The organism is Brachybacterium sp. J153, assembly GCF_036311905.1.
In the GTDB taxonomy this organism is placed as follows: domain Bacteria; phylum Actinomycetota; class Actinomycetes; order Actinomycetales; family Dermabacteraceae; genus Brachybacterium.
This window is the reverse complement of record NZ_JAZDCH010000021.1, coordinates 1-115,343: the sequence shown is the minus strand read 5'-3', so window position 1 is coordinate 115,343 and position 115,343 is coordinate 1. Positions and strand designations below refer to the sequence as shown.

At 72.6% G+C, this 115,343-nt stretch carries 103 protein-coding genes and 2 pseudogenes (1 of these 105 running past the window's edge); 79 read left to right on the top strand and 26 right to left on the bottom strand.

What is annotated here, in order from left to right:
- Positions 1-681, top strand: the final stretch of a protein-coding gene (locus tag V1258_RS10510; protein ID WP_329749641.1) for a proline--tRNA ligase. 1,104 nt of this gene lie to the left of the window's left edge; the window shows 681 of its 1,785 coding nt (coding positions 1,105-1,785); the start codon falls outside the window, past its left edge; its stop codon occupies positions 679-681.
- A 40-nt stretch (positions 682-721) separates the two neighbouring features.
- Here the strand turns inward: V1258_RS10510 and V1258_RS10505 are convergent, their stop codons facing one another.
- Positions 722-1,795 carry a DUF4439 domain-containing protein gene (locus tag V1258_RS10505; protein WP_329749640.1) on the bottom strand — a complete coding sequence of 358 codons (1,074 nt, stop codon included), beginning with the start codon at positions 1,793-1,795 and terminating at the stop codon, positions 722-724.
- 125 nt (positions 1,796-1,920) lie between these two features.
- On the opposite strand from V1258_RS10505, the gene rimP reads away from it, so the two are divergent.
- From rimP to truB, 7 genes are all read left to right on the top strand, one after another.
- Positions 1,921-2,502: a ribosome maturation factor RimP gene (rimP, locus tag V1258_RS10500; RefSeq protein ID WP_329749638.1), complete on the top strand. Its 582-nt coding sequence runs from the start codon at positions 1,921-1,923 to the stop codon at positions 2,500-2,502.
- 1 nt (position 2,503) lies between these two features.
- On the top strand, positions 2,504-3,490 hold the full coding sequence (gene nusA, locus V1258_RS10495) for a transcription termination factor NusA (protein WP_329744749.1): 987 nt from the start codon (positions 2,504-2,506) through the stop codon (positions 3,488-3,490).
- A 138-nt stretch (positions 3,491-3,628) separates the two neighbouring features.
- Complete coding sequence (locus tag V1258_RS10490) at positions 3,629-3,955, top strand: YlxR family protein (RefSeq protein WP_329749636.1); 327 nt, start codon at positions 3,629-3,631, stop codon at positions 3,953-3,955.
- 73 nt (positions 3,956-4,028) lie between these two features.
- Positions 4,029-6,953 (top strand): translation initiation factor IF-2, encoded by a 2,925-nt coding sequence (gene infB / locus V1258_RS10485; protein ID WP_329749635.1) that lies wholly within the window; start codon positions 4,029-4,031, stop codon positions 6,951-6,953.
- A 62-nt stretch (positions 6,954-7,015) separates the two neighbouring features.
- Positions 7,016-8,116, top strand: a complete 1,101-nt coding sequence (locus V1258_RS10480) for a TRM11 family SAM-dependent methyltransferase (RefSeq protein WP_329749634.1) — start codon at positions 7,016-7,018, stop codon at positions 8,114-8,116.
- The gene (rbfA, locus tag V1258_RS10475; RefSeq protein ID WP_329749632.1) at positions 8,113-8,634 is read left to right on the top strand and encodes a 30S ribosome-binding factor RbfA; all 522 of its coding nucleotides are present in this window, start codon (positions 8,113-8,115) and stop codon (positions 8,632-8,634) included. The genes V1258_RS10480 and rbfA overlap by 4 nt, the downstream gene beginning before the upstream one ends.
- A complete protein-coding gene (gene truB, locus V1258_RS10470) occupies positions 8,631-9,593 on the top strand; it encodes a tRNA pseudouridine(55) synthase TruB (RefSeq protein WP_329749631.1) in 963 nt (320 codons plus the stop codon). Before rbfA ends, truB begins: the two co-directional genes overlap by 4 nt.
- Positions 9,594-9,956: 363 nt before the next feature.
- Here truB and V1258_RS10465 read toward each other — a convergent pair whose 3' ends face one another.
- Positions 9,957-11,468 (bottom strand): L,D-transpeptidase family protein, encoded by a 1,512-nt coding sequence (locus V1258_RS10465; RefSeq protein WP_329749629.1) that lies wholly within the window; start codon positions 11,466-11,468, stop codon positions 9,957-9,959.
- Between the two features lie 249 nt (positions 11,469-11,717).
- Between V1258_RS10465 and V1258_RS10460 the strand changes: the two genes are divergently transcribed.
- The 6 genes from V1258_RS10460 to V1258_RS10435 all read left to right on the top strand — a co-directional run bounded on the left by V1258_RS10460 (position 11,718) and on the right by V1258_RS10435 (position 18,459).
- The gene (locus tag V1258_RS10460) at positions 11,718-12,734 is read left to right on the top strand and encodes a bifunctional riboflavin kinase/FAD synthetase (protein ID WP_329749627.1); all 1,017 of its coding nucleotides are present in this window, start codon (positions 11,718-11,720) and stop codon (positions 12,732-12,734) included.
- Positions 12,735-12,878: 144 nt separating this feature from the next.
- The gene (gene rpsO / locus V1258_RS10455; protein WP_329744757.1) at positions 12,879-13,148 is read left to right on the top strand and encodes a 30S ribosomal protein S15; all 270 of its coding nucleotides are present in this window, start codon (positions 12,879-12,881) and stop codon (positions 13,146-13,148) included.
- Between the two features lie 223 nt (positions 13,149-13,371).
- Positions 13,372-15,642, top strand: coding sequence for a polyribonucleotide nucleotidyltransferase (locus V1258_RS10450; protein WP_329749658.1), 2,271 nt, complete (start codon positions 13,372-13,374; stop codon positions 15,640-15,642).
- Positions 15,643-15,783: 141 nt separating this feature from the next.
- Positions 15,784-17,115: a M16 family metallopeptidase gene (locus tag V1258_RS10445; protein WP_329749625.1), complete on the top strand. Its 1,332-nt coding sequence runs from the start codon at positions 15,784-15,786 to the stop codon at positions 17,113-17,115.
- A 61-nt stretch (positions 17,116-17,176) separates the two neighbouring features.
- Positions 17,177-17,992 (top strand): 4-hydroxy-tetrahydrodipicolinate reductase, encoded by an 816-nt coding sequence (dapB, locus tag V1258_RS10440; protein WP_329749623.1) that lies wholly within the window; start codon positions 17,177-17,179, stop codon positions 17,990-17,992.
- A gap of 8 nt (positions 17,993-18,000) precedes the next feature.
- Complete coding sequence (locus tag V1258_RS10435) at positions 18,001-18,459, top strand: hypothetical protein (protein ID WP_329749622.1); 459 nt, start codon at positions 18,001-18,003, stop codon at positions 18,457-18,459.
- Positions 18,460-18,532: 73 nt separating this feature from the next.
- Here V1258_RS10435 and V1258_RS10430 read toward each other — a convergent pair whose 3' ends face one another.
- Together V1258_RS10430 and V1258_RS10425 are read right to left on the bottom strand one after the other, a co-directional pair.
- Entirely contained in the window at positions 18,533-18,847 is a 315-nt protein-coding gene (locus tag V1258_RS10430) for an AzlD domain-containing protein (protein WP_329749620.1), read from the bottom strand.
- Entirely contained in the window at positions 18,844-19,590 is a 747-nt protein-coding gene (locus V1258_RS10425; RefSeq protein WP_329749619.1) for an AzlC family ABC transporter permease, read from the bottom strand. The genes V1258_RS10430 and V1258_RS10425 overlap by 4 nt, the downstream gene beginning before the upstream one ends.
- A gap of 73 nt (positions 19,591-19,663) precedes the next feature.
- On the opposite strand from V1258_RS10425, the gene V1258_RS10420 reads away from it, so the two are divergent.
- From V1258_RS10420 to V1258_RS10370, 11 genes are all read left to right on the top strand, one after another.
- On the top strand, positions 19,664-20,389 hold the full coding sequence (locus V1258_RS10420; protein WP_329749617.1) for an HAD-IA family hydrolase: 726 nt from the start codon (positions 19,664-19,666) through the stop codon (positions 20,387-20,389).
- Positions 20,390-20,514: 125 nt separating this feature from the next.
- Positions 20,515-23,142, top strand: coding sequence for an asparagine synthase-related protein (locus V1258_RS10415; protein WP_329749616.1), 2,628 nt, complete (start codon positions 20,515-20,517; stop codon positions 23,140-23,142).
- A 52-nt stretch (positions 23,143-23,194) separates the two neighbouring features.
- Positions 23,195-24,124 (top strand): 4-hydroxy-tetrahydrodipicolinate synthase, encoded by a 930-nt coding sequence (gene dapA, locus V1258_RS10410; protein ID WP_329749615.1) that lies wholly within the window; start codon positions 23,195-23,197, stop codon positions 24,122-24,124.
- Positions 24,121-25,821: a ribonuclease J gene (locus tag V1258_RS10405; protein ID WP_329744766.1), complete on the top strand. Its 1,701-nt coding sequence runs from the start codon at positions 24,121-24,123 to the stop codon at positions 25,819-25,821. Before dapA ends, V1258_RS10405 begins: the two co-directional genes overlap by 4 nt.
- A gap of 191 nt (positions 25,822-26,012) precedes the next feature.
- On the top strand, positions 26,013-28,775 hold the full coding sequence (locus tag V1258_RS10400; protein ID WP_442878612.1) for a DNA translocase FtsK 4TM domain-containing protein: 2,763 nt from the start codon (positions 26,013-26,015) through the stop codon (positions 28,773-28,775).
- A 65-nt stretch (positions 28,776-28,840) separates the two neighbouring features.
- Positions 28,841-29,434, top strand: coding sequence for a CDP-diacylglycerol--glycerol-3-phosphate 3-phosphatidyltransferase (gene pgsA / locus V1258_RS10395; RefSeq protein ID WP_329749612.1), 594 nt, complete (start codon positions 28,841-28,843; stop codon positions 29,432-29,434).
- 29 nt (positions 29,435-29,463) lie between these two features.
- Entirely contained in the window at positions 29,464-29,928 is a 465-nt protein-coding gene (locus V1258_RS10390) for a CinA family protein (protein ID WP_329749610.1), read from the top strand.
- 274 nt (positions 29,929-30,202) lie between these two features.
- The gene (locus tag V1258_RS10385; protein WP_329745082.1) at positions 30,203-30,508 is read left to right on the top strand and encodes a helix-turn-helix domain-containing protein; all 306 of its coding nucleotides are present in this window, start codon (positions 30,203-30,205) and stop codon (positions 30,506-30,508) included.
- A 1-nt stretch (position 30,509) separates the two neighbouring features.
- Positions 30,510-30,734: a DUF3046 domain-containing protein gene (locus V1258_RS10380; RefSeq protein WP_329749608.1), complete on the top strand. Its 225-nt coding sequence runs from the start codon at positions 30,510-30,512 to the stop codon at positions 30,732-30,734.
- Positions 30,735-30,969: 235 nt separating this feature from the next.
- Complete coding sequence (recA, locus tag V1258_RS10375) at positions 30,970-32,073, top strand: recombinase RecA (RefSeq protein WP_329744771.1); 1,104 nt, start codon at positions 30,970-30,972, stop codon at positions 32,071-32,073.
- 2 nt (positions 32,074-32,075) lie between these two features.
- On the top strand, positions 32,076-32,729 hold the full coding sequence (locus V1258_RS10370) for a regulatory protein RecX (RefSeq protein ID WP_329749607.1): 654 nt from the start codon (positions 32,076-32,078) through the stop codon (positions 32,727-32,729).
- Between the two features lie 27 nt (positions 32,730-32,756).
- Here the strand turns inward: V1258_RS10370 and V1258_RS10365 are convergent, their stop codons facing one another.
- The 4 genes from V1258_RS10365 to V1258_RS10350 form a co-directional block, all read right to left on the bottom strand.
- Positions 32,757-33,623, bottom strand: coding sequence for an amino acid ABC transporter permease (locus V1258_RS10365; RefSeq protein ID WP_329749605.1), 867 nt, complete (start codon positions 33,621-33,623; stop codon positions 32,757-32,759).
- Complete coding sequence (locus V1258_RS10360) at positions 33,620-34,267, bottom strand: amino acid ABC transporter permease (RefSeq protein WP_329749604.1); 648 nt, start codon at positions 34,265-34,267, stop codon at positions 33,620-33,622. Before V1258_RS10360 ends, V1258_RS10365 begins: the two co-directional genes overlap by 4 nt.
- Positions 34,268-34,335: 68 nt before the next feature.
- Entirely contained in the window at positions 34,336-35,223 is an 888-nt protein-coding gene (locus tag V1258_RS10355; RefSeq protein WP_329749603.1) for a glutamate ABC transporter substrate-binding protein, read from the bottom strand.
- Between the two features lie 32 nt (positions 35,224-35,255).
- Positions 35,256-36,038, bottom strand: coding sequence for an amino acid ABC transporter ATP-binding protein (locus tag V1258_RS10350; RefSeq protein WP_329749601.1), 783 nt, complete (start codon positions 36,036-36,038; stop codon positions 35,256-35,258).
- Positions 36,039-36,197: 159 nt separating this feature from the next.
- Between V1258_RS10350 and miaB the strand changes: the two genes are divergently transcribed.
- Positions 36,198-37,808, top strand: a complete 1,611-nt coding sequence (gene miaB / locus V1258_RS10345) for a tRNA (N6-isopentenyl adenosine(37)-C2)-methylthiotransferase MiaB (RefSeq protein ID WP_329749600.1) — start codon at positions 36,198-36,200, stop codon at positions 37,806-37,808.
- A gap of 109 nt (positions 37,809-37,917) precedes the next feature.
- On the opposite strand, the gene V1258_RS10340 is transcribed toward miaB, so the two are convergent.
- Positions 37,918-38,403 (bottom strand): YbjN domain-containing protein, encoded by a 486-nt coding sequence (locus V1258_RS10340; protein ID WP_329749599.1) that lies wholly within the window; start codon positions 38,401-38,403, stop codon positions 37,918-37,920.
- A gap of 199 nt (positions 38,404-38,602) precedes the next feature.
- Between V1258_RS10340 and miaA the strand changes: the two genes are divergently transcribed.
- Positions 38,603-39,565, top strand: coding sequence for a tRNA (adenosine(37)-N6)-dimethylallyltransferase MiaA (gene miaA, locus V1258_RS10335; protein ID WP_329749597.1), 963 nt, complete (start codon positions 38,603-38,605; stop codon positions 39,563-39,565).
- Between the two features lie 9 nt (positions 39,566-39,574).
- Complete coding sequence (dapF, locus tag V1258_RS10330) at positions 39,575-40,432, top strand: diaminopimelate epimerase (protein ID WP_329749596.1); 858 nt, start codon at positions 39,575-39,577, stop codon at positions 40,430-40,432.
- Between the two features lie 29 nt (positions 40,433-40,461).
- On the opposite strand, the gene V1258_RS10325 is transcribed toward dapF, so the two are convergent.
- A complete protein-coding gene (locus V1258_RS10325) occupies positions 40,462-41,076 on the bottom strand; it encodes a class I SAM-dependent methyltransferase (RefSeq protein WP_329749595.1) in 615 nt (204 codons plus the stop codon).
- Positions 41,077-41,232: 156 nt separating this feature from the next.
- On the opposite strand from V1258_RS10325, the gene hflX reads away from it, so the two are divergent.
- Complete coding sequence (gene hflX / locus V1258_RS10320) at positions 41,233-42,834, top strand: GTPase HflX (RefSeq protein ID WP_329749593.1); 1,602 nt, start codon at positions 41,233-41,235, stop codon at positions 42,832-42,834.
- 35 nt (positions 42,835-42,869) lie between these two features.
- Positions 42,870-44,906, top strand: coding sequence for an ATP-dependent DNA helicase (locus tag V1258_RS10315; protein ID WP_329749592.1), 2,037 nt, complete (start codon positions 42,870-42,872; stop codon positions 44,904-44,906).
- 76 nt (positions 44,907-44,982) lie between these two features.
- Here the strand turns inward: V1258_RS10315 and lexA are convergent, their stop codons facing one another.
- Complete coding sequence (lexA, locus tag V1258_RS10310) at positions 44,983-45,678, bottom strand: transcriptional repressor LexA (RefSeq protein ID WP_329749590.1); 696 nt, start codon at positions 45,676-45,678, stop codon at positions 44,983-44,985.
- 175 nt (positions 45,679-45,853) lie between these two features.
- Between lexA and V1258_RS10305 the strand changes: the two genes are divergently transcribed.
- Together V1258_RS10305 and nrdR are read left to right on the top strand one after the other, a co-directional pair.
- The gene (locus V1258_RS10305; RefSeq protein ID WP_329749589.1) at positions 45,854-46,270 is read left to right on the top strand and encodes a peptidoglycan-binding protein LysM; all 417 of its coding nucleotides are present in this window, start codon (positions 45,854-45,856) and stop codon (positions 46,268-46,270) included.
- 28 nt (positions 46,271-46,298) lie between these two features.
- On the top strand, positions 46,299-46,757 hold the full coding sequence (gene nrdR, locus V1258_RS10300; RefSeq protein ID WP_329749587.1) for a transcriptional regulator NrdR: 459 nt from the start codon (positions 46,299-46,301) through the stop codon (positions 46,755-46,757).
- Between the two features lie 212 nt (positions 46,758-46,969).
- Here nrdR and V1258_RS10295 read toward each other — a convergent pair whose 3' ends face one another.
- Positions 46,970-49,246 (bottom strand): HelD family protein, encoded by a 2,277-nt coding sequence (locus V1258_RS10295; protein WP_329749585.1) that lies wholly within the window; start codon positions 49,244-49,246, stop codon positions 46,970-46,972.
- Positions 49,247-49,384: 138 nt separating this feature from the next.
- On the opposite strand from V1258_RS10295, the gene V1258_RS10290 reads away from it, so the two are divergent.
- Positions 49,385-50,356, top strand: coding sequence for a proteasome assembly chaperone family protein (locus tag V1258_RS10290; protein ID WP_329749583.1), 972 nt, complete (start codon positions 49,385-49,387; stop codon positions 50,354-50,356).
- A gap of 272 nt (positions 50,357-50,628) precedes the next feature.
- Complete coding sequence (locus V1258_RS10285; protein ID WP_010551414.1) at positions 50,629-50,832, top strand: cold-shock protein; 204 nt, start codon at positions 50,629-50,631, stop codon at positions 50,830-50,832.
- 177 nt (positions 50,833-51,009) lie between these two features.
- Here the strand turns inward: V1258_RS10285 and V1258_RS10280 are convergent, their stop codons facing one another.
- Complete coding sequence (locus V1258_RS10280) at positions 51,010-51,852, bottom strand: spermidine synthase (RefSeq protein ID WP_329749582.1); 843 nt, start codon at positions 51,850-51,852, stop codon at positions 51,010-51,012.
- A 182-nt stretch (positions 51,853-52,034) separates the two neighbouring features.
- On the opposite strand from V1258_RS10280, the gene V1258_RS10275 reads away from it, so the two are divergent.
- The 14 genes from V1258_RS10275 to V1258_RS10210 all read left to right on the top strand — a co-directional run bounded on the left by V1258_RS10275 (position 52,035) and on the right by V1258_RS10210 (position 68,741).
- Positions 52,035-52,514: an SAV_6107 family HEPN domain-containing protein gene (locus V1258_RS10275; protein WP_329749580.1), complete on the top strand. Its 480-nt coding sequence runs from the start codon at positions 52,035-52,037 to the stop codon at positions 52,512-52,514.
- 72 nt (positions 52,515-52,586) lie between these two features.
- Positions 52,587-53,876: a DNA polymerase IV gene (gene dinB / locus V1258_RS10270; protein ID WP_329749579.1), complete on the top strand. Its 1,290-nt coding sequence runs from the start codon at positions 52,587-52,589 to the stop codon at positions 53,874-53,876.
- 142 nt (positions 53,877-54,018) lie between these two features.
- Positions 54,019-54,423 (top strand): DUF3040 domain-containing protein, encoded by a 405-nt coding sequence (locus V1258_RS10265; RefSeq protein WP_329749577.1) that lies wholly within the window; start codon positions 54,019-54,021, stop codon positions 54,421-54,423.
- A gap of 522 nt (positions 54,424-54,945) precedes the next feature.
- Positions 54,946-55,377 (top strand): division/cell wall cluster transcriptional repressor MraZ, encoded by a 432-nt coding sequence (mraZ, locus tag V1258_RS10260; protein ID WP_329749575.1) that lies wholly within the window; start codon positions 54,946-54,948, stop codon positions 55,375-55,377.
- Between the two features lie 188 nt (positions 55,378-55,565).
- Positions 55,566-56,561, top strand: a complete 996-nt coding sequence (rsmH, locus tag V1258_RS10255) for a 16S rRNA (cytosine(1402)-N(4))-methyltransferase RsmH (protein ID WP_329749573.1) — start codon at positions 55,566-55,568, stop codon at positions 56,559-56,561.
- A gap of 1 nt (position 56,562) precedes the next feature.
- On the top strand, positions 56,563-57,078 hold the full coding sequence (locus tag V1258_RS10250; RefSeq protein WP_329744795.1) for a hypothetical protein: 516 nt from the start codon (positions 56,563-56,565) through the stop codon (positions 57,076-57,078).
- A gap of 2 nt (positions 57,079-57,080) precedes the next feature.
- Positions 57,081-58,880, top strand: coding sequence for a peptidoglycan D,D-transpeptidase FtsI family protein (locus V1258_RS10245; RefSeq protein WP_329749571.1), 1,800 nt, complete (start codon positions 57,081-57,083; stop codon positions 58,878-58,880).
- Complete coding sequence (locus V1258_RS10240; protein WP_329749570.1) at positions 58,877-60,475, top strand: UDP-N-acetylmuramoyl-L-alanyl-D-glutamate--2,6-diaminopimelate ligase; 1,599 nt, start codon at positions 58,877-58,879, stop codon at positions 60,473-60,475. The genes V1258_RS10245 and V1258_RS10240 overlap by 4 nt, the downstream gene beginning before the upstream one ends.
- 2 nt (positions 60,476-60,477) lie before the next feature.
- A complete protein-coding gene (locus V1258_RS10235) occupies positions 60,478-61,950 on the top strand; it encodes a UDP-N-acetylmuramoyl-tripeptide--D-alanyl-D-alanine ligase (protein WP_329749568.1) in 1,473 nt (490 codons plus the stop codon).
- Complete coding sequence (gene mraY / locus V1258_RS10230; protein ID WP_329749566.1) at positions 61,947-63,092, top strand: phospho-N-acetylmuramoyl-pentapeptide-transferase; 1,146 nt, start codon at positions 61,947-61,949, stop codon at positions 63,090-63,092. The genes V1258_RS10235 and mraY overlap by 4 nt, the downstream gene beginning before the upstream one ends.
- Entirely contained in the window at positions 63,089-64,606 is a 1,518-nt protein-coding gene (gene murD / locus V1258_RS10225; RefSeq protein ID WP_329749564.1) for a UDP-N-acetylmuramoyl-L-alanine--D-glutamate ligase, read from the top strand. Before mraY ends, murD begins: the two co-directional genes overlap by 4 nt.
- Before the next feature lie 13 nt (positions 64,607-64,619).
- The gene (ftsW, locus tag V1258_RS10220; RefSeq protein WP_329749562.1) at positions 64,620-66,005 is read left to right on the top strand and encodes a putative lipid II flippase FtsW; all 1,386 of its coding nucleotides are present in this window, start codon (positions 64,620-64,622) and stop codon (positions 66,003-66,005) included.
- Position 66,006: 1 nt separating this feature from the next.
- Complete coding sequence (locus V1258_RS10215) at positions 66,007-67,098, top strand: UDP-N-acetylglucosamine--N-acetylmuramyl-(pentapeptide) pyrophosphoryl-undecaprenol N-acetylglucosamine transferase (RefSeq protein ID WP_329749560.1); 1,092 nt, start codon at positions 66,007-66,009, stop codon at positions 67,096-67,098.
- Positions 67,099-67,133: 35 nt separating this feature from the next.
- The gene (locus V1258_RS10210) at positions 67,134-68,741 is read left to right on the top strand and encodes a UDP-N-acetylmuramate--L-alanine ligase (RefSeq protein ID WP_329749558.1); all 1,608 of its coding nucleotides are present in this window, start codon (positions 67,134-67,136) and stop codon (positions 68,739-68,741) included.
- Between the two features lie 76 nt (positions 68,742-68,817).
- Here V1258_RS10210 and V1258_RS10205 read toward each other — a convergent pair whose 3' ends face one another.
- Positions 68,818-69,048 (bottom strand): hypothetical protein, encoded by a 231-nt coding sequence (locus V1258_RS10205; RefSeq protein WP_329744804.1) that lies wholly within the window; start codon positions 69,046-69,048, stop codon positions 68,818-68,820.
- A 10-nt stretch (positions 69,049-69,058) separates the two neighbouring features.
- Here V1258_RS10205 and V1258_RS10200 point away from each other — a divergent pair, with 10 nt between their 5' ends.
- The 12 genes from V1258_RS10200 (at position 69,059) to V1258_RS10145 (ending at position 82,145) form a co-directional block, all read left to right on the top strand.
- The gene (locus tag V1258_RS10200) at positions 69,059-69,928 is read left to right on the top strand and encodes a cell division protein FtsQ/DivIB (protein ID WP_329749557.1); all 870 of its coding nucleotides are present in this window, start codon (positions 69,059-69,061) and stop codon (positions 69,926-69,928) included.
- A gap of 210 nt (positions 69,929-70,138) precedes the next feature.
- Complete coding sequence (gene ftsZ, locus V1258_RS10195; protein ID WP_329749555.1) at positions 70,139-71,446, top strand: cell division protein FtsZ; 1,308 nt, start codon at positions 70,139-70,141, stop codon at positions 71,444-71,446.
- Entirely contained in the window at positions 71,443-72,177 is a 735-nt protein-coding gene (gene pgeF, locus V1258_RS10190) for a peptidoglycan editing factor PgeF (RefSeq protein ID WP_329749553.1), read from the top strand. Before ftsZ ends, pgeF begins: the two co-directional genes overlap by 4 nt.
- 144 nt (positions 72,178-72,321) lie before the next feature.
- The gene (locus V1258_RS10185; protein WP_329749552.1) at positions 72,322-72,810 is read left to right on the top strand and encodes a cell division protein SepF; all 489 of its coding nucleotides are present in this window, start codon (positions 72,322-72,324) and stop codon (positions 72,808-72,810) included.
- 6 nt (positions 72,811-72,816) lie between these two features.
- Positions 72,817-73,104: a YggT family protein gene (locus V1258_RS10180; RefSeq protein WP_329749550.1), complete on the top strand. Its 288-nt coding sequence runs from the start codon at positions 72,817-72,819 to the stop codon at positions 73,102-73,104.
- Between the two features lie 142 nt (positions 73,105-73,246).
- The gene (locus tag V1258_RS10175) at positions 73,247-73,933 is read left to right on the top strand and encodes a DivIVA domain-containing protein (protein WP_329749548.1); all 687 of its coding nucleotides are present in this window, start codon (positions 73,247-73,249) and stop codon (positions 73,931-73,933) included.
- Complete coding sequence (lspA, locus tag V1258_RS10170) at positions 73,930-74,535, top strand: signal peptidase II (protein WP_329749547.1); 606 nt, start codon at positions 73,930-73,932, stop codon at positions 74,533-74,535. Before V1258_RS10175 ends, lspA begins: the two co-directional genes overlap by 4 nt.
- Complete coding sequence (locus V1258_RS10165) at positions 74,532-75,458, top strand: RluA family pseudouridine synthase (RefSeq protein ID WP_329749546.1); 927 nt, start codon at positions 74,532-74,534, stop codon at positions 75,456-75,458. The genes lspA and V1258_RS10165 overlap by 4 nt, the downstream gene beginning before the upstream one ends.
- A gap of 30 nt (positions 75,459-75,488) precedes the next feature.
- The gene (locus V1258_RS10160) at positions 75,489-76,220 is read left to right on the top strand and encodes a hypothetical protein (RefSeq protein ID WP_329749544.1); all 732 of its coding nucleotides are present in this window, start codon (positions 75,489-75,491) and stop codon (positions 76,218-76,220) included.
- 172 nt (positions 76,221-76,392) lie between these two features.
- Positions 76,393-79,965: a DNA polymerase III subunit alpha gene (dnaE, locus tag V1258_RS10155; RefSeq protein ID WP_329749542.1), complete on the top strand. Its 3,573-nt coding sequence runs from the start codon at positions 76,393-76,395 to the stop codon at positions 79,963-79,965.
- On the top strand, positions 79,962-80,900 hold the full coding sequence (locus V1258_RS10150; RefSeq protein WP_329749540.1) for an endonuclease/exonuclease/phosphatase family protein: 939 nt from the start codon (positions 79,962-79,964) through the stop codon (positions 80,898-80,900). Before dnaE ends, V1258_RS10150 begins: the two co-directional genes overlap by 4 nt.
- A gap of 54 nt (positions 80,901-80,954) precedes the next feature.
- Positions 80,955-82,145, top strand: coding sequence for an acyl-CoA dehydrogenase family protein (locus V1258_RS10145; RefSeq protein WP_329749538.1), 1,191 nt, complete (start codon positions 80,955-80,957; stop codon positions 82,143-82,145).
- 63 nt (positions 82,146-82,208) lie between these two features.
- Here the strand turns inward: V1258_RS10145 and V1258_RS10140 are convergent, their stop codons facing one another.
- Complete coding sequence (locus tag V1258_RS10140) at positions 82,209-83,237, bottom strand: ATP-dependent 6-phosphofructokinase (protein ID WP_329749537.1); 1,029 nt, start codon at positions 83,235-83,237, stop codon at positions 82,209-82,211.
- Between the two features lie 226 nt (positions 83,238-83,463).
- Entirely contained in the window at positions 83,464-85,038 is a 1,575-nt protein-coding gene (locus V1258_RS10135; RefSeq protein WP_329749536.1) for a flotillin family protein, read from the bottom strand.
- Positions 85,039-85,257: 219 nt separating this feature from the next.
- Here V1258_RS10135 and V1258_RS10130 point away from each other — a divergent pair, with 219 nt between their 5' ends.
- Positions 85,258-86,676: an MFS transporter gene (locus V1258_RS10130; RefSeq protein WP_442878611.1), complete on the top strand. Its 1,419-nt coding sequence runs from the start codon at positions 85,258-85,260 to the stop codon at positions 86,674-86,676.
- Positions 86,677-86,849: 173 nt separating this feature from the next.
- Here V1258_RS10130 and pgi read toward each other — a convergent pair whose 3' ends face one another.
- Complete coding sequence (gene pgi, locus V1258_RS10125; protein WP_329749535.1) at positions 86,850-88,574, bottom strand: glucose-6-phosphate isomerase; 1,725 nt, start codon at positions 88,572-88,574, stop codon at positions 86,850-86,852.
- Positions 88,575-88,603: 29 nt separating this feature from the next.
- On the opposite strand from pgi, the pseudogene V1258_RS10120 reads away from it, so the two are divergent.
- The 4 genes and pseudogenes from V1258_RS10120 to V1258_RS10105 all read left to right on the top strand — a co-directional run.
- Positions 88,604-90,034 (top strand): annotated as a pseudogene (locus V1258_RS10120) (dipeptide ABC transporter ATP-binding protein); the annotation flags it as partial.
- Between the two features lie 336 nt (positions 90,035-90,370).
- Positions 90,371-92,293 (top strand): translational GTPase TypA, encoded by a 1,923-nt coding sequence (gene typA / locus V1258_RS10115; RefSeq protein WP_329749534.1) that lies wholly within the window; start codon positions 90,371-90,373, stop codon positions 92,291-92,293.
- Positions 92,294-92,297: 4 nt separating this feature from the next.
- Positions 92,298-92,723: a hypothetical protein gene (locus V1258_RS10110; protein ID WP_329744827.1), complete on the top strand. Its 426-nt coding sequence runs from the start codon at positions 92,298-92,300 to the stop codon at positions 92,721-92,723.
- Positions 92,720-93,298 carry a CDP-alcohol phosphatidyltransferase family protein gene (locus V1258_RS10105; RefSeq protein WP_329744828.1) on the top strand — a complete coding sequence of 193 codons (579 nt, stop codon included), beginning with the start codon at positions 92,720-92,722 and terminating at the stop codon, positions 93,296-93,298. Before V1258_RS10110 ends, V1258_RS10105 begins: the two co-directional genes overlap by 4 nt.
- On the opposite strand, the gene V1258_RS10100 is transcribed toward V1258_RS10105, so the two are convergent.
- A complete protein-coding gene (locus V1258_RS10100; protein ID WP_329749533.1) occupies positions 93,237-93,509 on the bottom strand; it encodes an acetyltransferase in 273 nt (90 codons plus the stop codon). The two genes, V1258_RS10105 and V1258_RS10100, sit on opposite strands and share 62 nt — an antisense overlap.
- A 144-nt stretch (positions 93,510-93,653) precedes the next feature.
- On the opposite strand from V1258_RS10100, the gene fdxA reads away from it, so the two are divergent.
- The 6 genes and pseudogenes from fdxA (at position 93,654) to pflA (ending at position 100,178) form a co-directional block, all read left to right on the top strand.
- Positions 93,654-93,971 carry a ferredoxin gene (gene fdxA, locus V1258_RS10095; RefSeq protein ID WP_329744830.1) on the top strand — a complete coding sequence of 106 codons (318 nt, stop codon included), beginning with the start codon at positions 93,654-93,656 and terminating at the stop codon, positions 93,969-93,971.
- An 11-nt stretch (positions 93,972-93,982) separates the two neighbouring features.
- Entirely contained in the window at positions 93,983-95,155 is a 1,173-nt protein-coding gene (dapC, locus tag V1258_RS10090; RefSeq protein WP_329749532.1) for a succinyldiaminopimelate transaminase, read from the top strand.
- Positions 95,156-95,184: 29 nt separating this feature from the next.
- Positions 95,185-96,582 (top strand): citrate synthase, encoded by a 1,398-nt coding sequence (locus V1258_RS10085; RefSeq protein WP_329749531.1) that lies wholly within the window; start codon positions 95,185-95,187, stop codon positions 96,580-96,582.
- A gap of 288 nt (positions 96,583-96,870) precedes the next feature.
- A complete protein-coding gene (locus V1258_RS10080) occupies positions 96,871-98,985 on the top strand; it encodes a pyruvate formate lyase family protein (protein WP_329749530.1) in 2,115 nt (704 codons plus the stop codon).
- A gap of 145 nt (positions 98,986-99,130) precedes the next feature.
- Positions 99,131-99,313 (top strand): annotated as a pseudogene (locus V1258_RS10075) (glycine radical domain-containing protein); the annotation flags it as partial.
- Between the two features lie 7 nt (positions 99,314-99,320).
- Positions 99,321-100,178, top strand: a complete 858-nt coding sequence (gene pflA / locus V1258_RS10070) for a pyruvate formate-lyase-activating protein (protein WP_329744835.1) — start codon at positions 99,321-99,323, stop codon at positions 100,176-100,178.
- A gap of 32 nt (positions 100,179-100,210) precedes the next feature.
- On the opposite strand, the gene V1258_RS10065 is transcribed toward pflA, so the two are convergent.
- The 3 genes from V1258_RS10065 to V1258_RS10055 form a co-directional block, all read right to left on the bottom strand.
- Positions 100,211-101,086 carry a hypothetical protein gene (locus V1258_RS10065; RefSeq protein WP_442878613.1) on the bottom strand — a complete coding sequence of 292 codons (876 nt, stop codon included), beginning with the start codon at positions 101,084-101,086 and terminating at the stop codon, positions 100,211-100,213.
- Between the two features lie 94 nt (positions 101,087-101,180).
- Positions 101,181-102,173, bottom strand: coding sequence for a 2,3,4,5-tetrahydropyridine-2,6-dicarboxylate N-succinyltransferase (gene dapD, locus V1258_RS10060; protein WP_329749528.1), 993 nt, complete (start codon positions 102,171-102,173; stop codon positions 101,181-101,183).
- 124 nt (positions 102,174-102,297) lie between these two features.
- On the bottom strand, positions 102,298-103,212 hold the full coding sequence (locus tag V1258_RS10055; RefSeq protein ID WP_329749527.1) for a hypothetical protein: 915 nt from the start codon (positions 103,210-103,212) through the stop codon (positions 102,298-102,300).
- Between the two features lie 81 nt (positions 103,213-103,293).
- On the opposite strand from V1258_RS10055, the gene V1258_RS10050 reads away from it, so the two are divergent.
- The 5 genes from V1258_RS10050 (at position 103,294) to V1258_RS10030 (ending at position 107,468) form a co-directional block, all read left to right on the top strand.
- Complete coding sequence (locus V1258_RS10050) at positions 103,294-105,063, top strand: FAD/NAD(P)-binding protein (protein WP_329749526.1); 1,770 nt, start codon at positions 103,294-103,296, stop codon at positions 105,061-105,063.
- An 83-nt stretch (positions 105,064-105,146) separates the two neighbouring features.
- A complete protein-coding gene (gene dapE / locus V1258_RS10045; protein ID WP_329749525.1) occupies positions 105,147-106,277 on the top strand; it encodes a succinyl-diaminopimelate desuccinylase in 1,131 nt (376 codons plus the stop codon).
- On the top strand, positions 106,274-107,062 hold the full coding sequence (locus V1258_RS10040; RefSeq protein ID WP_329749524.1) for a TIGR00730 family Rossman fold protein: 789 nt from the start codon (positions 106,274-106,276) through the stop codon (positions 107,060-107,062). The genes dapE and V1258_RS10040 overlap by 4 nt, the downstream gene beginning before the upstream one ends.
- Positions 107,059-107,220: a hypothetical protein gene (locus V1258_RS10035; RefSeq protein ID WP_329749523.1), complete on the top strand. Its 162-nt coding sequence runs from the start codon at positions 107,059-107,061 to the stop codon at positions 107,218-107,220. Before V1258_RS10040 ends, V1258_RS10035 begins: the two co-directional genes overlap by 4 nt.
- Positions 107,221-107,297: 77 nt before the next feature.
- The gene (locus V1258_RS10030) at positions 107,298-107,468 is read left to right on the top strand and encodes a DUF3117 domain-containing protein (RefSeq protein ID WP_329744843.1); all 171 of its coding nucleotides are present in this window, start codon (positions 107,298-107,300) and stop codon (positions 107,466-107,468) included.
- Between the two features lie 305 nt (positions 107,469-107,773).
- On the opposite strand, the gene V1258_RS10025 is transcribed toward V1258_RS10030, so the two are convergent.
- The gene (locus tag V1258_RS10025; protein WP_329749522.1) at positions 107,774-108,427 is read right to left on the bottom strand and encodes an O-methyltransferase; all 654 of its coding nucleotides are present in this window, start codon (positions 108,425-108,427) and stop codon (positions 107,774-107,776) included.
- Between the two features lie 122 nt (positions 108,428-108,549).
- On the opposite strand from V1258_RS10025, the gene V1258_RS10020 reads away from it, so the two are divergent.
- Positions 108,550-108,966 (top strand): twin-arginine translocase TatA/TatE family subunit, encoded by a 417-nt coding sequence (locus V1258_RS10020; protein WP_329749521.1) that lies wholly within the window; start codon positions 108,550-108,552, stop codon positions 108,964-108,966.
- 57 nt (positions 108,967-109,023) lie between these two features.
- Here the strand turns inward: V1258_RS10020 and V1258_RS10015 are convergent, their stop codons facing one another.
- From V1258_RS10015 to V1258_RS10000, 4 genes are read right to left on the bottom strand one after another with little or no spacing between them, the layout of a single operon-like run.
- Positions 109,024-110,172, bottom strand: coding sequence for an Mrp/NBP35 family ATP-binding protein (locus tag V1258_RS10015; RefSeq protein ID WP_329749520.1), 1,149 nt, complete (start codon positions 110,170-110,172; stop codon positions 109,024-109,026).
- Positions 110,169-110,861, bottom strand: coding sequence for a DUF1003 domain-containing protein (locus V1258_RS10010; protein ID WP_329749519.1), 693 nt, complete (start codon positions 110,859-110,861; stop codon positions 110,169-110,171). The genes V1258_RS10015 and V1258_RS10010 overlap by 4 nt, the downstream gene beginning before the upstream one ends.
- Complete coding sequence (locus V1258_RS10005; RefSeq protein WP_329749518.1) at positions 110,861-112,192, bottom strand: magnesium transporter MgtE N-terminal domain-containing protein; 1,332 nt, start codon at positions 112,190-112,192, stop codon at positions 110,861-110,863. Before V1258_RS10005 ends, V1258_RS10010 begins: the two co-directional genes overlap by 1 nt.
- Positions 112,189-113,751, bottom strand: a complete 1,563-nt coding sequence (locus V1258_RS10000) for an aminopeptidase P family protein (protein WP_329749517.1) — start codon at positions 113,749-113,751, stop codon at positions 112,189-112,191. Before V1258_RS10000 ends, V1258_RS10005 begins: the two co-directional genes overlap by 4 nt.
- Before the next feature lie 37 nt (positions 113,752-113,788).
- On the opposite strand from V1258_RS10000, the gene V1258_RS09995 reads away from it, so the two are divergent.
- Both V1258_RS09995 and V1258_RS09990 read left to right on the top strand, forming a co-directional pair.
- Positions 113,789-114,688 (top strand): PHP domain-containing protein, encoded by a 900-nt coding sequence (locus V1258_RS09995; protein ID WP_329749516.1) that lies wholly within the window; start codon positions 113,789-113,791, stop codon positions 114,686-114,688.
- Positions 114,670-115,299, top strand: coding sequence for a MarC family protein (locus V1258_RS09990; protein ID WP_329749515.1), 630 nt, complete (start codon positions 114,670-114,672; stop codon positions 115,297-115,299). Before V1258_RS09995 ends, V1258_RS09990 begins: the two co-directional genes overlap by 19 nt.
- Positions 115,300-115,343 lie beyond the last annotated feature (44 nt).

Sequence of the window (115,343 nt, the reverse complement as noted above, 5' to 3'; positions counted from 1 at the left end):
CGCTATCTCGTGGACCCGCGCGTGGTTCCCGGCTCCTCGTGGGTCGCGGGCGCCGGGGAGGCCGGCAAGCATGTGTACGACCTCGTCTACGGCCGCGACTTCACGGCCGACGGCACGATCGAGGCCGCCGAGGTGCGCGACGGCGATCCGGCACCCGACGGCTCCGGTCCGATGCGCCTCACCCGCGGCATGGAGATGGGGCACATCTTCCAGCTGGGCCGCAAGTATGCGGAGGCCCTCGACCTCAAGGTGCTCGACGAGAACGGGAAGGCCGTCGTCGTCACGATGGGCTCGTACGGGATCGGCGTGACCCGCGCGGTCGCCGCGATCGCCGAGCTGAACCACGATGAGAAGGGCCTCGCCTGGCCGCGCCAGGTCGCCCCGGCGGATGTGCACGTCCTCGCCACCGGCAAGGATGCGGCTGTCTTCGAGGAAGCCGAGCGGATCGCCGCCGAGCTCGAGGCCCGCGGGCTCGAGGTGCTCTACGACGACCGGCCCAAGGTCTCCCCGGGCGTGAAGTTCAAGGACGCCGAGCTGCTCGGCGTCCCCACCGCCGTGGTGATCGGCCGCGGTCTGGCCGACGGTGTGGTCGAGGTCCGCGACCGTGCGAGCGGCGAGCAGCAGGTCGTCCCCGTCGGCGAGGCCGTCGACCAGGTCCTCGCGGCCGTCCGCGGGGCCTGAGCTCGGCGCCGCCCGCAGATCGGCGTCCTGCCGGCGCGGCTCAGTCCGCGGGCGGCAGGTCCTCCGTCTCGAGGCTCGGCAGCGGGGCGAGCGTGCTCACGATCGCGGCGAGCGACTGCGCCTCCTCGAGAGCGGCGACGACGGAGAGCGCGCGCCTGGCGAAGGGAGCGGCCCCCACGAGCGCCAGATGGTCCCCGAGCAGTCCCCGGGCGAGCATCCCAGGGAGGACCCCCTCGAGCTGCTCGTCGGGGATCTCCGCGGGCAGCGCGTAGACGGCCTGCCGGGCCACGACCGGCGCGCCGTCCTCCTCGGCGATCGCGGCGAGGGCGGCGGCCCGGTCGCGGTGGCGCTGGGAGAGGGCCTGATGCTGCTCCCGGGCGGTGCCCTCCGCACGGGCGGCCAGCACCTCGTGCGCATAGCCGGCGTACCACTCCTCCTGCTGGGCCCGCTGCAGGCTCGAGCGGTAGTCGGACTCCGCGCCGATCGACGGCGGATCGCTCGCGGGCACCTCCCGGGTGGCGACGAGGTCCGCGGCCACGGGCACGGCGGTCAGCGAGGACGTCCCGGCGGCGTCGTCGAGCCGGGTCGCGATCCATTCGGTGTGGGCAGCGAGCGCGGCGACCGGACGGGCGAGCGATCCGGAGATCTGCACTGAGGCCTGCACGGCCAGATCTCGCAGCGCGCCCAGCAGAGTGACGAGGGCGGGCAGGTCCTGCGGCACGTCGGTCGGTGCCGGGGTGGTGGTCGCCTCCGGATCGGGATCCGACTGCGCCTCCTGCTCCTTCTCGGCCTCCGCCCCGGTGAGCAGGGCGAGCCGCTGCTGGGGGAGCGCCGACTCGAGGACGCCGAGAGCGGCGGAGAGCTCCGGATCCGCCGCGGGCGCGCCCCCGGCGGCGGCGAGGACCGCCGCGGTCCCCGCCACGGCACGGTCCAAGCGCGTCAGCAGGTCCTGCCGGTAGAGGTCGTCGATCCCCGGCGGCGGCGGCGTGTACTCCTCGGGGGAGCCCACCAGGACCGGCCCGCACCCGGCGAGCAGCAGGGCGGCGCCGCCCAGCAGCAGCGCCCTGCGGGGCACGGGGCGGGCGGACGGTCGACGGGGGAGCGGTGCGAGCACGGGACGATTCTCGCATCGTGCCCCTCACAGGAGGCGGTCGGACCGCGCGGGACACTATCCTGGAGCCGCCCGCGGCGACCCCTCGCCCGGAGGCACAAGCAGCTGCAGGAGGAGGTGAGCGGATGATGAGCGCACCGGATGCGCACTCCGCTCTGCGGGAGACGGCCGAGCGGGTCCTGGCGGACCACGGACTGGTCCTCGAGGAGATCGAGGTCCGGGGCCCCCGCACCCTGCCGGAGATCCGCCTCGTGGTGGATCTGCCTGAGGACCAGCTGGGCAGCGCCGACCTCGACGCCGTCGCCGAGGCCTCCCGCGCCCTCAACGACCTGATCGACGCCGACGATGCGCTGCTGGGCCCCGACCCCGCCGTCCTCGAGGTGACGACCCCCGGGGTGGACCGGGCGCTGACCCTGCCCCGTCACTTCCGCCGCTCGCGAGGTCGGCTCCTCGCGCTGACCACCCAGGACGGCACGGAGCTGCGCGCCCGCCTGCTCGCGGTCGGTGCGGACGACGGGCTGCGTCTGCGTCAGGAGCCCGGACGCGACGAGAAGGGTCGGCCCCGGAAGCTGCCCGCCGGCACTCCCGAGCATCTGCGCCTGCCCCTGTCGGAGGTGCTCGCCGCCCGCGTCGAGGTCGAGTTCGACCCGCCCGCGGACCTCGAGCAGCTGCTGGCCGACGCCGAAGACCCCGCCGAGAAGGAGAGCTGAGATGGACATCGACATGGGAGCGCTGCGCGCGCTCGAGCGCGAGCGGGACATCCGTCTGCCCGTGCTGCTGGACGCGATCCGCTCGGCCCTGCACGCGGCCTACCTGCACACCGATCACCCCGTCCGCGACTCCGAGGTCGTCATCGACGAGCGCACCGGCGAGGTCGCCGTGATCGCGCGCGAGCTCGCCGAGGACGGCACCGTCCTCGAGGAGTGGGACGACACCCCGGAGAACTTCGGCCGCGTCGCCGCCTCGACCGCCCGCCAGGTGATCTTCCAGCGCATCCGCGACCTGGAGGACGAGGCGGTGCTCGGCGAGTACGCGGACCGCGAGGACGACATCGTCTCCGGCATCATCCAGCAGGGTCGCGATCCGCGCCTGGTGATGGTGGACCTCGGCGAGGTCGAGGCGGTGCTCCCTCCGCACGAGCGCGTCCCCGGCGAGGACTACTCCCACGGGCGTCGCCTGCGCGCCTATGTCACCGAGGTCCGCCGCGGCCCCAAGGGTCCGCAGATCATCCTCTCCCGCTCGCATCCCAACCTGGTGCGACGGCTGTTCGCTCTCGAGGTGCCCGAGGTCGCCGACGGCTCCGTGGAGATCGCCGGCATGGCCCGCGAGGCGGGGCACCGCACCAAGATGGCGGTGCGCGCCGTCCAGCCCGGCCTCAACGCCAAGGGTGCCTGCATCGGCCCGATGGGCGCCCGCGTCCGCGCGGTGATGAACGAGCTCGCCGGCGAGAAGATCGACATCGTCGACTTCGACGAGGACCCGGCGACCTACGTCCGCAACGCCCTCTCTCCGGCGAAGGTCACCTCGGTCACCGTGATCGACGAGGTCGGCCGGGCCGTGCGCGCGATCGTCCCCGAGGCGCAGTTCTCCCTCGCGATCGGCAAGGACGGGCAGAACGCCCGCCTCGCCGCGAAGCTGACGGGCTGGAAGATCGACATCCGCCCCGATGCCGCCCCTGCTGAGGACACCGGCGCCTGAGCCGATGTGTCCCACGCCTCGCCGGTGAGGGCGGCGGAGTCGCGGTCCGCTACACTGGGGAGGCTGTTCGCCCAGGAGAGGCGCGGGTCCGTCCCGCACCGCGACCGGGCGGACGCGATCGGGACGGAGGTGTGAGGCGTGACCGCACGCACCGCAGCACATCGTCCCGAGCGCACGTGCGTCGGCTGCCGTCAGGTGGCTCCGCGCGAGCAGCTGGTGCGTCTGGTCCGGGAGCCCGCTCCCGACGGTGCCGCTCCGCGAGTGCGCGTGGATCCCACAGGGTCCGCGCCCGGCCGCGGATCGTGGCTCCATCCCGAGGCATCATGTCTCGACCTCGCCCTGCGGCGAGGCGGCTTCGCCCGGTCCTTCCGCGGCGCGGTCGACACCGGGCTGGTCGCCCGGGATCTCGAGGCCTCCGACCCCACCCGAGTGGAACAGGTAGAAGAACCCATGGACATCCGATGAGTACTCGCAAATGAGCACCCTCAGGAAGTAATGGTCCGAGCCCTCTTGTCGGCCGGACCGAGACAGGAGAAATGTGGCTAAGGTCCGCGTCCACGAGCTCGCCAAGGAGCTCGGACACCCGAGCAAGGTCGTTCTGCAGAAGCTGCAGGACATGGGCGAGTTCGTCCGCTCCGCCTCGTCGACCATCGAGGCTCCCGTAGCCCGTCGCCTCCGCGACGAGCTGCCCCCCAAGAACAGCGCCAAGAGCGCCCCCCAGAACTCCGAGGGATCCCGCGGCCCCTCCGCGCCCCGCACCGGTGGTGCGCCGAAGCCCGGCGCCGCCCCCAAGCCCGGTGGCGCGCCGAAGCCCGGTGCCTCCCCGGCCCCCGCCGCGGAAACCCCCGCGGCCCCGGCTGCGTCGGCTCCCGCTCCGTCGGCCCCCGCGGAGCGTCCGGCCCCCGCCGCGCAGAAGCCCGGCCCGCAGAAGCCCGCCGAGCGCACCCCGTCGGCCCCCGCGCCGAGCGAGCGCCCCGCGCCCGCGGCGGAGTCCGCGGCCGAGCGTCCGTCGGCGCCCAAGCCCGGTGGTGAGCGTCCCGCTCCCCGCCCCGGTGCGGCGCGCCCCGGCAACAACCCCTTCGCCTCCTCGCAGGGCATGCCCCGTCCGGGCCGCAAGCCCGGCCAGGGCGGCGGCCAGCAGGGCGGTCGTCCCGCCCGCGAGGGCGGCCCGCGTCCGGGCGGTCCCCGTCCCGGCAACAACCCCTTCGCCTCCTCGCAGGGCATGCCCCGTCCGGGCGGCCCGCGTCCCGCGCAGCGCGACGGTCAGGGCGGCGGCGCACCCCGTCCCGGTGGTGCTCCCCGTCCGGGTGGTGCCCCGCGTCCCGGTGGCGCGCCGCGCCCCGGCATGCCCACCCCGGGCGTGATGAACAAGCACGCCCACGGCGGTCTGCAGGAGGCCGGCAAGCCCGGTGAGGGCGGTCGCGGTCGCGGCGGTCGTCCCGGCGCGCCCGGCGGCGCCCGTCCGGGCGGTCCCGGTGCCGGCGGTGGCGCCGGCGGCGGTGGTCCTCGTGGCGGCCGTGGCGGTCGCGGCAGCACCCAGGGCGCCTTCGGGCGCGGCGGCAAGCCCGCCCGCTCGCGCAAGTCGAAGCGCGCGAAGCGCCAGGAATTCGAGCAGCAGCAGGCTCCCGCGCCCGGTGGCGTCTCGCTGCCGCGCGGCAACGGCCAGGTCGTGCGCCTGCGTCGCGGCGCCTCGCTGTCCGACTTCGCCGATCGCATCGACGTCAACCCCGCGTCGCTGATCACGGTGCTCTTCGCGATGGGCGAGATGGCGACCGCCACCCAGTCCCTCGACGAGGACACCTTCGATCTGCTGGGCGAGGAGCTCGGCTACAAGATCGAGATCGTCTCGCCGGAGGACGAGGAGCGCGAGCTGCTCGAGCAGTTCGACATCGACCTCGACGCCGAGCTGGCCGAGGAGGACGAGGAGGACCGTCTGCCGCGTCCCCCGGTCGTCACCGTCATGGGTCACGTCGACCACGGCAAGACCCGCCTGCTGGACACCATCCGCAGCGCGAAGGTCGGCGCGGGCGAGGCCGGCGGCATCACCCAGCACATCGGTGCATACCAGGTCTCCGTCGAGCACGAGGGCGCCGAGCGTCAGCTCACCTTCATCGACACCCCGGGTCACGAGGCGTTCACCGCCATGCGTGCCCGTGGTGCGGACGTCACCGACATCGCGATCCTCGTGGTCGCCGCGGATGACGGCGTGATGCCCCAGACCATCGAGGCGCTCAACCACGCCCAGGCGGCGAACGTGCCGATCGTGGTCGCGGTCAACAAGATCGACAAGCCGGACGCGAACCCGCAGAAGATCCGCCAGCAGCTCACCGAGTACAACCTGGTGGCCGAGGAGTACGGCGGCGAGACCATGTTCGTCGACGTCTCCGCGCGGGAGAATCTGCACATCGACTCGCTGCTCGAGGCGGTCCTGCTCACCGCGGACGCCGCCCTCGAGCTCAGCGCCAACCCCGACAAGGACGCGCGCGGCGTGTCGATCGAGGCGAACCTGGACCGCGGCCGCGGCCCGGTCGCGACCGTGCTGGTCCAGCAGGGCACCCTGCGGGTCGGCGACGCGATCGTCTGCGGCACCGGCCACGGCCGTGTCCGCGCGATGCTCGACGAGAACGGCGAGAACATCACCGAGGCGGGCCCGTCCCGCCCCGTGCAGGTGCTCGGCCTGACCTCCGTCCCCGGCGCGGGCGACAGCTTCCTGGTCGCCCCCGACGAGCGCACCGCCCGTCAGATCGCCGAGAAGCGCGAGGCGGCCAAGCGCGCCGCGGCCCTGTCCAAGGCCCGCAAGCGCATCAGCCTCGAGGACATCAACAAGCACATGGCCGAGGGCAAGATCGAGACCCTCAACCTCATCCTCAAGGGTGATGCGGCCGGTGCCGTCGAGGCCCTCGAGGAGTCGCTGCTGGGCATCGAGGTCGGGGACGAGGTCCAGCTGCGGATCATCGACCGCGGCGTCGGCGCCATCACGATGAACAACATCAACCTGGCCGTCGCCTCGGATGCCGTCATCATCGGCTACAACGTGCGCGCCGAGGGCCAGAACGCGGAGTACGCCGACCGCGAGGGCGTGGAGATCAAGTACTACTCGGTGATCTACAACGCCATCGACGAGGTCGAGCAGGCCCTCAAGGGCATGCTCAAGCCGGAGTACGAGGAGGTCGAGCTGGGCTCGGCGGAGATCCGCGAGATCTTCCGCTCCTCGAAGTTCGGCAACATCGCCGGTTCGATCGTGCGCAGCGGCCTGATCAAGCGCGGCGCCAAGGCGCGCATCACCCGCAACGGCGTGGTGGTCTCCGAGAACGTGGAGATCGCCGGTCTGCGCCGCTTCAAGGACGATGTCACCGAGGTCCGCGAGGGCTTCGAGTGCGGCATCAACCTGGGCTCCTACAACGACCTGCAGCTCGAGGACGTCATCACGACGTACGAGATGCAGGAGAAGCCCCGCAGCTGATCCGGAGGGTCCGGGCGCCGTCACCGCGGCGCCCGGGCCCCACGATCGGGAGGTGACCCGAGATGACCCGTGCGGTGCTGGCACTGCGCGCCCCCTCGGCGAACCGCGTCTACACCGCCGCCGCCGGGCCGCTGGTGCTGGCCGAGGCCCGCTGGGTCCTCGGTGCGCACCTGGGGCCCGGCGTCGTCGTGCGCGAGCGGACCGTCGGCGGGATGCACGCCCTCGAAGTCCGGGCCCGGGCGGAGCAGACTGTCGACGAGGACCGGCTCGACACCCTGCTCGGGCTGCTCTCGACGACCTACGGCCTGTTCGAGATCGCGGGGGAGGGGCTGCTGCGCCCCCTCGAGGCCTCCTCGCCGTTGCGCCACCCCGAGGATCTCGAGACCATCCTCAAGTACCCCGGCAAGACCAACGAGCAGTTCACCGCGCTGCTGGTGAACCTCGCCGCGTCCCTCTCCACCCGGCGCTCCGGGCTGTTCGACGGCACGCTGTCGCTGCTCGACCCGATGTGCGGCCGGGGCACCACCCTGAACCGGGCCCTCCGCCTCGGCCTCAGCCCGATCGGCGCGGACATCGACCGCAAGGACGTCGAGGCCTACCGGACCTTCCTGACCACCTGGCTGCGCACCCACCGGTACAAGCACCAGATCTCGAGCACCTCCCTCACCGTGCGGGGAGAGCAGCTCGGCACCCGCACGCTCGCCGAGCTCGCCCCCGACAAAGCAGCCCAGCGGGCAGGGCTCGCCCAGCAGGTGACCGTGCTCGGCTGCGACACCGCGCGGCTCGGCGAGGTGCTCGCCGCCCGCTCGGTCGACGCGATCGTCGCCGACCTCCCGTACGGTGTGCAGCATGGCGCGCACGGCGGCGGGGGCGTGCAGCGTTCTCCGCTCGAGGTGCTGCGCCGCGCCGCCGGGACCTGGAGGTCGCTGCTGCGTGACGGGGGAGGGATCGCCCTCGCGGTGAACCGGCATACCCTCGATCACGACGCCGCCCGCGAGGCCCTCGCCGCGGCCGGCCTGACCGTCCTCACCCGCGACGGTGCCTTCCGGCACCGCGTGGACCAGTCCATCGACCGCGACGTCCTGCTCGCGGTGCCCTCGAACCACCCCCGCCTCGAGCAGCTCGCAGCACTCGACGCCCTCCAGGAGGAGACCCCCACATGAGCGACAACCCTCGCGCCCTCCGGCTCGCCGACCGCATCAAGGTCATCGTGGCCACCATGCTCGACACCCGGGTCAAGGACCCTCGGCTCGGCTTCGTGACCATCACCGACGTGCGCGTCTCCGGCGACCTGCAGCACGCGACCCTCTTCTACACCGTCTTCGGCACCGACGAGGAGCGGGAGGGTACCGCCGCCGCGCTCGCGAGCGCCACCGGCATGCTCCGCCGCGAGGTGGGCCGCCAGACCGGTGTGCGGCTCACCCCGACCCTCGAGTTCATCGCCGACGCGATCCCCGAGAACGCCCGCGTGATCGAGGACCTGCTCAGCGAGGCCCGGGGCCGCGACGCCGAGCTCGCGGCCGCCAAGGAGGGCGCCAGCTACGCCGGCGACGCCGACCCGTACCGAGTGCCGCGCGAGGAGCTCGAGGACGAGGACCTGGACGAGGCCGACGAGGCGGAGCTCGAGGACGACTCCGAGGACGAGGAGCTCGAGGACGAGCGGGGCCCGGAGCACCGGTGAGCGCGCCCCACGGCATCCTGCTGGTCGACAAGGCACCGGACCGCACCAGCCATGACGTGGTCGCCCGGGTCCGCTGGCTGCTGGGCACGAAGAAGGTGGGCCACGCCGGCACCCTCGACCCGATGGCGACCGGGCTGCTGGTGCTCGGCATCGGCCAAGGGACGCGGCTGCTGACCCATCTCGTGGGCTTGGACAAGACCTATCTGGCGACGATCCGCCTCGGCCTCTCGACGACGACCGACGACCGCGAGGGCGAGGCGCTCGGCGAGGCCCGCGAGGCGACCGGGATCGGCGCGGACCGCCTCGAGGCTGCGCTCGCGGACCTGCGCGGAGAGATCCAGCAGGTGCCCTCCACCGTCAGCGCGATCAAGGTCGACGGCAAGCGCGCCTACGCCCGCGCCCGGGCGGGGGAGGACGTCGAGCTGGCCGCCCGCCCGGTGACGATCTCCCGCTTCGAGATCACCGCTCGACGCGAGGAGGGACCGTTCCTCGACCTCGACGCGATCGTCACCTGCACCTCGGGGACCTACGTGCGGGCCCTGGCCCGGGACCTCGGTGCCGCGCTCGGCGTCGGCGGCCATCTCACCACGCTGCGCCGCACGGCCGTCGGCCCCTTCACGGTCGAGGAGGGGGTGCACGTGCCCGCGCGCGGCGAGGGCGACGACGTCGACCTGCCGCTCGCCGGCCTGGGGGCGACCGCCGCCCGCGTCCTCCCGGTCGTCGTGGTGGACGCCGACGGCGCGCGCGAGCTCGCCGACGGCCGCCCCGTCCCGCGGCGGGAGGCGGCGCAGGAACTGTCGCCCACGGGCGCTGGTGCTGGTGCTGGTGCCGTCGACGCCGACGCTGACGCCGCGGTGGTCGCGGCGGTCGGGCCGGCGGGGGAGCTGTGCGCGGTGGTCCGGCCCGACGGGACGCGCTGGAAGCCCGTCCTCGTCGTGCCCGTCGACGCCCGCAGCTGACGCCGCGGCGCTCGCGCGGCCCGAGCCGATCGCGACGCCCCACCATCGCTGGCCGCGCGGCGACTGCTGCATCTGGACCGTCACCTGAGTGCTCGGCGCGGCGACTGCTGCATCTGGACCGCTACCTGAGTGCTCGGCGCGGCGACTGCTGCATCTGGACCGCTTCCGGGGGCTGATGACGGTCCAGATGCAGCACTCGGCGGGGAGGACGGGCCCCTCGTCCCCGGCAGGCCGCCCGCTGGCCGCCCCCCCCGACCGCAGACGACGACGGGCCCCGTCCGGAACTCGTCCGAACGGGGCCCGTCGTCAGGGCTGCGGGGGAGCGGTGTCAGCAGCAGCTCACGCCGGCCACCCCGCCGCTGCTCAGTAGTGCACCTCGACCCGGGTGCCGATGCTCGCCCAGTCGTACAGCCACTTCGCCTCGTGCGGCGGCATGTTGATGCAGCCGTGCGAGCCGGAGTAGCCGAAGGACGAGCGCCAGGGCGCGCCGTGGAAGCCGTAGCCGTTGTGGAAGTACTGCACCCACGGGACGTCCTCTGTGTAGTAATACTTCTCGTGGCCCACCGGGTACCGGGAGGCGTTGGTCATGTCCTGCATGTCGTAACGCAGGTAGATCTCGTACGAGCCGGTCACCGTCTCGTAGCCCTCCTTGCCGTCGACCATCGAGCGCGGGCCCCACACCGGGGTCGAGCCGACGTAGGCGGTGACGGTCTTCGCGGAGAGGTCCACGTCGATCCACTTCTCGCCGGTCGGGGCGTTCGCGGGATCGGTGGTGTCGGTCTCCTCCTCGGTGGGGGCGTCGACCTTCTCCACCTTGGCCTCGACGGTCTGGGTCTCGAAGGCCGCCTCGAGCGGGGTGGTGCCGGTCAGGGAGGCGATGACCTGGTCGGACACGGCCTCGGTGTTGGTGACCTCAAGGCCGTCCTGCTTCTCGGAGACGACCTTGACGGTGGTGCCCTCCGCGTCGACCTGCTCGATGCCGTCCTTGACCTCGACGGAGTCCTTCTCGGCGCGCTCGGCGACCCACTCGCGCACGGCGTCCTCGTCGACGGTCACGGCCAGCGCCTGGCCGGTCTCGTCAGGCGCGACCGACAGCCAGGAGCTGCGGCGCTCGGAGGAGATCTCGTGCGTCTCGCCCTCGGGGCCCTGGATCGACATGGGCTGCTCGAGGAGAGCGGTGATCTCTGCGAGGGTGCCCTCGGCCTCCTCGGTGGTGATCGCCGGGGCGATCTGCTCGATCGGCTGCTCGACGGAGAAGCTCTCGAGCGAGGCGGCCTGCTGGTTCACGGCGTCCAGGAGGGGCTGCGGGTCGATGCCGCGGCCGTCGGTGCCGGGCACCGCGCTCCACTCCTCGGACTCCTCGTCGAAGACGACCTGGGCGTCGACCGGCTCGGTCTCCTCGGCGGGGACGAGGCCCGTGGCGAACGAGGACACGACGGCCTCGTCCACGGTCACGAGCGGCGCGACGGCGCGCTCGCCGGACCAGCTGGAGGTGATCACGCCGGCCAAGGACTCGTCGTGCTCGACCGCGGCGCGGGCGGTGCCCTCCGCGTCGACGCTCACGCCGAGATCCGCGAGCGGGACCTCGTGGGTCTCCTCGCCGGCGGTGACGGTGACGGCCACGCCCTCGGCGCGATCGGTCACCAGGGCGGCGATCTCCTCGGGGGTCTTCCCGGCCACGTCCTGTCCCAGCACGGTGGTCCCGGGGAGGGCCTTGCCCTCGAACTGCTTGGCGTACGCGAAGGCGCCGCCGGTGAGGACCACCGCGATCACGGCGAGGATCGCCACGATGATCAGCGCGAGGCGGCGGCTCCCGCGACGGCCGGAAGGTCGCGCGGGGCCTCCCAGTGAGGCCGTATCGGTCACGTTCGTCATGGTCGGTTCCGTTCTCGGCGGCCGTCGTGGCAGCTTCCGCGGCGAGGGCGGAAGGGCACAGGGGTACCTCCCCGGCGCCGCCTAACCCCCTCAGCGTATCGTGGTATCCCCGCGCGGCCAGGGAGCGGGGCCCCGAGCTTCGTCACAGATTCGTCACGCCTCGACCGGGGCTACAGTGTCGTGCGGCGTTCCCGCACCGCCCTGCCCGCCGGGCAGTCGAGCACCTGTCCCGGAAGGACCTCCCCCGTCGTGAGCCGCCCCCTGATCTGGCACCGCGTCCAGGACGTGCCCGCCGACCTCGGCCCCACCGCGGTCTCGATCGGGAACTACGACGGCGTGCACCGCGGGCACCGGGCCGTGATCGACCAGCTCGTGCACCATGCCGAGACCCGCTCCCTCGCACCGGTCGCGGTGACCTTCTGGCCCCATCCGCGCCACGTGATGGGCACCCCGGGCGACCCGCCGCTGCTCACCGGGCACGAGGACCGCGACCGGCTGCTGCTGCTCGCCGGCGTGCACGGGGTGCTCGACCTCGAGTTCACGCGCGAGTTCGCCCAGCACTCGCCCGAGGACTTCGTGCGGATCTTCCTGGTGGAGGCGCTCGGCGCCCGCTGCGTGGTGCTCGGCGAGGATGCCCTCTTCGGCCGAGCCAACGCCGGCACCATCGACACCATGCGCGAGCTGGGGGAGCGGTACGGCTTCGAGGTCGTGACGGTCGCCGACCACGGCCCGGACGGTGCCGGGACCGGTCGCATCTCGTCCTCGACGCTCCGCGAGGCGCTGCTCCGCGGGGACGTGGCGGCCGCGGCGGCGGGCCTGGGGCGGGCCCACACGGTGACCGACACCGTGCACCACGGCTTCCAGCGCGGGCGCGAGCTGGGCTTCCCGACCGCCAACCTGGGCCCGACACCCGAGGGTCTGATCCCGGCCGACGGGGTCTATGCGGGCCGGCTCTCCGTGATCGCCCAGGATGCCGCGCACGAGGGCACGCCGCCGCTCGCGGGGGCGCCCGCGACGATCTCGATCGGCACGAACCCCACCTTCGCGGACGACGGCGCCCCGCGCCGCACCGTCGAGGCCTACGTGCATGACGACCACACCCTGGACCTCTACGGTGACACCGTCCGCCTCGAGTTCGTGGACTTCCAGCGGCCCACGCTGAAGTTCGACTCCGTCGAGGCGCTCATCGCGCAGATGGCCCTCGACGTCGAGGTGACCCGCCGCACTCTCGACCGCACTCCCTCCCGCTCCGCGAGCGGCGACTGATATCCTGGTCGGGCCGTGAATTCGGCCGCGGAGAGCCCCTGCGCGCCTCCCTCGCCCCTTCGGCGTCGGGACGCGCGAACGGCTCGTCCAGAGAGCTCGGGGCACACGGCCCCGGAGCGCCGCGCAACGACACCCAGGAGAGCCATGGCCTTCGATACCGCCACGAAGCAGCAGATCATCAAGGAGTACGGGACCAGCGAGGGCGACACCGGTTCGCCCGAGGTCCAGATCGCCCTCCTGAGCCACCGCATCAAGTACCTGACCGAGCACCTCAAGACCCACAAGCACGATCACCACACGCGCCGTGGTCTGATGCTCCTGGTCGGTCAGCGCAAGCGCCTCCTGCAGTACCTGCAGGGCGTCGACATCGAGCGCTACCGCGCGCTGATCCAGCGCCTCGGCATCCGCCGGTGACACATCCCGCCGCTCGCCCCCTGGGCGGGCGGCGGTTCCATGTGCCCGTCACCTGCGGGTGACGGGCCCAGCACGACCCGCACCTCCCTCAACCAGTCCAGCCCCCGACCGGTTCGGTCCTCGGCAGCCGCCTTCGGAACGGATCCAGCAGATCCCGTTCCGCGCGCGACCGGCGATGACCGCGCCCCGGGGGCACCCCGATCCAGAGGAGATCCCCATGGCCATGGAAGGCCCCGACATCACCGCGACCACCGCCGTCATCGACAACGGCGCCTTCGGACGTCGCGAGATCCGCTTCGAGACCGGTCGTCTCGCCCAGCAGGCCGCCGGCGCCGTCGCCGTCTACCTCGACGACGACACGATGGTGTTCTCGGCGACCGCCGTCTCGAACCGTCCCAAGGACCAGTTCGACTTCTTCCCGCTCACCGTCGACGTCGAGGAGCGGATGTACGCCGCGGGCCGCATCCCCGGCTCGTTCTTCCGCCGCGAGGGCCGCCCCGGCACCGACGCGATCCTCGCCGCCCGTCTCACCGACCGCCCGCTGCGCCCCGCCTTCGTGAAGGGCCTGCGCAACGAGGTCCAGGTCGTCCTGACCGTCATGGCCTGCGGCCCGGACGACGCGTACGACGTCGTCGGCATCAACGGCGCCTCCGCCTCCACCCAGATCTCCGGTCTGCCGTTCTCGGGTCCGATCGGCGCGGTGCGCATCGCCCTCATGCCGACCAACGAGGGTGGCCAGTGGGTCGCCTTCCCGACCTTCACCCAGCTCGACGAGGCCGTGTTCTCCATGGTCGTCGCCGGCCGCATCGTCGGTGACGACGTCGCGATCATGATGGTCGAGGCCGAGGCCACCGACAACTCCTGGACCCTCATCAAGGAGCAGGGCGCGATCGCCCCCACCGAGGAGGTCGTGGCCGAGGGCCTCGAGGCCGCCAAGGTGTTCATCCGCTCGCTGTGCGTCGCGCAGCAGGAGCTCGCCGCGACGGCCGCGAAGCCGGTCCGCGAGTTCCCGCTCTTCCTGGACTATCAGGAGGACGCCTTCGGCATCGTCGACGAGGCCGCCCGCGGCCGCCTCGCCGAGGTCATGTCCATCGCGGCGAAGCAGGAGCGCGAGGAGCGCACCGAGGAGCTGCTCGCCGAGGTGCTCGAGGAGCTCGGCGCCGAGGGCAAGCCGCTCGCGGGTCGCGAGAAGGAGATCAGCGGCGCCTTCCGCGCGCTGACCAAGAAGGTCGTGCGCCAGAAGGTCCTCACCGACGGCGTCCGCATCGACGGTCGCGGCCTGCGCGACATCCGTGCGCTCTCCGCCGAGGTCGAGGTCCTGCCGCGCGTGCACGGTTCGGCCCTGTTCCAGCGCGGCGAGACCCAGATCCTGGGCGTCACCACGCTGAACATGCTCAAGATGGAGCAGCAGATCGACTCGCTCTCCCCGGTGCACCACAAGCGGTACATCCACCACTACAACTTCCCGCCCTACTCCACCGGTGAGACCGGTCGCGTGGGTTCCCCGAAGCGTCGCGAGATCGGGCACGGCATGCTCGCCGAGCGCGCTCTGGTGCCGGTGCTCCCGGGCCGCGAGGAGTTCCCCTACGCGATCCGCCAGGTGTCCGAGGCGCTGGGCTCGAACGGTTCCACCTCGATGGGCTCCGTCTGCGCCTCGACCCTCGCCCTGCTGAACGCGGGTGTGCCGCTGCGCGCGCCCGTCGCCGGCATCGCCATGGGCCTCATCTCCGACACCGTCGAGGGCGAGACCAAGTACGCGGCGCTCACCGACATCCTCGGGGCCGAGGACGCCTTCGGCGACATGGACTTCAAGGTCGCCGGCACCTCGGAGTTCGTCACCGCCATCCAGCTGGACACCAAGCTCGACGGCATCCCCGCCTCGGTGCTCGCGGGCGCCCTGTCGCAGGCTCGCGAGGCGCGCCTGGCGATCCTGTCCGTGCTCAACGAGGCGATCGACACCCCCGACGAGATGAGCCCGTACGCCCCGCGCGTGCTCGCGGTCACCATCCCCGTCGACAAGATCGGCGCGGTCATCGGCCCGAAGGGCCAGATGATCAACCAGATCCAGGACGACACCGGCGCCGACATCACCATCGAGGACGACGGCACCGTCTACATCGGCGCGACCGACGGCCCCTCGGCCGAGGCGGCCCGCGCCGCGGTCAACGCGATCGCGAACCCGCAGGTCCCCGAGGTCGGCGAGCGCTACCTCGGCACCGTGGTGCGCGTGGTCGACTTCGGCGCCTTCGTGTCCCTCACCCCGGGCAAGGACGGTCTGCTCCACGTCACCCAGCTGCGCAAGCTGAACGACGGCAAGCGCGTGGACAACGTCGAGGACGTCGCCAAGGTGGGCCAGAAGATCGAGGTCGAGATCCGTGAGATCGACGCCCGCGGCAAGATCTCCCTCGCCGTGATCGACGACGAGGCGGAGGCGGCCGAGAAGGCCGCGGCCGCCGAGTCGGCGGAGTCCGCCGAGGAGCCTTCGGGCGAGTGATCCCGCGCCGGTGACCCCGAGTCGCCGGACACCGCCAGGGGCGGCACCCTTTCGAGGGTGCCGCCCCTGCGGCGTATACGGGGCCGCCGCTGTGAGCGAACGCTCGGCCGAGCGCCCCTCGCCCCGTGGAACAATCGATCGATGCCTCTCGACCTCACCTACGACGACCCCGCCTCCGATGTCGTGCTCGACGCCGCCGCGGGGGTGCGCCGCAGCATCCTCCCGGGCGGGGTGCGCCTGCTGACGCAGACCGACCGCAGCGTGCGCAGCGCGACCCTGGGGCTGTGGCTGCCCGTCGGCTCCCGGGACGAGCGGCCGGAGCACGCCGGATCGACCCATGTGCTCGAGCATCTGCTGTTCAAGGGCACCTCCCGCCGCAGCGCCCTGGACATCGCCGCCGCCTTCGACGAGGTCGGCGGGGATTCCAACGCGGTGACCGCCAAGGAGCACACCCTCTATTACGGCCGGGTCCGCTCGGCGGACCTGCCGATGGCGGCGGACGTCCTCACCGACATGATCACCGCGAGCCTGCTCGAGGAGGAGGCGCTGCGCACCGAGCGCGAGGTGATCCTCGAGGAACTCGCGATGGCCGGGGACGACCCGACGGACATCGGGTACGAGACCTTCCTCGCCGAGGTGCTGGGCCCGGAGACCGCCATCGGGCGGCCCGTCGGCGGCACCGAGCAGACGGTGACCGCGCTCGCGATCGAGGACGTGCGCGAGCACTGGCGCGAGCACTACACCCCCGAGAACCTGGTGGTCACCGCCGTCGGCGATCTCGACCACGAGGAGCTCGCGGGGCTGCTCGTCGCCGGGCTCCGCCGCGGGGGCTGGGAGCTCGCCGACGGCGCCCTGCCCGCCCGCGGCCGACGCGAGGGGGCACTCGCGCCCGAGTCCGCGGCCGCCCTCGACGTCGCGGCGATCGCGCCGCACCGGCTGGTGCGCCCCTCGGAGCAGAACCACATCTACCTCGGCGGCCAGGGCCTGAGCGCTCTCAGCGAGGACCGCCACGCGCTGTCCGTGCTGATGAGCGTGCTCGGCGGCGGCATGTCCTCGCGCCTCTTCCAGAACATCCGCGAGCAGCGCGGCCTCGCGTACTCGGTGTACTCCTTCTCCGCCGGATACCGCGACGCGGGGCTGTTCGGCCTCTACGCCGCCTGCCGCCCCGGCCGCACCGCCCAGGTGGTCGAGCTGCTCGCCGAAGAACTCGAACAGATGGGCTCCGGCGGCATCACCGCGACCGAGCTGGAGCGGGCCAAGGGCCAGATCACCGGCTCCTTCGCGCTCGGGCTCGAGGACACCTCCAGCCGGATGGGCCGCCTCGGCACCCTCGAGCTGGTCCACGGCCGCTACACCAGCGTCGACGAGACCCTGCGGCGCATCGGGGAGGTCGACGTCCGCGCGGTGCAGGACCTCGCCGCGCGCCTCGCCGCCTCCTTCTCGACCCGGGTCGAGGTCGGCCCCGAGAGCTGATCCCCGCCCCGCGCCGATCGTCCCGTCCCGCAACCCGCCCGACCCCGTCCGAGGAGCCTTCATGACCCGCACCCCCGATCCCGAGACCACCGCCTCCGCGCTCCGCGTCGCCGTCCTGGGGGCGGAGGGACGCATGGGCGCCGAGGCCTGCCGGGCCGTCGAGGCCGCCGACGACCTCGAGCTCGTCGCCCGGATCGGGCGCGGTGACGATCTCGAGGCCATCGCCGCGGCCGGGGCGCAGGTCGCGGTCGACCTCACCGTTCCCGCGGTCACCGCGCAGAACGTCGACTGGCTCGTGGACCACGGCATCCACGCCGTCGTCGGGACGACGGGATGGACCGAGGAGTCGCTCGGCGCGCTGCGCGAGCGCCTCGCGGGCGCCCCCGACGTGGGGGTGCTGATCGCCCCCAACTTCGCGATCGGCGCCGTGCTCGCGATGCGCTTCGCCGAGGTCGCCGCGCGCTACTACGAGAGCGCCGAGATCATCGAGATGCACCACCCCGACAAGCTCGACGCTCCCTCGGGGACCGCACGCCACACCGCCGCCGCGATCGCACGCGGCCGGACCGCCGGGGGGCTCGGCCCGGTGCCGGACGCGACCGAGAAGGACCCGCTGGGAGCGCGCGGGGCCGTGGTCGACGGGGTGCACGTGCACGCCGTGCGGCAGCGCGGGCTCGTCGCCCACGAGGTGGTCCAGTTCGGCGGCCCCGGCGAGCAGTTCCAGCTCCGTCACGACTCCTTCGACCGTGGCAGCTTCATGCCCGGGGTGCTGCTGGGGGTGCGTGAGGTGGCGTCCCATCCGGGGCTGACCGTGGGTCTCGACGGCTACCTGGACCTCGGCACCGGCGACGCCGCCGACGCCGCCGGCCAGGGCTGAGCGCCGCCGTGCGACAGCAGCTCCTCGTCGGGGCCCTCCTCCTGATCAGTGCCGCCTACTGCTGGGGCCTGGGCTGGATCGCCTGGGGCTTCGTGCGGGCCGGCACACCGCTCGGCGTCGGCCTCGCCGCCGCGGTGGTGGTGCTCCTCGCCCTCACCGTCTGGGTGACCTGGCGGGAGGTGCTCTTCGGACTCGCCGCGGGCCGCCTCGCCGCACGCTACGCCGCCCAGCCCGTCCACGGGACGGAGGGCGAGCGTCCGCTCGCCCCGGCTGAGGAAGCCGAGCACGCACCGACCGACGAGGAACGACGCGCCGAGTTCGAGGTCGCGCGCACCGCGGTCCAGGAGGGCGCCCAGGACGACTGGCGCGCCTGGTTCCGCCTCGCCCTCGCCTACGACGGGCTGCGCGATCGCAAGCAGGCGCGCCTCGCGACCCGACGGGCCATCGACGCCTCCCGGCGCGGCTGAATCTCCCGCGCGATCCGCCGACACGCGCAGGTGCTGGCAGGCGCCCGTCGGCGCCGGTCAGGGACTCAGCGCCTCAGCTCCAGCCCAGCGCCCGCAGCACCGCCGCGGTCGCCGCCGCCCCGATCACCACCACGAGGAAGGGCGCCCGCAGGAGCAGCAGCACCGCCGCCGCGAGGAGAGCCACGAGCCGGGCATCGGCGACCAGCACGGTGCCCGAGGTCGCCGCCTGCACCGCGACCAGGGCCCCGAGCAACGCGATCGGCAGCAGCGCGGTGATCCGCGAGACGCGCGGCCGATCCAGCGTCTCGGAGGGCACCTGGTAGCCGATCCACTTCTGCCCGAAGGACACCAGCGAGGCGAGGACCACCCCGATCCAGAGCACGCTCATCCCCGCACCTCCGGGGAGCGCCGGGGGAGCAGCCCCGCGATCACGGCGACCAGTGCCGCGGCGAGCACGGGCAGCCCCGGGGGCAGCGCGGGGGTGGTCAGCAGGGCGACGAAGGCCGCGGCCACGGCGACCGCCACGGCCTCCCCGGAGCGCAGCCGCGGCCACAGCAGCGCGAGGAAGGCCGCGGCCGCCGCGGCATCCAGGCCCCAGGCGCCGGGATCGGCCACGTGCTGCCCGGCCAGCGCCCCGACCAGGGTGAACAGGTTCCAGAAGACGTACACCCACACCCCGGCGGCCCAGAAGCCGGTGCGCCTCTCCTCGGTGGTGGTGCCGGACGCGGCGAGCGCCGCGGACTCGTCGATGGTCAGATGCGCGCGCAGCGGACCGCGCCAGCCCCCGCGCGGCAGGGACGGCGCGAGGATCACCCCGTAGAGCGTGTTGCGGATCCCGAGCAGGGAGGCGGCGAGCGCCGCGCCGAGCGCCGACCCGCCCCCGCCGAGGACGCCGATGAACGCGAACTGGCTGCCGCCGGTGAACATCACCGCCGAGAGCACCATCGCCTGCCAGACGTCGAGCCCGGAGGCGGTCGCGAGGGCCCCGAAGGAGATGCCGTATAGGCCGGTGGCCACGCCCATCGAGAGTCCGGTGCGGCGCAGCGCACGCAGCCGCTCCGGGACAGGGACGGACGGGGGCTCGGAGGGGACGCCCGGCGGCGGCGAGGGCGCGGGAAGTGCAGTCGACATGATGCCGACCACCATACGTTCACCTGCGCGGATGCGTCCTCGCGGTCCGGCGCGCCTGTGAGATCGTGGGGGTATGACCGCGATTCCGGATCCCTCTGCGACGCCAGCCCCCGAGGCGCTGCCGCTGCGCGCCCAGGCCCTCCTGCTCGACATGGACGGCACCCTCATCGACTCCGGTCCCTCGGTCGAGCGCGCGTGGGACACGCTGCTGGCGGAGCTCGGCAGCGACCACCGCTTCGGGCATGCCGAGCACGGGCGTCCCGCGCGGCAGATCCTCGCCGAGATCCTGCCCGAGCTCACCGCGGAGGAGCTCGACCGGGCCCATGCGCGCATCGAGGAGCTCGAGATCGCGGATGTCGCCGGCATCAGGACCCTCCCCGGCACCGAGCGGCTTCTGCGCGAGCTCGACGCCGCGGCCGAGCAGCTCGGCCGCCCCACCTGGACCATCGTCACCTCCTGCACCCGACCCCTGTTCGAGGCCCGTTGGGCCCGCACCGGCCTGCCCGCCCCGGCGGGCCTCGTCACGGCCGACCAGGTCGCGCACGGGAAGCCGGATCCCGAGCCCTACCTCCTGGGCGCCGAGCGGGTGGGGGCGGACCCGGCGGAGACCATCGTGCTCGAGGACTCGGTGGGCGGCCTGCGCTCCGGATCCGCGGCCGGCGCGCGGACCGTCGCCGTGACCACCACCACGCCGGCCGCGGAGCTCGCCTCCCGAGCGGATGCTCTGGTCACCTCCCTCGACGACCTCGAGGTGAGCGTCGCGGACGGCGCGCTGCGCCTCGCCCGCCGCGGAGCCTGATCCCCGCTCCGCATCACGTCGCGCCTGAGGGGGAGGACGAGCGCCGATTGATACGCTCTGTCGGCCGCGTCCCGCGCTCGAGAGAGCACGTCGCGGAGCACAGATCCCGTCGAAAGGACCCGTTCATGAGCGCGATTCTCGGCAGCCTCGGACTCGGAGCCGAGGGGGAGGAGACCCTCCGCCGGATGCGCGCGGCGCAGACGGGCGAGTCCGTGCACGCGACCAGCGCCGACGGCCGTCGCACCCTGCTGCTCGACGCCGAGCTCCGCGATCGGTCCGAGCTGCGCGCCGCTCTCGGGGCCGCGGGCATCGACGTCCCCGTCGCCCCGGCGGCGCAGGACGGGCCGGCGGATCCCGCCGCCGATGCCGCGCTCGTCCTCGCGGCCTACGAGGCCTGGGGGAGCGAGGCCCTGGACCGCCTCGACGGCGGCTTCGCGCTCGCCCTGCACGATGCCGAGGCGGGCACCTGGACCCTCGCCCGGGACCCCTTCGGACTCCGCCCCCTGCACTACTGGGTCGAGGAGCACCCGGCGGGCGAGGGAGCGGCGGCGCTCCTCGCCTCCGAGGTGCGGACGCTGCTGGCCAGCGGACGGGTCGAGCGCAGCCTCGACGAGGCCGCCGTGCACCGCTTCCTGCTCGACGGTGTCCTCGACGACGGTCCCCGGACCCTCGTCGCCGGAGTGCGACGGGTGCAGCCCGGCGAGCTCGTCACCCTTTCCGCCGACGGCGTGCGGACCGACCGCTTCTCCCATCTCCGGGAGGAGCTCGAGGCGATCGCCTCGCGGCCCGGCCGACCCCTCGGCCAGGGCACCGCCGCCGAGGTGCGCCGCCTCCTCGCCGACGCGGTGCACCGCGCCCTTCCCGGGGACGGTCCCGTCTCGACGACCGCGACCGGCGACCTGGCCTCGGCCGCGCTCGCCGGCACCCTCGCGTCGGCGTCGGCAGCCACCTCGGGCTCCGGGGAGTCGGACCGCCCGCAGCCGCGCGCCGCCCTCCTGCCCGGCACCGACCCCGGCGCGGCCGAGCACCTCGACGCTCTCGCGGCGGCGACCGCGGGGCGCCTTGAGACCCGCCTGGTCGCGCTCGACCCGCAGCGTTTCCTCGCCGAGCTGCAGGACCTCGTGCTCCTCCTCGACGAGCCCGTCGCGGGCCCCGAGGCCTACGCCCGCTGGGCGGTGCTGCGCGGCGCCGCCCCCGGCGGTGTCGAGCTCAGCGCTCTCGGCGGCGACGAGGCGACGGGCGGCCTGCCCGAGCACCTCGCCGTCCACCTGCGCGCGCTGCGGTCCGGGCGCCGCCTCGGCACCCTCGCCCGCTCCGCAGTCGGCGCCCGGACCGCCCTGCGCGAGGCGGCCTCCGAGACCCTCGCCGCCCGCACCCCTGTGCCCGCCGCGGCCCTGCTGGACTCCGGCTTCGTCGCCGCGCACGAGCGAGTGCGCCCGTCCGCCGCCGCGCAGGACCTCTCGGCCCGCCTCGTCGGAGACGTCTTCGGAGATGCGCTGCGCACCCGGCTGCGCATCGAGGACCGCCTGTCCCGCGCCGCCGGGATCGAGAGCCGGGCGCCCTTCCTCGACCGTCGCCTGCTGACCCTGCTCCTCTCCCTCGAGGATTCCGCTCACATGGACGGCGGTCGACCCCAGCGGATCCTCCGTGAGGCGGCCGCGGGCCTGCTGCCCGCCGCCGCTCTCGGGCGGAGCGGCGGCGGTGCCACGGTTCCCGCCGGCGCGTGGCTCGTCGCCCTCGCCCCGGCCGTGCGCGAGATCTTCGCCTCGGACGCCTTCGACGCCCGGCCCTTCACCGACTCCCGGTCTGTGCTGGCCCTGTTCGACGACGCGGTCGCCCATCCCGAGCACCATCGCACCGAGGTCCTGTGGCGGTTGCTGTGCCTCGAGCTGTGGCTGCGCGCCGTCCTGGATGACCCCGACGCCGCCCCCGTCGCCCAGACCCCGGTCGAGCAGGAGGACGAGCGGCCCAAGAGCGACTACGACGCCAACCCCGGCAAGCAGCTCGACCTCGTCTCTGAGGCCGACGGCATCACCTGGCGCCGCTTCCCGCTGCAGACCGCCCTGGTCGCCCGCGGGGACGACGTCGAGGCGATCGCCCGCGAGCGCGTCGAGACCTTCGCCGCCGGACTCCAGGACGGCGCCCTGCCCGCCGGTGCCCCGTGGTACTTCGTGATCAGCGAGAAGATCATCGCGATCACGCAGGGCCGGTCGTGGTTCACCTGGGAGATCCACCCCCGCCCCGCCGCGAAGATCCTCAGCCGCTTCGTCACCCGCACCCCGGCCGGCATCGGCCTCGGCGACCCGACCACCATGGAGCTCGCCCTGCGGGAGGTCGGCCTGCCGCGCGTGGTGCTCGCCTCCGCCGCGGGCGCCGCCGGCAAGCTGCTCGGCCGACGGGGCGTGTTCTACGAGGTCGTCGGCGCGAACGTGCGCGCGATCGACGGCCCCACCCCGTACTCGGCCTTCCCCTCGAACGTCTCCGCGAAGCTGCCGCCGAAGGATCCCGATCAGGTCTCGGCGCGGATCTCCGCGGCGATCCGGGCCTCGGACCTGCCCGCCGCCGTGCGCGACGCCTTCGTCGGCACCGTGGTGATGGACGCGAACGACATCGGCCGCAACGTGCTCGGCACGGACGTGGACACCCCGCGCGAGCGCCTCGAGGCCACCTTCGCCGACAACCCCCTCGGCCAGGGCCGCCAGCGCACCCCGCTCGCGATCCTCGTCGACCTGGGCACCACGGATCCGCGCTGAGCGCACCGCTCCCGCTAGGATCCATGCAGCACAACCCTTCCTGGAGGAGACCATGAGCAGCAGCGGTACGCGGCCCTTCGGCGCAGTGGGGGTCGCGATGGTCACCCCGTTCACGACCGACGGTTCCGCCGTCGACCTCGATGCCGCGCAGGCGCTCGCGGTGCACCTCGTCGAGCACGGCAACGACCTGCTGGTCGTCTCCGGGACCACGGGGGAGGCGCCGACGCTGACCGACACCGAGAAGCTCGATCTCGCGCGCGCGGTCCGGGAGGCCGTCGGCCCCGGGACCACGGTGGTCGCGGGCGTCGGCACCTACGACACGGCGCATTCGGTGCAGGCCGCGCGCGATCACGCGGCCCTCGGCCTCGACGGCCTGCTCGTGGTCACGCCGTACTACTCCAAGCCCAGCCAGGCCGGGGTCATCGCCCACACCGAGGCGATCGCCGACGCCACCGACCTGCCGGTGATGCTCTACGACATCCCGGGTCGCTCCGGTATCCCGCTCGCCGAGGAGACCCTGCTCCGCCTCGCCGAGCACGAGCGGATCCTCGCCGTGAAGGACGCCAAGGGCGACCTGCACCAGGCCACCCGGGTGATGGACCGCACCGGCATCGCCTACTACTCCGGCGAGGACGCGCTGAACCTCCCGTGGCTCGCCGTCGGCGCCGTGGGCGTCGTCTCCGTGGTGGGGCAGGTCGCGGGCGAGCTCGAGCGCGCGATGCTCGAGGCGACCGATCGCGGCGATCTCGCCGCGGCCCGCGCCGCCCACGTCGCTCTCGTCCCGCTCGTCGAGGCGATCATGAATCGCATGCCCGGGGCCGTCGCGGCGAAGGCCGCGCTGTACCTGCAGGGCGTGCTCCCGCACGCGGCGATGCGCGGCCCGCTCCTCCCGGCCGATGCCGACCAGCTGCGCGAGCTCGCGGCAGCCCTCGAGCAGGCCACCGGCATCCCCGCCCTCGACGGGGCCCGGAGGCCGGCATGACCGCGGGGACGGCGTTCACGGAGCGTCTGGCCGCCCCGCCCGCACTCGCCGCGGGCACGCTGCGCATCACCCCGCTCGGCGGGCTGGGCGACGTGGGGCGGAACATGTCGGTCCTCGAGTACGAGGGCCGCCTGCTGATCATCGACTGCGGGGTGCTCTTCCCCGAGGACGCCCAGCCGGGCGTGGACCTGATCCTCCCGGACTTCGACCTCATCGCGGACCGGCTCGACGACGTCGCCGCGATCGTCCTCACCCACGGCCACGAGGACCACATCGGCGCGGTCCCCTACCTGCTGCGGCAGAAGCCGGACATCCCGCTCGTCGGCAGCCAGCTGACCCTCGCCTTCATCGAGGCGAAGCTCCGCGAGCACCGCATCACGCCCTACACGCTCGCCGTGAAGGAGGGCCAGAAGGAGTCCTTCGGCCCCTTCGACTGCGAGTTCGTGGCCGTGAACCACTCGATCCCGGACGCGCTCGCCGTGCACGTGGCCACCCCGGCCGGCACCGTGCTGCACACCGGCGACTTCAAGATGGACCAGCTGCCGCTCGACGGCCGCATCACCGACCTGCGCGCCTTCGCCCGCCTCGGCGAGGCCGGCGTGGACCTGTTCATGACCGACTCCACCAACGCCGAGGTCCCCGGGTTCACCGTCGGCGAGCAGGAGATCGGCCCGGTCCTCGACGCCCTCTTCGCGAAGGCACGGCAGAAGATCGTCGTCGCCTCCTTCTCCAGCCACGTCCACCGCGTCCAGCAGGTGCTCGACGCCGCCGCCGCGCACGGCCGCCGGGTCGCCTTCGTGGGGCGCTCGATGGTGCGCAACATGGGGATCGCCGCGGACATGGGCTATCTCGACGTCCCCGCGAACACACTCATCGACGTCAAGCGGATCGACAGCCTGCCGGATGACCAGGTGGTGCTGATGTGCACCGGCAGCCAGGGCGAGCCGATGGCGGCGCTGGGCCGCATCGCGAACCGTGACCACCGTGTGAGCGTGGGGCCCGGCGACGTCGTCATCCTCGCCTCCTCCCTCATCCCCGGCAACGAGAACGCGGTCTTCCGCGTGGTCAACGGGCTGATGGCGCTCGGCGCCGAGGTGGTCCACAAGGGCACCGCCAAGGTCCACACCTCGGGGCACGCGAGCGCCGGCGAGCTGCTCTACTGCTACAACATCGTCCGGCCGAAGAACGTCATGCCGATCCACGGGGAGGTCCGCCACCTCATCGCCAACGGGCGCATCGCCGAGGCGACCGGCGTGCCGCGCGAGCGGATCATCCTCGCCAAGGACGGCCATGTCGTCGACCTGAAGGACGGCGTCGCGACGGTCGTCGGCGAGGTCCCCAACGGTTACGTGTACGTGGACGGCTCGAGCGTCGGCGAGATCTCCGAGGCGGACCTCAAGGACCGTCGGATCCTCGGGGACGAGGGCTTCATCTCCCTCTTCGCGGTGGTGAACTCCGAGACCGGCGCCCTCATCGCCGGACCCGAGATCCACGCCCGGGGCGTGGCAGAGGACGACGAGGTGTTCGAGAGGATCCGCCCCGAGATCATCAAGGCCCTCGAGCAGGCCGTCGCCGACCAGTCCAACCGTCGGGACACCCATCAGCTGCAGCAGGTCATGCGCCGCGTGATCGGCCGCTACGTCTCCCAGCGCCTGCGCCGTCGGCCGATGATCATCCCGGTGGTCATCGAGGCCTGATCCCCGCCGTGTGATCACCGCCCGCCCGCGCCTCCCCGGTCCGGGAGGGGTCCGGCGGTACCCTGTCAGGCATGGCGACACGTACGTCTTCCCCCGCACGTGCGTCGAAAGGCTCGTCCCGGACCTCGTCCGCCGGTTCCTCGCGGACCGTCGCGGCCACGGCCCACGACCCGTCGACGCTCCCGCTGCCGGTGCGCGCTGTGCGCTCCGGCTATCTCGCGATCGCCCGCATGGTCGGTGGCCTGGTCCGCTCGATCGGCGTGGCCCGCTGGGAGGTGGCTCCCGAGCAGCGGCGTGACGGCTACGCCCTGCTGCTGATGCTCGTCGCGGTGCTCGTCGCCGTGGTCGAGTGGTGGCAGTCCGCCGGGCCCGTCCTCGGGGCCGTGCACACCGTGGTCGCCGGCACCTTCGGCATCTCCTCGATGGTGATCCCGCTGCTGGCCGCCGGCTGGTCGCTGCGCATGTTCCGCCGCCCGGACCAGGTGCGCGCCAATACCCGCATCGCCTTCGCGATCACCATCCTGCTGGTCGCGATCTCCGCGATCGCGACGGTCTCGGCGCGCTTCCCCGCCCCGGCCGACGGGATCGACGCCCTCGCCCGCGGGGGCGGCGTGCTCGGCTATCTCGCCGCGGCGCCGCTGGCCGCCTTGCTGCCGCCGGTCGCCGTGGTGGTCATCCACGCGGCGCTCATCGCCTTCGGCGTGCTGGTCCTCACCGCGACCCCGATCGAGTCGATCCCCGCCCGTCTGCGGGGCGTCTACGACGTGCTCGTCGGCCGCAGCGATGAGGAGGAGGCCGAGCGGGCCGCCTTCGGGCTGCGCCCCCGCCGCGTCGATCCGGCCCTCCACGAGCAGGACACGACGGTCCAGCCCACGGCCCGGTCCCGCCGCCGCACCCGCAAGGAGAAGGCCGCCGAGGAGGCCGCCGCGAGGGACCATGAGGCCTTCGGCTACGTCGGGGACGAAGCCTTCGAGCAGGGGATCTCCGAGGAGGGCACCCCCGAGGCCGCCGCCGGCGGGAAGAAGGCCCGTCGTGGAAGCGCCCGCCGCGGCGCCCCCGCCGATGCCGACAAGGTCTTCGACGTGATCGAGGACGAGAACCAGCGGGCGAAGTCCTTCCCCGCGGGCGGTGCCCGCGGTGCGGAGGACGCGACCGCGGCGCTGCCGTCGGCCGCCGCGAAGCCGGCGTCCACCCGCGCCGAGAAGTCCCCGGCGGCCGCCTCCCGTGCTGCCGCCGCGGCCGCTGCCGCGGCGGAGGAGGAGCCGGAGCTGGTGCACCCGCCGATGGGCGACCTGCCCCGCGCGGGCGAGCAGCTCGAGCTCGCCGGGGACATCGTCTACACCCTCCCCGAGTCCTCGTTCCTGCTTGAGGGTCCGCCGCACCGCACGCGCTCCGAGGCCAACGATCGCGTGGTCCACGCGCTCGAGGAGGTCTTCGAGCAGTTCAACGTCAATGCGGAGGTCGTCGGCTTCACCCGCGGGCCGACGGTCACCCGGTACGAGGTCGAGCTGGCGCCCGGCACCAAGGTCGAGAAGGTCACGGCCCTGGACAAGAACATCTCCTATGCCGTGGCCAGCTCGGACGTGCGCATCCTCTCGCCCATCCCGGGCAAGAAGGCCATCGGCATCGAGATCCCGAACGCCGACCGTGAGACCGTCGCGCTCGGCGACGTGCTGCGCAGCCAGGTGGCCCGCCGCAACGAGCACCCCATGGTGATGGGTGTGGGCAAGGACGTGGAGGGCGGGTACGTCGTCGCGAACCTCGCCAAGATGCCGCACATGCTGGTCGCGGGCGCCACCGGTTCCGGCAAGTCGAGCCTGGTCAACGCGATGATCACCTCGGTCCTGATGCGCGCCACCCCCGAGGAGGTGCGCATGGTGCTGGTCGACCCCAAGCGCGTCGAGCTCACCATCTACGAGGGCATCCCGCACCTGATCACCCCGATCATCACCAACCCCAAGAAGGCCGCCGAGGCGCTCGAGTGGGTCGTCAAGGAGATGGACGCCCGCTACGACGACCTCGCCGCCTTCGGGTTCAAGCACATCGACGACTTCAACAAGGCCGTCCGGGCCGGGGAGGTGCAGGTGCCCGCGGGCAGCGAGCGCCGCCTCGCCCCCTACCCGTACCTGCTGGTGGTCGTCGACGAGCTCGCCGACCTGATGATGGTCGCCCCCCGCGACGTCGAGGCCTCGATCCAGCGCATCACGCAGCTCGCCCGCGCCGCCGGCATCCACCTGATCCTGGCGACGCAGCGGCCCTCGGTCGACGTCGTCACCGGCATCATCAAGGCGAACGTGCCCAGCCGCCTCGCCTTCGCGACCTCCTCCCTGCAGGACTCCCGCGTCATCCTCGACTCCCCGGGCGCCGAGAAGCTGATCGGTCAGGGCGATGCGCTGTTCCATCCGATGGGCAAGGCGAAGCCGCTGCGCGTCCAGGTGGCGTGGGTCAACGAGTCGGAGATCCACAAGGTCGTCGACCACGTCAAGACGCAGATGAAGCCCAACTACCGCGAGGACGTCGCGGTCGTCGCCGCCGCCAAGCAGATCGACGACGACATCGGCGACGACCTCGAGGTGCTGCTGCAGGCCGCGGAGCTGGTGGTCACCACGCAGTTCGGGTCGACCTCGATGCTGCAGCGCAAGCTGCGCGTCGGCTTCGCGAAGGCCGGGCGCCTGATGGACCTGCTCGAGTCCCGCGAGATCGTCGGCCCCTCCGAGGGGTCCAAGGCTCGCGACGTGCTCGTCCACCCCGACGATCTCGGCGAGGCGATCGCGCGCATCCGCGGGGAGGAGCCGCCGGCCCCGGCGGCCTCCCCCGCCGCGACCGACGGGGGAGAGGACCGCTACGGCTCCGATCCGCTCGAGGACGACGGCTCCGAGCCCGCCGTCGACTACTACGACGACGACAGCGAGGATGCCGACAGCGAGGACGCCTGGAGCCTCACCGGCCGCTGAGCGCCCCCGTCCCCGAGCCGTCCCGGCTCCACCCCACCGCCCGCCTCGCAGATCCCGGAGCAGCCATGACCACCGACCGCACGGACCCCGTCCCGCTGTGGAACATCGCGAACATCCTCACCATGGTGCGCTGCGCGATGGTGCCCCTGTTCGTCGTGCTCGCGGTGCTCTACGCGGACTCCGTCGGCGGGCGCCTGGTGATCACCGCGGTGTTCGTCCTCGCGATGATCACCGACTTCCTCGACGGGCACCTCGCCCGCAGCCGGAACTTGATCACCGACTTCGGCAAGATCGTGGACCCGATCGCCGACAAGGCGATGACCGGCGCGGCCTTCGTGATGCTCTCGGTGTGGGAGTACATCCCGTGGTGGATGACGATCCTGATCCTCGTGCGCGAGTTCGGCATCACGATCATGCGCTTCACGATCCTCAAGTACGGGGCCCTGCCCGCCAACCTGGCCGGCAAGGCGAAGACCATGGTGCAGACCATCGCGATCACCTTCTGCCTGCTGCCTCTCGAGCTGTGGTGGTCCCCGGCTCGCTGGATCGGCTGGTCGCTCGTGCTGCTCGCCGTGGTGCTCACCGTGTGGTCCGGGCTCGTCAACCTCAAGGACGGTCTGCGCCTGCGCCGCGAGGCGCTCGCCGGCGGCGCGCGGTGACAGGGTCGGCACCGGTCGATCCCCGGGTCGTGATCGACGCCGCGCGCGCAGCGGGGCTGATGCTCGCGACCGCCGAGTCGCTCACCGCGGGGGCCGTCGTGGCCCGCCTGGTGGACGTCCCGGGTGCCTCCGCCGCGGTCGCCGGGGGCGCCGCCTGCTACTCGTACACGGCGAAGCAGCGGGTGCTGGGCGTGGACCAGGACCTGCTCGAGCGGACCGGGGCGGTCACCGCGGAGGTCGCCGCGGCGATGGCCGACGGGGCCCTGGCCCTCTACGACGCGGACCTCGCCGTCTCCACCACCGGGGTCGCGGGACCGGGCCCGGATGCGCGGGGCGTCCCCGCCGGCACGGTCGTCCTCGGCCTCGCCCGGCGCGGCCTGCCCACCCGCACCCGCGTCCTGCACCTCGAGGGTGATCGCGTCGCCCTCCGCGCCGCGACCGTCGACGCGGCGATCGCCGAGCTCGCCGCGGCGCTCGACGTCCTCCGCGACTGAGCGCGGGCGAGGGAGGGCGGCCGACGGGCAGGGTCCCGGTCCGTCTTCTCGTCCGTCTTCTCGTCGGTCTCCTGAGCGTCCTCCGGGACCGGGTCCGGTGCTGTTCCCGGGGCCTCTTCTCGCGATGCACATCTCACAGGCGTGTGTCGGCACCGGCCACTACACTCTGGGGAACACTTCGGCCCCCCGGTGCGTTGTGCTGTCCGTGATGATGACTCCGCACCGCACCTCCGAGGTGCACCACCCGTTCAACGAGAGGAAGGGAGGCAAGGCCATGGTCCTGTTCCGTCAGGAGCTCGGCGACGTCCTGCGCGACGCCCGTCGCTCTCAGGGGCGCACGCTGCGGCAGGTGTCCTCCGACGCCCGTGTGTCCCTGGGGTACCTCAGCGAGATCGAGCGAGGCCAGAAGGAAGCGTCGAGCGAGCTGCTGGTCTCCGTGACCGACGCCCTCGGTCTTCCGCTGTCCTTCGTCCTGCGCGAGGTGTCCGACCGCATCGCCGTGCAGGAGCACGTGACGATCCCCGACACCGTGCCCGAGGGCCTGGTCGACGGCACCGGCCCGCTGGTCGGCGCGCGCTGAGGTGCGCCGCAGCGAGTTCACGGAGCTCGCCGAGCACGTCTTCGGACCAGCTCTCGCGAGCACCTACACCCGCGACCTCGTGCTCGAGGCGGCCGGCGGCCTGACCGCCGAGCAGGCCCTCGAGCGCGGGGTCGCCGTGCGTGCGGTGTGGACCGCGCTGTGCGATGCGATGGACGTGCCCGAGTCCCGTCGCTGGGAGATCCCGGACGCGCAGCGCCGCCGCTGAGCGGTGCACTGAGAGAAGTCGAGACACGCCGAGCCGAAGTTCCGCGTTCGAACGTCTGTTCGGTACACTCGGACTCGACGGTCTCCCCGGCACCACCGACCGATTCCGCCGTTCCTCCCCAATGCCGCGCCATCCACAGCGGCCGCAGGAGGGACTCGCGTGTCGGGGGCCGCGCCTAGTGTGGCCGCAAGGTCAAGACGTCGGCACCCCCGGCCCCCTGGAAGGAACGCAGCTCATGCCCGCACCGAAGTCCGCCGCGAAGGATCGCGGCTCCTCTCTCGAGAGCGCCCTCGCCCAGATCGACCGCCAGTTCGGCAAGGGATCGATCATGCGGCTCGGGGATGACACCCGCCCGCCGGTCGAGGTCATCCCCACCGGGTCTGTCGCGCTGGACGCCGCGCTCGGCATCGGCGGTCTGCCCCGCGGCCGCATCGTCGAGATCTACGGCCCGGAGTCCTCCGGGAAGACCACCGTCGCCCTGCACGCGGTGGCCAGCGCCCAGCGCAACGGCGGCATCGCCGCCTTCATCGACGCCGAGCACGCCCTGGACCCGGAGTACGCCAAGAAGCTCGGCGTGGACACCGACGCCCTCCTCGTCTCCCAGCCGGACACCGGCGAGCAGGCCCTCGAGATCGCGGACATGCTGATCCGCTCGGGTGCCCTGGACATCGTGGTCATCGACTCCGTCGCCGCACTCGTGCCCAAGGCCGAGATCGAGGGCGAGATGGGCGACTCCCATGTCGGCCTCCAGGCCCGCCTCATGTCGCAGGCGCTGCGCAAGCTCACCGGTGCGCTCTCCGCCTCCGGCACCACCGCGATCTTCATCAACCAGCTGCGCGAGAAGATCGGCGTGTTCTTCGGCAGCCCGGAGACCACCACCGGCGGCAAGGCGCTGAAGTTCTACGCCTCGGTGCGGATGGACATCCGCCGCATCGAGACCCTCAAGACCGGTACGGACGCGGTCGGCAACCGCACCCGCGTCAAGGTCGTCAAGAACAAGATGGCCCCGCCCTTCAAGCAGGCCGAGTTCGACATCCTCTACGGCGAGGGCATCTCGCGCGAGGGCGGTCTGATCGACCTCGGCGTCGAGCACGGTGTGGTGCGCAAGTCCGGTGCCTGGTTCACCTACGAGGGGGATCAGCTGGGCCAGGGCAAGGAGAACGCCCGCCAGTTCCTCAAGGACAACGTGGACCTCGCCGCGGAGATCGAGGAGAAGATCCTGCGCACCCTCGGCGTCGGCAAGTACGCCGCGGAGCAGGCCGCCCCGGAGGCGGAGGCAGCGCCCGAGGCGCTCGGCGAGGACGAGTTCCTCGACGAGGACGTCCCCGCGACCATCTGATCGTGGTGCAGCAGGTCCCCGGTGATGCCGGCGCCCGCACGGGCGTCGGCGTCGCCGCATCCGACCCGGACAGTCATCTCCGCGCTCGCCTCGAGGCCCGCACCCGGGACATCCTCGAGCGCCCCCGCGCGGAACCCGACCCTGAGCGGGCCGAGCAGGAGAAGGTCGTGGTCCGCGAGTGCCGCTATCTCCTGCGCCTGCTCTCCACGCGCCGCCGGTCCGAGGGGGAGATGCGGCAGCGGCTCGGGGAGCGGGAGGTGCCCGGCGCCCTCGTCCATGAGGTGATCGCTCGCATCGACCGTGCCGGGCTGCTCGACGATGCGGCCTTCGCCGCGGAGTGGGTGCGGCAGCGGCGCGAGCTGCGCGCCCTCGGCGACGAGGCACTGCGCCGTGAGCTCGAGCGCAAGCGGGTCTCCCCGGCGCACATCGAGGCGGCTCTTGCCGCCGGGGCGGATGATGAGGAGGAGCGCTGCCGCGAGCTGGTGCGCTCCCGCATCGCCGAGACGGACCGTCGGCGGCTGCGCGCGGAGCGGGACGGCGCCCACCGCCGGCGGCTCTCCCGCCGTCTCGATGCCCTCCTCACCCGCAAGGGCTATCCGGGCGACCTCGCGGTGCAGGTCATCTCCTCCGAGCTGCGGGAGGCCGCGCGCTCCTGAGCGGCGAGGAACCGGTCAGTGCCGCGCTCAGGGGAGCGGCGGGGCGCCCGCGACCCGGGCCGGGGCCCGCCGCGCGAAGCTGCTGCGCCGCTGCACCCACACCGCCACCCGGGACAGCGAGATGTTCAGCGTGATGTACACGGCGGCGCCGACGGTCAGCAGCGGCAGCAGGTACTCGGCGTTGGTCAGGGCATCGGCGACGCGGGAGACGCTGCGCAGCAATTCCGCGTAGCCGACGATGTACCCGAGCGAGGAGTCCTTCACCAACACGACGCCCTGCGCGATCAGCGAGGGGAGCATCATGCGCACCGCCTGCGGCAGCTGCACATCGCGGTACGTGAGGAAGGGGCCCATGCCCAGGGACTCGGCCGCCTCCGTCTGGCCCTTCGGGAGCGCCGTGATCCCGGCGCGCAGGATCTCGGCGAACACCGCCGCGTTGTATAGCACCAGCCCGAACACGACCGCGAAGAGCTGGGTCGCCCCGGGGAGCACGAGGATGCCGAAGAACATCACCAGCACCACCGGGAGACCGCGGAACACCTCGATCACCCCGGTGACCAGCCAGCGCACCGGAGCGATCGGCGAGGAGCGCAGGGACACCAGCAGCACGGCCAGCAGCGCCGCCAGGGGCAGGGCGATCACCGCGGCCAGGAGCGTGTTGCCGAGGCCCCGGGCCACGGCGAGCCACACGTGACGGGTCTCGTAGCCCGCGAAGTTCATGGGCACGTCCACCAGCACCAGCCAGCGGTCGTTGAACGCGCCGTTGCGGGCGAGCAGCACGGCCACCGTCGCCGCTGCCGCGAGGAGCACGCCGCCGAGCACGAAGGAGATCAGCCGTTCCCGCCGCTTCTCTTCGGGGCCGGCGACGTCGTAGAGGACAGGTCCGCTGCTCATCGGGCGAACGCCACCTTCCGCTCGAGATGCCCGGCGAGCTGGCCGAGCGGGATGCAGATGATCAGATAGCACAGCGCCACCCCGATGAGGATCGCGATGACGTCCGCCGAGTAGACGTTCGTGAGTCGCCGCGACATGGCGAACAGCTCGAAGACGCTGAAGGCGCCGGCCACCGAGGTGTTCTTCACGAGAGCGATGAACACGCTGATCAGCGGGGGGATCGCGGTGCGGAACGCCTGGGGGAGGACCACGATGAACAGGTTCTGCCGGAAGGACATCCCCAGCGACCTCGCCGCCTCGGCCTGCCCCACGGCGACCGAGTTGATGCCCGAGCGCACCGCCTCCGCCACGAAGGCGGAGGTGTAGCAGCTCAGCGCGATCACCGCCGCGACGCGGTAGCTGAACGTGAACCCGATCGACGGCGTGACGAACACGTAGAAGAAGAACACGATCGTCAGCGGAGTGTTTCGCAGGAACTCGGTGTACGCCGTGGCGACGGAGCGCAGCGGCAGGTACGGGGAGACCCGCAACGCCGCGATGAGCGTGCCCAGCACGAGGGCGATCACGCCGGAGAGCGCGGCGAGCGTGAGCGTGGTGCTGAAGGCGTCCCACAGCATGTCGCGCTCGATGAGGAAGGTGTCCATGGCGGCTCCAGGCAGGGCGTCGGGCCGACTCCTGGAGCCGGCCCGACGGAGGAGGGCGGATCAGCGGATCAGTAGCGGTCCACGGCCGGCGGCTCCGGGGTGGGCAGCACGGTCCCGGCCGTGGCCTCCCAGGCCTCCGCCCAGGCGCCGTCCTCGTAAGCCGCCTCGAGGGTGTCGTTGATGAAGGTGCGGAAGTCGTCGTCGCCCTTGGCGAGGCCGATGCCGTAGGGCTCTTGGGTGAAGGTCTCGCCGTCGCCCACGAGCTTCAGGTTCTCCTCGTCCGCGGCGACGAAGCCCGCGAGGATCACGTTGTCGGTGGTGACCACGTCGACCTGGCCGTTGATGAGGGCCGTGACGCAGTTCGAGTAGGTGTCGAAGGTCTGCAGCTCGGCATCGGGGTGGTTGTCGAGGATGTACTGCGCAGGGGTGGAGCCCTCGACCGAGGCGACCTTCTTGCCGGCCAGGGAGTCCTCGCCGGTGATGTCCTCGTTGTCGATCAGCACCATCAGCGCCTGTCCTGCGACGTAGTACGGGCCCGCGAAGTCGATGACCTCCTTGCGGGTGTCGTTGATGGTGTAGGTCGCCACGACGAGGTCGACCTGACCGTTCTCGATGAAGGGCTCGCGGTTGGCGGAGACGGTCTCCGTCCAGGTGATGTTGTCGGGGGAGATGCCGAGGGCGCCGGCGACGATCTTGCCGATCTCGACGTCGAAGCCGACGGGGGTGCCGTCGGGGCCGGCCTGGCCGAACAGGGGCTGGTCGAACTTGGTGCCGATGGTGATCGCTCCGGCCTCGGCGAGGGCCGCCATGGTGGAGCCCTCGGGGAAGTCGGCGGTGTCGACCTCGGCGACCTCGGGCTCATCGCCGCCGCTCCCGCCACAGGCGGCAAGGGTGGCTGCGGCGGCGGTGCCGAGCGAGGCGGTGAGGAAGAGGCGGCGGTTCAGCGGGCTGGTCATCATGCTCTCCTGGGTAGTCGGGTGGAGCGGGGTCAGTGGTGGAGGATCTTGCCGAGGAAGTCCTTGGCGCGATCGGTCTCGGGGGCGGAGAAGAAGTCCTCCGGGCTGCGCACCTCGACGATGCGGCCGGAGTCCATGAACACCACGCGGTCCGCGGTGCGCCGGGCGAAGCCCATCTCATGGGTGACCACGATCATGGTCATGCCGTCCTTCGCCAGGTCGGTCATCACCTCGATGACCTCGCTGATCATCTCCGGGTCGAGGGCGGAGGTCGGCTCGTCGAAGAGCATCACCTTGGGCTTCATGGCCAGCGAGCGGGCGATCGCGACGCGCTGCTGCTGCCCGCCCGAGAGCTGCGCAGGCAGCTTGTCGGCCTGGTTCGCCACGCCCACGCGCTCGAGCAGGGCCATGCCCTCCTCTTCGGCCTGCCGGCGGGGGACGCCCTTGACCTTGATCGGGGCGACGGTCACGTTCTGCAGCACCGTCTTGTGGGCGAAGAGGTTGAAGGACTGGAACACCATGCCCACCTCGGACCGCAGTCGGGCCAATCCCGCACCGGAGGTCGGCAGCAGCTCGCCGTCGATCCGGATCTCTCCCTCGTCGATCGTCTCGAGGCGGTTGATCGTGCGGCACAGCGTGGACTTGCCCGAGCCGGAGGGACCGAGCACCACCACCACCTCGCCCGGGGCGACCTCGAGCTCGATGTCCGCGAGCACGTGCAGGTCCCCGAAGTGCTTCTGCACCCCGGTGAGCTGGACGAGGGGCTGCGAGGCCCGCCCGTCGGCAGGCGGACGAGCAGAAGTGGTCTGGGTCATAGGGGAAAGGTAGGCCAGGTCGCCCGGAGCCGCGGGCTGAACAGCGGACCGTCACCCAAGCGTGACCTCGCCGCCGCGACGTGAGATGCCGCCGATCCGTCCGCGGCGGCGTGCCTCGGCCCCTCCCGTCGGCACCTCGCGCCGTACCCTGGAGGCACCATGACGACCCCCGCCGCCACCACGTCCCCCGCTGCCGTCGCGTCCCCTGCCGACCACCTCGACCCCGCCGCGCCCAGCGCCCGAGGTACCTATCAGGTGCGCACTTTCGGCTGCCAGATGAACGTCCACGACTCCGAGCGCCTCACCGGCCTGCTCGAGGAGGCCGGCTTCACCGCCGCCCCCGCCGACGCCGATGCCCGCCGCGGCGAGGTCGACGTGGTCGTCTTCAACACCTGTGCCGTGCGGGAGAACGCGGACAACAAGCTGTACGGCAACCTCGGGGCGCTGCGTCCCGCGAAGGACGCGAACCCCGGCATGCAGATCGCCGTCGGCGGCTGCCTCGCGCAGAAGGACCGCTCGACGATCGTCGAGCGCGCCCCCTGGGTCGACGTCGTCTTCGGCACCCACAACATCGGCTCGCTGCCCGTGCTGCTGGACCGCGCCCGGCACAACGCCGAGGCGCAGGTCGAGATCCTCGAGTCGCTCGACGTCTTCCCCTCGACCCTGCCCACCCGCCGCGAGTCGTCCTATGCGGCGTGGGTGTCGATCTCGGTGGGCTGCAACAACACCTGCACCTTCTGCATCGTCCCGGCGCTGCGCGGCAAGGAGAAGGACCGCCGCCCCGGCGACATCCTCGCGGAGATCCGCGACGTGGTCGACCAGGGAGCGATCGAGGTGACCCTGCTGGGGCAGAACGTGAACTCCTACGGCGTCGAGTTCGGTGACCGCGGCGCCTTCGCGAAGCTCCTGCGCGCGTGCGGCGACATCGACGGGCTCGAGCGGGTGCGCTTCACCTCCCCGCACCCCGCGATGTTCACCGACGACGTGATCGACGCGATGGCGGAGACCGCGAACGTCATGCCGCAGCTGCACATGCCGCTGCAGTCCGGCTCCGATGACGTGCTGCGACGCATGAAGCGCTCCTATCGGGGGAAGAAGTTCCTCGGCATCCTCGACCGGGTGCGGGACCGCATCCCCGAGGCCGCGATCACCACCGACATCATCGTCGGCTTCCCGGGCGAGACCGAGGACGACTTCCAGCGCACCCTCGAGGTGGTCGAGGCCTCTCGCTTCGCGAGCGCCTTCACCTTCCAGTACTCGATCCGCCCCGGCACCCCCGCCGCGACGATGGCGGACCAGATCCCCAAGGAGGTCGTGCAGGAGCGCTTCGAGCGTCTCGTCGCCCTCCAGGACCGCATCACCCACGAGGAGAACCAGAAGATCGCCGGCCGCACCGTCGAGATCCTGGTCGCTGAGGGGGAGGGCGATCGCGACGCCGAGACGCACCGTCTCTCCGGCCGCTCCCGCGATCACCGCCTCGTGCACTTCTCGCTGCCGGGCGACCTCGAGGAATTCGCGAGGCCCCGTCCTGGCGATCTGGTCACCGCGACCGTCACCCACGCGGCACCGCACTACCTGCTGGCCGACAGCGCCCGGGAGGCCCCGCTCGCCGGCCTCGCCCCCGAGCAGTTCTCGATCCGCCGCACCCGCTCCGGCGACGCCTGGGAGGCGGGGGTGACCGGTCTCGATGCCGGCTCCTCCTGCGGCACCGGCGCCCCGGCCGTCTCCGGGCCCGTCACCCTGGGGATGCCGAGCCTGCGTCGGCGCTGAGCCGCCGGCCGTCCCGCCGGACGCCGACGGGCCCGCCCTCCGCAGCGGAGGACGGGCCCGTCGATGGTCCTGGTGGACATGGTCCCCTCGGGACCGGCTCGCGGGGAGCTCAGCAGTCGAGCTCCTCGAGCTCGGCGCCGAGCCGCTCCTCGAGGCTGTGGAAGAAGGCGATCACGGTCGAGAGGCCGCAGCGGATCGCGGTGTCGATCTGGGAGTCGAGGGCTCCGGCGCGGAAGTCCGCGGCGAGCTCGCCGTACACGCCGAGCAGGCCCTCGGACTCGCGGCGCACGTACACCTTGGGCCAGATGCGGTTCATGTTCCACTCGTTGCAGAGCTTGATCATCCCCACCTTGCGGGAGATGTCCACCGAGTGGCTCCAGCGGCCGCGGGTCTGGAGGATGCCGTGGTCCTCGCCGGAGAGCATGAACTGGAAGCGGTAGTCGTCGAAGCGGGCCCGCAGGATGTCGGGGTGCTCCTCGTCCTCGACGAAGGCGTACCCCTGCAGGGAGAGGCGCTCGCCGATCCGCTGCAGGGACAGGGGGGCCAGTGCGTCGGCCGAGTCCGTCGTCGTGGGGGACTCGTTCGGTGCGGTCACGTCCAACCTCGGGATGTCGCGGGATTCGAGGGCACCGACCAGGCGGTCGGGCCGGCCCTCACCATACTCCCGCGTCATGGGAATGCCAGGGGAGCCGAGGGTGATCCCGCTGACCCTGCGGCGCACGGGCTCGGGAAGCCCGGCCCGGCTCGATGCGGCCGGCCCGGCTCCGGACGGGGTCCCCGAGTACAGTGCGGGCATGCCCGAACCCGTCCCCGTCGCCCCGCTGCTCGCGGTGGTCGGCGCGACGGCGACCGGGAAGTCCGATCTCGCGATCGCGCTCGCGGAGCATCTCGACGGAGAGGTGGTCAACGCCGATGCGCTGCAGCTCTACCGCGGTATGGACATCGGCACCGCCAAGGTGACCCTCGCCGAGCGGCGCGGCGTGCCCCACCACCTCCTCGACGTCCTCGACGTCACCGAGGAGGCGAGCGTCTCCGTGTACCGGGACGCTGCGCGCGCCGAGATCGCCGCGATCCGGGACCGCGGCCGCGTCCCGATCCTCGTCGGCGGCTCGGGGCTGTACGTGCGCGCGGTGCTGGACCGGATCGAGTTCCCCCCGACGGACCCCGCGGTGCGCGCCGCTCTCGAGGCGCGCACGGCGACCGAGGGCACCGCCGCCCTGCACGCGGAGCTCCTGGCCACCGACCCCGAGGCGGCGGCGATGATCGGATCCGGCGATGCGCGGCGGATCGTCCGCGCCCTCGAAGTGGGGCGGCTCACCGGCCGCCCGTTCAGCGCCTTCCTGCCCCGCCCCGACTACGCCGTACCGGAGACGGTGCAGATCGGGCTGCGCACCGAGCGCGCCACCCTCCACGACCGCATCGCCCGGCGGGTCGGGCGCATGGTCGAGGCCGGTCTGCTCGGGGAGATCCGCGCCCTGCGCGAGCAGGGACTGGATCGCGGCCTCACCGCGCGCCGGGCCATCGGCTACGAGCAGGGGCTCGCCGTGCTCGACGGCACCCTCACCTGCGCCGAGGCGATCGAGGCCACGGTGGTCGGGACCCGACGGCTGGTCCGCAAGCAGGACACCTGGTTCCGTCGCGATACGCGGGTGCGCTGGATCGACGCGGATCCGGCCGGCGGCAGCGGCTCCGTCCTCGAGCAGGCGCTCCGGGTCCTCGCGACCCCGGTCACGGCGCCGGAGGGCCCCGCGGCTTAGGCTTCGCCCATGACCGAACCGCTGCGCTTCACCAAGGGACACGGTACCGAGAACGACTTCGTGATCCTCGACGACCCGGACGGGGAGCTCGCGCTCGACGCCGCCGCGGTCGCCGCGCTCGCCGATCGCCGGGCGGGCATCGGCGGGGACGGCGTGATCCGCGCGGTGCGGACCCGGCACGCGGGGATCGACGCCCCCGCCGACGCCCCCGAGTGGTTCATGGACTACCGCAACGGCGACGGCTCCCTCGCCGAGATGTGCGGCAACGGAGTGCGGGTGTTCGCCGCGCACCTGCAGCGCGCCGGGCACGTGCAGGAGGACTCCTTCCCGATCTGGACCCGCGCCGGGGTGCGCACCATCGAGGTGCTCTCCCGTCCCGCGGCCGGCGACCCCGCCGTGTGGAGGGTCCGCGTCGGCATGGGACGCAGCCGCAGCGAGCGCAGCGGACGCACCGTCGAGATCGCCGGGCACCGTCTCGACGTGCTCGACGTCGACATGGGCAACCCCCACGCCGTCGCCTTCCTCCCCGCGGGTCTCGCGCTCGAGGACCTCGACCTCACCCGCCGCCCGGCGCTCGATCCCGAACCGGCTGACGGGGCGAACATCGAGCTGGTCGCCGAGCGCGGCGATCACCACGTGGCGATGCGTGTCCACGAGCGCGGAGTGGGGGAGACCCGCTCATGCGGCACCGGCGTCGCGGCGGTCGCCGTCGCGAGCGCTCTGCGCGCGCGGGACACCGACGCCCGACCGTGGATCGTCGACGTCCCCGGGGGACGCCTCGAGGTGAGCTGGGGGGCCGACGGCGAGGTGCTGCTCACCGGGGCGGCCGAGCTCGTCGCCGACGGAACGCTGCTGCCGAGGCCCTGATCTCACGCAGCTCAGGTACCTCAGCCAGCTCAGACGGAGGGGCCCACCTCGAGCACCCGGAAGCCCTTCGCGCTCGCGACCTTCCGGACCTCCCGCTCGGGGAGCTGCTCCCCGAGCCAGCGGGCGAGCGGGTCGGCGCCGAGGTTCTTCCCGACCACGAGCGCCGCGGTGCCCTCCGGCGAGAGCCGAGCCGTCCACTGCAGCAGCAGGGCGTGCAGCGCCTCCTTGCCGATGCGGATCGGGGGGTTGGACCAGATCGCGTCGAAGCGCAGCTCCTCGGGGACGTCCTCGGGCGCTGCGACGACGAGGTTCGCGGCGCCGCTGCGGCGGGCGTTCTCCGCCGTCAGCTCCCGGGCGCGCTCGCTGACGTCGATCGCCCACACCTCGGCCGAGGGATCCCGCAGCGCGGCGGTCAGGGCGATCGGACCCCAGCCGCAGCCGAGGTCGAGGATCCGCGCCCCCGCCGGCGGCTCGGCGATCTCGTCCAGCCGGTCCAGCAGCACCGCCGTGGCCTTGTCCAGCCCGTGCCCCGAGAACACCGAGGCGCTCGAGACCAGGTCCAGGTCCTGGCCCGCGAGCCGCACGCGCAGCGGGAAACGGCGGTCGGAGGTCCCGGTCGAGGCGGAGAAGTAATGCTCGGTCACCCGGGCAGGATACGGATCCTCCGCGTGATCCGGGATGCGCCGAGGGCAAAATCCCTCGACCCCCTCCCGTCGGCGTGGGATTCTGGGACGATCCCGCGGCCGGGACCTCCCGCCGCCGGGCGACCACAGCCCCCGCTCCCGAGGAGTTCGCCGATCGTGCCCATCGCCTTCCATCCCGACCCTGCCGACGCCGCTGTCGAGGGAGCCGACACGGGAGAGGCCGGCACCCCCGCACCCGCCCGGGACGAGCACGGAGCGAGCTCCGACCAGGAGCAGCACCGCGCCGCTGGGACCCCCGAGCCCTCCGCTCCCGCTCGGCGCCGCGATCCGCTCACCGAGCGCATCCTCGCCCGCGGCGACGCCTCCGTCTCCTCGGTCACCTACGCCTCGGAGTCCGACGGCGACCAGCTCGACCTCGCCGACCGCCAGGCCCTGCGCCGTGTGGCCGGCCTCTCCACCGAGCTCGAGGACATCACCGAGGTCGAGTACCGCCAGCTGCGCCTCGAGCGCGTGGTCCTCGCCGGCCTCTACACGAGCGGCAACATCGAGGAGGCCGAAGTCAGCCTGCGCGAGCTCGCCGCCCTCGCCGAGACCGCCGGCTCCGAGGTGCTCGACGGCGTCCTCCAGCGCCGTGCCCATCCCGACCCGGCGACCTTTCTCGGCAAGGGCAAGGCCGCCGAGCTCGCGGACATCGTCGCCGCGACCGGCGCCGACACCGTGATCGCCGACGGCGAGCTCGGGCCCAGCCAGCGGCGTGCCCTCGAGGACATCGTCAAGGTCAAGGTCGTCGATCGCACCGCCCTGATCCTCGACATCTTCGCGCAGCACGCGAAGTCCCGCGAGGGCAAGGCCCAGGTCGAGCTGGCGCAGCTCGAGTACCTCCTGCCGCGGCTGCGCGGCTGGGGCGAGTCGATGTCCCGTCAGGCCGGCGGCCGTGTCGCCGCGGGCGGTGCGGGCATGGGCTCGCGCGGTCCCGGTGAGACCAAGATCGAGCTGGACCGTCGACGGATCCGCGACCGCATGGCCAAGCTGCGCCGCGAGATCAAGGCGATGACGCCGGGGCGCGACGCCCAGCGCGCGGATCGCAAGCGTCATCAGGTGCCGTCGGTCGCGATCGCCGGATACACCAACGCCGGGAAGTCCTCGCTCCTGAACCGCCTCACGAGCGCCGGTGTGCTGGTCGAGAACGCTCTCTTCGCGACTCTCGACCCGACGGTGCGCCGGGCCACCACCCCGGACGGCCGCGAGTTCACCTACGCGGACACCGTCGGCTTCGTGCGCCATCTGCCCACGCAGCTGGTCGAGGCGTTCCGCTCGACGCTCGAGGAGGTCGCCGACGCGGACCTGCTGCTGCATGTCGTCGACGCCTCCCATCCGGACCCGGAAGGGCAGATCCGCGCGGTCCGCACCGTGCTCGGGGAGATCGACGGCTTCGACGTCCCCGAGGTGATCGTGCTCAACAAGGCGGACATCGCCGAGCCCGAGACGATCGCTCGCCTGCGCAGCCAGGTGGGCGACTCGGCAGTGGTCTCCGCCCGCACCGGCATGGGCCTCGAGGAGCTGCGCGAGCTGATCGCCGAGCGACTGCCCCGCCCGGCCGTCGAGGTCGACCTGGTCGTGCCCTACTCCCGGGGCGACCTGGTCTCGCGGGTCCACTCCACCGGCGAGGTCCTCGCCGAGGAGCACCTGATGGACGGCACCCGACTGCACGCGCGGGTCGATGAGGCGCTCGCCGCAGAGCTCCACGGCGCGGCCTGACGGGGCGGCGGTGGCCGCGCGGATACCCTGATCCGATGACCACCGCCACCCACCCCGAGGCCGCTCCCGGAGCCGCCGGGATCGACCTGTCCACCCTCCTGGACGCGGCGGTCGGCGCGATCGGCGGGTCCCCGCGACCGGGTCAGCAGGCGATGGCCGAGGCGGTGGACACCGCCATGTCGGGCGGCCGCCACCTCCTGGTCCAGGCCGGGACCGGCACCGGCAAGTCCCTCGCCTACCTGGTCCCGGCGCTGCGCCATGCGCTCGTGAGCGGTCGGCCGGTGGTCATCTCGACAGCGACCATCGCGCTGCAGACCCAGATCGTGCGCAAGGACCTGCCCCGTCTGGTCGAGGCCCTCGCGCCGCATCTCCCGCGCACCCCGACCTTCGCGCTCCTCAAGGGGCGCGGGAACTACCTGTGCCGGCACAAGATCGACGGCGGCTATCCGGTCGAGGATCCGGGTGCCCTCTTCTCCGGGGCCGCGGCGGGCGGGGACTCCGCCACCGGTGGCTCGGAGCGTCTCGGCGACCAGGTGCGCCGACTGCGCGCCTGGGCGGAGGAGACGGAGACCGGGGACCGCGACAGCCTCGACTCCGCGGTCTCCGACCGGGCCTGGCGACAGGTCTCGGTGCTCGGCAACCAGTGCCTGGGGCAGACCTGCCCGGTGGTCACCTCCTGCTTCGCCGAGCGCAGCCGCGAGATCGCCCGCGAGGTCGACGTGGTCGTCACCAACCACGCGCTGCTCGCGATCGACGCCTTCGACCGTCACGGGATCATCCCCGAGCACGACGTGGTCGTGTTCGACGAGGCCCATGAGCTGACCAGCCGCGTCACCGGGGCGGTCACCGAGGTGCTCACCCCGGGCATGGTGCGCGGCACCGTGCGCGATCTGCGCTCGCTCGGCGTCGCGGCGACCGCCCTCGACGATGCAGGAGAGGAGCTCCGCGAGGCGCTCGCCCTCGTGTCCGACGGGAGGGTGATCGGCGACCTGCCCGAGCGGCTCGGCGACGCCGTGACCCAGGTGCGCATCGAGGCGCGCACCGCGCACTCCGACGCGAAGGATGCGGGGGAGGAGGCGGGGGCCAGCACCGCGGGCACGCGCAAGACGGTACGGGCGACCCTGCAGGAGATCATCGACGTGTGCGAGCGGCTCGGCTCGCCCGGCGAGGACGATGTCGTCTCCGTCTCGCACTCCCCCGTGACGGGGCGATCCAGCCTCCAGGTCGCCCCGCTCAGCGTTGCGCTCGCGATGCGCTCGGCGATCCTCGAGGATCGCACCGCGATCCTGGCCTCGGCGACCCTCGCCCTCGGCGGCCGCTTCGAGCCGCCCGCCGGAGAGGTGGGCCTCGCGCGCGCGGCCCGTCTCGACCCCGCCGCGATCCCCCCGGCGCGCGACGCCGGGGCGTGGGCGGCGCTCGATGTCGGCAGTCCCTTCGACTACCCGCGCCAGGGGATCCTGTACACCGCCCGCCATCTTCCGCCCCCCGGGCGGGAGGGGCCCCAGGCCGCGATGCTCGACCACCTCACCGAGCTGGTGGAGGCCTCCCGCGGCGGGGCACTGTGCCTGTTCTCCTCGCGACGGGGCGCCGAGCTCGCTGCCGAGCACGTCCGCGCCCGTCTGGACCTGCGGATCGAGGTGCAGGGGGAGGACTCGATGGCGAACCTCGTGCGCCACTTCCGCGAGGACGAGGACTCCTCGCTCTTCGGGACCCTCACGCTCTGGCAGGGGGTCGACGTGACGGGGCGCTCGCTGCGACTGGTCACCATCGACCGCATCCCCTTCCCGCGGCCCGACGATCCGCTCGCGTCGGCACGGCAGGAGCGCATCGCCCAGCGCGGCGGGAACGGCTTCATGGCGGTCTCCGCCCAGCACGCGGCACTGCTGCTGGCTCAGGGTGCTGGACGACTGATCCGCACGGTGGAGGACCGGGGAATGGTCGCGGTGCTCGATCCCCGCCTGTCCACGGCGCGCTACGGCGGGTTCCTGCGGGAGGCGATGCCCCCGCTCTGGCCGACGACCGATCCCCAGGTGGCCCTCGGGGCACTGCGGCGGCTCGCCGACGCGGGCTGAGGACTCACCCCTCCGAGGGCTCTGGCGCCCCGCCGCCCTCTCGCCGGGGCGCACTGACGCGGAGAGCGGGGGAGGCTCAGACCGCGCGCAGGACCGCGACGACCTTGCCGAGGATCTCGGCATGGTCGCCGAGGATCGGGGCGAAGGCCGGGTTGTGCGGCATGAGCCAGACGTGGTCGTCCCGCATGACGAGGGTCTTGACCGTCGCCTCGCCGTCGATCATGGCGGCGACGATCTCGCCCTTCTCGGCGGACTGCTGACTGCGCACGACCACCCAGTCGCCATCGCAGATCGCGGCGTCCACCATCGAGTCGCCGACCACCTGCAGCAGGAACAGCTCACCGCCGCCCACGAGCCGCTCCGGCAGCGTGAAGACGTCCTCGACCTGCTCCTCCGCGGTGATGGGGATGCCCGCGGCGATGCGTCCCACGAGCGGGACCGAGACCGAGGCGGAGCCGATCTCCGGGGCGGGGGTGGGCGCGGGGGCGTCGTCCTCCTGCGGCATCACCACCTCCATCGCGCGGGGGCGCTTCGGATCGCGGCGCAGGAAGCCCTTGCGTTCGAGGGCCTGCAGCTGATGCGAGACCGAGGACGAGGAGGTCAGCCCGACGGCGTCACCGATCTCGCGCATGGTGGGCGGGTATCCGTGCGCGGCGATCGCGGACTGGATCATCTCGAGGACGAGCCGCTGGCGACGGGTCAGGCCCGCCGTGGCCTCGTCGCCCGCGGCGTCGCCGCGCGAGGGGATGGGCTGATCGGCGGTCGGGATCATCTCTCGGGCCTCCTGGCTCGCGTCGTCTGTCGGACCCTCGCGGTTCCGTAGTCCTCGCAGTCCACAGTAGGCGGGCACGGAGCGGATTCCAAACAGGTGTTCGAGATTCCTCTTGCGTGTCGCGGCCGGATCGGGCTACAGTCGCACAGACATTCGATCGAACAGGAGTTCGGATATGAGCACCCAGTCGGCCACGGTCCTTCCCTTCCGCCCGACCACGAAGGTCGAGCGCACCACGCGCACGGCCCCTGCTCGAGCGGGCGTTCGACTCGAGGCGACCCGGCGCGGCCGCCGCCTCGCCGTCGCCCTCGCCTTCCTCCTCGGCCTGCTCGTGGCCGGCATCGCCCTCCTCGTCCTCGACGTGCCGGCGGCGCTCGCAGGCGCCGAGCCGCAGGATCGGGTGACGGTCACCGTCGAGGCCGGGGACACCCTCTGGGAGTACGCCGAGGAGTATGCCCCCGAAGGCACCTTGCCGGAGGCGTACATCGCGGAGGTGCGCACGCTGAACTCGCTGCCCACCGGCCGCCTCACCGCGGGACAGGAGATCGTGCTGCCCGTCGCGGGCTCGGCGGAAGCACCGCTCGATCGCTGACCCCCGGCGGGATCGGTATCCTGGGCGGATGCACTGCCCGTTCTGCCGACATCCCGACTCGCGTGTCGTGGACTCGCGCACGTCCGACGATGGCGCGACCATCCGGCGTCGACGCCAGTGCCCCAACTGCTCGCGACGCTTCTCCACCTCCGAGACCGCCTCGCTCTCGGTGCAGAAACGCTCAGGGGTGAGCGAGCCGTTCAGCCGCGCGAAGGTGATCTCCGGCGTGCGGAAGGCTTGCCAGGGCCGTCCCGTCACCGACGATCAGCTGGCCATGCTCGCCCAGCGCGTCGAGGAGGACATCCGCTCGAGCGGCGTCGCCGAGATCGACGCCCACCATGTCGGGCTCGCGATCCTGCAGCCCCTGCAGGAGCTCGACGTCGTCGCCTATCTGCGCTTCGCGAGCGTGTACCAGGACTTCGAGTCCCTCGAGGACTTCGAGGCCGCGATCGAGCGGCTGCGCGCCGAGGCCGGCGCCGTCGGCTGACCCGCCTCCAGCCGCCGCTCGGGGTCGCGACGGGCTCGGCACCCGCTCCGCACCAGCTGGACACCTGAGTAGTGCCTGGGTGTTCGGTGAACATGGTCGGAAGCACGCTCCGACTGTGCATAGGATGTCCCTCGTGCCCCGCGAGGGTGCACGCCGATCGGCGGTCGCGGAGGGGAAGCCGCGGCCGCCGATCCCTTTCCCCGCGCCCCTCCTCAGGACTCCGGGGCGATCCCCGCCGGCAGCGGCGCCGCGTGGACAACGCCCAGGTGGCGGGTGGTGCGGGTCATCGCCACGTACAGATCGCCGGCACCGTGTTCCGCGAGCACCTCGGCCGGCTCGAGGATCACCACGCCGTCGAACTCCAGGCCCTTGGCATCCTGCGCGGTCATCACCGCGATCTCGTCGTCCACGCCGGAGGAGCCCGCACCGATCGTCGGCAGGGCATCGAAGGTGCGCAGGCTCGCGATGACGGCGTCGCGGCGGGACGAGCTCGTGATGACGGCGAGGCGCCCGATCCCTTCGGCGTGGAGAGCGGCGACCGACGCGGCGACGCGCTCCTCGAGCGCGGAAGCGTCGACCTGCTCCCCGAGCGCGGAAGCGTTGACCTGCTCCACGAGCGGATCGCGGTCGCCCTCGCGCACGGAGGTCACCGGGGTGACGGGGAGGTCATGGGCGCGCGCCATCGCGAGCGCGCGGTCCATGATCCGCGCCGGGGTGCGGTAGTTCACCGAGAGGTGCTCGATCTGCAGGCGATCCTGCACGTAGGGGGAGAGCGCCTGCTCCCACGAGGAGGAGCCGCCCGCGGAGGAGGTCTGCGCGACGTCGCCCACCACGGTGAAGGACTTGGTGGGGGCGCGGCGCATGAGGGCGCGCCAGCTCATCGCCGAGTGCTCCTGCGCCTCGTCCACCACCACGTGGCCGTAGGTCCAGCCCCGCTCCGAGGACGCGCGCTCGGCGAGGGTGCGCCCGTCGCGGATCCGGGTCACCTGATCGGCGAGGTCCTCGGCCCGGACGATGCCCGAGGTGTCGAAGTTCTCGATGACCTTCCGGGCGTAGTCGACGTCGGCCTCCCGTCGGCGCGCGGCCTCCTGGGCGCGGGCCTCGGCGGGCGCAGAGTCCTCGCCGAGCAGCTCGGCGACCTCGTCGAGCAGCGGCACGTCCTCGACCGTCCAGGGCGCGTCCTTGGGGCGGACCAGGAGATGCAGCCGGTCGGCGAGCGACCGCGGTGCGGCGCTGCGGAGACGATCCTCGCGCGACAGCAGGATCCGCAGGAACCCCTCGGGGGTGTACGGCAGCCAGGCGAGGTTCAGGGCGCGCCGGACATCGGGGTCGTGACGCAGATCGGCCAGCAGATCGGGCCGATCCTCGGGGACGATCGTCTGCCCCCGGGCTCGCAGCGCCTTCTCGTAGCTCTCCACGAGTCGGTCCATCGCGGCCCGCACGAAGACCGAGCGCGCGGCGTTGTGCGGCTTGTGCGTGGCGCGGGCCTCGCGGCGCGCGGACCGGATGGCGTCCCGGGTGAGGGTGATCGGGGTGCCGTCGATCCGGAAGCGGACGTCCTTCTCCGGCACCACCTGGCGCTGCTTGACGGCGCGCGCGAGCAGCTCGGCCATGGCGATGTCGCCCTTGACCCGGGCGGTCTCGTCGTCGTCGTGCACGAAGGTCTCCACGCCCGGGAACATCTCGCCGGGGGTCAGCATCACCACGCCGGACTCGCCGAGGCTCGGGAGCACCCGCTCGATGTACCGCAGGAAGCCGGGGGTCGGGGCCATGATCAGCACGCCGGTGTGCTCGAGGCGCCGGCGGTGCGTGTAGAGGAGGTAGGCGGCGCGGTGCAGGGCGACCGCCGTCTTCCCGGTGCCGGGCCCGCCCTGGACGACGAGCACACCGCGGTTGTCCGAACGGATGATGCGGTCCTGCTCCGACTGGATGGTCGCGACGATGTCGCCCATGCGTCCGGTGCGCTGCCCGGAGACGGCGGCCAGCAGCGCCCCCTCGCCGTGGAGGACGACGTCCTCGCCGGACTCCTCGAGGACGCTCTGGTCGAGGACGTCGTCCTCGAGGCCGACCACCGTCCGGCCCCGGCTGATCAGGTGCCGGCGCAGGCGCACCCCCTGGCGGTCGGTGCTCGTGGCCTGGTAGAAGGCGGCGGCCGCCGGGGCGCGCCAGTCGACCAGGAGCTGCTCGCGTTCCGCGGTGAACAGTCCGATGCGGCCGATGTAGTGGCGAGCGTGGTCGTCGGTGTCGAGCCGGCCGAACACGACGCTGCGGGCGACGGAGCGCAGCAGCGCGAGCCGGTCCTCGTACAGCGCCATGAAGGCGTCGCGCTCGGAGCGGTTCTGGTGGGTCGAGGCGTGCTGCGAGCCCTGGATCTCGTCGAGGTTGCGTTCGACCTGGGCGATGAGCTCGTCGAGACGGGCGTAGAGCCTGTCGGCGTAGCTCTGCTCCCGGGCGACTTCCTGAGCGAGCTTCTTCTCAGAATCGTCCACGGACCTGCTCCCCCTGACGGTTGACCGGACACCGCGCCGTGCCGAGCGGACCCGGGACCTCTCCGACGCGGTGGTCCATTATGGTGGACGGGCCTGGATGCGCGTGCCATCCGGGCGGTCGCGAGGGAGGAGACGGCGATGCGAGACCCGCGGGACCTCTACCGGTTCGAGTCCGCCGACGTGCTGGCCGCCGTCCCCCGGGACGGGCTGACCCTCGTCACCGCGCTGCCGGGCCTGGTCGACGCCGGCAACGCCTGCCGCATCGCCGCCACCTACCTGCGCGATGAGCTGCGGCATCTGCCGCTGGTCACCTTCGACGCCGACGAGCTGCTGGACTTCCGCGGCTCGCGACCGCAGGCCGTGTTCGACGGCACCTCCTATACGCGGGTCGAGATCCCCGAGGTGACGCTCTCCCTCCTGTACGACGAGTCCGACCGGCCGTTCCTGCTGCTCGACGGCCCCGAGCCGGACCTGCAGTGGAACCGCTTCGCCGAGGCGCTGATCGACCTCGTGGAGTTCTTCGAGGTCGAGCGGGTGGTGGGGATGCAGGCGGTGCCCATGGCCGTCCCGCACACCCGACCCATCGGACTGTTCACCCATGCCAACGATCCCGCGCTGCTGGGTGATCCGGGGACGCGTGCGATCCCGGCTCCGGGCACCGATCCCTCCGGCGAGGAGGGGACCGAGATCGTGGTGCCCGCGAGCTTCGGGGCGCTCCTCGAGCTCCGGCTGGGCAAGGCCGATCATCCGGCGATGGGGTACGCCGCCCAGATCCCGCACTACCTCACCCGCACCGACTTCCCAGCCGGGGCCCTGGCTCTGCTGCGCCGCGTGAGCGAGGCGGCCGGTCTCGACCTCCCACTCGTCAACCTCGGCGATCTCACCGATGCCGCGACGACCGCCCTCGAGGGGACGCTCGCGCAGAACGCCGAGGTGCGCCAGATCGTCGCCGCGCTCGAGGAGCAGTACGACTCCCTCGCCGAGAACGACGAGGGGTCCCCGATCGCGACCACCATGGACCTGCCCACCGCCGAGGAGCTCGGGGACCACTTCGAGCGGTTCCTCGCCGATCAGGGTGACGGAGACGGGAACGGGACCGCGGACCGCTGAGGCGGTCGCCGGAGCGGCGGCTGAGCGCCCGGGCCGCCCGGTTCGTTATGTCTTCGTGACCGGCCGGGGACGAAGTCCGTGTGAAGCGGGCCACGCTCGTGTCATCATGGGGTCGTTGCGGTGATGCAGGTCCAGCAGGACAGTCCGTCGAAGGTGCCTCGGCACAGCGATACGGCTTGCACCTGACGCCACCCGCTCCGGCGGGGGACGGCACACGCGGCACCGCGGTCGCGTTCCGCGACTGTTGATGGACGACACAGAAGGTGACAGGAATGGCACAGGGCTCGGTCAAGTGGTTCAACGCCGAAAAGGGCTATGGATTCATCGAGATCGACGGAGGCGGCGCAGACGTCTTCGTGCATCACAGCAAGATCGACATGGACGGCTACCGCGCCCTCGACGAGGGTCAGCGCGTGGAGTTCGAGGTCAGTCAGGGCGACAAGGGGCCGCAGGCCGAGCAGGTTCGTCCCCTCTGATCGTCGGGCACCCCGAGATCTCACGGACCGGGCAGGAGCTGAGGCTCCTGCCCGGTCCGTCGTTCGTGCGCCACCGCAGGGCGGCAGAGCACGTCCCGCGCGCGGCGGGGAGTACGGGGTCCGGACGAGCCAGGGCGCCGGTCCGCACGGGATGAGCCGACGGCGTCGAGCGGCCGCTCAGCGCGGGACGATCACGCTGCCGGTACGGGCGAGGGCACGGACCCGGTCCTCCGGGGCGAGCCGCACCGAGACGGCGTCCGAGCGCAGCGCCCGGTCGACGCCCTCGGGCAGTGGGCGTTGCGAGGCGACCAGCACGCAGTTGCCGCGGCGCTTCCCGCTCAGATGGGACGGCTCGGCGATGACGCCGACGTGGGCGAAGGTCGCCGCGAGGGTCGCGACCTCGTCCGCGAGCAGGCTCGTGCCCGGGGGAGCGGCGCAGTTGGCCAGATAGATGCCGTCCTCCCGGAGGACCCGATCGACCTGGCCCACGGCCGCGGCGTCGGTGAGCGCCCGCGGCGTCACGGCACCGGCGAAGACGTCGCGGACCACCACGTCGAAGCGGTCCTCCCGCCAGGAGTCCAGCGCCTCCCGGGCATCCCCGATGCGCAGTCGCAGCTGGGGGGACCGGGGGAGGTCGAACCAGGTCCGGACCCCGTCGGCGAGCAGCTCGTCGAGCTCGACCACGATCTGGCGGGAGCCGGGGTGGGCGGAGGCCACGGCGCGCGGCAGGGAGCAGCCCCCACCCCCGAGGTGCGCGAGCTGCGGCGCGGGGGCGTCCGACCCGCGCTCGGCCAGATGGAGGTCGATCACGAGCTGCATCCACCGCATGTACTCGAACACCAGGTGCGCGGGGTCGGGGTGCAGGTGCGAGGACGGCACCCCGTTGACCTCGAGCAGCACCGACCCGTCGTTCTCCCGGCTCAGCCGGGCGCTCCCGGTCGAGATGGCCAGCGGGACATCGAGGGCGGGAAGGTGCTCGAAGGGGAGGGAGCGGGAGCGCTCTCGCGCGCGGCGGGCCATCGGGCCACTCTAGAAGACGCGTCCGATCGTTCCTCCCCAGGGCGTCCTCGTCCCCAGCGCATCGGCACCGGCGTCATCCGTCGGACCCTCTCCCTAGCGTGGGATCACCACAGCACGACAGCACGACAGCACGACAGCACCGCGGCGCACCGCGCGGCGGCGAGGCACGGAGGAGGGACATGATGACGACCATGACCGGACGAGGCGCGAGGGCGATCCCCGCCGCCTCCGGTGCGCTCACCCTGCGACGCCGTCTGGCGCTGCTCGACCAGGACCAGGCGGATCTCGAGCGGGCCCGGGAGCTTCTGGCCCAGGCGCGGATCGCCGCGCCGCTCGCTCCGCGCGAGGCCTTCGAACTGGCGCATCGCTCCGCTCTCCGCGGTGCGGGGATCCTCGTCGCCCGGGCGAACCGGGAGCGCAAGCGGAAGCTGCCGCTGAACGTCTGGGCGGCGCTCGACCGGCTCGGACCGGACGGCAGGGACCGCGCGGAGGCCCTCGCGCCGCTCGTCGCCGAGCGCGCGCGACTCGATCGCAACCTCGCGGCCCAGCCGGATCCGGGGCTCCTGGAGCAGCATCTGGAGGGGACCGCCGCACATCTGGATCTCGTCGCCGCGGCCCTGCTCGACGATCTGCCGCCGCACCTGACCGCGCTCGCCGGCTGAACGCTCCGCGGAGCCGAGCCGGTCGCGCGGCAGGACGCGACCGGTACAGTTCCGCCACGGAGGAGGTGTCGCGTGATCCGAGAGCAGGCGGCGGGGGAGGAGGTCCCCGGGATCCTCCACCTCGACATGGATGCCTTCTTCGCCTCGGTGGAGATCCGCGACGATCCCTCGCTCCGGGGGCTGCCCGTGGTGGTCGGCGGAGCCGGAGCGCGCGGCGTGGTCGCCGCTGCGAGCTATCCCGCCCGCAGCCGGGGGATCCGCTCGGCGATGCCCATGTCCACCGCCCGGCGCCTGGCGCCCGACCTCGTGATCGTCCCGCCCCGCATCGACCACTACCGGCGCGTGTCCGCCCGGGTGATGGAGCTGCTGGGCACCGTGGTCGCGGACATCGAGCAGATCAGCGTCGACGAGGCCTTCCTCGATGCCCGCCCGGCCCGGCGTCTGTTCGGCGAACCCGCGCAGATCGCCTCCCGGCTGCGGCTCCTGATCCGGGAGGAGCTGGATCTGCCCTGTTCGGTCGGCGGCTCCGTCTCCCGGCCGGTCGCGAAGATCGCCTCGGCGCGGGCGAAACCCGACGGGATGCTCATCGTTCCCGCCGCGGAGACGGCGGCCTTCCTCGCGCCCCTCCCCGTCGGAGCCATCTCGGGCATCGGGCCCAAGGCGGTCGCCGCGCTCGAGAAGCTCGGGGTCGACACCATCGGCAGCCTGCGCGAGCTCCCTCCGTCGGTGCTCGCCCGGGTGCTCGGCCCGCGGGCCGCCGAGATCGGCCGCCTCGCCGGCGGAACCGACCGCACCGGGCTCGGCCACCGCACCCGTGACCGCTCCCTCGGAACCGAGCGCACCTGGGACGAAGACCTCACCGATCCCGACGAAGTGCGCCGCCGGATCACCCAGATGGCTGACGACGTCGCCCGGCAGCTGCGCGGCAGCGGCTTCGCGGCGCGCACCGTCGTGCTCAAGCTCCGGGCGCCGGACGGCACCACCCTCACACGCTCCTCGACCCTCGACCTGCCCACCGACTCGGGCGAGCGGATCCGCGAGCACGTGGTGGCGCTGTGGGAGAGGGAGCGCCCGCGGATGCCCCGCGTGCGGCTCGCCGGAGTGCGCGTCACGCAGATGCAGCCCGCCCGCGGCGGCCCCGCACAGCACGAGCTCGTGGGGCGGACCACCGGGTGGCAGGACCTCGAGGCCGCCATGGATCGCGCCTCAGCCCGGTTCGGGGTCGACTCGCTCCGCCGCGGGTCGACCCTCGCCCCGGGGTCGTCGGCAGCTCCCGGAGCGGCCGCGGCCGGGTCGTCCCCGCGAACCCCCGACGAGCCGCCCGAGGACTCCGGCCCCGCGGTCGCCCCGGGTCTGTGGTGAGGCGTGGCCCAGACTGTTCACAACACTCAGCGCGGGGATCTAGACTGTGCTGACCGCCGACGAGGGCCGGGATCCTCTCCGGATCCGAGATCGGCGACAGTGCGCCCGACGGCGCGTGAGGACGGGGACAAGGAGCGGGATCATGCCGCTGTCTGAACACGAACAGAAGATGCTCGACGAGATGGAGCGCCAGCTCTTCGCGGACGATCCGCGACTCGCCCGGGCATTCGCACCCTCGCGCGGTCCGCGACGCAGCGGCCGCCGCATCCTGATCGGTCTCGCCGGAGTCGTCCTCGGACTCGGCGTGCTCGTCCTCGCCGTCTCGCTCAACCTGATCTGGCTGGGCGTCATAGCCTTCCTCGGGATGCTCGGCGGCGCCCTCTTCGCGATCACCGGACCCCGCACCTCGGCCGACCCCGGCGGCGCGGTCCCCGGCGACGGTGACGGCGGCTCCCGCCCGACCGCGCCGCGAGGTGGCGGCGACGACTTCCTGCGCAAGATGGAGGAGCGGTGGGAGCGGCGCTCGGGGGACGACCCCCGGGTCTGATCCCTCCCGGTCCGGGCCCCGTCCCGCACCTCTGACCTGATGCCCCGGCTCCCGTGAGCCGGGGCATCGTCATGTCCGGCTTCCGCCGCTGCGCTCCCCGGATCTCCGCCGCTGCGCTCCCGGGCGTTCCCCCGATCCGCCACTCCGCTCCCGGGCCGTCCCCCACATCGCTTCCCGGGCATCCCCCACATCGCTCCACCGGCGCCCTCCCTCGTCCTCCACCTCCCTCCCCGTCGACCCTGCCGTCGCCTCGATCCCGCTATGACCTGCGAGTTCCCCCTAGTGGTTGCGGGGGAGGGGAGGGCGACCCCGGCGCCGGGGCGCTGCGGCGCGCCCGACGTCGCTCCCGGCACGCAGATTTCCCTCCACCTCACACCACCCCTGTGACCTGCGGACTCGCAACACACACAGGGTGATCTGGCGCATTCTGAGGGCAATGGTGGGGAGTAGTGGGGTAAAGTGGAGCGTGTTGGGAGGAGATGGAGTCCGGATCGCGAGTCGTGGTGAGCGAAGGAGGTCGAGATGTTCCTCGGCACCTTCACGCCCAAGCTCGACGAGAAGGGCCGCCTGATCTTCCCGGCGAAGTTCCGCGACGAGCTCGCCTCGGGACTGGTCATGACTCGTGGGCAGGAGCACTGCATCGCCGTGTACCCGCTCGGAGAGTTCCGCCAGAAGCTCGAGGAGGCCCGTCGGGCGCCCACCACCGATCGGCGCACCCGCGACTACCTGCGTGTGCTGCTGTCCGGCGCGGAGGACGTCATCCCGGACAAGCAGGGCCGCATCACCATCCCGGGCCACCTGCGCACCTACGCGGGCCTGGACCGGGAATGCGCCGTCATCGGCGCGCTCGACCGGCTCGAGATCTGGTCCCTCCCGGCGTGGGAGACCTACCTCGAGCAGAAGGAGGAGGGCTTCGCGGAGACCTCCGAGGAGGTGGTCCCCGGCCTCTTCTGAGCTCGGTTCCCCGGACCTCCGTCCTGTGAGACCTCTCGTCGTTCCCGCCCCGAGGCACCTTCCCCGGCGGCGGGTCGGGAACGACGGGGAATCTGGCAGGACGGGACCGCGCCCAGGGCGCACCCGGAGCCGCGCACGACGACAGCCGACACCACACGGAGAACGCACGGACCCAGGGGAGGGGTGACATGGACGAGACGACCGACGCCAGGCCCGCCGAGGAGCGGCACCTGCCGGTGCTCCTGGCCACCTCCGTCGACCTCCTCGTCCCAGCGCTCCAGGAGCCGGGCTCGGTGTACCTGGATGCGACCCTCGGCATGGGCGGCCACGCCGCCGCCGTCCTGCAGGCCGCCCCGCAGGCCCGCCTGGTCGGCATCGACCGCGACCCCCAGGCCCTCGAGCTCGCCCGGCAGCGGCTGGACCGCGCCGGCGTCGGCGACCGCGCCACCCTGGTCCACGCGACCTATGACCGGATCCCCGAGGTGCTCGAGGAGCTCGACCTCCCCGGCGTCCACGGCGTGATGATGGACCTGGGGCTCTCCAGCTTTCAGATCGACACCTCCGAGCGCGGCTTCTCCTACTCGGTCGACGCGCCGCTGGACATGCGCATGGACCCCTCCTCGGACGCTCCCTCCGCCGCGGACCTCCTGCGCGACCTGCCCGAGTCCGAGATCGCCCGCATCCTCCACGAGCTGGGGGACGAGCGCTTCTCCCGGCGGATCGCGCGACGCATCGTCGAACAGCGCGAGATCGCCCCGCTCACCCGCAGCGGCGAGCTGGTCGAGCTGCTGGACCGGGCGATCCCCGCGGCCTCCAAGGCGAGCGGCGGGCATCCCGCCAAGCGCACCTTCCAGGCGCTGCGGATCGCCGTCAACGAGGAGCTCGAGATCCTCGCCTCGGCGCTCGAATCCGCCCTCGACGCCCTGCTGGTGGACGGGCGGATCCTCGTGGAGTCCTATCACTCCGGCGAGGACCGCCTGGTGAAGACCGCCTTCGCGCGCCGCACCCGCTCCTCGGCCCCGCCTGGGCTGCCCGTCGAGCTGGAGGAGCACAGACCCACCTTCGCCCCGCTCGTGCGCGGGGCGCTCCAGGCCGATGAGGCCGAGCGGGAGGGCAATCCCCGCGCCGCCTCCGTCCGACTCCGTGCCCTGACCCGTACCCGACCCGCGAAGAGAGCTCACTGAGATGGCCAGCACCTCCGCCGTTCACGCGCCCGCGGTCCGTCCCGCCCGGGGGAAGCGGAACGCCGCCCCCCGTCCCCGACTGACGGTCGTCGCGTCCCCGCGCACCGCCCGCGGCCCGATGCCGTTCACTCTGCTGTGCACGCTGATCGTGGTCGCGACCCTCGCCGCCCTCCTGTACCTGAACATCCAGATGTCCGGTGCCAGCTACGAGATCACCCGACTGCAGAACCAGTCCCAGCGGCTCACCGAGGAGCAGCAGGCCCTCGCCGAGACCGACGAGCGCCTCGGCACCCCGCAGGAGCTCGAGCGCCAGGCCCGCGAGATCGGCATGGTGCCCGTCACGGATCCCGCATACATCGACCTCGACACGGGCGAGGTCATCGGCCAGACGGCGCCGGCGGCGCAGACTGAGGCCAACCCGGAGCTGGCGGCGGTCCCCGCAGAGGTGGCCGTGCCGCCGGCGCAGATCTACGAAGAGCCCACGACCTACCACGGCATGGGCAACGAGGGAGCCTGACCATGGCGCGGTCCCGCACCACGCGCACCCGCCGCCCCGCCCGGGGCGGTGCCCCCCGCGTCCCCCGCGCCCGCGTCGGCGCCCCCGCTGTCCGCCACCGCCTGCTGCTTTGCATGATCATGGTGGCGGTAATGACGCTGTCCGGTCGCCTGATCTGGGTGCAGGGACTCGACGCGAGCGCCCGCGCCCAGGAGGCGGTCGAGCAGCGCACCGTCACCCGCACCATCCCCGCCCTGCGCGGCGACATCCTCGACCGCAACGGCACCGCGCTGGCGAGCTCGGTCCAGCGCTACGACCTGTGGGTCGACCAGCGCCAGGTCGACGAGTACCTCAAGAACTCGAAGTCCGCCGACGTCAAGGGCGTCGAGGCCGCCGCCCGGGACCTCGCGCCGGTGTTCGGCTGGACCGTCGAGGAGACCGAGGAGGCGCTGACCGGGGACAAGGGATTCAAGTACCTGGTCAAGAACGTCGAGCCGAAGGTCCGTGACGCGGCGCTCGCGCTGAAGATCCCCGGCGTCGGCTCCGACGCCGTCGCGGACCGCATCTACCCGGCGGGCTCCGTCGGCGGCAACGTCCTCGGCTTCGTGGGCGGCGAGGGCACGGCGCTCGCCGGCGTCGAGCTCTCCTTCGACGAGGAGCTCCGCGGCGCCGACGGGTCGACCACCTACGAGCGCGGCGCCGCCGGCCAGATCATCCCCACCGGCAAGCAGGAGACCACCGCCGCGGTCGACGGGCAGGACGTGGTCCTCACCCTCGATCGCGACCTGCAGTGGAAGTCCCAGCAGGTGATCGCCGCGGCAGTCGAGCAGTGGGGTGCCGAGGGCGGCAGCGCGATCACCTACAACGCGCGCACCGGCGAGGTGCTGGCCCTGGCCGAGTACCCGACCTACGACCCCAACGATTTCGCGAACACCGATCCCGCGGATCTGGGGAACCGGTCGATCTCGAACGTCTTCGAGCCGGGCTCCACCGGCAAGCTGTTCACCGTCGCCGCCGCCCTCGAGGAGGGCACGGTCTCGGTGGACGACCAGTTCGAGATCCCCTACGAGATGTACTTCGACGGGCACCGCATCAAGGACTCCCACGTCCACCCCGATCAGCAGCTGACCCTCGCCGGGGTGCTCAAGAACAGCTCGAACGTCGGCACGGTGCAGATCTCCGAGGAGCTCGACCCCGAGGTGCGCTACGACTACCTGCGCGCCTTCGGCATCGGCCAGCCCACGGGCATCGAGCTGCCGGGCGAGTCGGCGGGCGTGCTCCACCCTGCCGAGGACTGGAACGGGCGCACCCGCTACACGACCTCCTTCGGCCAGGGCTACAGCGTCAACGCGCTGCAGATGGTCGCCGCGATCGGCACCTTCGCGAACGACGGGGTGCGGGTCCAGCCCACCCTGATCGCCGGGGTGCAGGAGGCGGACGGCACGATCAGCCCGCTCGGCGAGCCCGAGCAGACCCGCGTCATCTCCTCGGAGACCGCCGCGACGATGCTGCAGCTGATGGACAACGACGTGGACGACGAGACGTCCGGCGCGGCCGTGACCGGCTACGCGGTCGCGGGCAAGACGGGCACCGCCCAGACGGCCGACGGCCAGTACACCGCCTCGTTCATCGGCTTCGCCCCGGCGGACGACCCGGAGATCGTCACCGGCGTCTTCATCTTCGGCCTGGACACCTTCATCTCCGGCGGCCGCGCCGCGGCACCGGCCTTCTCCGAGCTGACCACCTACACGCTGCAGAACCAGGGCATCGCCCCGACGGGCGTTCCCGGCCGTGAGCTCGAGAACGAGTGGGGCCAGGAGTGAGCGGCGCCGGCCCCCTCGCGGACCATCCCGCGGAGATCACCCCCGAGCCGGCCCGCCCGCGTCGCCCCCTCGGCGCGGACGCGGCGGACCTCGCCCGCGCCCTCGGAGCCCCCTTCCCTGAGGGCGCGGAGCGGGTGCGCGCCCAGGGCGTCACCCTGGACTCGCGCGGCGTCGCGCCCGGCGACCTGTGGTGCGCGCTGCCCGGCGCGAACGCCCATGGCGCGGACTTCGCCGCGCAGGCTGCCGGCCGCGGAGCAGTGCTCGCCCTCACCGATGCCGCGGGGGAGGAGCGCTGCCGCACCGCCGGACTGCCGGCGCTCGTCGTCGAGGATCCCCGCGCCGCGACCGCCCTCGCCGCCGCCGCGGTCTACGGGCATCCGGCGCGCCGCCTCAAGACCGTCGGCGTGACCGGCACCAACGGCAAGACCTCGATCACCACCGTGGTCACCGCCGCGCTCACCGCCCTGGGCCGATCCACTGGCGTCATCGGCACCTCCGGCACGAGCTACACGGGGGCCGACGGGACACCGCACCGCTTCGCGACGGTCCGCACCACCCCCGAGTCGCCCGAGCTGCACGGCATCCTCGCCCGCATGGTCGAGGACGGCACGGAGGTCGCCGCGATGGAGATCTCGAGCCACGCCCTCGTGCTGCACCGCGCCGACGAGGTGGTCGTCGACGTCGCCTGCTTCACCAACCTCACGCAGGACCACCTGGACTTCCACGGCACCATGGAGGCCTACTTCGCGGCGAAGGCCCGGCTGTTCACCCCGGAGCACTCCGCGGCGGGCGTGATCTGCGTGGACGACGCCTGGGGGCGCCGGCTCGCCGCCGAGGCGAGCGTCCCGGTGATCACCTATGCCACGCGCGAGGGCGTCGACGCCGACCATCGGGCCCGCGACCTGCGCGCCGACGGCTACGGCACGACCTTCACCGTCGACGGCCCCGACGGGGAGCGCACCCTCCACGCCGCGCTGCCCGGCCGGCACTACGCCGCCAACACCCTCGCTGCCGAGCTGATCCTCGACCGTCTCGGACACCGCGGCCCCGCCGTGCGCGCTGCCCTGGCCGAGGCCGGGACCGTCCCCGGCCGGATGGAGCTCGTGGCCGAGGCCCCCGTGCGCGGCGTCGTCGACTACTCCCACACCGCCGACGCCCTCGAGCAGGCGCTCGTCACGCTGCGCGGCGTGCCCGGGACCCGTCGCCTCATCGCGGTGATGGGCGCGGGCGGCGACCGGGACCGGACCAAGCGCCCGGCGATGGGCGAGGTCGCCGCGCGCCTCGCGGACGTGGTGATCGTCACGGACGACAACCCGCGCTCCGAGGACCCCGCCGCGATCCGGCGCGAGGTCCGCTCCGGCATCCCGGCGGGCGCATCGGCGCAGGTCCACGAGGTCGACGGCCGGGCCGCGGCGATCGCCCTGGCCGCCCGGATCGCCGACGTGGCGGACACCATCCTGGTGGCGGGCAAGGGAGCCGAGACCGGACAGACGATCGGCGGTATCGTCCATCCGTTCGACGATCGCGAGCAGCTGCGCGAGGCCCTCGCGGCCGCGCACCGCCCGCACCCCGACCCGACCGACGGAGGACGCTGAGGATGCTGCAGACCACGGCCCGGGAGATCGCCGACCTCACCGGCGGCTCCCTCGTGGGGGGTGCGACCGGGGCGGAGACCGTGACGGGCGCCGCCCGCATCGACTCGCGCGCCGTCACCCCCGGTGACCTCTTCGCCGCCTTCGTCGGCGAGCACGCCGACGGGCACGACTTCGTCGCCCGCGCCCTCGAGGACGGCGCGGGGACGGTCCTCGTCTCCCGGGATCTCGGGCTCCCCGGGGTGCTCGTGGAGGACGTCCGCGAGGCGCTGTCCACTCTCGCCCGCGCCCAGCTCGAGCGCGCCCGCGCCGAGAACCCCGATCTCGTGGTCCTCGCCGTCACCGGCAGTGCCGGCAAGACCGGCACCAAGGACCTCCTCGGCCTCGTGCTCTCCGCCGCGGGGGAGACCATCGCCCCCGTCGGCAGCCTCAACAACGAGCTGGGCCTGCCGCTGACCGTGCTGGGTCTGCAGCCCACCACCCGCTTCCTGGTCCTCGAGATGGGCGCCCGGGGCATCGGTCACATCGCCCACCTCACGGCGATCGCCCGCCCCGACGTCTCCCTCGTCCTCAACGTCGGCAGCGCGCACCTCGGCGAGTTCGGCGGCGTCGACGCCATCGCACGCGCCAAGGGCGAGCTCGTCGAGGCCCTCGCCCCCGAGGGGCGCGCCGTGCTGAACGCCGAGGACCGCCGGGTCGCCGCGATGGCCTCCCGCACCTCCGCGCCCGTCCTCGACTGGGGCTTCTGGTCCGGCACCCTCCGCGGCGAGGACCTCGACCTCGACGAGGACGCCCGACTCTCCTTCACCCTCGTCGTGCCGGAGGGCCTCACGGCGCTCAGCGGCGCCCCGATCCCCGCCGGCCGCTTCCCGGTGCGCCCCGACCTCCTCGGGGAGCACCAGGCCGCGAACGTCCTGGCCGCGCTCACCGGCGCCCTCGCCGCCGGGGTCGACCCCGCCGCGGCGACCGCGGCCCTCGACGGCGCGCGCCTCGCCTCCGGGCAGCGCATGGAGGTGCACCGCGCGGGCGGGGCCCTCGTCGTCGACGACGCCTACAACGCCAACCCGGACTCGATGCGCCACGCGCTCAAGACCCTCGCCCATCTCGGCCGGAGCCACCGCACGATCGCCGTCCTCGGCGAGATGCTCGAGCTCGGGGACGATGCCGTGCGCCTGCACGACGAGATCGGCCGCCTCGTGGTCCGCCTGAACATCGACCACCTGATCGTCGTCGGCGACGGCGCCGCACCGATCCACCACGGGGCCAGCCTCGAGGGGAGCTTCGGCGGCGAGTCCGAGTTCGTCGACACCGTCGAGGAGGCGATCGCTGTGCTAGAACGTACGGTGATGCCCGGCGACGTGGTGCTCCTGAAGTCATCGCGCGACGCCGGACTGCGGCGGATCGCCCGACCGCTGGTCGCTCACCTCGAGCGAGCAGGAGAGCCCGACCCGCGGGCGGACGGAGGGGATCACGCATGATCGCGATCATCATCGCGGGAGCCGCTGCGCTGCTGCTGTCGATCCTCGGCACACCCCTTTTCATCAAGCTCCTGGTGAAGAAGGGGTACGGACAGTTCATCCGGGATGACGGCCCCACCTCGCACGCGACCAAGCGCGGCACCCCCACCATGGGCGGCGTCGCGATCATCCTCTCCACGCTCCTCGCCTACGGCCTCACCCATCTGGTGCTGTGGACCAGCCCGAGCGTCTCGGTGCTCCTCGTGCTCTTCCTCATGGTCGGGCTCGGCGTGGTCGGCTTCCTCGACGACTACCTGAAGATCTCCCAGCAGCGCAGCCTGGGCCTGCGGCCGCGGGCGAAGCTGATCGGCCAGTTCCTCGTCGCGACGGTCTTCGCGGTGCTGGCGCTGCTCTTCCCGGACAGCGACGGCAACACCCCCGCGTCCACGAAGATCTCCGTGGTCCGCGACGTGGAGTGGCTGGACCTCTCCTTCCTCGCGGACCTGCTGCACTCCGCGGCCGGGATGAATCTCGCCGTGATCGGCTCGGCCCTCGGCTTCGTGCTCTTCGCCCTCTGGGCGAACTTCCTCGTCGCCGCCTGGTCCAACGGTGTGAACCTCACCGACGGCCTCGACGGACTCGCGAGCGGCGCGACCATCATCTTCACCACCGCGTACCTGATCATCTCCTTCTGGCAGTGGCGGCAGGTGTGCAGCGTCGATCTCGACGCCGGCGGGGTCGTCCACTGCTACACCTCGCGGGACCCGCTCGACACCGCCGTGCTCTGCGCGGCGATCATCGGCGCCTGCGTCGGCTTCCTGTGGTGGAACACCTCGCCCGCGAAGATCTTCATGGGCGACACCGGATCGCTCGCCCTGGGCGGGGCGATCGCGGGCCTGACCATCGTCTCCCGCACCGAGGTGCTCGGCGCGATCATCGGCGGCCTCTTCGTGATCATCTCGCTGTCCGTGATCATCCAGGTCACGAGCTTCAAGCTGACCGGCAAGCGGGTGTTCCGGATGGCGCCCCTGCAGCACCACTTCGAGCTCAAGGGCTGGAACGAGGTGACGATCGTGGTCCGCTTCTGGATCGTGGCCGGGATCCTCGCCGGAGTGGGCCTCGGCATCTTCTACCTCGACGCCCTCCCGAGGCTCAGCTCATGACCTCCGCGTACGCGGCGGACCTGGTCCTGCCGGTCCAGCAGCGGCCCTGGCCCGGGCTCGACGTGACGGGCGTGCGCATCCTGGTCACCGGCTTCGGGGTGTCCGGGTACGCGGTGGCCGACCAGACCATGCAGCGCGGCGCTCGTGTGCTCGTCGTCGATGGGCAGGACACCCCCGAGCTGCGTGAGCGGGCGCAGATCCTCGAGGTGCTCGGGGTCGAGGTGCGCCTCGGCGCCGAGCAGACCACGGCCCTCCCCGCCGACCGCGAGATCGACCTCGTCGTCACCTCCCCGGGATGGCGCCCCACCCAGCCGCTCCTCGCCGAGGCGGCCGCGGCCGGCATCCCCGTGTGGAGCGAGGTCGAGCTCGCGCGCCGCATGCAGTCCGCCGACGGGCCCGCGTGGCTCGGCGTCACCGGCACCAACGGCAAGACCACCACGGTCACCATGCTCGAGTCCATCCTGCGGGCGGCCGGGCTGCGCGCCGTCGCGTGCGGGAACGTCGGGCTGCCCGTGATCGAGGCGGCGCTCGACCCGGAGGGCTACGACGTGCTCGCGCTCGAGCTGTCCAGCTTCCAGCTGCACTGGACCGAGCACCTGGACTGCGAGGCCGCGGCGGTGCTCAACGTGAGCGCCGACCACCTCGACTGGCACGGAGGGGCCGAGGAGTACGCGCGCGCCAAGGGCCGGATCTTCGAGGGCGTCCGCACCGCCTGTATCTACAACACCGCCGACGAGGTCACCCGCCGCCTCGTCGAGGAGGCCGACGTCGTCGACGGCGCGCGGGCCGTCGGCCTGACGCTCGGCACGCCGGGCCCCTCGGAGCTGGGCCTCGTCGAGGACATCCTCGTCGACCGCGCCTTCCACCCGGACCGGCACCGTGCCGCGGCCGAGCTGGGCCGGCTCGAGGACCTCGCACATCTCGGCGCCCGCGGCGCCGGCCCCCACGTGCTGCTCGACGCGCTCGCGGCGGCCGCCCTCGCCCGCGCCCACGGCGTCCCCGCACACGCGGTCCGCGACGGGCTGCGCGCCTACGAGATGGGCGCCCACCGAGCCCAGGTGATCGCCACGATCGACGGCATCACCTACGTCGACGACACCAAGGCCACCAATCCCGCAGCGGCCGCGGCCTCCCTGCGGGCCGCCGAGCGGATCGTGTGGATCGCCGGCGGCGACACCAAGGGCGCCGACGTCGGCGAGCTCGTCGCCGCCTCCCGGGAGCGCCTCGTCGGCGCCGTGCTGCTCGGCGAGGATGCGACGCCCTTCACCGAGGCCCTCGCGCGACACGCACCCGAGGTCCCCGTCCGGCGCATCGATCCGGGCGACACTGGCGATGCCCCCGGACGAACGCGTCTGATGGAGGCCGCGGTGCTGGCCGCCCGCGACCTCGCCTCGGCGGGGGACGTGGTGCTGCTGGCACCCGCCGCCGCCTCGATCGACCAGTTCCGTGACTACGCGGAGCGGGGGGATCTGTTCGCGGCGGCCGTGACCCGACGGCCGGGAGCGACCGCATGACCAGGGAGATCGCATGACCATGGAGGAGACCCGCCGTCGGTCCACCGACGTCGTGCGCCCCGACGAGGAGCAGCCGCTGGGCAACATCTCCGGCCGCGTGCGCGACGGGGTCGGCTCGTGGCTGCGCTCGCCAGCCCTCGACTTCTACGCCCTCATCGTCCTCGGCGCCCTCCTGATCGGCCTGGGGCTCGTGATGGTGCTGTCGTCGTCCTCGGTGCTGAACATCGCCCGCGGCGAGTCGGGCTTCGCCGGTCTCTTCCGCCAGGGCACCTTCGCGGTGATGGGCCTCATCCTCCTCGTGGTCGCCGCATGCCTGCCGCCCGGCTTCTACCGCAGGGCGGCCTGGCCGCTGTTCGGCCTGGGCATCGCGCTGCAACTGCTCGTGCACACCCCGCTCGGCGTCGACGTCGCCGGCAACCGCAACTGGATCCAGCTGGGCGGGCAGCGGCTGCAGCCCTCCGAGTTCCTCAAGCTCGCCCTCGCCGTCTGGCTCGGGGCGCTGCTCGCCACGAAGCGACCCCTGCTGAACCGGCCCGCGCACCTGCTCTTCCCGCTCGTCCCCGGGGTGGGTCTCGCCCTGGGGCTGGTGGTCCTCGGCCACGACCTCGGCACCACGCTGGTCATGTGCATGCTCGTCGCCGGGGCCGTGTGGGTCTCCGGCGCGCCGCGCCGCTGGTTCGCCGCCGCGGCCGCCGCGGGCCTCGCCGGCGTCGTCGCCCTGACCGTCACGAGCTCGAACCGCATGGCCCGCATCGAGAACTGGCTCCACGGCACGTGCGAGGGCGACTCCTGCTACCAGTCCGACCAGGGCCTGATGGGTCTCGCCGAGGGCGGCTGGTGGGGCGTCGGCCTCGGCGAGTCCCGGCAGAAGTGGGGCCGGCTCCCCGCGGCCGAGGACGACTACATCTTCGCGATCATCGGCGAGGAGCTGGGGCTGATCGGCACCCTGGGCGTCCTCGCCCTGTTCACCTGTCTCGCGTTGGTGATGTTCCGGATGATCACCCGCATCGACGACCACTTCATGCAGATCACCATCGCGGGGCTGAGCGCCTGGCTGCTCGGCCAGGCCTTCGTGAACATGATGGTGGTGACCGGCCTGATGCCGGTTATCGGCGTCCCGCTCCCGTTCATCTCTGCCGGCGGCTCCGCACTGCTGGCCTCGATGACGGCGCTCGGGGTGCTGATCTCCTTCGCCCGGCGCGAGCCCGGCGCCGCCGAGGCGATCAGCGCCCGGATGGGTGCTGTCCGCCGCTCGATCACCGTGCTGCCCGCTCCTCGTGACGCCTCCGCGGGCAGGACCGGCGCCCCGAAGCGCGGCCGGTCCTCGTCCCCGACGCGGGGCTCGGGTCGGTCACGCAGCCGCACCGGTCGCAGCTCCCGCACCACCCGGAAGGGATGACATGACCTCCACCACCCCGCCGCGGATCCTCCTCGCGGGCGGCGGCAGCGCGGGCCACGTCTCGCCGCTGCTGGCCACCGCGGACCGGCTCCGCACCCTCGCGCCCGGCGCCGAGATCGTCGTGCTCGGCACCCCCGAGGGCCTCGAGACCGATCTCGTGCCCGCCGCCGGCTTCGAGCTGGTCACGATCGACAAGGTCCCCTTCCCACGTCGGCCCGACGGGGCGGCCCTGCGCTTCCCCGCGCGCTTCACCGGTACCCTGCGCGAGGTCCGGGCCCTGCTGCGGGAGCGCCGCATCGACGTGGTCGCGGGCTACGGCGGGTACGTGTGCCCGCCCGCCTATCTCGCCGCGGCCTCGGCGAAGGTGCCCTTCGTCGTGCACGAGGCGAACCGTCGGCCGGGACTCGCCAACCGGCTCGGAGCCCGCCGCGCCGCCGCCGTGCTCACCGCCTTCGAAGGATCGACCCTGCCCGGCGCCCGCCGCATCGGCATGCCCATGCGCCGCGCCGTCGCCGAGCTGGACCGCGCGGCGCGCCGCGACGCGGCGATCGCCGGCTTCGGCCTGGACCCCGCCCGCCCCGTGCTGCTGACCACCGGCGGCTCCCTCGGGGCGCAGCGCCTCAACGCCGCCGTCGCCGCGGCCTCCGAGGACCTGCTCGCCGCCGGGGTGCAGATCCTCCAGGTCACCGGGCGCGGCAAGAACGAGGGCGTGACCCCCCGTCCCGGCCACGTCGTGCTCGAGTACGTCTCCGCGATGGAAGACGCCTACGCCGCCGCGGATCTCGCCCTGACTCGCTCCGGAGCCGGGACGGTCTGCGAGCTGAGCGCCGTGGGCCTGCCCGCCGTGCTGGTCCCGCTGCCGATCGGCAACGGCGAGCAGGCTCTCAACGGGGAACAGCTCGTCGAGGCCGGAGGCGCCCTGATGGTCGAGGACTCCCGCCTCGACGCGGACTGGCTGCGCGCGCACGTGCTGCCCCTGATCACCGACCCGGCGGCGCTCGCCCGGATGGCCGAGGCGTCCCGCACGGCGGGCATCACCGATGCCGCCGAGGTGATGGCGGAGGTCGTGATCGGCGTCGCACGCCGAGCCTGACCCGACCCGATCCGTGCCGAGGCTACCGTGGCCCCATGACCTCCCAGCCCGTTGCCTCCGCCCCGTCCGCCGCGCCGGAGCCGCGCACGATCCTGCGCCCCGGCGCGGTGATCACCCGCCCGGACTGGCCCGCGGAGGCGGAGATCCGCTCGCTCCACGTGGTCCGCATCGGCGGGGCCGGGATGTCCGCCGTCGCCCGGCTCGCGCTCGAGGCCGGTCTCACCGTGAGCGGTTCCGACTCGCAGGACGGGCAGTTCATCGCGCCGCTGCGCGCGGCCGGTGCGCACATCGGCATCGGCTTCGACGCGGGCCTGCTGGCCGAGGACGTCGACCTGCTCGTCGTCTCCACCGCGGTCCGCGCCGACAACCCCGAGGTGATCGCCGCTCGCGAGCGGGGCATCCCCGTGATCCACCGGGCGGCCGCGCTCGCGGGCCTGCTCGGCGGGCGCTCGCTGATCGCCGTCGCCGGCACCCACGGCAAGACCTCCACCACCGGCCTCGCCGTCATGGCGCTGCGTGGCGCGGGCCTGGACCCGGCTTGGGCGCTCGGTGCCGCCGTCCCGGACCTCGGCCGCAATGCGGGCTTCGCCGCGGCGGATCCGAGGGAACCTCTCGCAGCGGCCCCGGCGGAGGAGAGCGCCGTGGAGGGTGCCGCCGACGACGCGGGCGTCGCCCCCGCACTCCCGCAGTCCGGGGGGCTCGCCGTGGTCGAGGCCGACGAGTCCGACGGCTCCTTCCTCGCCTTCGCCCCGCGCTCGCTCGTGGTCACGAACCTCGAGCCCGATCATCTCGACTTCCACGGCGATGCGGAGACGCTGACCGCCGCCTTCGACGCCCTCACCGCACGTCTCGTGTCCGGCGGCACCCTCGTGGTCTGCGCTGACGACGCCGGGGCGGCCGCCCTCGGCGACCGGGCCGCGGAGCGCGGGCTCCCGGTGATCCGTTACGGCGTCGGGGCCGGGGCCGACTGGCGGGTGCTCGAGGAGCGCGGCGGCGCGACCGGTACCCGCGTGCGCCTCGCCACGCCCGAGGGGCCTCTGGACCTCTCCCTCGCCGTTGCCGGGCACCACAACGTGCTCAACGCCGTCGGCGCCCTCGCGGCCGTGCGCGCCGCCGTGCCGGAGGCCGATCCTGCGGCCCTCGCCGGTGGGCTCGCCCGCTTCACCGGTGCCTCGCGTCGCTTCGACGTCGCCGGGGAGGCCGGCGGGGTCACGGTCGTCGACGACTACGCGCACCATCCCCGGGAGGTCGCCGCGACCCTCTCCGCCGCTCGCGGCATCGTCGAGGCCCAGGACCGCGGCGGTCGCGTGCTGGTGGTCTTCCAGCCCCACCTCTACTCGCGCACGCGGCTGTTCGCTGAGGACTTCGCGACGGCGCTCACCGCCGCCGACCAGGCCTGGGTGCTGCCCGTGTACGGGGCGCGCGAGGACCCGGACCCGCAGATCACCGCCGCGACCATCACCGACCACGCCCCGCTCGGCGTGCTCCCGGTGGCCGATGACGCGCCGGAGGGCGAGCTCGCCGCTGCCGTCGCCTCGACCGCGCGCCCCGGCGACCTCGTGCTCATGCTGGGGGCCGGCGATATCGTCGAGCTCACCCCGAGCGTCCTCGCGGCGCTCGGCGGGACGGGGGAGGGGGCCTGATGGCGACCCGCCGCCCCGCCGCCCCGCGCCCCCGGCCCCGCTCCGGCGAGTCGGCGAGCTCGGCGAGCTCCCCGGGTCAGACCGCGCGCCCGGTGCCGCGTCGCACCGCCGCCCCGTCGGCCTCCTCCACGACCCGCCGCTCCGCGGCCCCGGCACCCACGCGCCGGAGCGCCGGCACGTCCTCGACCTCTTCCTCGGTGAAGCCCGACGCGGCGGGATCGGGAGCGTCGGCTGCGTCGGCGACGTCGTCGGGGTCCGCGAAGTCAGCCGCTCCGTCGGCGCCGTCCGCCGCCTCGGGGGTTCCCACGGCGTCCACCGTGTCCGCGGGCTCGGCCGCCTCGGCGTTCCCCGCCCCCGCCCGTGCGACGGAGGCGCCGGGACGATCCCGCCGCGCCGTCGGCCGCCCCGCTCCGGCAGAGGATCCCGCCCCCGCCGCGGGGGAGGGACGGGTCGTCCAGGCCGCGGACCGCTTCCGTGCGATGGTGATCGGACGCCCCTGGCGTCGACGCCGTCGCGCGATCCTCGCCTCCCTCGCCGGGGTGCTGGCCCTGCTGCTCGTCGCCGCCGGCACCGCGATCTACCTCCCCGCCCTCCAGGTCGACCGGGTGGAGATCTCGGGCCTGGGCTATCTCGCGGAGGACCAGGTGCGCGCGGTCGTCGAGGAGCACGACGGCGACAGCGTGCTGCTGCTGCGCACCGGCCGGATCCAGCAGGAGCTGCTGGCGCTGCCCGGTGTCGCGAGCGCCGAGGTCGAGCGGTCCTGGCCCGACGGCGTCTCCGTGACGGTCACCGAGACCGCTCCTGTCGCGGTGCTCACCCGCGCCGACGGCAGCACCGCCGTGCTCGACGCGGCGGGGGAGGAGCTGCCGGCCGCCGCGGCGGAGGGCGCGACCCTGGTGCCGCTCTCCGTCGGCGCGGGCGCTTCCGACCCGGAGGGTGCTGCCGTCGCCATGAGCGAGGTGGTCGGCGCGATCCCCGAGTCGCTGCGGAGCTCGGTCCGCTCCGTGACCGCGACGACCGCGAGCGATGTCACCCTCGAGATCGCCCTCGAGGACGGCACCGTGAAGACGGTCATCTGGGGCGGCGCGGCCGACAGCGCCCTCAAGGCCGAGGTGGTGCAGGCACTCATCTCCCAGCCCGGCACCGTCATCGACGTCTCCTCGCCGGTCGCACCGGTCACGCGCTGAGCAGCGGGCCCGGACCCTCGATCCGTCCGGGTTCACGGCCGACACGCGCCGACGGTGTTTGCACGGGCGCGCCCTCGTCCCTAGCGTCGAGGGGAAGGAGAGGCGCCCCGAAGTCACAACCTGAAGTAGAGGTTGAGAGTTCGACCGGGTGTCGGGACCAGCCCGAGGCGGCCCCTCTCCGCAGGTGAACGACAAGAGCAAGGACCAAACGTGGCCGGAACCCAGATCTCCCTCGCAGTCATCAAGGTCGTCGGTGTCGGCGGCGGCGGTGTCAACGCTGTCAACCGCATGATCGAGTCGGGCCTCAAGGGGGTCGAGTTCATCGCGATCAACACTGACGCCCAGGCCCTCCTGATGTCCGACGCCGACGTCAAGCTCGACGTCGGCAAGGAGATCACCCGCGGTCTCGGCGCCGGCGCCGATCCCGAGGTCGGCAAGAAGGCCGCCGAGGACCACGCCGAGGAGATCGAGGAAGTCCTGCGCGGGGCCGACATGGTCTTCGTGACCGCCGGCGAGGGCGGCGGCACCGGCACCGGCGGCGCGCCCGTGGTCGCCAAGATCGCCCGCAGCCTCGGCGCCCTCACCATCGGCGTCGTGACCCGCCCCTTCACCTTCGAGGGGCGCCGTCGCTCCACCCAGGCGGAGTCCGGGATCGCGGCCCTGCAGGCCGAGGTCGACACCCTCATCGTGATCCCCAACGATCGCCTGCTCTCCATCGCGGACAAGCAGGTCTCGATGCTCGACGCCTTCAAGAGCGCGGACCAGGTCCTCCTCTCCGGTGTCCAGGGCATCACCGACCTGATCACCACCCCGGGCCTGATCAACCTCGACTTCGCCGACGTCAAGTCGGTCATGCAGGGCGCGGGCAGCGCCCTCATGGGCATCGGCTCGGCGCGCGGTGAGGACCGTGCGCTGCAGGCCGCCGAGCTCGCGGTCTCCAGCCCGCTGCTCGAGGCCTCGATCGACGGCGCCTACGGCGTGCTGCTCTCCATCCAGGGTGGCAGCGACCTCGGCCTGTACGAGGTCTCGGAGGCGGCGCGCCTGGTGCAGGAGGCCGCGCACCCCGACGCGAACATCATCTTCGGCTCGGTCATCGACGATGCCCTCGGCGACGAGGTGCGCGTCACGGTCATCGCCGCGGGCTTCGAGGCCGGCGGCCCCGCTCCCCGCACCGATCTCGCCTCGCGTCCCGCCCCGCGCCCCGAGCCGGCGGCCCGCCCGGCCGAGCGCCCGGCGGCGAGCCGTCCGGCCGCCTCCTCGGCGAACGCCGCCCCCGCCGCGAACGGCGCCTGGGGCCAGCCGCAGACCGCCTTCTCGCCCTCGCGGCCCAGCGCCGCGGAGCCCGAGACGGACGTGCTCGACGCCGCCGACGCCGAGGACCCCCGCCCCGTCGGCCAGCAGGTGCCGCCGCGTCCCGCTCCCCGTGTCCCCGAGCAGCAGCAGCCCCCGCGGCCGCCGCACATCGAGGAGCCCCCGGCGGACGACGACGACCTCGACCTCCCGTCGTTCCTCAAGTGACAACCACCCTCTCGGCACGGGCTCCGCGGCTTCGCGGGGCCCGTGCCCTGTTCACGGGTCGCTCCGGCGGGGTCAGCACCGGGGACCACGCGAGCCTGAACCTCGCACTGCACGTCGACGACGATCCGGCGGCGGTCGTGCGGAACCGGGACCTCCTCGCCGACGAGATGGGGGTCCGCCCCGTCTTCGTCGACCAGGTCCACTCCACGCTCGTGCACGTGCTGCCGCCGGCGGGGGACTCCCCGGTCGTGACCGCCGACGCGCTGGTGACGGACCGGCGGGACGCGGCGCTCGCGATCATGGTGGCCGACTGCCTGCCCGTGCTGCTCTCGGATCCGGTAGCAGGCGTGATCGGAGCGGCGCACGCGGGCCGTCGCGGACTGCTCGACGGCGTACTCGAGGCGACCGTTGAGGCGATGACGGCGCTCGGAGCGCAGCCCGCCGACCTCACCGCCTCGATCGGCCCCGGGATCTGCGGCGCCTGCTACGAGGTGCCGGCGGCGATGCAGGAGGACGCGGCGGCGCAGCTGCCCGAGTCCGCCGCGACCACGAGCTGGGGCACCCCCGCCCTCGACCTCCGGGCCGGGGCGGCGGCGATCCTCGCCCGGCTCGGCATCCCCTCCGGGGCGATCGACGCCGACCATCCCTGCACCCTCGAGGACGAGTCCTTCTTCTCCTACCGCCGCAGCGCCCGGACCGGCCGCTTCGCCGGGGTGATCCGGAGGGCCTGAGGAGGTCCGACACGCCGACCGACACGCCGGGCGCCTCCCGGGGCGCCCCGCGACCCTGCGGTACTTTCGGTGAACGGGCTCCCACGCACTCCCCGTGCTTCCCCGGAGCCCAGGTCAGCGCGAACAACACACGGGAGATCCACGATGGGCAACTGGCGCAACGCCATGGTCGCTCTCGGCCTCGCCAACGAGGTCGACGACGAGTACTACGAGGACGAGCGGGTCCGACAGGACGAGCCTGCCGCTCCGGCCCGACGCACCGAGCGCGGCCCCGAGCCGGCTCTCGAACGGGAGGCTCAGGTGACCCCCATCCGCCAGCGGTCCAACGTCGTGGCGATGGCCCCGGCAGTGGAGGACTCGATGCACCGCATCACCACGATCCACCCCCGTTCCTACAACGACGCCAAGGCGATCGGCGAGTCCTTCCGGGACGGCATCCCCGTCATCGTGAACCTCTCCGACATGCAGGACGGCGACGCCAAGCGCATGGTCGACTTCTCCGCGGGCCTCGTCTTCGGTCTGCGCGGCAGCATCGAGCGCGTCACCTCCAAGGTGTTCCTGCTCTCGCCCGAGTTCGTCCAGGTCGACGGGGACACCTCCGCCGACGAGGGCAACTTCTACAACCAGAGCTGAGGTTCCGTGCAGCTCGTCGCCGGGGTGCTGTATCTCGCAGTGTTCCTGTACATGCTCCTGCTGCTCGCGCGGCTGGTGATCGACTGGATCCGCGGGTACGCCCGCGACTTCCGGCCGACGGGGCTGGTGCTGGTGCTCTTCGAGGTCGTGTTCACGCTGACGGACCCCCCGGTGATGTTCCTGCGCCGCCTCATCCCGCCGCTCCGCCTGGGGCCGGTGGCCCTCGACCTCAGCCTGATGCTGCTGCTCGTGGCCTGCTGGGTGCTCATGGCGGTGCTCTCCTCGCTCGCGTGAGCTCCGGTGAGCTCGCATGGGCTCCCCGGTGTCCGGCTGATCGGCTGATCGGCCGGGACGTCCGGTGAGCGCGCCGGATCCGCTAGGCTGTCCGCACTGCGCCCGGCGCAGAGACCACCCCAGACTGACGAGAAGGTGACCCATGGCTCTGATGCCCGATGACCTGCTGCACAAGCGGTTCACACCGGTTCGGTTCTCCGAGGGCTATGACATGGACGAGGTGGACAACTACCTCGACAACGACATCCTGCCGCGCCTCCAAGAGCTGATCGACGAGAACAACCGCCTCACCAAGGAGCTGGAGGAGGCCCAGAACCGCATCGCGGAGCTGGAGTCCGCCCCGGCCGCGGCCGCCGCCGATGCGGCCCCGGTGGAGGACGACGCCGAGCTGATCGACGCCGCCCCCGTCGCCGAGGCGCCCGCCGCGGATGTCGACACCACGGCCCCGCAGGCCGTCGTCGAGCCCGAGGCCCCCGCCGAGCAGCCCGCGCCCGCCGCGGCCTCCTCCGCGCCGACAGACGCGGCCGGCATCATCGCCCTCGCGAACCGCCTCCACGACGAGTACGTCAAGAACGGCGAGGACGAGCGCGACCGCCTCATCGCCGAAGCGAACGACGAGCACAAGCGCATCGTCGGCGAGGCCGAGGAGAAGTCCCGCACGACCCTCGCGGAGCTCGAGTCGAAGAAGGCCGAGCTCGACAAGACCATCGAGGGCCTGCGTACGTTCGAGCGCGACTACCGCAACCGTCTGCGCAACTACCTCGAGAACCAGCTCCGCGATCTCGACACGAGCGAGACGCAGGACAAGCAGGCGACCTTCGGCCTGTGAGCCGTCACGCCTCCTCTGCGACGAGCGCCGGGCCCCTGGGGTCCGGCGCTCGTCGCCGTCTCCCCCTCCCCGGGGTCCTCGGCATCATGGTCGTGCTCGGCGCGATCCTGCTCGTCCTCGACCAGGTCACCAAGAACTGGGCGGAGGCGAACCTCGAGGAGCTCGTTCCCCAGCCGTTCGTCGGCGAGTTCCTGCAGCTGACGTTGCTGTACAACTCGGGCGCCGCCTGGGGCATGGGGGCCGGGATCACGCCCGTCGTCACGTGCCTGCAGATCCTGATCATCGTGGGCGTCCTCGTCTTCGCGGTCACCTCCGTGCGTTCGCCCTGGTACTCCCTGGCCCTCGGCATGATCCTCGGCGGGGCGCTCGGCAACATCCACGATCGAATACTGCGGCCGCCTGCCCCGTTCCGCGGCGAGGTCGTGGACTTCCTCGAGCTGCCGAACTGGCCGGTGTTCAACATCGCCGACATGGGCGTCGTCGGCGGGGCGATCCTCATCGTGCTGCTCGGCGTGATCGGCCTGCACGCGGATCCCGCCGCCGGGGACGCAGAGGATGCCGCGACGGCAGAGGCCGAGGCGCCGGAGGAGCGGGAGGCGTGAGCGGCCACCGCACCCTGATGGTCCCCGACGGTCTCGCGGGGGAGCGGGTCGACGCCGGCCTCTCGCGCCTGCTGGGCCTGTCCCGCACCCGCGTCGCCGATCTCGTGGACGCCGGGCACGTGCAGATCGACGGTCGCGTCCCGCCCCGCTCGCAGCGACTCGAACCGGGCGCTCTGCTCAGCGTCGAGATCCCTGACGAGCGCCCCGCGACCCAGGTGCGGCCGCAGATCGCCGAGGGCATGAGCCTCGTCCACCAGGACGAGCACATTGTGGTCATCGACAAGCCCGTCGGCGTCGCCGCGCATCCGAGCGCCGGCTGGTCGGGGCCGACGGTCCTCGGCCATCTCGCGGCGGCGGGGGTGTCGATCCGCACCAGCGGCGACCCCGATCGGCAGGGCATCGTCTCCCGCCTCGACGTCGGCACGAGCGGGCTCATGGTGGTCGCCCGCACCGAGCTCGCCTACACCACGCTCAAGGACGCCTTCCGCGCCCGCGAGGTGGACAAGGTCTACCACGCCGTCTGCCAGGGGACCCCGGACCAGCCCGAGGGCACGATCGAGGCCCCGATCGGCCGGTCCCCGAACCACGACTACAAGTTCGCGGTGCGCAGCGACGGCAAGCACTCCGTCACCCATTACTCGACCCTCGAGGCGCTGCGCGGCGCGACCCTGCTGCGGGTCAAGCTCGAGACGGGCCGCACCCACCAGATCCGCGTGCACATGGCGGCGCTGAAGCACCCTCTCGTCGGCGATCCGCTGTACGGCGCGGACCCGACCCTCGCGGAGCGGGTCGGACTGATCCGGCAGTGGCTGCACGCGATGGAACTCGGCTTCATCCACCCCGCCACCGGGGAGCAGGTCACCTTCTCCTCGCAGTACCCGGCGGACCTGCAGCAGGCCCTGGACCGGCTCAGGGAGCGCTGAGCGGGCGCGTCCAGGCGATACCGTCGGACCATGACCGACGAGCAGCTCCCCGGCGCCCTCACCCCCACGCGCTCCGCGGCCCTGTCGCGCCCCGATTTCCCCGTCGCCCGTGTCGCGCGCCGCCTGGGCCTGGACCCCGCGGGCGCCGAGGTGGCGCTGCGGAACGACGAGGCGATGCGGGCGGCGATCGCCCGCGCGGTGGAGGAGTTCCTCGCGGCCGACGACGAGCGCCGGTCCGGTCGCGCGTCCACCTCCGCCCTGGCCCAGGATCCCGACTTCCCGACGGGGGTGGGGATGGCGCTCGTCGGCGCCGCGGTGCTGTGGGAGGCACGGGAGCTGGTGCCGCGGGTCGCGCTGCGCGTCGCGACCGACCACTACGAGGACGGGGCGGACGAGCTCGCCGCGAGTTACGTCGCGCTGGTCCTCGAGTGCGTCGAACCGGGGGAGGACCGGGACGACGACGCCCTCGCCTGGGCCGCCCAGTCCCTGCTCGTCGCCGTGTTGCAGCGCTCGGGCGAGCCGGCCCGCGCGGCGGAGATCGCCGCCGACCTCGCCGCCCACGCGATCCCCCTGGACCTGTGGCGCGACGAGGACCCGACCCTCCCGGACGACTCGCTGGCCTGGCACGGCGGCGCCTTCGTGGGCGGCATCCCGCCGCGCCGCGACGAGCGCTCCCTGAGCTACGAGGACGTCCACGACTACATGGGCCGCCTCCTCGCCGACATGCGCCGCGAGCGCGAGGCGGAGGAGGACGGGGCGTGAGCGGTCCCGCCGAGCAACTGCTCACCCACGCCGGGGGCTCCGACCCCCGCTGAACAGCCGCGGCAACGTCCCGACGCGCCCCCGGATTCCCGACACGCCGGACGCGCCGGGGTGACCTCTCCGACCCCGCGCCGAGCCCCTCCGCGGGGCGTCCCGGATTACCCTGGAGCGCATGGCTTCTCCGGGCACCGATGACTTCGTCCACCTCCACGTCCACACCGATTACTCGCTCCTGGACGGGGCCGCGAAGATCGACAAGCTCGTCGCGGAGGCGGCGAACCTCGGGCAGAGCGCGGTCGCGATCACGGACCACGGGTACCTCTTCGGCGCCTACGAGTTCTACGCCGCGGCGACCAAGGCGGGCGTGAAGCCGATCATCGGCATCGAGGCGTACGTGACCCCGGGGACGAGCCGTCATGACCGCACCCGCGTCCAGTGGGGCACCAAGGAGCAGCAGGCCGCGGGCGACGACGTCTCCGCGCGCGGTGCCTACACGCACATGACCCTGCTGTCGAAGTCGACGGAGGGCATGCACAACCTCTTCCGCCTGGGCTCGGCCGCCTCGCTCGACGGGCAGATGGGCAAGTGGCCCCGCATGGACCGCGAGATCCTCGCGAAGTACGCGCCGGGCCTCATCGCCACCACCGGCTGCCCCTCCGGCGAGGTGCAGACCCGGCTCCGCCTGGGCCAGTTCGACGAGGCCGTGAAGGCCGCTGGCGAGTTCCAGGACATGTTCGGACGGGAGAACTACTTCATCGAGCTGATGGACCACGGACTGTCCATCGAGAAGCGGGTCACCAAGGACCTCCTCGAGGTCGCCAAGGCGATCGGCGCGCCGCTGGTCGCCACCAATGACCTCCACTACGTCACCGAGGAGGACGCCACCATCCAGGACGTCCTGCTGTGCATCAACTCCGGCTCGAAGCTGAACGACCCGGACCGTTTCAAGTTCGACGGCTCCGGCTACTTCCTGAAGTCCGCGCAGCAGATGCGGGAGCTGTTCCGCGAGTTCCCCGAGGCCTGCGACAACACGCTGCGCATCGCAGAGATGTGTGACGTCTCGTTCACCACCACGAACGAGGGCGCGAATTACATGCCGCACTTCCCGACCCCCGGCGGAGAGGACGAGGAGTCCTGGTTCGTCAAGCAGGTGCAGGACGGCCTGCACTACCGCTACCCCTCCGGCATCCCCGACGAGGTCCAGCAGCGCGCCGACTACGAGGTCGGGATCATCCTGCAGATGGGCTTCCCCGGCTACTTCCTCGTCGTCTCCGACTACATCAAGTGGGCCAAGGAGCAGGGCATCCGCGTGGGACCGGGCCGTGGCTCCGGCGCCGGCTCGATGGTCGCCTACGCGATGCGCATCACCGACCTCGACCCGATCGAGCACGGCCTGCTCTTCGAGCGATTCCTGAACCCCGACCGCGTCTCCATGCCCGACTTCGACGTCGACTTCGACGATCGCCGCCGCGGCGAGGTCATCGACTACGTCGAGCAGAAGTACGGCGACGACAAGGTCGCCCAGGTCGTCACCTACGGCGTCATGAAGACGAAGAACTCCCTCAAGGACGCCGCGCGCGTCCTGGACTACCCCTTCGCGATGGGCGACCGGATCACCAAGGCCCTGCCCCCGGCGGTCATGGGCAAGGACATCCCGATCAACGGCATCTTCGACCCCGAGCACAAGCGCTATGCGGAGGCCACCGAGTTCCGGCGGATGCACGACGAGGACCCGGACGTCCAGAAGGTCGTCGGCATCGCCAAGGGCGTCGAGGGCCTGACCCGCGGCTGGGGAGTCCACGCCTGCGCCGTCATCATGTCCAGCCACACGCTGACCGACATCATCCCGATGATGCGCCGGCCCTCCGACGGCCAGATCATCACGCAGTTCGAGTACCCGACCTGTGAGACCCTCGGCCTGCTGAAGATGGACTTCCTGGGGCTGCGGAACCTCACCGTGCTCTCGGACGCGGTCGAGAACATGACCCGCAACGGGAAGACCCCGCCGGATCTCGAGACCCTGCCGTTCGACGACCAGAATACCTACGAGCTGCTGCAGCGCGGCGACACCCTCGGCGTGTTCCAGCTGGACGGCTCCGGCATGCGCACCCTGCTCCGCCAGATGAAGCCCGACCAGTTCGGTGACATCACCGCGGTCTCCGCGCTCTACCGCCCGGGCCCGATGGGCATGGGCTCGCACACCAACTACGCGCTGCGCAAGAACGGCCTGCAGCCGATCACCCCGATCCACCCGGAGCTCGAGGAGCCGCTCGCCGAGATCCTCGGCGAGACCTACGGCGTGCTCGTCTACCAGGAGCAGGTCATGCAGACCGCGCAGAAGGTCGCGGGCTACTCGCTCGGCGAGGCGGACATCCTCCGCCGCGCCATGGGCAAGAAGAAGAAGGCGGAGCTGGACAAGCAGTACGTCTCCTTCGAGGCGGGCATGAAGGGGAACGGCTACTCCGACGCCGCGGTCGCCGCCCTCTGGGAGACGCTGCTGCCCTTCGCCGACTACGCCTTCAACAAGTCGCACTCGGCCGCCTACGGCGTGGTCTCCTACTGGACCGCCTACCTCAAGGCCAACCATCCCACCGAGTACATGGCCGCGCTGCTCACCTCCACCCAGGAGAACCGCGACCGGCTCGGCCTGTACCTCGGCGACTGCCGCCACCGCGGCATCACCGTCCTCCCGCCCGACGTCAACGAGTCGGACCTCTACTTCTCCGCCGTCGGCGAGGACATCCGCTTCGGCCTCTCCGCGATCCGGAACGTCGGCGCCAACGTCGTCGAGGAGATCATCAAGGCGCGCGAGGAGAAGGGCGCCTTCACCTCCTTCACCGACTTCCTCGACAAGGTCCCCCTGACCGTCTGCAACAAGCGCACCATCGAGTCGCTCATCAAGGGCGGCGCCTTCGACTCCCTCGGCGCGAACCGGCGCTCCCTGGTGCTGGTCCACGAGGACGCCGTCGACTCCGTCGTGGACGTCAAGCGCAAGGAGGCCCAGGGCCAGTACGACCTCTTCGCCGACGTCTTCGCCGGGGTGGGGGAGGACGGCGAGACCATGGCCTCGGGCTCCGCCGCGACGATCACCATCCCCGACCTGCCCGAGTGGGACCGCAAGCAGAAGCTCGCCTTCGAGCGGAACATGCTGGGCCTGTACGTCTCGGACCACCCGCTCTACGGGCTCGAACACGTCATCGCCCAGAACTCGACCACCTCGATCAGCGCGCTCGCCGACGAGGGCGCGGTCGAGGACGGCCAGATGGTGACGATCGCGGGCCTGGTCACGACGCTGCAGCGCAAGACCACGAAGAAGGGCGACATGTGGGCGATCGCCACGGTCGAGGACCTCGAGGGCTCGATCGACTGCCTGCTCTTCCCGTCCACCTATCTCACGGTCGCCGGCGAGCTCGCCGAGGACCTGATCGTCTCCATGAAGGGACGGGTCGACACCTCCAAGGGCATGCCCGAGCTGCGGGTCATGGAGATGTCGATCCCCGAGACCGGGGGCGGGGCCGACGGGCCCGTCGTCATCGCCCTGCCCGCCCTGCGCGCCACGAACAAGGTGGCCGAGCAGCTCCGCGGCGTCCTCGAGGACAACCCCGGCTCGAGCGAGGTGCGGCTGCGTTTGCAGGAGCCGGGCCGCACCACCCTGATGCAGCTGGACAAGCGGCTCTCGGTCACCCCGTCCGCTGCCCTGTACGCCTCCCTCAAGGCACTGCTGGGACCGGGCTGCCTGCAGTGACGCCCCCGGCACCCGGCCCGGTGGCGGCCCTCTGGAGGGTCGCGACCTGGAACATCCGCCATGGGCTGGGGGCCGACGGGCGCGTGGACCTCGTGCGCACGGCGCGGGAGATCGCCGCGCTCGGGGCCGACGTGATCGGTCTGCAGGAGGTCGACGTCGCCTTCGGCGAGCGGTCCCGCGGGGAGGACCAGGCTGCGCGGCTCGCCGCGCAGCTCGGTCTGGAGGTCGCCTTTGGCGCCGCGCTCGAGCATCCGCCGACGACGGTGGGCGCACCGCCGCGCCGCTACGGCGTCGCTCTGCTGACCCGGCATCACCTCGAGACGGCGCAGCACCATCCGCTGCCCGACCATCCCGCCGCCGCCCCGGGAGAGCCCCGCGCGGTGCTCGTCGCGCGCGTCCGGCGAGCGGACGGGACCGCGCTCGACGTGCTGGTCACCCATCTGGATCACGCCGATCCGCGGCACCGCACCGCACAGGTGCAGGGGCTCGTGCGCCGCACCGACGAGCTCGATCCCGAGGTGCCCGCCGTGCTGATGGGGGACCTGAACGCCGACCCCGCCGCGCCCGAGCTCGCCGCCCTCGCCGCGACCGGCTGGCGGGAGGCCGCCGGCTCCGCGCGCGCGGCCGACGAGTCCCGACCGCCTGCCTCGCGTCGGCGCGACCTCCTCGCCCGCCGTGCCCGGACCGGGCGCGCTGCCCGGGTCGCCCGGTCGCTGGCGCGTCGTCTCGGGCTGGTCCTCCGCGGCGGCCTCCCCGGCGCCCGGACCGGCCGTCCCCCCGCCCCGGACGCCCCCACCCATCCGTCCCGTCTGCCCCTGCGCCGCCTCGACTCGATGTGGGTGCGCGGACCAATCGAGGTCCGCGCGGTGCGGGTCGGCCCGCGCGGATCCTCCGACCATCGCCCGGTGCTCGCCCTCCTCGCCCCGCGACGCTGAGACCCCGCTCTCGCCCCCAGCTCCCGTCGGCGGACGTGGACTAGCGTTGAGCCCATGAGCTTCGCAGAGGACCTGCTGCCCGATGACCTCCTCGAGACCTTCCGCGAGCGCGCGGCGGTCCACGACCGGGAGAACACCTTCCCCGAGCTGGACCTGGCCGACCTGCGCGAGCGCGGCTACCTGCGGTTGCTCGTGCCGACCGTGCTCGGCGGGCTCGGGGCGAGCCTGCTGGACGCCTCCCGGGTGCAGCGGCGCCTCGCCCAGGCCGCCCCGGCCACGGCCCTCGCCCTGAACATGCACCTCGTGGTCACCGGCGCGGCGCTGCACGCGCATCTCGTCGGCGCCGACGCGGGGGAGCGGGTCCTCGCCGGCGCCGCGGAGGACCTCCTGTTCGCCTTCGGCATCTCCGAGGCCGGCAACGAGGCGATGCTCTTCGACGCCTCGACCCGCGCGGATGCCCGCGAGGACGGCGGGTACACCGTCACGGGGACCAAGATCTTCACCTCCCTCGCGCCGGTGTGGGACCGGCTCGTGGTCCACGGACGCCTCGCCGATGCCACCGAGGTCGACCCCCGCCTCGTGTTCGGACTGCTCGAGCGCACCGACGCGGTCGAGGTCCTCGACGACTGGGACACCCACGGCATGCGCGGCACCCAGTCCCGCACCACCCGCCTGCACGCCGCACCGATCGCCGCCCAGGACGTCCTCACCCTCACCCCCGTCGGACCGAACCCCGATCCGCTCGTGCGCGGGATCTTCGGTGCCTTCGAGCTGCTCATCGCCTCGGTCTACACCGGCATCGCGGAGCGGGCGCTCGCCGTGGGCGTGCAGGTCGCGACCACCCGCCGCTCCGTCACCCGCGGCATCGTCCACGCCGACGACCCCGACATCCGCCGCCGCCTCGCCGCCGCCGCGATCGGGATCGACGGGGCGATCCTGCAGATCGAGAAGGTCACCGCCGATCTCGACGCGCTCGGCACCGGCTCCACGGGGCCCGGGATCACCGACCACGGCGCCCGCTGGTTCCTCCACTTCTCCGGGGTGAAGTCCCGCGCGACCGAGGCCGCGATCGCGGCCGTGGACCAGGTGCTCCGCGCGAGCGGCGGCTCCCACTTCTTCCGCCGCAGCGAGCTCGAGCGGCTCTCCCGCGACGTCCGGGCGGGCCTCTATCACCCGTCCGACGAGGAGTCGGTGCACGCGTCCTACGGGAAGGCGCTGCTGGGCGAGGTCGGCTCCGCCGGCTGAGCGGGGCCGCGCGGGATCCCGTCAGCGGGATCCGCCGGCTGAGCTGTGGGGCCCGTCGGCCTGTCAGCCGAAGAGGATCTCGACCTCGTCCCACCGGGACTGCGGCACCTTCTTCGTGGAGTCGATCGCGTCGCTCAGCGGCACGTCCACGATCTCGGTGCCCCGCAGGGACACCATGCGCCCGAAGCCGCCCCGGTGCACGAGATCGACGGCGGCGGTGCCGAGCCGGGTGGCCAGCACCCGGTCGTAGCCCGTCGGCTCGCCGCCGCGCTGGATGTGGCCGAGCACGGTCGCACGGGCCTCCACGCCGAGACGCTCCTCGATGATCGGGGCGAGGGCCGCGGCGACCCCGCCGAAGCGGGGACGGCCGAACTCGTCGAGGTCGTAGTCCATGAAGCCCTCGGGGGCGTCCTGCGGGATGAAGCCCTCGGCGACCACCACGAGCGGCGCCCGGCCGCGGTCGAAGGCGGACTTCACGTAGCCGCAGATCTCGTCGATGGTCAGCGGGAACTCGGGCAGGCAGATCACGTGGGCGCCCGCCGCCATGCCGGAGTGCAGCGCGATCCAGCCCACCGAGCGGCCCATCACCTCGGCGACCATGCAACGGTGGTGCGAGTCGCCGGTCATCCGCAGCCGGTCCAGGGACTCGGTCGCGATCTCCACCGCGGTGTTGAAGCCGAAGGTGTAGTCGGTCGCGTCGAGGTCGTTGTCCACCGTCTTCGGCACACCGACCACCGGCACGCCCGCCTCGTGCAGACGGTTCGCCGTGAACAGGGTGCCGTCCCCGCCGATCGCGACGATCGCGTCGATGTCGTTCTCGTCCATCTGCCGCAGCACGACCTCCGCCCCGTCGGCCCCGTCGTGGAAGGGGTTCGCGCGGGAGGTGCCGAGGATCGTGCCGCCGATCCGGCCGATGCCGCGCACCTTGCGCCGGGGGAGCGTCATCCAGTCGTTCTCGATCACCCCGCGCCAGCCGTCGCGATAGCCGATGAACTCGTCCTCGAACAGCTTGTCGCCCTTGATCACGATGCCGCGGATGACGGCGTTCAGCCCGGGGCAGTCGCCCCCGGAGGTCAGGATGCCGATCTTCATGGGGGAGGACTCGCTTCTCTCGCCGGGACCAGGGGTGCTGCGACCCACTCTAGGACCACCCCGCGGCATGTCGCCAAGCCCTCGGTCCCGCCACGAACAGCACATGACGTGCAGGTGAACGGCATCCTTCGACCGCCGACGCAGAACGACGCCCCGCCCCCGCGATGCGGGGACGGGGCGCCGTTCGGGTCCGTCGGCTCCGGTCATCCGGTCCGACGGGAGAGGGTCACTCCGGGGCGTCGGCGGCGTCGTCGGCGTCGGTCGACGGTGCGGTGGGGGCCGCCGGGGCGGAGCCCGCCGCGGACCCTGCCTGCTCGGCCTGGGCGCGCACGGAGCGACCGCCCTCGGCGGCCCGCTGCAGGGTGTCCTGGAAGTCGACGCCGGTCGTGGACTTGACCATGTCGAGGACCTGGGCGAGTCCCACCGAGATGTTCTGCCCGATCTTCGCCTCGCCGTCGGTGGAGAACACCGAGAGGTTGGAGATGTTCGAGTAGGGGGAGGCGAGCTCGTTCGCGACGGCCGGCAGCACGTCGAGCACCTGGGCGAGCACCGCGGCGTCGTTGAACTGCTTGTACGCCTCGGCGCGGGCCCGGGTGGTCTCCGCCTCGGCATCGCCCTTGGCGCGGATCGCCGCACCCTCGGCCTCGCCCTTGGCGCGCAGCGAGTCGGCTTCGGCCTGACCCTCGAGGCGCACGGCCTCGGCGTCCTTCGAGCGGCGCTGCAGCTCGACCTCGGCCTCGGCCCGACCGCGGGCCTCGATCGCGTGCGCCTCGGCGTCCGCGGAGACCTTGCGGGCCTCGGCGCGGTTGCGCTCGTCGGTCAGCTGCGCCTCCGAGTCGGCGACGCGGGCGTACTTCTTCGAGTCCGCGTCCTGCTGCTCGGCGTAGCGCTTGGCCTCGGCCGGCTTGTGGACCTCCGCGATGAGCTGCTTCTCGCGCAGGTCGTTGTTGCGGACCGCGATGAGCTCTTCCTGCTCGATGATCCTCTGCTGCTGCGCGGCGCGGGCGAGGGGACCGGCGGCGTCGGCCACGGCCTGACGGGCGTCGGTCTCCTCCTTGATCTCGGCGTTGCGGATGTCGAAGGCCTGCTTCGACTCGGCCTCCTGCTGGAGGTTGAGGTTCTTCGCCTGGGTCGACTCGCGGTTCGCGTCGGACTCGGCGATCGAGGCGCGCTTGGCGACCAGCGCCGCCTCCGGGCGGCCCCAGTCGCGCAGGTAGGAGCCGTCGTCCTCGACCGCGGAGATCTGGAAGGTATCGATGACCAGGCCCTGGTTGTTCATCGAGTGCTCGGCCTCGGCCTGCACCTGCGAGGCGAAGGACGCGCGGTCGCGGATGATCTGCTCGACGCTCAGCGTGCCGACCACGGCGCGCAGGGTGCCCGAGAGGATCTCCTGGGTGTAGTGGTCGATCTGCTGCTGCTGGTCGAGGAAACGCTGGGAGGCCTTGCGGACATCGTCGACGTTGCCGCCCACCTTGACCTGGGCGACGCCGCGCAGGCGCAGGAAGATGCCGTTCATCGAGTAGCCCTCGACCTCGACCGGGATCTGGCGCGAGGAGAGGCTGAGCACGAAGGCGCGGTCCACGATGGGGCGTACGATCGCGCGCCCGCCGATGACCACGCGGGCCCCGCCCGACTCGAGGTCGATGTCCCCGTTGGGGCTGGTCTTGGCGCTGCGTCCGGTGATGATGAGCGCTTCGTTCGGCGCCGCGATGCGGTAGCTGCGCAACAGCACCAACAGCAGGATCAGCAGGACGATCAGGATGACCGCCGCCCCGCCGACGATCGGGATCAAGGCTTCCATGGGTTCCCCTCAGTGAGCTCGTGCATGCCCCTCATGCACGTCGCCGTCGATTGTCCCATCGCGGGGCCCCGAGCGGGAGGTCGTTCCGGAGGCGGAGACGCCGTCGTGACCGGTGAGGACACCGCGGCGGCGGGGAGCGTCCGGAATCTCCGGCGCCGACGTCTCGCGATGCGGCCTGGCGGTCCGAATAGTGGGATCGAGGGTCTAGTGTCGCCCGTCGTGAACCACCCGCATGCCCCCGAACCCGCCGACCCCACCGATCCGTCCGGCCCGCCGCCGACCGCCCCCGCGAACACCCGAGGCCGCGTCATCACGGCCTCGATGGTGGGCACCACGATCGAGTTCTTCGACTTCTACGCCTACGCGACCGCCGCCTCGCTCGTCTTCCCGGCCCTGTTCTTCCCGACGCAGACCCCGGCGAACCAGCTGCTGAGCTCCTTCGCCGTCTTCGGCGTCGCCTTCGTCGCGCGGCCGCTGGGCTCGCTGATTTTCGGCCACTACGGAGACCGCGTAGGCCGCAAGACCACGCTCGTCGCGAGCCTGCTGGTGATGGGCATTGCGACCTTCCTCATCGGCGTGCTCCCCACCGCCTCCACGCCCGGCTTCGCGGTCATCGCCCCCGCGATCCTGGTGCTCCTGCGTTTCTGCCAGGGCATCGGCCTGGGCGGCGAATGGTCCGGCGCGGCGCTGCTGGCCACCGAGAACGCCCCTCCCGGCAAGCGCGCTCTGTACGGCACCTTCCCCCAGCTCGGCGCCCCGCTCGGGTTCATCCTCTCCAACCTGCTGTTCGTGCTGCTGAGCGTGCAGCTCACCCCCGAGCAGTTCACGGCCTGGGGGTGGCGCGTGCCCTTCCTGCTCTCCGCGGTGCTCGTGATCGTGGGCCTGTGGGTGCGGCTGAAGCTCATGGAGTCCCCGGCCTTCCAGAAGGTGCTGGACGAGCAGCGGGTCGCGGCCGTGCCGATCGCCCGCGTGTTCCGCACCGCGGCCAAGCCGCTGGTCCTCGCGACCCTCGCCATGGTTGCGACGTACGTGCTCTTCTACCTCATGACCGCCTTCCTCATGGTGGTCGGCACCACCGCGGCCGACGAGGCCTCCGCCCGGGGCGCCGCGGAGGCGGCGGGCAAGGCCTTCGACCCGACGAGCTTTGCCCCGGGCCTCGGCTACGAGCGCACCGACTTCCTCACGATGCTGATCATCGGGGTGGTCTTCTTCGGGATCTTCACTGTGGTCTCCGGTCCACTCGCGGATCGCCTGGGCCGCAAGCGGTTGCTGCTCGTCGTGACCGCCGGAATCGGCGTCTTCGGCCTGTTGCTCGACCCGCTCATGCACGCCGGGACGGTCGGGGTGATGGCCGCGCTGATCCTCGGCTTCACCCTCATGGGCCTCACCTTCGGGCCGATGGCGGCGTTCCTGCCCGAGATGTTCCGGGCCGACGTGCGGTACACCGGCAGCGCCGTCAGCTACAACATGGCCTCGGTGATCGGGGCGGCCCCCGCGCCCTACGCCATGATCGCGCTGTGGCAGGCGCAGGGCGGCTCGCTGCTCCTGGTCGGCGGCTACCTCACCCTCGCCGCGGTGATCACGATCCTCGCCCTCATCGCGGGCGGCGAGACCCGGGACGTGGACTACCTGGCGTGACCTGAGCCCGCTGGTTCCGGCCGGCCCGGGCGGATCTGGCGGGCCCTCCCCGCGGGCACTGTCCATGAACGGGACGTGAGCGGCCCGAGACCTGTCATATGCAGGTCTCGGGCCGTTCACGTCCCGTCGGTGGACACAGCCTGGCCCGGCCGAGACCGCCGGGACGGGGCCGGTCAGCCCTCGCGGTGCGCGCGGTAGTAGCGGATCAGCGCCGAGGTCGAGGAGTCCTCCGCCGCGATCGCCGTCTCGTCGCCCGCGACGGCGCCCGCGAGGTCCTTGGCCAGCTGCTTGCCGAGCTCGACGCCCCACTGGTCGAAGGAGTTGATCCCCCACACGGCGCCCTGCACGAAGGTGATGTGCTCGTACAGCGCGATCAGCTGGCCCAGCACCGACGGGGTCAGCTGCGGCGCCATGATCGAGGTGGTCGGGCGGTCGCCCGAGAACTGGCGGGCGGGGACGAGCGCGCCCTCGGTGCCCTCGGCCCGGACCTCCTCGGCGGTCTTCCCGAAGGCCAGCGCCTTGGTCTGCGCGAAGAAGTTCGCCAGGAACAGCTCGTGGACGTCCTGGTCGCCGTCGCGCAGGGCGTGGTTCGGGGTCGCGAAGGCGATGAAGTCCGCGGGGATGGTGCGGGTGCCCTGATGGATCAGCTGGTAGAAGGCGTGCTGGCCGTTGGTGCCGGGCTCGCCCCAGAACACCTCGCCGGTCTCCGTCGTGGCGAGGGAGCCGTCCCAGCGCACCGACTTGCCGTTGGACTCCATGGTCAGCTGCTGCAGGTAGGCGGGGAAGCGGTGGAGGTACTGGGAGTAGGGGAGGACCGCATGGGTCTCCGCCTCCTGGAAGTTCACGTTCCACACGTTCAGCAGGCCCATCAGCAGCGGCACGTTCTTCTCCGCCGGGGCGGTCGCGAAGTGCACGTCCATCGCGTGGAAGCCGGCCAGCAGCTCCTCGAAGACGTCCGGGCCGAGCACGGTCGCGAGCACGGTGCCGATCGCCGAGTCGACGCTGTAGCGGCCGCCCACCCAGTTCCAGAAGCCGAAGGCGTTCTCGGGGTCGATGCCGAACTCGGCCACCTTGTCGAGCGCGGTGGAGACGGCCACGAAGTGCTTCGCGACGGCCTCCGACTCCTGCTCGGCGGTCAGACCCGCGCCCTCGCGCAGCCCGGCCAGCAGCCAGTCGCGCACGAGGCGCGCGTTGGTGAGGGTCTCGAGGGTGGTGAAGGTCTTGCTCGCGACGATGACCAGGGTGGTCTCGGGGTCGAGATCCCGCGTCGTCTCGTAGGCGTCGGTGGGGTCGATGTTCGAGAGGAAGCGGGCGGTGAGGCCGTCCTGCGCGAGCGGCTTCAGCGCCTCGTAGATCATCACCGGGCCGAGGTCGCTGCCGCCGATGCCGATGTTCACGACGGTCTCGATGCGCTTGCCGGTCACGCCGGTCCACTCGCCCGAGCGCACCGAGTCCGCGAACTCGTAGACCCGGCGGAGGGTCTCGTGGACGTCCGCGTCGATCTGCTGTCCGTCGACCTCGAGGGCGGGGGAGGCGCCCTCGGGGCGGCGCAGCGCCGTGTGCAGCACGGCCCGGTCCTCGGTCGTGTTGATGTGGGCGCCCGCGAACATGGCGTCGCGACGCTCCTCGACGCCGACCTCGCGGGCGAGCTGGAGCAGCAGCTCGACGGTGCGGTCGGTGATCACGTTCTTGGACAGGTCCACGTGCAGGTCCGCCGCGGAGAAGCTCAGGCGCTCCGCACGCTGCGGATCGGCGGCGAACATCTCCCGCAGCGACCCGGAGCGCTCGAGGTCGTGCGCCTCGAGGGCGTCCCAGGCGGCGGTGGTCGTGGGGTCCACGGGCTCGACGGATGGGGCTGAGGGGGTGGAGGGGGAGGAAGCGGTGCTCGACTCGGTCATGCCGCCATTGAACACCGTGGGGCGGGGGAGCGGGGCGCCGCTCGGGCCAGTACCCGCACGAGTTCTCCGGCGGCATGAAGCAGCGCGCGCTGATCGCCATGGGCCTCGCCGCCCGTCCCAAGCTGCTCATCGCCGACGAGCCGACCAGCGCCCTGGACGTCACCGTCCAGCAGCAGATCCTCGACCACCTCGACCACCTCACCGGGGAGCTCGGTGTCGCGGTGCTGCTGATCACCCACGACCTGGGCCTCGCCGCCGAGCGCGCCCAGCACCTCGTGGTGATGTACAAGGGGCAGGTCGTCGAGTCCGGTCCCGCGCTCGAGCTGCTGCAGTCCCCGCAGCATCCGTACACGAAGCGGCTCATCGCCTCGGCGCCCTCGCTGGCCTCGCGCCGGCTGGTCTCCGCGGCCAAGCGGCTCGAGGTGCGCGAGGCCGCCCGGGAGCACGCCCTGGAGAACGCCCACGAGGGCGCCGCCCTCGAGGGCGTCCCCGCCGCATCTCGCGGCGAGGTCGAGTTCTCGCCCGAGTTCGGGTACTCCGAGCCGGATCCCACGGCGGTCATCGAGGTCCAGAAGCTCACCAAGGAGTTCTCGATCCGGGGCAGCGTGCCGTGGCGGACCACGCCCTTCCGCGCGGTGGACGACGTCTCCTTCGCCCTCGAGCGCGGCACCACCACCGCGATCGTCGGCGAATCCGGCTCGGGCAAGTCGACGGTCGCCCAGATGGTGCTGAAGCTCCTCGAGCCCACCTCGGGCCGGGTCCTCTTCGAGGGCCAGGACATCACCACCATCCGGGGCCGGGCCCAGAAGACGCTGCGCCGCCGGGTTCAGCCGATCTTCCAGAACCCCTATGGAACCCTCGACCCGATGTACTCGATCTACCGCACGATCGAGGAGCCGCTGCGCCTGCACGGCATCGGGAACGCGAAGTCCCGGGAGGCGAAGGTCCGCGACCTGCTGGACAAGGTGTCGCTGCCCGCCGCGATGATGCAGCGCTATCCCAACGAGCTCTCCGGCGGCCAGCGTCAGCGCATCGCGATCGCGCGCGCCCTGGCCCTGGACCCCGAGGTCGTCATCTGCGACGAGGCCGTCTCGGCCCTCGACGTGCTGGTGCAGGCCCAGGTGCTCGAGCTGCTCAACGACCTGCAGGCCGAGCTGGGTCTCAGCTACCTGTTCATCACCCACGACCTCGCGGTGGTGCGGCAGATCGCCGACCGAACCCTGGTGATGGAGAAGGGCCGGGTCGTCGAGCAGGGCACCACCGACGAGGTGTTCCACTCGCCGCAGCAGGAGTACACCAAGCGCCTGCTCGCCGCGATCCCCGGCGGATCCATCCCGCTCGCGGGCGCGGAGACGATCGACGTCGAGGCCCAGGCGGCCCCGGTGGGCGAGGGCGATGCGTCCGGCGGCGACGGGCCCGACGACGTCATCGATCCCTTCGCGCAGGCCGGTCACGTCTGATCGGTGATCCCGCCGCAGGGCGGGGCCGGAGCGAGGCCGGGGAGGACGCCGCAGGCGGCGGTCCTCCCCGGCCTCCGGCATGTCGGCGCCCCGTCGGACCTCGGATCCTCCGTCGGCCGACGGATGGAGCTGTCGGACCCCGGACCGGCCCGTCGGCCTCCGGACGGAGCCGTCGGCGCACCGCCCCGCACCGCGTCGAACCTCTCATCCGCCCACCGGTGCGCGGGCGGCTGGGGCCGATAGAATCGGCGCGGCCCTGGAGCGGGTCGCACCGCGGTGCGACCGGGCGCTGCTCGGTCCACGCCCCGCCGCGCTATCTGAAACGAGCACCTGCGTATGACCATCCAGCACCGCAACGACCTGCGTAACGTCGCCATCGTCGCCCACGTCGACCACGGCAAGACCACCCTCGTGGACGCCATGCTCACCCAGGGCGGCGCCTTCGGGGAGCGCGACAAGCACGACGAGCGGGCGATGGACTCCGGCGAGCTCGAGCGCGAGAAGGGCATCACCATCCTCGCGAAGAACACGGCGATCCGGTACACCGGCCCCTCCGCCGCGACGATCGGGGAGCCAGAGGGCATCACCATCAACGTGATCGACACCCCCGGCCACGCCGACTTCGGCGGCGAGGTCGAGCGCGGCCTGTCCATGGTCGACGGCGTCGTGCTCCTGGTCGACTCCTCGGAGGGCCCGCTCCCGCAGACCCGCTTCGTGCTGCGCAAGGCGCTCGCCGCGAAGCTGCCCGTGATTCTGGTGGTCAACAAGGTCGACCGCCCCGACGCGCGCATCGACGAGGTCGTCGGCGAGGCCACCGACCTGCTCCTGGGCCTCGCCTCGGACCTCGCCGACGAGGTCGAGGACATCGACCTCGACGCCGTCCTCGACGTGCCCGTCGTCTACGCCTCCGGCAAGGCCGGTCGCGCCTCCCTCGACAAGCCCGCCGACGGCACCCTGCCGGAGGAGGAGACGGTCGAGGCGCTGTTCAAGACCATCCTCGAGAAGATCCCCGCACCGAGCTTCGATGACGAGATGCCGCTCCAGGCCCACGTCACCAACCTCGACGCCTCCCCGTTCCTGGGCCGCCTCGCGCTGCTGCGCATCAAGAACGGCGAGCTCACCAAGGGCCAGCAGGTCGCCTGGTGCACACAGGACGGCGCCACGAAGACCGTCAAGATCACCGAGCTGCTCGAGACCAAGGGCCTCTCCCGCGAGCCGATGACGCGCGCCGCCCGCCCGGGCGACATCGTCGCGGTCGCCGGCATCCCGGAGATCATGATCGGCGAGACCCTCACCGACGTCTCCGACCCGCGTCCGCTGCCGCTCATCGCGATCGACGACCCGGCGATCTCCATGACCATCGGCATCAACACCTCGCCGATCGCCGGCAAGAACGGCAAGGGCCACAAGCTCACCGCTCGCCAGGTGAAGGACCGCCTCGATTCCGAGCTGGTCGGCAACGTGTCCCTCAAGGTGCTCCCGACCGAGCGCCCCGACGCCTGGGAGGTGCAGGGCCGCGGTGAGCTGGCCCTGTCGATCCTCGTCGAGCAGATGCGCCGCGAGGGCTTCGAGCTCACCGTCGGCAAGCCCAAGGTGCTCACCCGCACCATCGACGGGAAGACCCACGAGCCCGTCGAGCGGATGACCATCGACGTGCCGGAGGAGTACCTCGGCACCGTCACCCAGCTGATGGCCTCGCGCAAGGGCCGCATGGAGACCATGAGCAACCACGGCTCCGGCTGGGTGCGCATGGAGTTCACCGTGCCTTCCCGCGGCCTGATCGGCTTCCGCACCCGCTTCATGACCGAGACCCGCGGCAACGGCATCGCCTCGTCCTACGCCGACGGCTTCGAGCCGTGGATGGGCGACATCGAGTTCCGCAACACCGGGTCCCTCGTCGCGGACCGCCCCGGCGCCGTGACGCCGTACGCGATGATCAACCTCCAGGAGCGCGGCAGCTTCTTCGTCGAGCCCACCTCCGAGGTGTACACGGGCCAGATCGTCGGGGAGAACTCCCGCAACGAGGACATGGACGTGAACATCACCAAGGAGAAGAAGCTGACCAACATGCGCGCCGCCAGCGCGGACAGCTTCGAGAACCTGGTGCCGCCGCGGAAGCTCACCCTCGAGGAGTCCCTCGAGTTCGCGGGCGAGGACGAGTGCGTCGAGGTCACCCCCGAGATCGTCCGCATCCGCAAGGTGATTCTCGATCCCACCGAGCGTCGTCGCGCGGTTTCCCGGGCGCGTTCGGTCCAGTGATCCGGTGACGCCCCCGAACGGCCCGAGAACGGTCGACACCACCTCCGTCTCCGCCCGAGTCTCCCAGGCGGTGATGGCGGTGGTGATCGCCGTGATCTCGGTGCTGTTCCTGATCACCACGCATCGGATGCGGCTCGATCTCGGGTCGGTGCAGGTGCCGACGGGTCTGCTGCTGGGGCTGCTGTTCCAGGTCACGGCCTGCGTTTTCCTGGTCGCCTCGACCGGGGCCCGGCTGCCGCTGCTGCTCCTCGGTTCGCTGTGGGGGCTGATCGCCGGCCCGTTCCTCGGCAGAGGAGCGGGCGGCGGGGTGCTGGTCCCCGCCGTCGTCGCCGAGCAGACCCAGTACGCGGGCTGGATCGTGCAGGGCATCGGGATCCTGGTCCCCTTCGCGGCGGCGCTCGTGGTGACCCTGCGGCGGAGGCGGCGATGAGCTCACCCCGGCGCGACTGGGCGACCCTGCCCAACCTGGTCACCCTGCTGCGCTTCGTGCTGCTGCTCCCGGTGTGCCGCCTGCTGCTGGACGGCCCGGACACCCTCGCCGTGGTGCTGCTGCTGGTCTGGGCGAGCACCGACTGGGTCGACGGGCTCCTGGCCCGCACCCTGGACCAGACCAGCCGCGTCGGCGAGATCATCGACCCGATCGCGGACCGGCTGGGACTCGCCGCGATCGTCCTCACCCTCGCCCTCGCGGGCCTGCTGCCCTGGGCGGCGCTGGTGCTGATCCTGCTGATGGACGTGGCGATGGCGGCGCTCGCCACCCGCGCCGCGCTGGGCGGGCGCATCGCCGTCTCCCGGCTCGGAAAGGTCCGCACCTTCGTGCTGATGTCCTCCGTGTTCCTGCTGGTCGCAGCGGCCGCGTGGGCCCCCGGCCTGATCGGCGCGGTGCAGGTGCTGGTGTGGATCGGCGTGGTCCTGCACGTCGTCTCCGCGGCGGACTACATCCTCAGGGCGCGGCGTCCCGCACCCGACGCACCGGCGGCGGCGGGACCTCCTTCGTCGCGATGATCAGCACCCGGGGCACCCTCACGTCGCCGCGGCGCGTCATCACCGTCACCGACTCCTCATCGGTCGCGATCACGGTGCCCAGCGCATCGGTCATCGACTCGCCGTGCGGGGAACGGGAGCGGTCGATCGCGGAGCGGATCACGACGCGGCGCCCCTCCTGGAGGAAAGGCGCCCATCCGGCGCGGACCCGATCCGGGCTCTGCTCGTCCATCCCCCGAGGCTAGCGGTCCGGGGCCCGCGGCCGACGGGGTGTTCCTCGCATCACGTCCGCGTCGAGCGGCCGGGGACGGAGAGGGGTCGCGAGGCGGGGGAATGACAGAATGGACCCGGCTCGAGACCGGAAGGACGCCGCCCCATGACCTATGTGATCGCCCTGCCCTGCGTGGACGTGAAGGATCGCGCCTGCGTGGACGAGTGCCCGGTGGACTGCATCTACGAGGGCACCCGGTCGCTGTACATCCAGCCCGACGAGTGCGTGGACTGCGGCGCCTGCGAGCCGGTGTGCCCGGTCGAAGCGATCTACTACGAGGACGACGTCCCCGACCAGTGGGCCGAGTACTACGACGCGAACGTCCACTTCTTCGACGACCTCGGCGCCCCCGGCGGCGCGGCCAAGATGGGCGTCATCGACAAGGACCACCCCCTCATCGCGGCGCTGCCGCCGCAGAACTGAGCCGAGCCGCCATGACCGAGGAGACCCGCCCCGCCGGAGCCGCCCGGCGGTCGCTCGCCGGACGCCTGCCCGCCTTCCCCTGGGACGCCCTCACCGGTGCGAAGCAGCGGGCCGCCGCCCATCCGGAGGGCCTCGTGGACCTCTCGGTCGGCACCCCCGTCGACCCGACCCCGGCCTCCGTGCAGGCCGCGCTCGCGGCCGCCGCGGACAGCCCCGGCTACCCGCAGACCATCGGCACCCCCGCACTGCGCGCGGCGCTCGTCGACTTCCTGCGCCGCCGCCGTGGGGCGGGGGAGGACCTCACCGCCGACGCGGTGCTGCCCACCGTCGGCTCCAAGGAGCTGGTCGCGCACCTGCCCTTCCAGCTCGGTCTCGGGGCGGGCGATGCGGTGGCCTTCCCGCACATCGCCTATCCCACCTACGACATGGGTGCCCGGTTCGTCGGCGCCGAGCCGCTGCCCGTGGACGTGGCCGCCCTCGCCGCGCACGGCGATGCGGCGCTGCCGGATGCCGCGGCCGTCGACCGGATCCGTCTGCTCTGGCTGAACAGCCCCTCGAACCCGACGGGAGAGGTGCTCTCGGCCGCGCAGCTCGCCGCGGTGGTCGCCTGGGCGCGGGAGCGCGGGATCATCGTCGCCTCTGACGAGTGCTACGCCCTGCTGCCCTGGACCGTCGACGAGGTGCCCTCGGTGCTCGATCCGCGGGTCAACGGCGGCTCCCTCGACGGGCTGCTCTGCGTGTACTCGCTGTCCAAGCAGTCCAATCTCGCCGGCTACCGGGCCGCCTTCGTCGCGGGTGATCCCGCTCTCGTCGGCGAGCTCGTCGCGGTGCGTAAGCAGGCCGGGATGATGCTGCCCGGACCGATGCAGATCGCGATGACCGCCGCTCTCGGCGATGACGCGGCCGCCGCCGCCCAGCACGAGGTCTACCGCGCCCGCCGCGCCCTCCTCGCCCCCGCGGTCGAGGCGGCGGGGGGCCGGATCCACGGCTCCCAGGCCGGTCTGTACCTGTGGACGACCTTCGGCGAGGAGTCGATGGCGAGCGTCGAACGCCTCGCCTCGGCCGGTGTGCTGGTCGCCCCCGGCATGTTCTATGGTGAGGGGGGAGGGACCTTCGTCCGCATCGCCCTCACCGCCACCGACGAGCGCATCGCCGCCGCCGCACAGCGCCTCGCGCGCCTCTGAACGATCCGACCACGCACAACGGAGAGCCCATGGATCAGCCCACGTCGACCGCCCGCCTCACCCTCGGGGAGAAGTCCCTGGACCTGCCGGTCGTCCCGTCGGTGGAGGGCAACTCCGGCGTCGGGATTGGCCCGCTGCGCAAGGAGACCGGGAACGTGACCTACGACCCCGGTTTCATGAACACCGCCAACGCCAAGTCGGCGATCACCTACATCGACGGCGATGAGGGGATCCTGCGCTACCGCGGCTACCCGATCGAGCAGCTGGCCGAGAGCTCGACCTTCCTCGAGGTGTCCTACCTCCTGATCCACGGCGAGCTGCCCACGCAGGGCCAGCTGGAGAACTTCGTGGCCCAGGTCGAGCGGCGCACCCTGCTCGACGAGCGCTTCCGGCGCATGTTCGACGGCTTCCCCCGCGATGCCCACCCGATGGCGGTACTGCAGGCTGGCGTTTCGGGCCTGTCGACCTTCTACCAGGACTCGCTGAACCCCTTCGACGAGGAGCAGCTTCGCCTGTCCTCCGTGCGGCTGCTCGCCAAGGTGCCCACCATGGCCGCCTACGCGCACCGCATCGCGCAGGGCCACGCCCTCCTCTACCCGGACAACCGGCTCTCCCTGATCGAGAACTTCCTGCGCCTGACTTTCGGCTTCCCCGTCGAGGAGTACATCGCGGATCCGGTCGTGGTGCGGGCCATGGAGCAGCTGCTGATCCTCCACGCCGATCACGAGCAGAACTGCTCCACCTCGGCGGTGCGCCTGGTCGGCTCCGCGCAGGCGAACCTGTTCACCTCGATCTCCGCCGGCATCGGCGCCCTCTCCGGCCCCGCCCACGGCGGTGCGAACGCCGCCGTGATGGAGATGCTGAACACCATCCGCGACGAGGGCATGGACCCCCGCGACTTCATGGAGAAGGTGAAGAACAAGGAGGACGGCATCCGTCTGATGGGCTTCGGCCACCGGGTCTACAAGAACTACGACCCGCGTGCGAAGTTCGTCAAGAAGATCGCCGACGACGTCCTCGAGCGGCTCGGGGTCCATGACGAGCGCCTTGAGCTGGCGATGAAGCTCGAGGAGATCGCGCTGAAGGACGACTACTTCGTCGAGCGCAAGCTCTACCCGAACGTCGATTTCTACACCGGCATCATCTACAAGGCCATTGGGTTCCCCACCCACATGTTCACGGTCCTGTTCGCGATCGGCCGCCTGCCCGGCTGGATCGCGCAGTGGCAGGAGATGATCCACGATCCCGAGACGAAGATCGGGCGCCCCCGCCAGATCTACATCGGCGAGTCCGAGCGCGACTACGTGCCGATGGAGTCCCGCACCGGCACCACCGAGCTGCGTCTCGAGCAGCTCGCCTCCGAGGTCGAGGCCGAGCGCCGCGCGTACCAGGAGAAGCTCGCGCGCGAGCGTCGCCTGGACCACTGATCCGCTGAACCCACGGGCCCGGTGTCCTTTCCGACCTGGGCTGCGACGTGGCCGTCTCGTGTCCTCCCCCTGGACCCCTGCTCCTTCAACCCCACGGCCCCCCCACCCCCCCCCACCGGACCCCCACCGGGCCCGTCGCATGTCCTGCGAGGACGTGACGGGCGCGACATCGCCGCAGGTCCTCCGCGGGACCAACTGCCCGGGGCGAGACCCTCCCGCGGGCCTACGGTGGAGACATCGCGGAGGGCATCGTCCCGACCGGCCCTCCCGCTCCCGAGGAGGATCGCCATGACGTCAGCCACCACCGATCGCGTCGCCGCCGAGGCCGCCGGAGGTGATGCCTGGGCGGGATTCACCCCCGGCCCGTGGCAGGACGGCATCGACGTGCGCGACTTCATCCTGCGCAACTACGCGCCCTACGAGGGCGATGCCTCCTTCCTCGCCGGCCCCACCGAGAAGACCCTCCGGCTCTGGGACCACCTCGAGCGGACCTATCTCTCGGAGGAGCGGCGGCGCCGCGTCTACGACGTCGACACCGAGACCCCCGCGGACATCGACGCCTTCCCCGCCGGGTACATCAGCGAGGACGACGACGTGATCGTCGGCCTGCAGACCGACGTGCCGCTGAAGCGCGCCATGATGCCCAGCGGCGGCTGGCGCATGGTCGAGACCGCGATCCGGGAGGCGGGCAAGGAACCCGATCCGCGGATCCGGGAGATCTTCACCAAGCACCGCAAGACCCACAACGACGGCGTCTTCGACATCTACACCCCGCGGATCCGCGCCGCCCGCTCGAGCCACATCATCACCGGCCTGCCGGACGCCTACGGCCGCGGCCGCATCATCGGCGACTACCGCCGCCTCGCCCTCTACGGCGCGGACGCCCTGATCGCGGAGAAGAAGACCGCGAAGGACGCCGTCGCGGACCAGGGCTTCTCCGAGCACTGGGCCCGCTACCGCGAGGAGCACTCCGAGCAGATCAAGGCGTTGCAGAAGCTGATCCGCCTCGGCGAGATCTACGGTCTGGACCTGCGTCGCCCCGCGGCGACCGCCCAGGAGGCCGTGCAGTGGACCTACATGGCGTACCTCGCCTCGGTGAAGAGCCAGGACGGCGCCGCGATGTCCATCGGTCGCCTCTCCGGCTTCCTCGACGTGTACTTCCAGCGGGATCTCGTAGCGGGCACCCTCACCGAGTCCGCGGCGCAGGAGATCATCGACGCGCTCGTGATCAAGCTGCGCATCGTCCGCTTCCTGCGCACCATCGACTACGACCAGATCTTCTCCGGCGACCCCTACTGGGCGACCTGGTCCGACGCCGGATTCGCCGAGGACGGTCGACCGCTGGTCACGAAGACCTCGTTCCGGCTGCTGCAGACCCTGCGCAACCTCGGCCCTGCCCCGGAGCCCAACATCACCATCTTCTGGGACCCTGCCCTGCCCGAGGGGTACAAGGAGTTCTGCTCCGCGATCTCCATCGAGACCTCCTCGATCCAGTACGAGTCCGACGCGCAGATCCGCGAGCGCTGGGGTGACGACGCCGCGATCGCCTGCTGCGTCTCCCCGATGCGGGTCGGCAAGCAGATGCAGTTCTTCGGTGCCCGCGTCAACGCCGGCAAGGCCCTGCTGTACGCCCTGAACGGCGGCCGCGACGAGGTCTCCGGCAAGCAGATCACCGAGCCCGGGCTGCACACCCCGATCACGGGCGAGGGACCGCTGGACTTCGACGAGGTGTGGCAGCGCTACGAGGAGATGCTCGACTGGGTGGTCGGCACCTACGTCGAGGCGCTGAACATCATCCACTACAGCCACGACCGCTACGCCTACGAGGCGATCGAGATGGCGCTGCACGACAGCGAGATCGTGCGCACCATGGGCTGCGGCATCGCGGGCCTGTCGATCGTCGCGGACTCCCTCTCCGCGATCCGCTACGCGCAGGTCACCCCGGTGCGGGACGAGACCGGACTGATCGTCGACTACGTGACCGAGGGCGAGTTCCCCCGTTACGGCAACGACGACGACCGCGCCGACGACATCGCGGCGACGATCGTGCACACCGTGATGCAGAAGATCAGCGCGATCCCGATGTACCGCGACGCGATCCCCACGCAGTCGGTGCTGACGATCACCTCGAACGTCGTCTACGGGAAGGCCACCGGGTCCTTCCCCTCGGGGCACCGGGCGGGGACGCCCTTCTCCCCGGGGGCGAACCCGGAGAACGGCGCCGACACCCACGGGATGGTCGCCTCGATGCTGTCGGTCGGCAAGCTCGACTACCAGGACGCCCTCGACGGCATCTCGCTGACCAACACCATCACCCCGCAGGGGCTCGGCCGCACCAAGGATGAGCAGGTCGCCAACCTCGTCGGCATCCTCGACGCCGGCTTCCTCATCGACCAGGACTGACGGATCCACCCGGACCGACGGGACCTCCCCGTCGGCCGACCGCACCCACCACCCCGCACACCCCGAGGAGACACCGATGAGCACCCCCACCTTCGACAGCCGCCTGGCGTCCATGCGCGCGAACCGCGCCCGGAACAACGCCGAGTCCGGCCTGTTCCACGCCAACATCAACGTGCTCAACAAGGACACGCTGATCGACGCGATGGAGCACCCGGAGAACTACCCGAACCTGACCGTCCGCGTCTCCGGCTACGCGGTGAACTTCGTGAAGCTCACCCGCGAGCAGCAGCTCGACGTCCTGGACCGCACCTTCCACCAGGGGGCCTGACCCCGCCATGACCGACATCGCTCTCCCCGCGGTGCCCGCCCCGACCGTGCCCCGTCGCCACGGGGCCGGGCTCGACGGGGTGGCCGCCGCGGACCTCGACCGCGCCGAGCGCCTCCGGGCGATCCGCGCGGGAGAGGTCGCCTCGGTCCACTCCTGGGAGCTGGTCACCGCCGTCGACGGCCCCGGTACCCGGCTGACGGTGTTCTTCGCCGGCTGCCCGCTGCGCTGCGTCTACTGCCACAACCCCGACACCATGGAGCGGCGCCGCGGCGAGGAGGTCGAGGTCTCCGAGCTGATCCGCAAGGTCCGCCGCTACCGGCCCGTGTTCCGCTCCACCGGCGGGGGGATCACCCTCTCCGGCGGGGAGGTGCTGATGCAGCCCGCCGCCGCGGCGCGGGTGCTGCACGCGGCCCGCGAGATGGGGGTGCACACCGCGATCGACACCTCCGGCTATCTCGGCGCCGCCGCCTCCGACGCGATGCTCGAGGACGTCGACCTGGTGCTGCTGGACGTCAAGTCCGGCAGCGAGGAGGCGTACCGGGCGCTGACCGGCCGCTCCCTGCAGCCGACGATCGACTTCGGGGACCGGCTCGCCGCCCGCGGCACCGCCCGGGTGTGGATCCGCTTCGTGGTCGTCCCCGGATGGACCGACGACGTCGAGAACGTCGAGCGGGTCGCGGACATCGTCGAGCGCTGGTCCGCGGTCGTGGACCGCGTCGAGGTGCTGCCCTTCCACAACATGGGCCAGGACAAGTGGGACAGCCTCGGCATGGAGTACCGGCTCCGGGATGTCGCCCCGCCGTCCGCCGAGGTGGTCGAGCGGGTCCGCGAGCAGTTCCGCGACCGTGGGCTCACGGTCTTCTGAGCCCGGGGGCGCCCCGGACTGCTCCGGACGCCTCAGCCGCCGGCGACCAGCACCACCACTCGCTCGCTGTCGCCGCCGTCGGCGTCCGCCCAGCGCGCAGCCTGTTCGCCCCGCACCGCGCGATCCCAGACCCGACCCTGATAGCTGACCTGCACCACGGCGTCGTCGGCCGCGCGGGCCACGGCCCAGTTCGCGAGCGCCCAGCCGAGCGTCTCGTCGCCGCCGACGTCGATCACCAGCGCGGTGGCCCCCGCCCCGCCGGGCACCTGCGGCGCCGACTCGGCCGCGCCCGCGAGAGCCGTCGTGATCCGGCCCGCCTCGGTGAGGCGCGGGAACTGGCGGGCGATCTCGGCACGGACCTGCTCGGGGGAGACGGTCGCCCCGACATCCTCGAGGGAGCAGACCAGGTTCGCCCCGGACTGCCCGGTGAGCGCGGAGGCGTACAGCCGCCCCTCGGTCTCGTGGTCCCGGTACGCCTCCGGGAAGCCGCTGCGCTGCACCTCCTGGGCCACGTCGTTGATGTCGCCCTGCGCGTAGCCCTCGACCTGCTCGAGCGCGTCGTAGAAGGCGTTGGCGGAGTAGATCGGATCCATGATCTCCTCCTCCGTGCCCCACCCCTGCGAGGGCCGCTGCTGGAACAGCCCCAGCGAATCGCGGTCGCCGTGGTCGATGTTCTGCAGGCGCGACTCCTGATAGGCCGTCGCGAGCGCGATCGACGCCGCGCGCGGCGGCATGCCCCGGTCCACGGCGATCGCGCTGATCAGCGCGGCGTTCGCGACGCGGTCGGTGGTGTAGCGGTGGCTGGTCCCGAGGCCGGTGGCGACGCAGGTCCCGGCGTGGGCGGGGGAGCCGTAGCGCTCGAGCGCGAGATAGGAGCCGCCGGCGATCCCGCCCAGCAGCAGCACCATCACCAGGGGGATCGCGAGGTGACGCGTCGCGGAGCGCGCGGGGCGGGCGCGATGCGTCACCTCGGATCCCTTCGGGTGGTGCGGGCGGGAACTGTCAGTTGGCGTGCAGCGCCTCGTTGAGGGCGACGGTCTGCCCTGCCCGGGCGACGACCTCGACCGCACCGGTCAGCGAGTTGCGGCGGAAGAGCAGGTTCGGCACGCCGGAGAGCTCACGGGCCTTGACCACGTGCGGCTCGACGCCGGCCTCGCCGACCACCGTGACCTTGGTGCCGGCGGTGACGTACAGCCCCGCCTCGACCACGCAGTCGTCGCCGAGGGCGATGCCGATCCCGGCCTCCGCGCCGATCAGCGAGCGGCGGCCGATGCGGACCCGCTCGGTGCCGCCGCCGGAGAGAGTGCCCATCGTGGAGGCGCCGCCGCCCACGTCGGAGCCGTCCTCGACGATGACGCCCTGGGAGATGCGGCCCTCGATCATCGAGGTGCCGAGGGTGCCGGCGTTGAAGTTCACGAAGCCCTCGTGCATCACCGTGGTGCCCTCGGCGAGGTGGGCGCCCAGGCGCACGCGGTCCGCGTCGCCGATGCGCACACCGGCGGGCAGCACGTAATCGACCATGCGCGGGAACTTGTCGACCGAGAACACCGTCGGGGTGCGGCCCGCCGCGATCAGGCGCAGGCGGGTCTCCTCGAAGCCGGTCACCGCGCAGGGACCCTCGGAGGTCCACACCACGTTGGTGAGCGCTCCGAACAGGCCGTCGAGGTTCTGGGCGTTGGGCTGCACGAGCCGGTGGGAGAGCAGGTGCAGGCGCAGATAGGCGTCGGCCGCATCGGCCGGGGCGGCGGTGAGGTCGATCGCGCGGACCACGACCTCCTGGGCGGTGGCGCGCACCTCGTCCTGGGTCGCGGCGGCGGCGAGCTGCGCGTGGAGGGGGTGGGCCGCGGGATCCGCGGGCGCCTCGCCGAGCTCCGGAGCCGGGTACCAGGCGTCCAGGGTCGAGCCGTCGGCGGCCAGCGTGGCCAGGCCGATGCCCCACGCGTGGGTGGCGGGAGCGGTCGTCGGGGCGGAGGTGTCCGTCGTCGAAGAAGTCATGGGGCGAGTCTACGGAGCGGTCCCGAGAAGGAGCCGGGGGAGTCCGACGGGCGGGGCGAAGGACACACGAGGGCCGGGGACGCCTTGCACCGCGACCTGCCGGAGGTCGGCACCGCCGCGCCGCTCACACCGCCGGCGTCGCCCCGCCCGAGGTCGCGGAGCCGACCCACTCGATCGCGCGGGCCCGGCGCACGACCCGCTCGAGCCGTCGGCCGTTCAGATGGCTCCACAGCGCCGCGGCGGCGATGAGCACCGCTCCGCCGACGAGAGCGGCGAGGGAGGAGGTCAGCAGGTCGCTCTCGCCGACGGCGAGCAGCGCGATCAGCAGCACCGCCGCCCCGGCGACGAGGGCCAGCACCCCGGCCGCGAGCAGCAGCGCGGGGCCCAGGGCACGCAGGATCGCCGGGCCGGCCGATTCGCGCTGCGGCCCGATCGCCATCGGCAGGCCGCGGCCCAGCTGGCCCGGACGGTCCACGGCCCAGTCCAGCAGCGCCCGGTCCCGGCGGCGGGTCGCCACCGACCCGACGACCGCGGCCACCAGCAGCGACAGCGCCGCCCCGCCGACGAGCCACGCCAGCTCCTCCGGGTACGCGGAGAGGGTGAGCGCCGACGCCCGGTCGCGGGGCCACGCATCGAGGACGGCGACGGTGGCGAGGAGGCCGAGCGCCGTGAGCAGGAGCAGACCTTCGAGGACCCGCCAGGGGGTCTGCCGCGCGGCACGCTGCGCCGCGGCGGCCGACTCCAGCTCCTCGACCAGCGCCTCGTGGTCCTCCTCGAGCGCGACCCGACGCTCATCGGCCAGGCGCTCCGCGAACTCCTCGGGCCCCGGTCCGCTGCGCAGGGAGCGGGCGTAGCGGGCGCGCTGCGCCGGGGTCAGCCAGGCCGTGAGCACGGCGGCATCGGCCAGCGCCCGCTCCTCCGGCAGCGGCGTCGACTCGGCGATCGCCCGGATCCGCGCGAGCTGACGGCCGCCCATCAGCCGCGGCATCTCCGAGGAGACGGCACGGGGCAGATGGCGGGGCGGCGGCGCGGTCGACATGCGTCCATGGTCCCAGAACCCGTCGGCCGACGGTGCCCGACACGAGTCGGACCACCGCACAGGGCATCGCATACTGGGAGGATGACCGATCGCTCCGAGCCCCTGCGCACCCTCGCCGTCGTCGGCGCCGGTCCCCGCGGCACGGCGATCGTCGAACGGCTCGTCGCCGCCTCCCGCACCGGGTCCTGGCAGGGGCCGCTCACCGTCCACGTGATCGATCCGCTCGTGGGGCGCGGGGGAGCGGTGTGGCGTCATGACCAGCCCGAGGTGCTGCTCATGAACACCACCACCTGCCAGACCACGCTCTACCCCGATGCGAGCTGTCATCCGCAGCTCCCCGCCGCGCACCGGGACACCCTCGCCGACCATCTCGCCGCCGAGGGATACGCCCCCACCGACTTCGCCTCGCGCGCCGCCCACGGGCGCTACCTCGCCGCCGTCCTCGAGCGCGCGATCGCCGATGCCGACCCGCAGCGGCTGCGGATCGTCCCGCACGCCGCCGAGGCGGTCGACGTCACCGGACCCGCCGACGGTCCCCAGCGGGTGCGACTCGATGACGGGAGGGTGCTGCGCGTCGACGCGGTCGCCCTCGCCCTCGGGCACCTCGCCACCGCCCTCGGCCCCCGCTCCCAGCAGCTCGCCGACGCCGCCGAGCGGCACGGCCTGCTCCACCTCGGCCCCGCCAACCCGCTCGAGGTCGACTACGCGGCGATGCTCGGTCGTGAGGCCGTCGCGGTGCAGGGGATGGGGCTGAACTTCTACGACGCGATCGGCATGCTCACCTCCGTGGCGGGTGGCCGTTTCGTGCCGGACGACGAGGCTCCCTCGGGCCTCCGTTACCTGCCCGGCGGCGGCGAGCCGCTGCTCGTGGTCGGCTCCCGCTCGGGGATGGTCTACCGCCCGAAGCCCGACCTCGGCAGCGAGCTGCCGGCCCCCTACACGCCCGAGGTCCTCACCCCCGAGCGGGTGCTCGAGCTCGCGGTGCGCCCCGCCGGCGTGGACCACGAACGGGAGGTCATGCCGCTGATCCTCGCCGAGCTGCGCCGCGCGCTCGCCGCGGCTGGTTTCGCCGAGCTCGCCCGCGACGGGGCGCTGCTGCCGCTGCTGTTCCCCTTCGGTCGGCGCGGCGGGGACGCCCGGGCCGTCGAGGACGCGCACCGCCGTACCCGCGACGTGCTGCGGGAGGCGCTGCGCGCCGCAACCGCCCCGGACCCCGCGTGGGTGCTCGTGTATCGCGTGCTGATCGCGATGCGCGTGCAGGTCAATCGGCTGATCGACCTCGGTGCCTATACGACCGAGTCGGTGCGCCGCGACATCGACGGCCACCTCCGCAACGCCTTCGCCTCCTGGGCCTCGGGACCGCCCGTGCTCCGCGCCCGCCAGGTGCTCGCCCTCGAGGAGGCGGGGCTGGTGCGCTTCGTCGGCCCGCGGATGCACCTCGACATCGACGAGGCCGCGGGACGCTACGCCGTGCGCGGCGCGGAGGGTGCGAGCCTGCTCTGCGACGGCGTGCTCGAGGCGCACCTGCCGCCCGTGGACCTCCCCGCCTACCGCAGCCCCCTGCTCGGCGCCTGGCGCGAGCGGGGCGAGGCGCAGAAGGACTCCTGGGCGTCCCGCGGCAGCCGCACCCGTATGCTCACCGGCTCGATCGCCGTCGACGGCCTGTACACCCCCGTCGGCACCGACGGCACCGTCTACGAACGGCGCCTCATGGTGGGCGTGCCCGTCTCCACCGCGCAGCCCGGATCCGCGATCACCGCCGAGCCGGGGACCTCCGCCCAGCTGCTGCGCCACGCCGAGGCGGTCGCGCTGCGCCTCGCCCGGGCCGGAGGTGCCTGGACCGCGGAGTGAGCGGTCGGGTGCGGGAGGGAGCCCGACGTGAGCGGCACCTGCCCGCCGCCGCGGCGCCCGTCGGCCGTGGCACCATGGCCGCCATGAGCACGAGCGACGCCCCCGCCCTGGACCCCACCGCCCCGATCGCGGATCTCACCGCCGCGATCGTCGACATCGAGTCGGTCTCCGGGAACGAGCGCGCCCTCGCCGACGCGATCGAGCAGACGCTCCTCCATCGCGCCCCGCACCTCGAGGTGCTCCGCGACGGCGACACCGTGATCGCCCGCACCGACCGCGGACTCCCGCAGCGCGTGCTGCTCGCCGGGCACCTCGACACCGTCCCCCTCGCCGGCAACCTCCCCTCCCGTCGCCGGGTGCGGGAGGGCCGCGAGGAGCTGTGGGGGCGCGGCAGCTGCGACATGAAGGGCGGGGTCGCCGTGCTGCTGGCCCTGGCCGTCGAGGCCGACGCCGCCCCCATGGACCTCACCTGGATCTTCTACGACCACGAGGAGGTCGCCGCGGCCGACAACTCCCTCACCCGCCTCGCGGCCGAGCGGCCCAAGCTGCTCGAGGCCGACTTCGCGATCCTCGGCGAGCCGACCTCCGCCGGCGTCGAGGGCGGCTGCAAGGGCACCATGAAGCTCGAGGTCACGGCGCGCGGCATCGCCGCCCACTCCGCCCGGGACTGGGTGGGGGACAACGCCATCCACCATCTCGCTCCCGTCCTCGAGCGGCTCGCCGCCTACGAGGCGCGCCGCGCCGTGATCGACGGGCTCGAGTACCGCGAGTGCCTGAACGCCGTCGCGATCAGCGGCGGCATCGCCGGGAACGTCATCCCGGACCGGGCGAGCGCCACCCTGAACTACCGCTTCGCCCCGGACACCTCCGTCGAGCAGGCCGAGGCGCACGTGCGCGAGGTCCTGGCCGGCCTCGACCTCGACATCGAGGTGACCGACGCCGCGCCCGGCGCCCTGCCCGGTCTCGACACCGCCCCGGCCCGCGCCTTCCTCGCCGCCCTCGGCGCGGACGTCCCGGTCGCTGCGAAGCAGGGCTGGACCGACGTCTCCCGCTTCGCCGCCCTCGGCACGCCCGCGGTCAACTTCGGCCCCGGGGACCCGCTGCTCGCCCACACCGACGACGAGCACGTCCCGGTCGCGGACCTCGAGGCGGCCCTCGCGGGATTGCGGAGGTTCCTCGCACCGTCGGCCCCGGCGACTACGCTCGATGCATGAGCACCCCGACGTCCTCGACCCCCGACAGCGCCGCCCCGACCCCGGACAGCGCCGCGCTGCGCGACCGCGAGCATCGCAAGGGGCCGGTCACCCTGCGCGGGGCCCAGCGCCCCACCCGCACCACCGACCAGCGCCTGCTCGAGGAGGACGGCCCCGGCGACTGGGTCCACTCCGACCCCTGGCGGGTGCTGCGCATCCAGTCCGAGTTCGTCGAGGGCTTCGGGGCTCTCGCCGAGCTGGGCCCGGCCGTGTCCATCTTCGGCTCCGCGCGTCTCCCCGCCGGGCACCCGCATTACGAGCTGGCCCGGGAGATCGCCGCCGGCATCGTGGAGATGGGCTACGCGGTGATCACCGGTGGCGGCCCCGGCATCATGGAGGCCGGGAACCGCGGCGCCAAGGAAGCGGGCGGCGTCTCCGTCGGCCTCGGCATCGAGCTGCCGCACGAGCAGGGGATGAACCAGTACGTCGACCTCGGCGTCGACTTCCGCTACTTCTTCGCCCGCAAGACCATGTTCGTGAAGTACTCCAGCGGCTTCGTCGTCATGCCCGGCGGTTACGGCACCTTCGACGAGCTCTTCGAGGCCCTGTGCCTCATGCAGACCCACAAGGTCGAGATGTTCCCCGTGGTGCTCGTCGGCCGCGCCTACTGGCAGGGGCTGCTCGACTGGCTGCGCAGCGCCGTGCTGGACGAGGCCACCATCAACCCCGAGGACATCGACCTGCTGCGCGTGGTGGACACCGCGGAGGAAGCCCTCGCGGTGCTGCGGGAGGCGGCGCAGCGGTGACCGCCGCGAGCCCGATGGTGCTCCTGCTGCTGCTCGTCGCAGTGGTCGTCGGCGTGGTCCTGGTGCTGGTCGCGCTGGGCCGGATCGGGGGCGGGATCGAGCTCCCGCGGAGGCGTCACCGGGCACGGCGCTCCAGCAGGTCCGAGGACCTGAGATAATGGACACCGTACCCGCGCTGTCCGAGGCCCCGTCCGGGGGAGCACCTCGGGGCAGCGACACATCAAGGAGGCACGCCATGGCCGCTATGAAGCCGCGCACCGGAGACGGTCCGCTCGAGGTCGTCGAGGAAGGTCGCAGCATCATCATGCGCGTCCCGCTCGAGGGGGGCGGCCGTCTGGTCGTCGAGATCTCGGCAGCGGAGGCCGAGGAGCTGCGTGACGCCCTCGGCGGCGTCATCAAGGCCTGATCCACGGCATCAGCCGCTCTCGGGGCCTCGCACCGCACGGTGCGAGGCCCCGCTGCTGTGTCGGGGTGGGGTGTGCGGCGGGCCCGGCGAGGGAGGTGCCCAACTCCCGCCCGGCCGCCGGGGAACCCGCACCGGCCCTCAACTCCCGCCCGGCCACGGGAAACCCCACAGACTTGGGCTTATCGGCGCCGAATAAACCCAAGTCTGTGGGGCTAACCGGAGGCGCGAGGGGATGGCGACCTCGGGGCCGCGAGGGGAGAGGGGCGCGACGGACGCGACGGGCGCGAGGGCGGGGGAGAGGGCCCTCAGGGGCGGAGCACGGCGGCGAGCACGCCGTCGCCGCTGCTGGTCAGCACGCTGACCAGGTCCTCGCACTCCGAGACGGCGCGGAGCAGCTCGCGGACCGCGCGCGTCGAGGTGTCGCGGGCCGCCGGATCCGCGACCCGGTCGTGGAAGAGGGCGTGCGGCACGACGAGCACGCCGCCAGGGCGCAGCAGCCGACGCGCATGCTGCAGCAGATCCAGGGAATGCGGGGCCTGGGCGGGGAAGCACACCAGGTCGTAGGCGTGGTCGGTCAGCCGGCCCACCACCTCGCGGGGCTGCCCCGCGATCGTGCGCACGCGGGGAGTGCGCACCCGGGCCTCGGAGAAGGCCTCCCGGGCGGCGCGCTGGTTCTCGACCTCGGGATCGATGGTGGTGAGCACCCCGTCGGGATGCATCCCGGAGAGCAGGTAGAGCGAGCCGACGCCGCTGCCGGTGCCGATCTCCACGGCGGTGCGGGCCTGCACCGCGGCGGCCAGCATGCGCATCAGCGCGCCGGCCCCGGGCAGGACGGGGGCCGCGCCCAGCTCGTTGCCGCGGTCGCGCGCCCGGGCGAGCACGCCGTCGTCGGCGAACAGGGACGCCTCGTCGAGGAACTCCTCGCCATGGGCCCAGCTGGCCACCTTTCCGGACGACATCCGCGCTCCCTCTCCGTCGCTGCTCCTGACCGGCCAACTGTACGACAGAGCCTGGGACCGGCCTACTGCTCCCGGTGCAATAATGGCACCGCTAATCGTCGGACCCGATCAACAGGTGGAGCATGGGCGGCACAGGATTCATGGGACTGGGCGGGTGGGAGCTCGTCATCCTGCTGATCGTGTTCCTGCTCTTCGTGGGTCCGCAACGGCTCCCCGAGGTCACACGGCAGCTCGTCTCCTGGGTCCGCCAGGCCCGTCGCTGGGTCGACGACTCCCGCGCCACGGTCGAGGACGAGATGGGCATCGCCATCGACGACCTGCGCAAGTACGACCCGCGCCAGTACGATCCCCGCCGCATCATCCGCGAGGCCTGGGGCGATACCTCCCTCGAGGACATCGTGCCCAGCAAGGAGGCGCTCAGCGTCGCCGCCGGCGGTGCCGCCGCGGGCGCGGCCGCCTCCCGGTCCAAGAGCTCCACGAAGGGCAAGAAGAAGGACGAGGGGCCCAAGCGCGCCCCCTTCGATCCCGAGGCCACCTGAGCCGGCCGACGACGCCGGTCTCCAGGGACCGTCCGTCGGGTCCGTCCGCCGGGACCGTCAGCTCCGGGTGACCGACAGCGGCAGCTTCATCCCGCCCAGTCCGCGCGGTGCCCGGGTGAGCGAGCGGGCGACCTCCCGCAACGCGGTCGCCGCAGGGGAGTCCGGATCCGAGACCACGAGCGGCACGCCCTGGTCCGCGCCCTCGCGGAGGGCGGGCTCGAGCGGGATCCGCCCCAGCACCTGCACGGGATGCTTCACGGCACCGGCGAGGGTCGCGGCGACCCGGTCCCCGCCGCCCGTACCGAAGACCTCCATCACGCTGCCGTCGGGCAGGGCGAGTCCGGCCATGTTCTCCACGACGCCGGCGACCTCCTGCTCGGTCGAGGTGGCGAGGGAGCCGACGCGCTCGGCGACCGAGGCCGCGGAATGCTGCGGGGTGGTCACCACCAGCATCTTCGCCCCGGGCAGCAGCTGCGCGACCGAGATCGCGACATCGCCCGTGCCGGGCGGCAGGTCCAGCAGCAGCACGTCGAGATCGCCCCAGAAGACATCGGAGGCGAACTGCTCGATCGCCCGGTGCATCTTCGGTCCGCGCCAGACGACGGCCTGACCCTCCGGCACGAACATGCCGATGCTCATCACCGCGACGCCATGGGCCTGCGGCGGCATCAGCAGGTCGGAGACCTTCGTCGGCTGCTCGGTGATCCCGAACATCCCCGGCATCGAGAAGCCGTGGATGTCGGCGTCGATGACGCCGACGCGCAGACCGTCGGCGGCCATCGCCGCCGCGAGGTTCGCGGTCACCGTCGACTTCCCGACACCGCCCTTGCCGGAGGAGACGGCGTAGATGCGGGTGAGGTTCCCGGGCTGGTTGAAGGGGATCTGGCGTCGGCCCTGGCGCAGCCTCTCGGTCAGGGCGCGTCGCTGTTCCTCGGTCATCGCCGAGGTGGAGACCTCGACGCGGGTCAGCCCGGGAACGGTCGCGGTGGCCTCGGCGGTGTCCCGCTCGATGCGGTCCCGCATGGGGCAGCCCTCGATGGTCACGAGCACCTCGACGCGCGCGACGCCTTCGGCATCGACCGTCACCTCGTCGACCATGCCCAGCTCGGTGATGGGCCTGTGGATCTCGGGGTCGATCACCCCGGTGAGCGCCTCGTGGATCTGCGCGACCCGGGGGTCGACGTCCGCGTGCTCCGTGCTGGTCATCGGGTCTCGGGCTCCTCGGGGGCGGGGGTCGGGGTGGGGTCGGGGCCGACGGCGGGGCCGCCGCTCGCGAGCGCGGCGGCGAGCTCCTCGCGCACCATGGCGCGCAGCAGTTCCAGGTCGGGCGCGGCGAGGGCGGGCGTCTGCGTGTTCTCGCGGTCCGCCGCGGCACCCCGGCCGGAGGCGCCGCTGCGGGCGCCGGGCTTCTCCTCGGGCTCGAGCTCCTCGAGCAGATCCCGCAGCTCGCCGCGCACGAAGTCGCGCGTGGCGACGTCGTTCAGGGCCAGGCGCAGGCCCGCGATCTCACGGGTGATGAAGTCGGTGGTGGCGTGATTGCGCTCGTTGGACTGCCGGTCCTGCTCGACCTGCACGCGGTCGCGGTCGTCCTGGCGGTTCTGTGCGAGCAGCAGCAGCGGTGCGGCGTAGGAGGCCTGCAGGGACAGGATCAGCGTGAGCAGGGTGAAGTTCAGCGCCCGCGGATCGAACTGCGCCGACTCCGGCGCGAGCGAGTTCCAGGTGAGCCAGACGGCGCAGAAGACCGTCATCGCGACGAGGAAGGCGGGGGTGCCCATCGCGCGGGCGAAGGCCTCCGCCCCGCGACCGAAGGCGTCCCCGGAGAGGGGATTGCGCGGCAGCAGACGGCGGTTGCGGGGCGCCGGGTCGTCGAGGTTCCCCGAGGAGTGCTCGGCCATCATCCCTCCCCCTCCCGGCTGTCACGAGAGGTGGCCCGCGCGATCTCGGACAGGTCGATCTGCCCGGTGATGGGGCGCGGCTCGTCTTCCTCGCGCCAGTCCTCGGGCAGGACGTGGTCGAGCACGTCGTCGACCGTCACCGCGCCGAGCAGGCGCCCGTCGTCGTCGATCACGGGGATCGAGACCAGGTTGTAGGTCGCCATCTCGCGCGTGACCTCGGAGAGGTGGGCGGAGGGGGCGACCGCGACCTTGTCCGCGTCGAGCAGGTCGCCGACCGCGCGGTCGGGTCGCTCGCGCAGCAGCTGCTGGAAGTGGACGATGCCCAGCAGCTTCCCCGTCGGCGTCTCGAGCGGGGAGCGGCACACGTGCACCGTCGAGGCGAGCGCGGCGTGCAGCTGCTCGCGGCTGATCATCGCCAGGCACGTCGCGACGGGCGTCTCGGGGGCGACGACCAGCGGCTCCGTGGTCATCATGCCGCCCGCGGTGTACTCGTCGTACGCCAGCAGGCGGCGGACGTCCTCCGCCTCCTCGGGCTCCATCAGGTCCAGCAGCTCCGAGGCGACCTGCTCCGGCAGCTCCTGGACGAGGTCCGCGGCGTCGTCGGGGTCCATCACGTCGAGCACGTCGGCGGCACGGGTCGCGTCCAGCCCGGTGACGACCTCGACGCGGATGTCCTCCGGCAGCTCCTCGAGCACGTCGGCGAGGCGCTCGTCGGACAGCTCCGCCGCGAGCTCGATGCGCCGTTTCGCATCCAGCTCCTGGATGATCTCGCCGAGATCCGCCGGGTTCAGCTCCTGGTAGGACGCGGCGAGCAGATGCGCGGACTGCTCGGCCTGCGTGCCGTAGAGCCCCGTGACCTCCTCGGGATCCACCGTGAGCGTCGCGCCGCGGCTGACCAGGCGCGAGAGGGACCCGCCCTTGGCGCGGCGGCGGACGTGCAGGCGCGAGACCTCCCAGTCGCGATGCCGGTTCTGCTCGAGCGCGACGTCGAGCACGGTCGCCTCCCCGGAGCCGTCGGTCAGCGACACCACGCGGTCCAGCAGGTCGCCGATCACGAGCAGCTCGCCGGCGCGCTTCTCGAAGCGGCGCACGTTGAGCACCCCGGTCGAGATCACCTGTCCGGGGGAGATGGAGGTGACACGGGTGATGGGGAGGAACACGCGGCGCTTGGCCGCGACCTCGACGACGAATCCCACCGCGCGCGCCGGGGCCCGGTCCTGGGGCACCACGACGACGTCGCGCACGGTCGCCACCGCGTCCCCGATCGGGTCGAAGACGGAGGTGCCGGCGAGGCGGGCGGCGTAGAAGCGCGGCGTCTGGGTGGTGCTCACCTGCCCAGGGTAGCCATCCAGGCCTCCACGTCGTCAGCGCGGCGGGGCGCCGCGGCCGAGAGGTTCTCCACTCCGTCGGCGGTCACCAGCACGTCGTCCTCGATGCGCACGCCGATGCCGCGCAGCTCCTCGGGCACGAGCAGGTCGTTCTCCTTGAAGTAGAGGCCCGGTTCGATGGTGAAGACCATGCCCTCGGTGAGCTCCGCGTCGAGGTACATCTCCCGCCGCGCCTGCGCGCAGTCGTGCACGTCCATGCCCAGGTGGTGGCTCGTGCCGTGCACCATCCAGCGGCGGTGCCACTGGCCCTCGGGGGCGAGGGACTCCGCGGCGGTGCCTGGCAGCAGGCCCCACTCCTCGAGGTGGCGGGCCACGACCTCCATCGCGGTCGCGTGCAGGTCGCGGAACCGCAGGCCGGGTCGGGCGACGGCGAAGACGGCGTCGGCCGCCTCGAGCACCGCCTCGTAGACCTTCCGCTGGGCGGGGGAGAAGGTGCCGGAGACCGGGAGGGTGCGGGTGACGTCGGCCGTGTACAGCGAGTCGACCTCGACGCCGGCATCGACCAGGACCAGGTCCTCCGGGCGCACCTGGCCGTCGTTGCGGATCCAGTGCAGGGTGCAGGCGTGGTCGCCCGCGGCGGCGATGGTGTCGTAGCCGACGCCGTTGCCGTCGGCGCGCGCGGTGCGGGCGAAGACGCCCTCGATGACCCGCTCGCCGCGCGCATGCGCGACGGCCTCGGGGAGATGCGCGACGACCTGCTCGAAGCCGCGGATCGTGGCGTCGACGGCGGCCCGCATCTGCTCGATCTCGTAGGCGTCCTTGACCAGCCGCTGCTCGCTCGCGGCCTCCTTCAGCGCGGCGTGCTCGGTCTGCGCCTCGTCCCCGCCGGGCAGTCCGTTCTGGGTGCGGATCTCCTCGACCATCGCCTCGACGGCCGCGTCGACACCGGGCATCGCCGCGAGGGAGAGCTGGGCGCCGACGTCTTTCGCGAGGTGATCGCGCAGCTCGTCGATGTGGCGCACCTCGACGCCGAGACGACCGGAGGCCTCCTCGACGGTGAGGCGGCGTCCCACCCACATCTCCCCGTAGCGGGAGTCCGCGTAGAACTCGCTCGAGTCGAAGCCCGCGCGGGGGCGGAAGAAGTAGGTCGCCCGGGCGGTGTCCGGATCCTCCGGCGAGGGCTCGACCACGAGCACGCTGTCGGGCTCCTCATCGGTGCCGAGGCCGCTGTAGTAGGCGAAGGCGGTGTCGGGGCGGAAGGGGTAGTCGGTGTCGTTCGAGCGCACCTTCAGCACCCCGGCGGGGAGCACCAGGCGGGTCGCCGGCAGGCGGCGCACGAGCGCATCGCGACGTGCCGGGGTGTGCGCCGACGCGGGCAGCGGCTCCGCCGCGGGGACCGTCTCGTCCCACCCGGAGGCGATGAACTCGCGGAACGCCTCGTTGGTGGGGCGCTGCGAGCGCGAGTCACCGCGGGAGGAGAGGTCCTTGGCCGCGCTCCCGGAGGCCTCCGGGGTCGAGGGGTCCTGCGGGGTCGGGGTGTCCTGCGGGGTCGAGGTGTCCATCCCCCGATCGTCTCACGCGGCCCACTACGCTGGGTGCATGAGAGACAGGTCAGCCCTCGAGGACGCGGAGCGCATCGACCTGCACACCCACACCTCCTGGTCCGACGGCACCTGCACCGTCGCCGAGCTGCTCGCGCGGGCCGCGGAGGCGGGTCTGGGGACGATCGCGGTGACCGATCACGACACCGTCGGGTGCTGGGGCGAGATCCCGGCGGCCAGCGCGGCGAGCGGCGTCTCGGTGGTGCCCGGGATCGAGGTCTCCGCCGAGCACCAGGGGCTCAGCGTGCACGTGCTCGCCCTGCTCGTCGACCCCTCGCCGGACACCGAGCTCGCGCACGAGATGGCCCGCGCCCGCCGCAGCCGCGTCGAGCGGGCGCAGCGGATGGTCGAGCTGATCGGCCGCGACCACCCCATCGCCTGGGAAGACGTCCGCGCGCAGGCGGCCGACGGGGACACGGTGATCGGTCGCCCCCACATCGCCGACGCCCTCGTCGCCCACGGCGTGCTCCCGGACCGCTCCGCGGCGTTCCGCGAGATCCTCCATCCGAGCGGCCCCTACTACGTGCCCTACTACGCACCCTCCCCGGCGACCGCTGTGTGGGCCATCCGCGAGGCGGGCGGGGTCGCGATCGCGGCGCATCCCGCGTCGGGGACAAGGGACGCCGAGGTGCCCGCGTCGGTGCTGGAGGACATGATCGGCGCCGGGCTCGCGGGCATCGAGGTCGATCACCGGGAGCAGGACGAGCCGGAGCGGCGGCGACTGCGGGAGTTCGCCCGGTCTCATGGGCTCCTCGTGACCGGCGGCAGCGATTACCATGGCGCGGGCAAACCCAACCGGCTCGGAGAGAACCTCACGCAGCCGGACGTCCTGGCCGCGATCATCCGTCGCGCCACGAGCAGCACCGAGGTCATCCGTCCATGGACCTGGTCGACCTGAGCTTCCTCGCGGGAGTCTTCGTCACCCTCTTCGTCATCATCGACCCTCCGGGGACGATCCCGATCTTCCTGTCGCTGACCGGCAGCATGACCGCGAAGCAGCGGTCCCGTGCCGCCCTGGTCGCCGTGGGCGTCGCGATGCTGATCATCAGCACCTTCGCGCTGTTCGGCCGCTTCATCCTCGACTACATGCACATCTCGCTGCCGGCGCTGCAGTTCTCCGGCGGTCTCCTGCTGCTGATCATCGCGCTGCAGCTGCTGGCCGGCAAGGAGGGGGAGATGGCCGCGAGCGACGGGGTCAACGTCGCCCTCGTGCCGCTGGGGACGCCGCTGCTCGGCGGTCCCGGCGCGATCGTGGCGATGATGCTCTTCGTCGACCAGACCGGCGGCCGCTCCGACCGCATCGCGGCGCTCGTGATCGCGCTCGTGCTCATGGCCGTGGTCATGTACTCGGTGATGCGCTTCTCCGGCATCATCGCGCGGCTGCTCGGCAAGGGCGGCGTCACCCTCGTCACCCGGATCGCGGGCGTGCTGCTGGCCGCGATCTCGACGCAGATGATCTTCGACGCCATCCACTCGTTCCTCATCGGCTGGGGCGTCGTCCCCGGCTGAACGATCGGGCAGGGTACGACACCCGCCGACGAGCGAGGGCCCGG

Coding starts and splice junctions, on each gene's coding strand:
- V1258_RS10250 (WP_329744795.1), top strand. CDS start 56,563: ATGGCCAGCACCTCCGCCGTTCACGCGCCCGCGGTCCGTCCCGCCCGG.
- pgsA (WP_329749612.1), top strand. CDS start 28,841: ATGACCACCGACCGCACGGACCCCGTCCCGCTGTGGAACATCGCGAAC.
- V1258_RS10175 (WP_329749548.1), top strand. CDS start 73,247: ATGGCTCTGATGCCCGATGACCTGCTGCACAAGCGGTTCACACCGGTT.
- pflA (WP_329744835.1), top strand. CDS start 99,321: ATGACCGACATCGCTCTCCCCGCGGTGCCCGCCCCGACCGTGCCCCGT.
- murD (WP_329749564.1), top strand. CDS start 63,089: ATGACCTCCGCGTACGCGGCGGACCTGGTCCTGCCGGTCCAGCAGCGG.
- dapC (WP_329749532.1), top strand. CDS start 93,983: ATGACCGAGGAGACCCGCCCCGCCGGAGCCGCCCGGCGGTCGCTCGCC.
- miaA (WP_329749597.1), top strand. CDS start 38,603: ATGCCCGAACCCGTCCCCGTCGCCCCGCTGCTCGCGGTGGTCGGCGCG.
- fdxA (WP_329744830.1), top strand. CDS start 93,654: ATGACCTATGTGATCGCCCTGCCCTGCGTGGACGTGAAGGATCGCGCC.
- pgi (WP_329749535.1), bottom strand. CDS start 88,574: ATGACCGAGTCGAGCACCGCTTCCTCCCCCTCCACCCCCTCAGCCCCA.
- V1258_RS10055 (WP_329749527.1), bottom strand. CDS start 103,212: ATGTCGACCGCGCCGCCGCCCCGCCATCTGCCCCGTGCCGTCTCCTCG.
- V1258_RS10135 (WP_329749536.1), bottom strand. CDS start 85,038: ATGGAAGCCTTGATCCCGATCGTCGGCGGGGCGGCGGTCATCCTGATC.
- V1258_RS10365 (WP_329749605.1), bottom strand. CDS start 33,623: ATGAGCAGCGGACCTGTCCTCTACGACGTCGCCGGCCCCGAAGAGAAG.
- dapF (WP_329749596.1), top strand. CDS start 39,575: ATGACCGAACCGCTGCGCTTCACCAAGGGACACGGTACCGAGAACGAC.
- V1258_RS10140 (WP_329749537.1), bottom strand. CDS start 83,237: ATGAAGATCGGCATCCTGACCTCCGGGGGCGACTGCCCCGGGCTGAAC.
- rpsO (WP_329744757.1), top strand. CDS start 12,879: ATGGCCTTCGATACCGCCACGAAGCAGCAGATCATCAAGGAGTACGGG.
- typA (WP_329749534.1), top strand. CDS start 90,371: ATGACCATCCAGCACCGCAACGACCTGCGTAACGTCGCCATCGTCGCC.
- V1258_RS10280 (WP_329749582.1), bottom strand. CDS start 51,852: ATGGCCCGCCGCGCGCGAGAGCGCTCCCGCTCCCTCCCCTTCGAGCAC.
- V1258_RS10185 (WP_329749552.1), top strand. CDS start 72,322: ATGGGCAACTGGCGCAACGCCATGGTCGCTCTCGGCCTCGCCAACGAG.
- V1258_RS10040 (WP_329749524.1), top strand. CDS start 106,274: ATGAGCACCCCGACGTCCTCGACCCCCGACAGCGCCGCCCCGACCCCG.
- V1258_RS10050 (WP_329749526.1), top strand. CDS start 103,294: ATGACCGATCGCTCCGAGCCCCTGCGCACCCTCGCCGTCGTCGGCGCC.
- V1258_RS10100 (WP_329749533.1), bottom strand. CDS start 93,509: ATGGACGAGCAGAGCCCGGATCGGGTCCGCGCCGGATGGGCGCCTTTC.
- nusA (WP_329744749.1), top strand. CDS start 2,504: ATGGACATCGACATGGGAGCGCTGCGCGCGCTCGAGCGCGAGCGGGAC.
- V1258_RS10355 (WP_329749603.1), bottom strand. CDS start 35,223: ATGACCAGCCCGCTGAACCGCCGCCTCTTCCTCACCGCCTCGCTCGGC.
- V1258_RS10245 (WP_329749571.1), top strand. CDS start 57,081: ATGGCGCGGTCCCGCACCACGCGCACCCGCCGCCCCGCCCGGGGCGGT.
- V1258_RS10015 (WP_329749520.1), bottom strand. CDS start 110,172: ATGACCAGCACGGAGCACGCGGACGTCGACCCCCGGGTCGCGCAGATC.
- V1258_RS10385 (WP_329745082.1), top strand. CDS start 30,203: ATGGTCCTGTTCCGTCAGGAGCTCGGCGACGTCCTGCGCGACGCCCGT.
- V1258_RS10160 (WP_329749544.1), top strand. CDS start 75,489: ATGACCGACGAGCAGCTCCCCGGCGCCCTCACCCCCACGCGCTCCGCG.
- V1258_RS10350 (WP_329749601.1), bottom strand. CDS start 36,038: ATGACCCAGACCACTTCTGCTCGTCCGCCTGCCGACGGGCGGGCCTCG.
- V1258_RS10215 (WP_329749560.1), top strand. CDS start 66,007: ATGACCTCCACCACCCCGCCGCGGATCCTCCTCGCGGGCGGCGGCAGC.
- mraZ (WP_329749575.1), top strand. CDS start 54,946: ATGTTCCTCGGCACCTTCACGCCCAAGCTCGACGAGAAGGGCCGCCTG.
- V1258_RS10210 (WP_329749558.1), top strand. CDS start 67,134: ATGACCTCCCAGCCCGTTGCCTCCGCCCCGTCCGCCGCGCCGGAGCCG.
- V1258_RS10290 (WP_329749583.1), top strand. CDS start 49,385: ATGCGAGACCCGCGGGACCTCTACCGGTTCGAGTCCGCCGACGTGCTG.
- dapA (WP_329749615.1), top strand. CDS start 23,195: ATGAGCAGCAGCGGTACGCGGCCCTTCGGCGCAGTGGGGGTCGCGATG.
- dapE (WP_329749525.1), top strand. CDS start 105,147: ATGAGCACGAGCGACGCCCCCGCCCTGGACCCCACCGCCCCGATCGCG.
- V1258_RS10085 (WP_329749531.1), top strand. CDS start 95,185: ATGGATCAGCCCACGTCGACCGCCCGCCTCACCCTCGGGGAGAAGTCC.
- mraY (WP_329749566.1), top strand. CDS start 61,947: ATGATCGCGATCATCATCGCGGGAGCCGCTGCGCTGCTGCTGTCGATC.
- V1258_RS10030 (WP_329744843.1), top strand. CDS start 107,298: ATGGCCGCTATGAAGCCGCGCACCGGAGACGGTCCGCTCGAGGTCGTC.
- V1258_RS10360 (WP_329749604.1), bottom strand. CDS start 34,267: ATGGACACCTTCCTCATCGAGCGCGACATGCTGTGGGACGCCTTCAGC.
- V1258_RS10445 (WP_329749625.1), top strand. CDS start 15,784: ATGCCTCTCGACCTCACCTACGACGACCCCGCCTCCGATGTCGTGCTC.
- V1258_RS09990 (WP_329749515.1), top strand. CDS start 114,670: ATGGACCTGGTCGACCTGAGCTTCCTCGCGGGAGTCTTCGTCACCCTC.
- V1258_RS10465 (WP_329749629.1), bottom strand. CDS start 11,468: ATGACGAACGTGACCGATACGGCCTCACTGGGAGGCCCCGCGCGACCT.
- V1258_RS10425 (WP_329749619.1), bottom strand. CDS start 19,590: ATGTCGACTGCACTTCCCGCGCCCTCGCCGCCGCCGGGCGTCCCCTCC.
- V1258_RS10315 (WP_329749592.1), top strand. CDS start 42,870: ATGACCACCGCCACCCACCCCGAGGCCGCTCCCGGAGCCGCCGGGATC.
- V1258_RS10305 (WP_329749589.1), top strand. CDS start 45,854: ATGAGCACCCAGTCGGCCACGGTCCTTCCCTTCCGCCCGACCACGAAG.
- V1258_RS10285 (WP_010551414.1), top strand. CDS start 50,629: ATGGCACAGGGCTCGGTCAAGTGGTTCAACGCCGAAAAGGGCTATGGA.
- ftsW (WP_329749562.1), top strand. CDS start 64,620: ATGACCATGGAGGAGACCCGCCGTCGGTCCACCGACGTCGTGCGCCCC.
- V1258_RS10405 (WP_329744766.1), top strand. CDS start 24,121: ATGACCGCGGGGACGGCGTTCACGGAGCGTCTGGCCGCCCCGCCCGCA.
- dapD (WP_329749528.1), bottom strand. CDS start 102,173: ATGACTTCTTCGACGACGGACACCTCCGCCCCGACGACCGCTCCCGCC.
- dapB (WP_329749623.1), top strand. CDS start 17,177: ATGACCCGCACCCCCGATCCCGAGACCACCGCCTCCGCGCTCCGCGTC.
- V1258_RS10065 (WP_442878613.1), bottom strand. CDS start 101,086: ATGGTGCTGCTGCTGGGCGGGATCGCCGGCGGCTCCTATCTCGCGCTC.
- rsmH (WP_329749573.1), top strand. CDS start 55,566: ATGGACGAGACGACCGACGCCAGGCCCGCCGAGGAGCGGCACCTGCCG.
- V1258_RS10000 (WP_329749517.1), bottom strand. CDS start 113,751: ATGGACACCTCGACCCCGCAGGACACCCCGACCCCGCAGGACCCCTCG.
- nrdR (WP_329749587.1), top strand. CDS start 46,299: ATGCACTGCCCGTTCTGCCGACATCCCGACTCGCGTGTCGTGGACTCG.
- V1258_RS10025 (WP_329749522.1), bottom strand. CDS start 108,427: ATGTCGTCCGGAAAGGTGGCCAGCTGGGCCCATGGCGAGGAGTTCCTC.
- V1258_RS10420 (WP_329749617.1), top strand. CDS start 19,664: ATGACCGCGATTCCGGATCCCTCTGCGACGCCAGCCCCCGAGGCGCTG.
- rimP (WP_329749638.1), top strand. CDS start 1,921: ATGAGCGCACCGGATGCGCACTCCGCTCTGCGGGAGACGGCCGAGCGG.
- V1258_RS10450 (WP_329749658.1), top strand. CDS start 13,372: ATGGAAGGCCCCGACATCACCGCGACCACCGCCGTCATCGACAACGGC.
- V1258_RS10010 (WP_329749519.1), bottom strand. CDS start 110,861: ATGGCCGAGCACTCCTCGGGGAACCTCGACGACCCGGCGCCCCGCAAC.
- V1258_RS10080 (WP_329749530.1), top strand. CDS start 96,871: ATGACGTCAGCCACCACCGATCGCGTCGCCGCCGAGGCCGCCGGAGGT.
- V1258_RS10430 (WP_329749620.1), bottom strand. CDS start 18,847: ATGAGCGTGCTCTGGATCGGGGTGGTCCTCGCCTCGCTGGTGTCCTTC.
- V1258_RS10105 (WP_329744828.1), top strand. CDS start 92,720: ATGAGCTCACCCCGGCGCGACTGGGCGACCCTGCCCAACCTGGTCACC.
- V1258_RS10415 (WP_329749616.1), top strand. CDS start 20,515: ATGAGCGCGATTCTCGGCAGCCTCGGACTCGGAGCCGAGGGGGAGGAG.
- V1258_RS10265 (WP_329749577.1), top strand. CDS start 54,019: ATGCCGCTGTCTGAACACGAACAGAAGATGCTCGACGAGATGGAGCGC.
- miaB (WP_329749600.1), top strand. CDS start 36,198: ATGACGACCCCCGCCGCCACCACGTCCCCCGCTGCCGTCGCGTCCCCT.
- recA (WP_329744771.1), top strand. CDS start 30,970: ATGCCCGCACCGAAGTCCGCCGCGAAGGATCGCGGCTCCTCTCTCGAG.
- lexA (WP_329749590.1), bottom strand. CDS start 45,678: ATGATCCCGACCGCCGATCAGCCCATCCCCTCGCGCGGCGACGCCGCG.
- V1258_RS10275 (WP_329749580.1), top strand. CDS start 52,035: ATGACGACCATGACCGGACGAGGCGCGAGGGCGATCCCCGCCGCCTCC.
- V1258_RS09995 (WP_329749516.1), top strand. CDS start 113,789: ATGAGAGACAGGTCAGCCCTCGAGGACGCGGAGCGCATCGACCTGCAC.
- V1258_RS10480 (WP_329749634.1), top strand. CDS start 7,016: ATGACCCGTGCGGTGCTGGCACTGCGCGCCCCCTCGGCGAACCGCGTC.
- dnaE (WP_329749542.1), top strand. CDS start 76,393: ATGGCTTCTCCGGGCACCGATGACTTCGTCCACCTCCACGTCCACACC.
- V1258_RS10020 (WP_329749521.1), top strand. CDS start 108,550: ATGGGCGGCACAGGATTCATGGGACTGGGCGGGTGGGAGCTCGTCATC.
- V1258_RS10235 (WP_329749568.1), top strand. CDS start 60,478: ATGCTGCAGACCACGGCCCGGGAGATCGCCGACCTCACCGGCGGCTCC.
- rbfA (WP_329749632.1), top strand. CDS start 8,113: ATGAGCGACAACCCTCGCGCCCTCCGGCTCGCCGACCGCATCAAGGTC.
- V1258_RS10145 (WP_329749538.1), top strand. CDS start 80,955: ATGAGCTTCGCAGAGGACCTGCTGCCCGATGACCTCCTCGAGACCTTC.